This is a genomic window from Scandinavium sp. (assembly GCF_036271055.1).
Classification (GTDB): Bacteria; Pseudomonadota; Gammaproteobacteria; order Enterobacterales; family Enterobacteriaceae; genus Scandinavium.
This window is the reverse complement of sequence record NZ_DATBBJ010000053.1, coordinates 1-85,984: the sequence shown is the minus strand read 5'-3', so window position 1 is coordinate 85,984 and position 85,984 is coordinate 1. Positions and strand designations below refer to the sequence as shown.

The 85,984-nt window shown below is 52.8% G+C and carries 84 protein-coding genes, 1 tRNA gene, 2 rRNA genes and 1 pseudogene; 44 read left to right on the top strand and 44 right to left on the bottom strand.

Translation table 11 applies throughout. From position 1 onward, the window contains the following. From VH187_RS07365 to rplU, 3 genes are all read right to left on the bottom strand, one after another. Positions 1 to 823: DMT family transporter (locus VH187_RS07365; RefSeq protein WP_329700817.1), on the bottom strand; the 823-nt coding region annotated here is incomplete at its 3' end. Between the two features lie 99 nt (positions 824 to 922). Continuing rightward, positions 923 to 1,180, bottom strand: coding sequence for a 50S ribosomal protein L27 (rpmA, locus tag VH187_RS07360; protein WP_024549632.1), 258 nt, complete (start codon positions 1,178 to 1,180; stop codon positions 923 to 925). Between the two features lie 18 nt (positions 1,181 to 1,198). Beyond that, positions 1,199 to 1,510, bottom strand: a complete 312-nt coding sequence (gene rplU / locus VH187_RS07355) for a 50S ribosomal protein L21 (protein ID WP_034498836.1) — start codon at positions 1,508 to 1,510, stop codon at positions 1,199 to 1,201. Between the two features lie 257 nt (positions 1,511 to 1,767). Here rplU and ispB point away from each other — a divergent pair, with 257 nt between their 5' ends. Together ispB and sfsB are read left to right on the top strand one after the other, a co-directional pair. Then, positions 1,768 to 2,739 (top strand): octaprenyl diphosphate synthase, encoded by a 972-nt coding sequence (gene ispB, locus VH187_RS07350; protein WP_329700816.1) that lies wholly within the window; start codon positions 1,768 to 1,770, stop codon positions 2,737 to 2,739. Positions 2,740 to 2,925: 186 nt separating this feature from the next. Continuing rightward, positions 2,926 to 3,195 carry a DNA-binding transcriptional regulator SfsB gene (gene sfsB, locus VH187_RS07345; RefSeq protein ID WP_329700815.1) on the top strand — a complete coding sequence of 90 codons (270 nt, stop codon included), beginning with the start codon at positions 2,926 to 2,928 and terminating at the stop codon, positions 3,193 to 3,195. A gap of 57 nt (positions 3,196 to 3,252) precedes the next feature. On the opposite strand, the gene murA is transcribed toward sfsB, so the two are convergent. The 7 genes from murA to mlaF all read right to left on the bottom strand — a co-directional run bounded on the left by murA (position 3,253) and on the right by mlaF (position 8,049). Next, complete coding sequence (murA, locus tag VH187_RS07340; protein ID WP_329700814.1) at positions 3,253 to 4,512, bottom strand: UDP-N-acetylglucosamine 1-carboxyvinyltransferase; 1,260 nt, start codon at positions 4,510 to 4,512, stop codon at positions 3,253 to 3,255. Positions 4,513 to 4,566: 54 nt separating this feature from the next. Continuing rightward, positions 4,567 to 4,821, bottom strand: a complete 255-nt coding sequence (gene ibaG, locus VH187_RS07335; RefSeq protein ID WP_329700813.1) for a BolA family iron metabolism protein IbaG — start codon at positions 4,819 to 4,821, stop codon at positions 4,567 to 4,569. Between the two features lie 125 nt (positions 4,822 to 4,946). Then, complete coding sequence (mlaB, locus tag VH187_RS07330) at positions 4,947 to 5,237, bottom strand: lipid asymmetry maintenance protein MlaB (protein WP_329700812.1); 291 nt, start codon at positions 5,235 to 5,237, stop codon at positions 4,947 to 4,949. Next, entirely contained in the window at positions 5,237 to 5,872 is a 636-nt protein-coding gene (mlaC, locus tag VH187_RS07325; RefSeq protein WP_329700811.1) for a phospholipid-binding protein MlaC, read from the bottom strand. The genes mlaB and mlaC overlap by 1 nt, the downstream gene beginning before the upstream one ends. Before the next feature lie 18 nt (positions 5,873 to 5,890). Then, positions 5,891 to 6,442: an outer membrane lipid asymmetry maintenance protein MlaD gene (gene mlaD / locus VH187_RS07320; RefSeq protein ID WP_329700810.1), complete on the bottom strand. Its 552-nt coding sequence runs from the start codon at positions 6,440 to 6,442 to the stop codon at positions 5,891 to 5,893. A gap of 4 nt (positions 6,443 to 6,446) precedes the next feature. Continuing rightward, the gene (gene mlaE, locus VH187_RS07315) at positions 6,447 to 7,229 is read right to left on the bottom strand and encodes a lipid asymmetry maintenance ABC transporter permease subunit MlaE (protein WP_329700809.1); all 783 of its coding nucleotides are present in this window, start codon (positions 7,227 to 7,229) and stop codon (positions 6,447 to 6,449) included. Between the two features lie 7 nt (positions 7,230 to 7,236). Continuing rightward, positions 7,237 to 8,049: a phospholipid ABC transporter ATP-binding protein MlaF gene (mlaF, locus tag VH187_RS07310; protein ID WP_329700808.1), complete on the bottom strand. Its 813-nt coding sequence runs from the start codon at positions 8,047 to 8,049 to the stop codon at positions 7,237 to 7,239. Positions 8,050 to 8,259: 210 nt separating this feature from the next. On the opposite strand from mlaF, the gene VH187_RS07305 reads away from it, so the two are divergent. From VH187_RS07305 to npr, 11 genes are read left to right on the top strand one after another with little or no spacing between them, the layout of a single operon-like run. After that, on the top strand, positions 8,260 to 9,237 hold the full coding sequence (locus VH187_RS07305; RefSeq protein WP_329700807.1) for a calcium/sodium antiporter: 978 nt from the start codon (positions 8,260 to 8,262) through the stop codon (positions 9,235 to 9,237). 14 nt (positions 9,238 to 9,251) lie between these two features. Continuing rightward, complete coding sequence (kdsD, locus tag VH187_RS07300) at positions 9,252 to 10,238, top strand: arabinose-5-phosphate isomerase KdsD (RefSeq protein ID WP_329700806.1); 987 nt, start codon at positions 9,252 to 9,254, stop codon at positions 10,236 to 10,238. Between the two features lie 14 nt (positions 10,239 to 10,252). Continuing rightward, complete coding sequence (gene kdsC / locus VH187_RS07295) at positions 10,253 to 10,819, top strand: 3-deoxy-manno-octulosonate-8-phosphatase KdsC (RefSeq protein WP_329700805.1); 567 nt, start codon at positions 10,253 to 10,255, stop codon at positions 10,817 to 10,819. Continuing rightward, a complete protein-coding gene (lptC, locus tag VH187_RS07290) occupies positions 10,816 to 11,379 on the top strand; it encodes an LPS export ABC transporter periplasmic protein LptC (RefSeq protein ID WP_329700804.1) in 564 nt (187 codons plus the stop codon). Before kdsC ends, lptC begins: the two co-directional genes overlap by 4 nt. Then, positions 11,360 to 11,917, top strand: a complete 558-nt coding sequence (gene lptA, locus VH187_RS07285) for a lipopolysaccharide ABC transporter substrate-binding protein LptA (RefSeq protein ID WP_329700803.1) — start codon at positions 11,360 to 11,362, stop codon at positions 11,915 to 11,917. The genes lptC and lptA overlap by 20 nt, the downstream gene beginning before the upstream one ends. 6 nt (positions 11,918 to 11,923) lie before the next feature. Further along, positions 11,924 to 12,649 carry an LPS export ABC transporter ATP-binding protein gene (gene lptB, locus VH187_RS07280; RefSeq protein ID WP_319627413.1) on the top strand — a complete coding sequence of 242 codons (726 nt, stop codon included), beginning with the start codon at positions 11,924 to 11,926 and terminating at the stop codon, positions 12,647 to 12,649. Between the two features lie 47 nt (positions 12,650 to 12,696). Then, positions 12,697 to 14,130, top strand: coding sequence for an RNA polymerase factor sigma-54 (gene rpoN / locus VH187_RS07275; RefSeq protein WP_329700802.1), 1,434 nt, complete (start codon positions 12,697 to 12,699; stop codon positions 14,128 to 14,130). Between the two features lie 22 nt (positions 14,131 to 14,152). Next, a complete protein-coding gene (gene hpf / locus VH187_RS07270; RefSeq protein ID WP_329700801.1) occupies positions 14,153 to 14,440 on the top strand; it encodes a ribosome hibernation promoting factor in 288 nt (95 codons plus the stop codon). A gap of 57 nt (positions 14,441 to 14,497) precedes the next feature. After that, positions 14,498 to 14,989: a PTS IIA-like nitrogen regulatory protein PtsN gene (gene ptsN, locus VH187_RS07265; protein WP_329700800.1), complete on the top strand. Its 492-nt coding sequence runs from the start codon at positions 14,498 to 14,500 to the stop codon at positions 14,987 to 14,989. Between the two features lie 33 nt (positions 14,990 to 15,022). Next, a complete protein-coding gene (gene rapZ / locus VH187_RS07260) occupies positions 15,023 to 15,877 on the top strand; it encodes an RNase adapter RapZ (RefSeq protein ID WP_329700799.1) in 855 nt (284 codons plus the stop codon). Beyond that, positions 15,874 to 16,146, top strand: a complete 273-nt coding sequence (gene npr / locus VH187_RS07255; RefSeq protein WP_110510588.1) for a PTS phosphocarrier protein NPr — start codon at positions 15,874 to 15,876, stop codon at positions 16,144 to 16,146. Before rapZ ends, npr begins: the two co-directional genes overlap by 4 nt. Positions 16,147 to 16,205: 59 nt before the next feature. Here npr and mtgA read toward each other — a convergent pair whose 3' ends face one another. From mtgA to mnmL, 4 genes are all read right to left on the bottom strand, one after another. Continuing rightward, the gene (mtgA, locus tag VH187_RS07250; protein WP_329700798.1) at positions 16,206 to 16,931 is read right to left on the bottom strand and encodes a monofunctional biosynthetic peptidoglycan transglycosylase; all 726 of its coding nucleotides are present in this window, start codon (positions 16,929 to 16,931) and stop codon (positions 16,206 to 16,208) included. After that, positions 16,928 to 17,581 carry an isoprenoid biosynthesis glyoxalase ElbB gene (gene elbB / locus VH187_RS07245; RefSeq protein WP_329700797.1) on the bottom strand — a complete coding sequence of 218 codons (654 nt, stop codon included), beginning with the start codon at positions 17,579 to 17,581 and terminating at the stop codon, positions 16,928 to 16,930. Before elbB ends, mtgA begins: the two co-directional genes overlap by 4 nt. A 237-nt stretch (positions 17,582 to 17,818) precedes the next feature. Further along, on the bottom strand, positions 17,819 to 20,146 hold the full coding sequence (gene arcB / locus VH187_RS07240) for an aerobic respiration two-component sensor histidine kinase ArcB (RefSeq protein WP_329700796.1): 2,328 nt from the start codon (positions 20,144 to 20,146) through the stop codon (positions 17,819 to 17,821). Between the two features lie 185 nt (positions 20,147 to 20,331). Continuing rightward, complete coding sequence (mnmL, locus tag VH187_RS07235) at positions 20,332 to 21,261, bottom strand: tRNA modification radical SAM protein MnmL/YtqA (RefSeq protein ID WP_329700795.1); 930 nt, start codon at positions 21,259 to 21,261, stop codon at positions 20,332 to 20,334. A gap of 669 nt (positions 21,262 to 21,930) precedes the next feature. Between mnmL and gltB the strand changes: the two genes are divergently transcribed. Further along, complete coding sequence (gene gltB / locus VH187_RS07230; protein ID WP_329700794.1) at positions 21,931 to 26,391, top strand: glutamate synthase large subunit; 4,461 nt, start codon at positions 21,931 to 21,933, stop codon at positions 26,389 to 26,391. A gap of 9 nt (positions 26,392 to 26,400) precedes the next feature. Continuing rightward, on the top strand, positions 26,401 to 27,819 hold the full coding sequence (locus tag VH187_RS07225) for a glutamate synthase small subunit (protein WP_329700793.1): 1,419 nt from the start codon (positions 26,401 to 26,403) through the stop codon (positions 27,817 to 27,819). Positions 27,820 to 27,865: 46 nt separating this feature from the next. Here VH187_RS07225 and nanK read toward each other — a convergent pair whose 3' ends face one another. The 11 genes from nanK to zapE form a co-directional block, all read right to left on the bottom strand. Then, positions 27,866 to 28,732 (bottom strand): N-acetylmannosamine kinase, encoded by an 867-nt coding sequence (gene nanK / locus VH187_RS07220; protein WP_329700792.1) that lies wholly within the window; start codon positions 28,730 to 28,732, stop codon positions 27,866 to 27,868. Then, positions 28,729 to 29,418 (bottom strand): N-acetylmannosamine-6-phosphate 2-epimerase, encoded by a 690-nt coding sequence (locus VH187_RS07215; RefSeq protein ID WP_329700791.1) that lies wholly within the window; start codon positions 29,416 to 29,418, stop codon positions 28,729 to 28,731. The genes nanK and VH187_RS07215 overlap by 4 nt, the downstream gene beginning before the upstream one ends. Beyond that, on the bottom strand, positions 29,419 to 30,912 hold the full coding sequence (locus VH187_RS07210; RefSeq protein ID WP_329700790.1) for an MFS transporter: 1,494 nt from the start codon (positions 30,910 to 30,912) through the stop codon (positions 29,419 to 29,421). It lies immediately after the preceding gene. 64 nt (positions 30,913 to 30,976) lie between these two features. Next, on the bottom strand, positions 30,977 to 31,870 hold the full coding sequence (nanA, locus tag VH187_RS07205) for an N-acetylneuraminate lyase (RefSeq protein ID WP_329700789.1): 894 nt from the start codon (positions 31,868 to 31,870) through the stop codon (positions 30,977 to 30,979). A 136-nt stretch (positions 31,871 to 32,006) separates the two neighbouring features. Next, a complete protein-coding gene (gene nanR / locus VH187_RS07200) occupies positions 32,007 to 32,786 on the bottom strand; it encodes a transcriptional regulator NanR (protein WP_329700788.1) in 780 nt (259 codons plus the stop codon). A gap of 118 nt (positions 32,787 to 32,904) precedes the next feature. Continuing rightward, a complete protein-coding gene (sspB, locus tag VH187_RS07195; RefSeq protein ID WP_329700787.1) occupies positions 32,905 to 33,399 on the bottom strand; it encodes a ClpXP protease specificity-enhancing factor in 495 nt (164 codons plus the stop codon). Positions 33,400 to 33,403: 4 nt separating this feature from the next. Beyond that, a complete protein-coding gene (gene sspA, locus VH187_RS07190) occupies positions 33,404 to 34,042 on the bottom strand; it encodes a stringent starvation protein SspA (protein WP_329700786.1) in 639 nt (212 codons plus the stop codon). Beyond that, entirely contained in the window at positions 33,987 to 34,304 is a 318-nt protein-coding gene (locus VH187_RS07185) for a hypothetical protein (protein WP_329700785.1), read from the bottom strand. Before VH187_RS07185 ends, sspA begins: the two co-directional genes overlap by 56 nt. 56 nt (positions 34,305 to 34,360) lie before the next feature. Continuing rightward, positions 34,361 to 34,753 carry a 30S ribosomal protein S9 gene (gene rpsI / locus VH187_RS07180; protein WP_064543072.1) on the bottom strand — a complete coding sequence of 131 codons (393 nt, stop codon included), beginning with the start codon at positions 34,751 to 34,753 and terminating at the stop codon, positions 34,361 to 34,363. 15 nt (positions 34,754 to 34,768) lie between these two features. Next, a complete protein-coding gene (rplM, locus tag VH187_RS07175; protein WP_095283609.1) occupies positions 34,769 to 35,197 on the bottom strand; it encodes a 50S ribosomal protein L13 in 429 nt (142 codons plus the stop codon). A 219-nt stretch (positions 35,198 to 35,416) separates the two neighbouring features. Continuing rightward, positions 35,417 to 36,541: a cell division protein ZapE gene (zapE, locus tag VH187_RS07170; protein WP_329700784.1), complete on the bottom strand. Its 1,125-nt coding sequence runs from the start codon at positions 36,539 to 36,541 to the stop codon at positions 35,417 to 35,419. A gap of 190 nt (positions 36,542 to 36,731) precedes the next feature. Between zapE and zapG the strand changes: the two genes are divergently transcribed. The 3 genes from zapG to degS all read left to right on the top strand — a co-directional run bounded on the left by zapG (position 36,732) and on the right by degS (position 39,814). Then, the gene (gene zapG, locus VH187_RS07165; RefSeq protein WP_329700783.1) at positions 36,732 to 37,130 is read left to right on the top strand and encodes a Z-ring associated protein ZapG; all 399 of its coding nucleotides are present in this window, start codon (positions 36,732 to 36,734) and stop codon (positions 37,128 to 37,130) included. A gap of 162 nt (positions 37,131 to 37,292) precedes the next feature. Next, positions 37,293 to 38,666 (top strand): serine endoprotease DegQ, encoded by a 1,374-nt coding sequence (degQ, locus tag VH187_RS07160; protein WP_329700782.1) that lies wholly within the window; start codon positions 37,293 to 37,295, stop codon positions 38,664 to 38,666. Positions 38,667 to 38,755: 89 nt separating this feature from the next. Further along, entirely contained in the window at positions 38,756 to 39,814 is a 1,059-nt protein-coding gene (gene degS / locus VH187_RS07155; RefSeq protein ID WP_329700781.1) for an outer membrane-stress sensor serine endopeptidase DegS, read from the top strand. A 55-nt stretch (positions 39,815 to 39,869) separates the two neighbouring features. Here the strand turns inward: degS and mdh are convergent, their stop codons facing one another. Next, a complete protein-coding gene (gene mdh, locus VH187_RS07150) occupies positions 39,870 to 40,805 on the bottom strand; it encodes a malate dehydrogenase (protein ID WP_329700780.1) in 936 nt (311 codons plus the stop codon). Between the two features lie 265 nt (positions 40,806 to 41,070). Here mdh and VH187_RS07145 point away from each other — a divergent pair. The 4 genes and pseudogenes from VH187_RS07145 (at position 41,071) to yhcN-B (ending at position 42,711) form a co-directional block, all read left to right on the top strand. Next, positions 41,071 to 41,264, top strand: a pseudogene (locus VH187_RS07145) (hypothetical protein). Then, the gene (argR, locus tag VH187_RS07140; protein ID WP_329700779.1) at positions 41,221 to 41,691 is read left to right on the top strand and encodes a transcriptional regulator ArgR; all 471 of its coding nucleotides are present in this window, start codon (positions 41,221 to 41,223) and stop codon (positions 41,689 to 41,691) included. Before VH187_RS07145 ends, argR begins: the two are co-directional and overlap by 44 nt. A 377-nt stretch (positions 41,692 to 42,068) precedes the next feature. Further along, a complete protein-coding gene (yhcN, locus tag VH187_RS07135; RefSeq protein WP_329700778.1) occupies positions 42,069 to 42,332 on the top strand; it encodes a peroxide/acid stress response protein YhcN in 264 nt (87 codons plus the stop codon). Between the two features lie 112 nt (positions 42,333 to 42,444). Continuing rightward, positions 42,445 to 42,711 (top strand): DUF1471 family stress response protein YhcN-B, encoded by a 267-nt coding sequence (gene yhcN-B / locus VH187_RS07130; protein WP_329700777.1) that lies wholly within the window; start codon positions 42,445 to 42,447, stop codon positions 42,709 to 42,711. Between the two features lie 50 nt (positions 42,712 to 42,761). Here yhcN-B and VH187_RS07125 read toward each other — a convergent pair whose 3' ends face one another. The 5 genes from VH187_RS07125 to aaeX all read right to left on the bottom strand — a co-directional run bounded on the left by VH187_RS07125 (position 42,762) and on the right by aaeX (position 47,759). Further along, on the bottom strand, positions 42,762 to 43,037 hold the full coding sequence (locus VH187_RS07125) for a barstar family protein (protein WP_329700776.1): 276 nt from the start codon (positions 43,035 to 43,037) through the stop codon (positions 42,762 to 42,764). A gap of 55 nt (positions 43,038 to 43,092) precedes the next feature. Next, on the bottom strand, positions 43,093 to 44,547 hold the full coding sequence (locus VH187_RS07120) for an NAD-dependent succinate-semialdehyde dehydrogenase (RefSeq protein ID WP_329700775.1): 1,455 nt from the start codon (positions 44,545 to 44,547) through the stop codon (positions 43,093 to 43,095). A 95-nt stretch (positions 44,548 to 44,642) separates the two neighbouring features. After that, a complete protein-coding gene (aaeB, locus tag VH187_RS07115) occupies positions 44,643 to 46,610 on the bottom strand; it encodes a p-hydroxybenzoic acid efflux pump subunit AaeB (RefSeq protein WP_329700774.1) in 1,968 nt (655 codons plus the stop codon). Between the two features lie 5 nt (positions 46,611 to 46,615). Beyond that, entirely contained in the window at positions 46,616 to 47,548 is a 933-nt protein-coding gene (aaeA, locus tag VH187_RS07110; protein WP_329700773.1) for a p-hydroxybenzoic acid efflux pump subunit AaeA, read from the bottom strand. A gap of 7 nt (positions 47,549 to 47,555) precedes the next feature. After that, the gene (gene aaeX / locus VH187_RS07105) at positions 47,556 to 47,759 is read right to left on the bottom strand and encodes a p-hydroxybenzoic acid efflux pump operon protein AaeX (protein WP_258965227.1); all 204 of its coding nucleotides are present in this window, start codon (positions 47,757 to 47,759) and stop codon (positions 47,556 to 47,558) included. 130 nt (positions 47,760 to 47,889) lie between these two features. Here aaeX and aaeR point away from each other — a divergent pair, with 130 nt between their 5' ends. Further along, positions 47,890 to 48,816: an HTH-type transcriptional activator AaeR gene (gene aaeR, locus VH187_RS07100; protein ID WP_329700772.1), complete on the top strand. Its 927-nt coding sequence runs from the start codon at positions 47,890 to 47,892 to the stop codon at positions 48,814 to 48,816. On the opposite strand, the gene fucR is transcribed toward aaeR, so the two are convergent. From fucR to csrD, 9 genes are all read right to left on the bottom strand, one after another. Beyond that, on the bottom strand, positions 48,813 to 49,532 hold the full coding sequence (gene fucR, locus VH187_RS07095; protein WP_329700771.1) for an L-fucose operon activator: 720 nt from the start codon (positions 49,530 to 49,532) through the stop codon (positions 48,813 to 48,815). The genes aaeR and fucR overlap by 4 nt on opposite strands. Positions 49,533 to 49,617: 85 nt before the next feature. Next, positions 49,618 to 51,063, bottom strand: coding sequence for a metalloprotease TldD (tldD, locus tag VH187_RS07090; protein WP_329700770.1), 1,446 nt, complete (start codon positions 51,061 to 51,063; stop codon positions 49,618 to 49,620). Between the two features lie 86 nt (positions 51,064 to 51,149). Next, positions 51,150 to 54,947, bottom strand: a complete 3,798-nt coding sequence (yhdP, locus tag VH187_RS07085) for an AsmA2 domain-containing protein YhdP (RefSeq protein ID WP_329700769.1) — start codon at positions 54,945 to 54,947, stop codon at positions 51,150 to 51,152. Between the two features lie 27 nt (positions 54,948 to 54,974). Then, entirely contained in the window at positions 54,975 to 56,444 is a 1,470-nt protein-coding gene (rng, locus tag VH187_RS07080) for a ribonuclease G (protein ID WP_329700768.1), read from the bottom strand. After that, the gene (locus VH187_RS07075; protein ID WP_329700767.1) at positions 56,434 to 57,027 is read right to left on the bottom strand and encodes a Maf family protein; all 594 of its coding nucleotides are present in this window, start codon (positions 57,025 to 57,027) and stop codon (positions 56,434 to 56,436) included. The genes rng and VH187_RS07075 overlap by 11 nt, the downstream gene beginning before the upstream one ends. Before the next feature lie 8 nt (positions 57,028 to 57,035). Continuing rightward, positions 57,036 to 57,524, bottom strand: a complete 489-nt coding sequence (gene mreD / locus VH187_RS07070) for a rod shape-determining protein MreD (RefSeq protein WP_329700766.1) — start codon at positions 57,522 to 57,524, stop codon at positions 57,036 to 57,038. Next, on the bottom strand, positions 57,524 to 58,537 hold the full coding sequence (gene mreC, locus VH187_RS07065) for a rod shape-determining protein MreC (protein ID WP_329700765.1): 1,014 nt from the start codon (positions 58,535 to 58,537) through the stop codon (positions 57,524 to 57,526). Before mreC ends, mreD begins: the two co-directional genes overlap by 1 nt. Positions 58,538 to 58,606: 69 nt before the next feature. Continuing rightward, a complete protein-coding gene (gene mreB / locus VH187_RS07060; protein ID WP_006818047.1) occupies positions 58,607 to 59,650 on the bottom strand; it encodes a rod shape-determining protein MreB in 1,044 nt (347 codons plus the stop codon). A gap of 293 nt (positions 59,651 to 59,943) precedes the next feature. Further along, complete coding sequence (csrD, locus tag VH187_RS07055) at positions 59,944 to 61,884, bottom strand: RNase E specificity factor CsrD (protein ID WP_329700764.1); 1,941 nt, start codon at positions 61,882 to 61,884, stop codon at positions 59,944 to 59,946. 221 nt (positions 61,885 to 62,105) lie between these two features. On the opposite strand from csrD, the gene acuI reads away from it, so the two are divergent. From acuI to VH187_RS06985, 14 genes are all read left to right on the top strand, one after another. After that, positions 62,106 to 63,080: an acrylyl-CoA reductase (NADPH) gene (gene acuI, locus VH187_RS07050; RefSeq protein WP_329700763.1), complete on the top strand. Its 975-nt coding sequence runs from the start codon at positions 62,106 to 62,108 to the stop codon at positions 63,078 to 63,080. A 77-nt stretch (positions 63,081 to 63,157) separates the two neighbouring features. Next, a complete protein-coding gene (msrP, locus tag VH187_RS07045) occupies positions 63,158 to 64,159 on the top strand; it encodes a protein-methionine-sulfoxide reductase catalytic subunit MsrP (protein ID WP_329700762.1) in 1,002 nt (333 codons plus the stop codon). Continuing rightward, the gene (gene msrQ / locus VH187_RS07040; protein WP_329700761.1) at positions 64,160 to 64,759 is read left to right on the top strand and encodes a protein-methionine-sulfoxide reductase heme-binding subunit MsrQ; all 600 of its coding nucleotides are present in this window, start codon (positions 64,160 to 64,162) and stop codon (positions 64,757 to 64,759) included. A 235-nt stretch (positions 64,760 to 64,994) separates the two neighbouring features. After that, on the top strand, positions 64,995 to 65,447 hold the full coding sequence (gene aroQ, locus VH187_RS07035; protein WP_329700760.1) for a type II 3-dehydroquinate dehydratase: 453 nt from the start codon (positions 64,995 to 64,997) through the stop codon (positions 65,445 to 65,447). Positions 65,448 to 65,469: 22 nt separating this feature from the next. Then, a complete protein-coding gene (gene accB / locus VH187_RS07030; protein ID WP_329700759.1) occupies positions 65,470 to 65,934 on the top strand; it encodes an acetyl-CoA carboxylase biotin carboxyl carrier protein in 465 nt (154 codons plus the stop codon). A 10-nt stretch (positions 65,935 to 65,944) separates the two neighbouring features. Beyond that, positions 65,945 to 67,294 (top strand): acetyl-CoA carboxylase biotin carboxylase subunit, encoded by a 1,350-nt coding sequence (gene accC, locus VH187_RS07025; protein ID WP_329700758.1) that lies wholly within the window; start codon positions 65,945 to 65,947, stop codon positions 67,292 to 67,294. A 109-nt stretch (positions 67,295 to 67,403) separates the two neighbouring features. Next, positions 67,404 to 67,646, top strand: coding sequence for a YhdT family protein (locus VH187_RS07020; RefSeq protein WP_329700757.1), 243 nt, complete (start codon positions 67,404 to 67,406; stop codon positions 67,644 to 67,646). Further along, on the top strand, positions 67,636 to 69,087 hold the full coding sequence (panF, locus tag VH187_RS07015) for a sodium/pantothenate symporter (protein ID WP_329700819.1): 1,452 nt from the start codon (positions 67,636 to 67,638) through the stop codon (positions 69,085 to 69,087). The genes VH187_RS07020 and panF overlap by 11 nt, the downstream gene beginning before the upstream one ends. Positions 69,088 to 69,099: 12 nt before the next feature. Further along, positions 69,100 to 69,981 (top strand): 50S ribosomal protein L11 methyltransferase, encoded by an 882-nt coding sequence (gene prmA, locus VH187_RS07010; RefSeq protein WP_329700756.1) that lies wholly within the window; start codon positions 69,100 to 69,102, stop codon positions 69,979 to 69,981. A gap of 133 nt (positions 69,982 to 70,114) precedes the next feature. Next, a complete protein-coding gene (locus tag VH187_RS07005) occupies positions 70,115 to 70,855 on the top strand; it encodes a carbonic anhydrase (protein ID WP_329700755.1) in 741 nt (246 codons plus the stop codon). A 330-nt stretch (positions 70,856 to 71,185) separates the two neighbouring features. Continuing rightward, positions 71,186 to 72,151 (top strand): tRNA dihydrouridine synthase DusB, encoded by a 966-nt coding sequence (dusB, locus tag VH187_RS07000; RefSeq protein WP_329700754.1) that lies wholly within the window; start codon positions 71,186 to 71,188, stop codon positions 72,149 to 72,151. A 25-nt stretch (positions 72,152 to 72,176) separates the two neighbouring features. Next, positions 72,177 to 72,473, top strand: a complete 297-nt coding sequence (gene fis, locus VH187_RS06995; RefSeq protein WP_000462905.1) for a DNA-binding transcriptional regulator Fis — start codon at positions 72,177 to 72,179, stop codon at positions 72,471 to 72,473. Positions 72,474 to 72,620: 147 nt separating this feature from the next. Continuing rightward, entirely contained in the window at positions 72,621 to 72,785 is a 165-nt protein-coding gene (locus VH187_RS06990; RefSeq protein WP_329700753.1) for a DUF2556 family protein, read from the top strand. A gap of 132 nt (positions 72,786 to 72,917) precedes the next feature. Next, complete coding sequence (locus tag VH187_RS06985) at positions 72,918 to 74,978, top strand: putative bifunctional diguanylate cyclase/phosphodiesterase (RefSeq protein WP_329700752.1); 2,061 nt, start codon at positions 72,918 to 72,920, stop codon at positions 74,976 to 74,978. Here VH187_RS06985 and envR read toward each other — a convergent pair whose 3' ends face one another. Then, positions 74,979 to 75,650, bottom strand: coding sequence for an acrEF/envCD operon transcriptional regulator (gene envR, locus VH187_RS06980; protein WP_329700751.1), 672 nt, complete (start codon positions 75,648 to 75,650; stop codon positions 74,979 to 74,981). Positions 75,651 to 76,004: 354 nt separating this feature from the next. On the opposite strand from envR, the gene VH187_RS06975 reads away from it, so the two are divergent. The 7 genes from VH187_RS06975 (at position 76,005) to VH187_RS06945 (ending at position 85,381) form a co-directional block, all read left to right on the top strand. Further along, positions 76,005 to 77,144, top strand: coding sequence for an efflux RND transporter periplasmic adaptor subunit (locus VH187_RS06975; protein ID WP_329700750.1), 1,140 nt, complete (start codon positions 76,005 to 76,007; stop codon positions 77,142 to 77,144). 12 nt (positions 77,145 to 77,156) lie between these two features. After that, a complete protein-coding gene (locus VH187_RS06970) occupies positions 77,157 to 80,267 on the top strand; it encodes an efflux RND transporter permease subunit (RefSeq protein WP_329700749.1) in 3,111 nt (1,036 codons plus the stop codon). A 262-nt stretch (positions 80,268 to 80,529) separates the two neighbouring features. Next, positions 80,530 to 80,751, top strand: coding sequence for a lipoprotein (locus VH187_RS06965; RefSeq protein WP_329700748.1), 222 nt, complete (start codon positions 80,530 to 80,532; stop codon positions 80,749 to 80,751). A gap of 476 nt (positions 80,752 to 81,227) precedes the next feature. Beyond that, entirely contained in the window at positions 81,228 to 82,253 is a 1,026-nt protein-coding gene (locus tag VH187_RS06960; protein WP_329700747.1) for an amino acid ABC transporter substrate-binding protein, read from the top strand. Positions 82,254 to 82,320: 67 nt separating this feature from the next. After that, positions 82,321 to 83,502, top strand: coding sequence for an amino acid ABC transporter permease (locus VH187_RS06955; protein ID WP_329700746.1), 1,182 nt, complete (start codon positions 82,321 to 82,323; stop codon positions 83,500 to 83,502). 9 nt (positions 83,503 to 83,511) lie between these two features. After that, positions 83,512 to 84,615, top strand: a complete 1,104-nt coding sequence (locus tag VH187_RS06950; RefSeq protein ID WP_329700818.1) for an amino acid ABC transporter permease — start codon at positions 83,512 to 83,514, stop codon at positions 84,613 to 84,615. Between the two features lie 7 nt (positions 84,616 to 84,622). After that, complete coding sequence (locus VH187_RS06945; protein WP_329700745.1) at positions 84,623 to 85,381, top strand: amino acid ABC transporter ATP-binding protein; 759 nt, start codon at positions 84,623 to 84,625, stop codon at positions 85,379 to 85,381. A gap of 94 nt (positions 85,382 to 85,475) precedes the next feature. Here the strand turns inward: VH187_RS06945 and rrf (VH187_RS06940) are convergent. The 3 genes from rrf (VH187_RS06940) to rrf (VH187_RS06930) all read right to left on the bottom strand — a co-directional run bounded on the left by rrf (VH187_RS06940) (position 85,476) and on the right by rrf (VH187_RS06930) (position 85,968). Beyond that, positions 85,476 to 85,591 (bottom strand): 5S ribosomal RNA (gene rrf, locus VH187_RS06940). A gap of 36 nt (positions 85,592 to 85,627) precedes the next feature. After that, positions 85,628 to 85,703, bottom strand: a tRNA-Thr gene (locus VH187_RS06935). A 149-nt stretch (positions 85,704 to 85,852) separates the two neighbouring features. Continuing rightward, positions 85,853 to 85,968 (bottom strand): 5S ribosomal RNA (gene rrf / locus VH187_RS06930). Between the last annotated feature and the right edge of the window lie 16 nt (positions 85,969 to 85,984).

Sequence of the window (85,984 nt, the reverse complement as noted above, 5' to 3'; positions counted from 1 at the left end):
CGAAGAAATCGGGCCAGGCTAACGCTAATAAATCTGAAAACAGCAAAGTAAACAGCGGAGTTAGCGTAATAATGGCGCTAACCTGTGCCGCCTGCCACCGTGCCATGGCTTCTGCCAATGCCCCATACCCAACCAGTGTATTCAGGCCGCAGAAAACTAAACATGCCAGTTGCCAGTCACTGAGTTGGAAAATCTTATCCAACTGAGCCAACGGCAAAAGCGCAATAGTACATAAAGTGTACAGCAAAAAGAGGATCTGTTGCGAGGCCAGTCGGCGTAATAATACCTTCTGCGCCACACCATAGGTGACCCATACTGTCGCCGCCAGAACACCGAAAATAACCCCAAGGGTGTAATCTGTGAGGCGGGTAAAAATTTCTATCAGGCTGGTATTAAAAAACATCACCAACCCGCAAAGTAACATTATGGCCCCGATGACCTGTGTGCCGCGCATTTTCTCTTTCAGCACAACCACACTTGCCACCATCATTCCCACAGGGGAAAGCTGGCCAATAACCTGAGATGCCGTCGGGCTCAGGTACTGCAACGATGAACTAAACAGCAAAAAATTTCCGAACAATCCGCCTGTGGCAATGGCGAGTAATGCCAACCATCGGGGTTTACGGAACAGGCGTAAAGGCGGCAGTTTACCGCGTATAGCGAGAATGCTACCTAACCCTAGACTTGCCATCAGGAAACGATAAAAAACAACTGTCGGAGGTTCCATTACCGTCAGGACTTGCTTCATCGCAATTGGCAGTGCACCCCAGCAGATTGCCGTAGTGAGCGCCAACAGAATGCCAATGCCTGCCTGCTGTTTCATACTCAATGTCCTGCGACTTTCTTAATTTACCGGTCGCAGAATGTAAAAAGCCCCGCAACGTGTTGCGGGGCTTTTATCCGTTACCGGGACGCGAAAAACTTATTCAGCAACGATGCTGATGAACTTACGGTTTTTCGGACCTTTAACTTCGAACTTAACTTTACCGTCAGTCAAAGCGAACAGAGTATGATCTTTGCCGCAACCTACGTTGGTGCCAGCGTGGAATTTAGTACCACGTTGACGAACGATAATGCTGCCTGCCAGAACTGCTTCACCGCCGAAACGTTTTACGCCCAGACGTTTAGCTTCGGAATCGCGACCGTTACGAGTAGAGCCGCCAGCCTTTTTATGTGCCATTTAATATGCTCCCCTGTATTAAGCGCTGATGCCGGTGATTTTCACATCAGTGAACCACTGACGATGACCCTGCTGCTTACGGTAGTGTTTACGACGACGAAACTTAACAATCTTAATTTTCTCGCCACGACCATGAGCAACAATTTCAGCTTTAACTACGCCGCCATCGACGAAAGGAACGCCGATTTTGATTTCTTCACCATTAGCGATCATCAGAACTTCTGCGAACTCAACTGCTTCGCCAGTTGCGATGTCCAGCTTTTCCAGGCGAATGGTTTGACCTTCGCTGACTCGGTGTTGTTTACCACCACTTTGGAAAACCGCGTACATATAAAACTCCGCTTCCGCGCACATCTTCGTGTGATTCAGAGTGCGCTATAAATATTCACAATAGGGCGCGAATATTACGCAAAACGTGAGCCTTTGACAAGTGGGATCATCAATCCATGCAGAAAAAAAACACAACGCACACGGTGACGTTTATCTGAGTCGTTTTTTCAGTACAATCAGAGCTACAATTGTAACCCAGACTCTTCGTTATCCCTTATGGATAAGCGGTAAACAGGACATTAAGCCCGGCTTTTGCGATGAATTTAGAAAAAATCAATGAGTTAACCGCGCAAGATATGGCGGGTGTCAACGCGGCAATCCTTGAACAGCTCAATTCTGACGTCCAACTGATCAATCAGTTAGGGTATTACATCGTCAGCGGAGGCGGGAAACGCATTCGTCCAATGATCGCAGTGCTGGCAGCGAGAGCTGTCGGCTATGAGGGGAACGCTCACGTCACGATCGCTGCACTGATTGAGTTTATCCACACGGCAACGTTGCTCCATGACGACGTTGTGGATGAGTCCGATATGCGTCGAGGTAAGGCCACGGCCAACGCTGCTTTTGGTAATGCTGCGAGCGTATTGGTCGGTGACTTTATCTATACTCGCGCGTTTCAGATGATGACCAGCTTAGGGTCACTCAAAATTCTTGAGGTCATGTCTTCGGCCGTTAACGTCATTGCTGAAGGCGAAGTCCTCCAGTTAATGAACGTCAATGACCCGAACATCACCGAAGAAAACTACATGCGCGTTATCTACAGCAAAACGGCGCGCCTGTTTGAAGCGGCTTCACAATGTTCCGGCTTACTGGCGGGCTGTACCGACGAACAGGAAAAAGGCCTCCAGGATTACGGTCGCTATCTTGGCACCGCTTTCCAGTTAATTGACGATCTTCTCGATTACAGCGCAGACGGTGAAACGCTCGGCAAAAATGTGGGCGATGACCTGAATGAAGGCAAGCCTACCCTGCCACTGCTACACGCCATGCGTAATGGTACGCCAGAGCAAACGGCCATGATTCGCCAGGCTATCGAAGAAGGTAATGGTCGTCATTTACTGGAACCCGTACTGGAAGCAATGGCAGCGTGTGGATCGTTAGAATGGACCCGCCAGCGCGCGGAAGAAGAAGCAGACAAAGCCATTCAATCCCTCCGGTCAATTCCAGACTCTCCATGGCGTGAAGCGCTCGTTGCCCTCGCCCATATCGCTGTTCAACGCGATCATTAATCACTTCCCGCGCCATGCGCGGGAAAGTTCCAATAAAATCAAAATCCACTCCCCGCCCCTGTCATGATCTTGATTTAATCCGAATATCGCTTCCTTTTACTTGAACTTTTTAGAACTTAATCGCTTTCAGCGGTATAGTAAGCACGCCACCCCAAAAAGTGGCTTGGTCATCAACAGGGAGGAAGTATGGATAAATTTATCGACTGGCATCCTGCAGATATCATCGCCGGATTGCGTAAAAAAGGAACGTCATTGGCTGCGGAATCCCGCAGAAGTGGGTTGAGCTCATCGACACTGGCAAATGCTCTTACCCGCCCGTGGCCGAAAGGCGAAGTTATCATTGCCACGGCATTAGGCACTGATCCCTGGGTTATCTGGCCCTCGCGCTATCACGATCCAGTAACACATGAGTTTATTGACAGAACGCAGCAAAGAAGACAAACGAAAGAGAAGTAAAAGATAAGCACCCCCACGTCTTGTTGGCGGGGGGATGCCTTTTAGCAGGAAGCGGGATTATTCGCCTTTGATACGTTCGATGTTCGCGCCCAGGCCACGAAGTTTATCTTCGATGCCTTCGTAACCACGATCGATGTGATAAATACGCTCAACAATGGTCGTACCTTCCGCGATACAACCCGCCAGTACCAGGCTTGCGGAGGCGCGCAGGTCGGTCGCCATCACCTGTGCTCCAGATAATTTCTCAACGCCGTGACAAATCGCGGTGTTGCTTTCAATTTCTGCATGCGCGCCCATACGGATCAGTTCCGGCAGGTGCATGAAACGGTTTTCGAAAATCGTTTCGGTCACAACGCCCGTTCCTTCCGCCACCAAATTCAGCAATGTGAACTGAGCCTGCATATCCGTTGGGAAACCCGGGTGCGGCGCAGTACGCACGTTTACCGCTTTTGGGCGTTTGCCGTGCATATCAAGGCTAATCCAGTCTTCACCCACTTCGATGTCTGCGCCTGCTTCACGCAGTTTTGCCAGCACGGCATCCAGCGTATCGGGCTGCGCGTGACGACAAACAATTTTTCCGCCGGAGATAGCCGCTGCAACCAGGAACGTACCGGTTTCGATACGATCCGGCAGTACGCTATAAACGCCGCCGCCCAAACGTTGAACGCCTTCGATAGTGATACGATCGCTGCCCTGGCCGGTGATTTTGGCACCCAACGTATTCAGGAAGTTGGCGGTATCCACAATTTCTGGCTCACGCGCGGCGTTTTCGATGATTGTTGTGCCTTCTGCCAGCGTGGCAGCACTCATGATGGTGACCGTGGCGCCCACGCTCACTTTGTCCATCACGATGTGCGCGCCTTTCAGGCGACCCTGTACAGACGCTTTGACGTAGCCTTCTTCCAGTTTGATTTCTGCACCCAACTGCTCAAGACCCGTAATGTGCAAATCAACGGGACGTGCGCCGATGGCACAGCCGCCAGGCAGAGAAACTTCACCGTGACCGAAACGTGCCACCAGTGGCCCCAGCGCCCAAATGGACGCACGCATGGTTTTCACCAGCTCATAGGGTGCGCGGTAAACGTTAACGTTGCTGGCATCAATCCATACGGAACCGTTGCGCTCAACTTTGGTTCCCAGTTGGCTCAGCAGCTTCATGGTCGTATCGATGTCTTTAAGCTTCGGTACGTTCTGAATTTCAACCGGCTCTTCAGCCAGCAGTGCAGCGAAAAGGATTGGCAGCGCCGCATTTTTGGCGCCGGAAATGCTCACTTCGCCCTGGAGACGTGAAGGCCCCTGTACACGAAATTTATCCATTGGTGATGTCTCTGTATTTGAATTCAAGTTTGCTACCGGCATATCGCCCGTAGCTTAAAATCCGTTGAGTTTGCGATCGCGTTCCCACTCTTGTGGGGTATACGTCTTAATCGACAAAGCATGAATGCGGTTATCAGCAATAAATTCCATCAGCGGTGCGTAGACGGTCTGCTGTTTCTTAACGCGACTCATGTCCTCAAACAGTTCGCCCACGGCAATAACCTGAAAGTGACTGCCATCGCCTGAGACGTGGACTTCCTTTAGGGAGAGTGCGTTCATAAGCACTGTCTGAATTTCATGATTTTCCATGGGGTTCATTTCATCTGATAGTGAAAACAGCCCAACATCTTAGAGGAAAGTGGCGCTGTCTTAAACAAGCAAAAAGCCTCGACGCACAAAACGTTGAGGCTTTTAAGAATAATACATTGAATAAATTAGGGGATCAGATCGGGAGGGAGATTATAAAGTTGAACCAGAGTGTTCATCTTTTCACTTTTGCCGACGATGCTCACCGAAGTTCCTTGCTGACGAATACTGGCGACCAGATGCATCAGTAGCGCCACACCTGCAGTATCTACGCGGGTGATGGCACTGAGATCGATAGTATCGATCCCCTGAGTCACCTCTTCTCGCGCATCCCAGAGGGGAACCAGAAAATCTTGATCCAGCTCCCCCTGCAATGACAGTCGTCCGCCTTCACGCGTCCAACACAATGAGTCGGCCATTATTTTTTCTGATCCAGCGTAATGGGCTGTTTGGCGATGGATTGCAATTGAGCCGTCAGGCCATCAATGCCTTTGGTACGCAGCAAATCGCTCCACTCATTCTGTTTAGTGGTGATCATGCTGACGCCTTCGGCAATCATATCAAAGGCCTGCCAGTTACCCGTTTGGGTATTTTTACGCCACTGGAAATCGAGACGTACCGGCGGGCGACCGTTTGGATCAACAATCGTCACGCGAATCGGCAGAATAGTGGCATCACCCAGCGGTTTTTCTGGGGCAATCTGGTAGGTCTGACCGTGATAGAGCGCCAGCGCCTGGCCGTAAGCCTGAACCAGATAATTACGGAAAGCGGCAAAGTACGCTTCGCGCTGCGCCGGAGTGGCATCACGGTAATAGCGGCCCAACACCAGTGCGCCCGCATATTTTACCTGTACATAAGGCAGCAATTCCTGATCAACGACCTGACGCAGATAATCCGGGTTAGCACGAATTTGGGGCTGCTCATTTTTCAGACGATCGAAGGTTTTCTGTGCCGCTTCGTTCATCAGGCTATAGGGGTTTGACTGATCAGCAGCCGTAGCCGCTGTCAGCGGAGCAATCACCAGCATGGCAACCATAAGTAAGCGTTTAATCATCCGTTTATTCTCCTGAGTTTAGTGCGTCGTTGCTGCAGGCGCCGTGGCATCAGTATGGCCTTCTGCCGGGCTTTGCGCATCGCCTGAATTCTGATTGTCGCTGCCTTTATTGTTATAGAGGAACTGACCGATAAGGTCCTCTAACACCATGGCAGACTTCGTATCCTGAATGGTACTGCCCTCTTTTAGCATAGCGGTGCCCATATCCGGATCGTCAAACCCAACGTTCAGCGCGAGGTATTGTTCCCCCAAAAGGCCTGACGTACGAATCGCCAGCGAACTGGTATCCGGGATCTGATTGTACTGTTCTTCGATATCCATGGTCACACGTGGCAAATACGTTTTAGGATCCAGTGTGATATCAGCCACACGGCCCACAACCACCCCACCGATACGGACCGGAGAGCGAGCTTTCAGGCCGCCGATATTATCGAATGTGGCATAAACCTGATACGTCGGTTCCGTTCTTATAGAGGTAACGTCTGCCGCTTTCAGGCACACAAACAGCGCAGCCAGAAATGCGACCAGCAAAAATACGCCTACCCAGATTTCACTTTTTCTCGTTTGCATGAACTCAATTCCCAAACATCAGTGCAGTCAGCACAAAATCCAGCCCCAACACCGCCAGCGATGAATGCACCACGGTGCGGGTCGTCGCGCGGCTAATCCCTGCGGAAGTAGGGATCGCATCGTAACCGTTGAATAACGCAATCCACGTCACTGTAATGGCAAATACCACGCTTTTAATCACGCAGTTCACCAAGTCTGTCTGCCATTCGACAGCGTTTTGCATGGCCGACCAGAAGAAGCCCGCATCGATGCCCTTCCAGCTCACACCGACCAGCGAGCCGCCCCAAATACCGACCGCAACAAAGATAATTGTCAGCAGTGGCAAGGATATGACGCCTGCCCAAAAGCGTGGAGCAATGACCCGACGCAGCGGATCGACCGCCATCATTTCCATGCTGGACAGCTGCTCTGTCGCGCGCATCAGACCGATTTCAGCGGTCAGAGCCGAACCGGCACGACCCGCAAACAGCAATGCGGCAACGACCGGACCAAGCTCACGCAACAGTGACAGCGCCACCAGCATACCGAGGCTGGTTTCAGCACTGTATGTCGTCAGGACGAGATAGCCTTGCAGGCCCAGCACCATCCCAATAAACACGCCAGACACCAGAATAATCAGCATCGACAGGACGCCGACGTTATAGAGCTGGCGAATTAATAGCGGGGCGTGCTTTCGGAACTCTGGTTTGCCAACAACCGCGTTGAATAACATTAACCCGGCTCGCCCAAAGGTTGAGAGCGTCTTTATCCCTCGATTCCCGAGCGCAGCCAGTGCATTTAACAGCATGAGTAACTTAACTCCCTGTTCCGAGTAGATCGTGATGGTAATCGCCCGCCGGATAGCGGAACGGCACCGGGCCGTCGGCAATACCGTCCAGGAATTGTCGTACCCGTGGGTCGTCATTTTCCTGCAAAGACTGCGCACTGCCGTGAGCGACGATTTTTCGATCGGCGACGATATAGGCGTAATCAGCAATACTCAGCACTTCCGGAACATCGTGAGATACCACGACGCAGGTGACGCCCAGTGCACTATTAAGCTCAGAAATGAGCTTCACCAGCACACCCATGGTGATCGGATCCTGACCCACAAAGGGTTCGTCGAACATGATTAAATCGGGTTCGAGCGCAATCGCACGCGCCAGTGCAGCACGCCGCGCCATGCCACCGGACAGTTCGGAAGGCATCAGTTTAGCAGCCCCACGCAAACCCACTGCTTCCAGTTTCATCATCACGGTGCTTTTCAGCAGAGCCGGAGGCAAGTGTGTGTGTTCGCGTAGCGGATAGGCGACATTGTCGAAGACGTTCATATCAGTGAACAGCGCGCCAGACTGGAAAAGCATGCTCATGCGCTTGCGCACGGCATACAGGCGCGAACGTGACATATTTGGCACGTCTTCGCCGTCGAAAAGGATCTCGCCGCTGTCTGGCGGTATTTGCCCGCCGATCAAACGCAGCAACGTTGTCTTGCCGATCCCTGACGGTCCCATGATGGCTGTAATTTTACCGCGCGGCACCGACAGTGAAATGTTGTCGAAGATACACCGTGCGCCACGCGTAAAGCTGACGCCGCGAACATCGACTAAATTATCCAGTGTCTGGTTCATAGGTTTATCCCTGGTAAAACCTCATCAGGTTAAGCATCGCGTGTTATGACGCCACTAACCCATCATTTTTACAGAATATTACCTGCCACAGTTAGCTAAAGCAGGCATTTGTTTTACTTTTTCAACGCATAAAGTCAAAATTAAGAATTCGTCGACACCTTGCACGCGGTGCGAACGGACTGACGATTATACCTGAAGAAAGGACTTTAGATGCTTTTAGCGACGGCTCTGTTAATAATTGGTTTACTTCTGGTGGTCTACAGTGCCGACCGACTGGTCTTCGCCGCATCGATTTTGTGTCGCAGTATGAATATCCCGCCGTTGATTATTGGGATGACAGTGGTCAGCGTCGGCACATCACTTCCAGAGATCATCGTTTCGGTCACCGCGTCCATTCATGGGCAAATCGATCTCGCCATCGGCACCGCTATCGGCTCAAACATCATTAATATTTTGCTGATTATCGGTCTTGCTGCGCTGCTGCATTCGTTTACCGTCCATTCCGATATCCTGCGTCGGGAATTGCCGCTAATGTTAGTCGTGAGTCTATTAGCGGGTTTTGTGCTGTATGATGGGCAACTCACGACGATGGATGGATTTTTTCTGTTCGCCCTTGCTGTGCTCTGGCTGTTTTATATTGTTAAGATCGCCCGCATTGCGGAACGGCAAGGAAATGACAGCCTGACGCGCGATCAACTGGCGGAACTGCCTCGGGAAGGCACGCTTCCCGTAGCCTGTTTGTGGCTTGGCGTCGCACTGATTATTATGCCAATGGCAACACGCATGGTGGTGGATAACGCCACGGTGCTGGCTAATTACTTCGCCATGAGCGAATTAACGATTGGCCTGACGGTGATTGCCATCGGCACCAGCCTGCCAGAATTGGCAACGGCAATCGCGGGGGCACGTAAAGGAGAGGACGATATCGCCATTGGCAATATCATAGGCTCCAACATTTTCAATATCGCCATCGTGATGGGCATCCCTGCGCTGGTCGCGCCAGGGCCGTTCAACCCGCTGGCGTTTAGCCGTGATTACGGTGTGATGGTGCTGGTCAGCGTGATTTTTGCCCTGCTGTGCTGGAGCCGTAAACCGCAGATTGGTAAAGGCGCTGGTGCGTTACTGACCGGGTGCTTTCTTGTTTGGCTGGCGTTCCTTTGGTGGGGCACGCCGTTTTTCGCAGAGTGAATCGGGATAACATTATGTCGCAAATAGATTTGCAGCCGGATTTTGACTTTCAGCAGGCAGGCCTCGAAGTGCTGGAAATTGAACGTGAAGGTCTGGCGCAGCTCGATCAGTTTATCAATCAGGATTTCGCCCTTGCCTGCGAGAAAATAGCCTATTGCGGCGGCAAAGTCGTGGTTATGGGAATGGGTAAATCGGGTCATATCGGCCGTAAAATGGCGGCGACCTTCGCCAGTACCGGCACCCCGTCATTCTTCGTCCATCCGGGCGAGGCCGCACACGGCGATCTCGGTATGGTTTCCCCACAGGATGTCGTGATTGCGCTGTCCAACTCCGGCGAATCCAACGAAATTCTGGCGCTGATCCCGGTACTTAAACGCCTGCACGTGCCACTTATCTGCATGACCAGCCGTCCAGAAAGCAGCATGGCGAAAGCGGCGGATATTCATCTTTGCGTGAGCGTGCCGAAAGAAGCCTGTCCGTTAGGACTGGCACCCACTTCCAGCACCACTGCCGCGCTGGTTATGGGTGATGCACTTGCTGTAGCACTGCTCAAAGCGCGTGGTTTTACCGCCGAGGATTTTGCGCTTTCGCATCCCGGCGGTGCGTTGGGCCGTAAACTGCTGCTGCGTGTGAATGACATCATGCACACTGGTGATGAAATCCCCCACGTCAGTCAGGACGCGTCTTTGCGTGATGCCCTGCTGGAAATTACCCGTAAGAATTTAGGCATGACGGTTATCTGTGACGATCAGATGAAAATCGAAGGGATTTTCACCGATGGTGACCTGCGTCGGGTGTTTGATATGGGCGTTGATGTTCGCGATCTGAGTATTGCCGACGTCATGACCCACGGCGGTATTCGCGTGCGTCCTGGGATCCTGGCCGTTGATGCGCTGAATCTGATGCAGTCCCGTCATATCACCTGCGTTATGGTTGCCGATGGCGACCATCTGCTGGGTGTGATACATATGCATGATCTCCTGCGCGCTGGCGTAGTGTAAGTAAGGAAAAAACAATGAGTAATGCTGGCGCGTCGGTAACGACCTGCTATGGACCGGTCAGCTCACGAGTGATGGAGAAAGCGGAGAAAATCCGTTTACTCATTCTCGATGTGGACGGCGTGCTGTCTGATGGGCTGATTTACATGGGCAATAATGGTGAAGAACTGAAAGCCTTCAACGTCCGCGATGGCTATGGCATTCGCTGTGCGCTGACATCGGGCATAGAAGTTGCAATCATCACCGGGCGAAAAGCTAAACTGGTAGAAGACCGCTGCAAAACACTGGGCATCACCCATCTGTGGCAAGGGCAGTCCGATAAACTTATCGCGTATCGTGAGCTGTTGAACACGCTGTCTTTGCGCCCGGATGAAGTCGCGTATGTCGGTGATGATCTTATCGACTGGCCTGTTATGGCCGATGTAGGCCTTAGCGTTGCCGTGTCGGATGCGCATCCACTGCTCCCGCCACGCGCGGATTACGTCACGCGGATTGCGGGCGGGCGCGGTGCCGTACGTGAAGTATGCGATTTATTGCTGCTGGCTCAGGGCAAACTGGATGAAGCCAAAGGGCAATCGATATGAGTAAAACCAGACGTTGGGTTATCATTCTGCTTTCGCTGCTCGCGCTGGTGCTTATCGGCTTCAATCTGGTGGATAAAGACGCGCCCACAACGGCAGTGGTCAACAATAACGACCCGACTTATAAAAGCGAACATACCGACACCGTGGTTTACAGCCCCGAAGGGGCGCTGAACTATCGGTTAATCGCCGAACACGTTGAGTATTTTTCTGACCAGGCGATCACCTGGTTTACCCAACCGGTTCTGACTACGTTCGACGTTAATAAAGTGCCGACGTGGTCTATCAAGGCTGATAAGGCCAAACTGACAAATGACCGTATGCTGTATCTTTACGGACACGTTGAGATAAACGCCCTGACGCCAGACTCTCAACTGCGCAAAGTCACAACCGATAACGCGATTGTGAATCTGATCACTCAGGACGTGAGTTCTGACGATCTGGTGACATTGTACGGGACAACATTTAATTCCAGCGGCCTCAAAATGCGCGGCAACTTACGCAGCAAAAATGCCAAGCTGATTGAAAAGGTGAGAACCTCCTATGAAATTCAGAACAAATAAATTCAGCTTTAAGTTTGCCATCGCCAGCGCATTGCTGGCCGCTAGCCTTCCTGCGCTGGCTTTAACGGGCGATACCGATCAGCCGATTCATATTGAATCCGATCAGCAGTCTCTGGACATGCAGGGCAACGTTGCGACCTTCACCGGCAACGTTATCGTGACCCAGGGCACCATCAAAATTAATGCCGACAAAGTGGTCGTGACCCGCCCGGCGGGCGAGAAAGGTAAAGAGACAATGGACGGCTACGGCGATCCGGCCACGTTCTACCAGATGCAGGACAATGGAAAGCCGGTAAAAGGCCACGCCTCGAAAATGCATTATGAAGTGGCGAACGATCTCGTCGTACTGACCGGTAAAGCCTATCTGGAACAGCTCGACAGCAATATTACCGGCGACAAAATCACCTACCTGGTGAAAGAACAGAAAATGCAGGCGTTTAGCGAAAAAGGTAAACGCGTGACCACGGTTCTGGTGCCTTCGCAGCTGCAGGACAAGAGCGGCAACAGCAAACCGGCTGAGCAAAAGAAGAGTAACTAATACGTTATGGCAACATTAACAGCAAAGAATCTTGCGAAAGCCTATAAGGGACGTCGGGTCGTTGAAGACGTTAGCCTGACGGTCAATTCCGGCGAAATCGTCGGCCTTTTGGGCCCTAACGGCGCGGGTAAAACCACCACGTTTTACATGGTCGTGGGCATTGTGTCCCGCGATGCAGGCAACATCATCATTGATGACGACGACATCAGCCTGTTACCGCTGCACGCTCGTGCGCGTCGTGGAATCGGCTATCTGCCTCAGGAAGCCTCGATTTTCCGCCGTCTGAGCGTGTTTGATAACCTGATGGCCGTGCTGCAGATCCGTGACGATTTGAGCAATGAGCAGCGTGTCGACCGCGCCAATGAGCTGATGGAAGAGTTTCACATCGAACATCTGCGCGATAGCCTCGGCCAGGCGCTCTCCGGCGGTGAACGTCGCCGTGTGGAAATCGCTCGCGCGCTTGCGGCTAATCCTAAATTTATCCTGCTGGATGAACCGTTTGCCGGTGTTGATCCGATTTCGGTTATCGACATTAAACGTATTATCGAACACCTGCGCGACAGCGGCCTCGGCGTGCTGATTACGGACCATAACGTTCGTGAAACGTTAGCCGTTTGTGAACGCGCTTATATCGTGAGCCAGGGGCACCTGATTGCCCACGGCACGCCAGAACAAATCCTGCAAGACGAGCATGTTAAGCGTGTGTATCTTGGGGAAGACTTCAGACTCTGATAGGGTAGTGAGTACAGACATTCTGGCCGGAGAAATTTGCCCTGATTATGAAGCAAGGTTTGCAATTAAGGCTCAGCCAACAGCTCGCCATGACGCCGCAACTGCAACAGGCCATTCGCTTGTTGCAGCTTTCAACGCTCGAGCTGCAACAGGAACTTCAGCAAGCACTGGAGAGTAACCCCCTGCTTGAGCAAACCGATCTTCACGAGGAAATTGATTCACAGGAAGAAACCGATAAAGACGAGTTTGATACTGTCGACGCACTCGAGCAAAAAGAGATGCCCGATGAGCTGCCGCTTGATGCCAGTTGGGATGAAATCTACACCGCAGGTACGCCATCCGGCACAGGCAACGACTATCAGGACGACGAATTACCGGTTTATCAGGGTGAAACCACACAGTCTCTTCAGGACTATCTGATGTGGCAAGTGGGGCTGACGCCGTTTTCGGACACCGATCGCGCGATTGCCACTTCGATTGTCGATGCCGTCGATGAAACGGGTTATCTCACTGCCTCTCTGGAAGAAATTCTGGAAAGTATTGGAAATGAAGAACTGGATCTGGATGAAGTCGAAGCTGTTCTGAAACGCATCCAACGCTTCGATCCTGTCGGCGTGGCAGCAAAAGACCTGCGTGACTGTCTGTTGATCCAGCTTTCTCAGTTTACCAAAGAGACGCCGTGGCTCACGGAAGCGAAAACGATTATCAGCGATCATCTTGATCTGCTGGCAAATCACGATTTCCGCAGCCTGATGCGTGTTACACGCTATAAAGAAGATGTGCTGAAAGAAGCGGTGACGCTGATTCAATCACTGGATCCCCGTCCGGGTCAATCGATCCAGACTGGCGAGCCGGAATATGTCATCCCGGATGTTTTAGTCCGTAAGATCAGCAATCGTTGGGTGGTTGAGCTCAATTCTGATAGCATCCCGCGCCTGCAGATCAACCAGCACTACGCCGGGATGTGCAATAACACGCGTAACGATGCCGATAGCCAGTTTATTCGCAGTAACTTGCAGGAAGCAAAATGGCTGATTAAAAGCCTGGAAAGCCGCAATGACACGTTGTTGCGTGTAAGCCGTTGCATCGTTGAACAGCAGCAAGCATTCTTTGAACAGGGCGAAGAGTTCATGAAACCGATGGTGCTGGCTGATATCGCACAGGCCGTTGAGATGCATGAATCCACCATTTCACGCGTAACTACGCAGAAATATCTTCACAGCCCACGAGGCATTTTTGAGCTTAAGTATTTCTTCTCCAGCCATGTGAACACCGAAGGCGGTGGCGAGGCCTCGTCCACGGCGATTCGCGCACTGGTGAAGAAGTTAGTTGCCGCGGAAAATCCCGCGAAACCACTGAGTGACAGTAAGCTAACCACCATGCTGTCCGAACAGGGTATCATGGTGGCACGCCGCACCGTTGCAAAGTACCGAGAGTCTTTATCCATTCCGCCGTCGAACCAGCGTAAACAGCTGGTCTGATTTAACCGATAAGGAAGACACTATGCAGCTCAATATCACCGGACACAATGTCGAAATCACCAACGCCCTGCGCGAATTTTTGAACACCAAATTCGCTAAGCTCGAACAGTTTTTCGAACAGATCAATCAGGTCTATATTGTGTTAAAAGTGGAGAAGGTGACTCATATCTCGGATGCCACCCTGCATGTTAATGGGGGCGAAATTCATGCCAGTGCGGAAGGGCAGGATATGTACGCCGCAATAGACGGTCTTATCGATAAGCTTGCAAGACAGCTGAACAAACATAAAGATAAACTGAAACAACACTAATTGTCCGGCCGTGCGCCTGACCCGACTCCTCGGTTCAGGCGGCACGCAGGTGAAATTATGATGAACAATGATTCAGCTCTGCAACTGAGCACTGTCCTTAACCAGGAATGTACCCGCAGTGGGGTTCACTGTCAGAGTAAAAAACGTGCGCTGGAAATCATCAGCGAACTGGCAGCTAAACAGCTGAGCATCCCGCCACAGGTGGTCTTTGAAGCGATCCTGACCCGTGAAAAAATGGGCAGTACCGGTATCGGTAACGGCATTGCTATTCCACATGGCAAGCTGGAAGAAGATACGCTTCGCGCCGTTGGCGTGTTTGTGCGACTCGAAACACCGATCGCCTTTGACGCGATAGATAATCAGCCGGTTGACTTGCTGTTCGCCCTGCTGGTGCCTGCCGATCAGACTAAAACGCATTTGCATACCCTGTCGCTGGTTGCAAAACGTCTGGCGGATAAAACCATCTGTCGCCGTCTGCGCAGCGCGCAAAGCGATCAGGAACTGTATGAAATTATCACCGGTGAAGAGAGCGGCGATGAAGATGCCTGACGGTAGCCCGGTTGTCGTAAGGAGAAACGACTCATGGTACTGATGATCGTCAGTGGTCGCTCAGGCTCAGGGAAATCTGTGGCTCTGCGCGCCCTGGAAGATATGGGCTTTTACTGCGTGGATAACCTCCCCGTCGTGCTTTTGCCAGAGCTTGCGAAAAGTCTTGCTGACAGGCAGATATCTGCTGCGGTCAGCATTGACGTGCGTAACATGCCAGAATCGCCGGAGATTTTTGAGCAGGCGATGGAAAACTTGCCTGACACCTTCTCTCCGCAATTGCTATTCCTCGATGCCGATCGCAACACGCTGATCCGTCGTTACAGCGATACGCGTCGTCTGCATCCTCTTTCCAGTAAGAATCTGTCACTGGAAAGCGCAATCGATCAGGAGAGCGATCTTCTGGAGCCGTTGCGTTCCCGTGCGGATTTGATTGTCGACACCTCCGAAATGTCGGTGCACGAACTGGCTGAAATGCTGCGTACGCGCCTACTCGGCAAACGTGAACGCGAACTGACCATGGTGTTCGAATCCTTTGGCTTTAAGCACGGGATCCCGATTGATGCCGATTATGTGTTCGACGTGCGATTCCTGCCGAACCCGCATTGGGACCCGAAACTGCGCCCAATGACCGGCCTCGATAAACCCGTCGCCGCGTTCCTCGACCGTCACACAGAAGTACACAATTTTATCTACCAGACGCGCAGCTATCTTGAGCTATGGTTACCTATGCTGGAAACCAACAACCGCAGCTATTTGACGGTTGCGATTGGGTGTACGGGCGGTAAACATCGTTCGGTGTACATTGCCGAACAGCTGGCTGACTATTTCCGCTCACGCGGGAAAAACGTTCAGTCTCGTCATCGGACGCTGGAAAAACGTAAAACATGAGCGTAAAGCACACCGTTGAGATAACCAATAAACTGGGCATGCACGCGCGCCCGGCGATGAAGCTGTTTGAACTGGTGCAGAATTATGACGCCGAAGTGTGGCTTCGCAATGATGAAGGCACCGAAGCGGAAGCCAGCAGCGTGATTGCGCTGCTGATGCTGGATTCTGCCAAAGGCCGACAGATTGAAATTGAAGCCAGCGGCCCGCAAGAAACGGAAGCACTAGCGGCTGTGATTGCGTTGTTTAACGCCGGGTTTGACGAAGACTGATTCGGTGTTTTGGCGGGTAGCGCTACGGCTTCCCCGCCCTAAAAACGCTCGCCCTTTTCTTAATACAGCTTATTTTCCCGCATAAACCCTTCCCCACCGAGCTGACGCATCTGACGTAAAATCCAAGCCTGACGGCTGCGAATATATCCAGACGGCGCATCTGCACGGAATCGAATTGGGTTTGGCAGAACGGCGGCGAGTAACGCCGCTTCCGACATCGTCATTTTACTGGCCGGTTTATGGAAATAGCGCTGTGAGGCGGCTTCCACCCCAAACACGCCTTCTCCGAACTCAGCAATGTTCAGGTAGACCGTCAGAATGCGTTTTTTGCTCCAGACGGTTTCAATTCCTACCGTCAAACCCGCTTCCAGCCCTTTGCGCACCCAACTGCGTCCATCCCACAGAAACAGATTTTTTGCCGTTTGCTGTGACAACGTCGACGCGCCACGGATCCGGCTTTCGTTACGCTCGTTATGCGCCAGCGCTTTTTCAATCGCAGAGACATCAAATCCCCAGTGATCCGGGAATTTCTGGTCCTCAGAGGCGATCACCGCCAGCCCCATCCACGGCGTCATCTCATCCATACTTACCCAATCGGAATGGGCGAGATAGTGAAAATTACCGCTGAAAATGGCACCCAACTGACGTTCAACCATCACTGCGGAAAAGGGCACGGGCAATACGCTGAACACAGCAATTCCGCCGCCCCAAAATACGGCCATGACCAGCAACACTCGCAGTAAAATGTGTTTCAGCCAGGCCATGGGGGATCGACGCCGACTCATTCGCACAGCACCAGCACGCGCGCCACCAGCTTCTCAATGCCGGTCGCTGCTTCGGCAATATTCTGCGCCAGCATATACGCAGGCGTTGTCACCACTTTATGGTCTTCATCGACCACAATGTCATCCACCGGGCATGGCACATGTTCTGCGCCCATCTCTTCCAGTATTTCAGCAGTGTCGATATCAGTGCCGATAGTGAGACGCAGCGGAAAATCAAAAATCTTTGGCAACATTGCCGGAGCAATGCACATAAAACCTAAGGGCTTACCTGCCTGATGCATTGCCTGCGTCAGCGCGGTTAAATCGGCATCCACCGAACACTGGCTTCCCTGTGAGGCAAAATTACTCAGGTTCTTTGCCGCCCCAAACCCGCCGGGCACAATCAGTGCATCAAGATCTTCTGCACGCGCATTTACCAGCGGTTGGATCTCACCGCGCGTAATACGGGCCGCTTCCAGCAGCACGTTGCGCTCACCGCCTTGCGGTTCACCAGCCAGATGATTGATAACATCTGACTGGCTTTTATCCGGCGCAAAACAGACTGCCTGCGCGCCACTACGGGCAATCGCCAGCAGTGTAATTACCGCTTCATGAATTTCGCTGCCGTCATAGACGCCACAGCCGCTCAGCACTACGCCAATATTTTTCATCACACGCTTCCTTCGTTGCAACTGTCTGAACATCATCAATTATTTTGATTTAATCGCGGTGCTTCACACATTTTACTGATTTACGTAACAAATATTATAAGTTTTGCTATCTTAATGAACGTGCAGCCCGAATTCTCAGGCAGCGCCTGTTCAATACAATTAAAATTCTAAGGCGCAGCCACGTTTTCCCTGGTGTTGGCGCAGTATTCGCGCACCCCGGCTTGACCGGGGTCATTTTTATCGGCTCGCCACCCAAGCTTTCAGGGTCGCGACATCTTGCTGCCATTCGGCTTTCATCTCTTCAACCCATTCACCCACGTTATCCCACCACGCTGGAAGATCGGGCGTCTGGATCTGCTGACCCAGTTGCTGAATGTGACGTAAACCAATCGACCCCGCAGCACCTTTAATTTTATGCCCTTCTTCGACAATGCCTTTCTGGTCACGCGCGGTCAGATTAGATTCCAGCACAGCCAGATAGCCCGGCATCATCTTCTCGAATACCGCCAGCCCGTCGGTAATCAGCTTAGGCCCCACCAGTTCGATATATTGCTGAAGCATCTCGGTATCCAGCACGCTGCTTGATTTACTGCTGTCGGTCGTGGTCACGTGGTTCTCCTCGTCGTCAGGGGTATCCCAGAATTTTTGGATCATCGCGGTCAATGCCGGAACCGCCAGCGGCTTGCTTAGCACGTCGTCCATCCCGGCATCGAGATACTCTTTTTTATCTTTCAGCACGTTGGCGGTCAACGCCACCAGCGGCGGCAGCTCATCAGCGTGATAGCGCTGTTTTAACTCACGGGAAATATCCAGCCCGGTCATGTCCGGCAATTGAATGTCCAGCAACACCAGGTCGTATTCGGCCGGAGAGAACATCTCCAGCGCGGCGGTGCCGGTCATTGCCACATCCACGCTGTTGCCGAGTTTCTCCAGCACTGAGCGCGCCACTATGACGTTGAGTTCGATGTCTTCCACCAGCAGCACATGTAACGCTGGCAGCGGCATATCGTCGTCGTCGAGGGTATCTTCCACTTGTTCCGCCACCGCAGGGGCGTGAACGGTCAATGTAAAGGTAGAACCGCTGCCCGGCTGGCTGGCAACGGTGATATCGCCGCCCATGCTTTTCGCCAGACGGCGCGAAACGGCGAGGCCAATGCCAGTCCCTGTCGCCGGTTTGCCGCCCTGGCTGTCTTTCACCTGATAATACATGGCGAAAATTTTATCCTGCTCTTCTTGCGGAATGCCGATCCCGGAGTCTTCCACTTCAAAGCGCAGCATATCGCCAGCGTCGTAACGCACACGAACCGAGACATTGCCCTTCTGGGTAAATTTGACCGCATTGCTGATGAGGTTCCACAGGATTTGCCGCAGACGCGTGCCGTCGGTGATGACTTTATGCGGCAACGGCAGCGTCGGGTCCATGATGAAACGCAGCCCTTTTTGCTGCGCCTGCAGGCCTGAAAGGTTCTCAAGATCGGCCAGGAAGCCGGTGAAGTCGATCGGCTGATTATCCAACTGAACTTTACGACGCTCCATCTTATCCATGTCGATAATATCATTGAAGATATTACCCAGCGTCACCGCCGACACATGGATCGTTTTCAGGTATTTTTCCTGCTCGCTGGTTAATTCGGTATCCAGCAAAATACGGCTCAGGCCGACGATGCCGTTCAGCGGCGTACGCAGCTCATGACTGATAGTAGAAATGAAAGTGGTCTTATCCCTACTGGCACGTTCAAGAGCATCCTGATAGCGCTTGCGCTCGGTAATGTCGCGACCAAAACCCATCAGGCCATGACGCTTACCCACGCGGTCGTAATAAGGCACTTTCCGGATTTCGAAACAGGCTTTGCGTCCATCAGGATAATCAAGCCACTGCTCGTAGGTGAGGGAAACGTTGTGGCGGAAAACCTTCTCATCGGTTTCGAGCACTTTCGCCGCCGCTTCCGGGGAATAGACATCGAGCGGTTTGAGATGAATCAGCTGTTTTTCGCTTTTGCCGGTCAGCAACTCCATCGCCCGGTTACAGCCGGAGAATTCTTTATCTTCGTTGCGGTAGAAAACCAGATCCGGTGAGGCGTCGAGGAAGGAACGCAGGAAAGAGGATTGCTGTTCGAGCTGAATTTGCGTCTGCTCGCGCTCTTTCATTTCGATTTTTAACTGTTCCAGCGTGGTCTGGCGCTCGGCTTCTGCCTTTTCGCGATCGCTGATTTCCTGATTCAGTTGCGCGATGTTGTCTTTCAGTTGCACGTTGAGCTTTAAATCGCGGTCACGCATCTCTTCGAGTTTTTCGACCACCCGCGTCAGGCGCTGGCGTGACTCTTCCAGTTGTTCCACCACCACCGAGAGAAAATAGACCGCCCACGGGGTGATCAACAGCCCAAAGAAGATAGAACGGATAACATCAATACTCTCAACCTGACCGTGTAGCACCATGGTCACGGCCATCTGCACCACGATGGCTAACACCACCAGCGCCAGCGCCAACAGCAGCGAGAAGCGAACCAGGCCGAGCTTCATCATCAAGTCGACGTAGTACTGCGCAAGCATTCGAATTTGCTTCATAGGGATTTCCTTCACCACAACATCGCTCAATAATACCCAATTCTGAGCAACGCGTTGAAGGTTGTGCGAAAAATGCGGGGTAAGCTGCTGCAAATGGCCATGAACGCCCGGCGGCACTGCGCTGGCACGGGCCTACGTGCCTTTGTAGGTCGGGTAAGGCGTGAGCCGCCACCCGACAACTGCTTTTATGGCAAAGGAGAAACCCAATTCCGCCCAAGCGCCGAACCCTGCACGCCATGTTCATTCAGATAGCGATCGAGCTCAACCATCCCGGTCCAGCGGTTCTCACACCACAGCGGTGCAAGCAGAGTCGGACGGCGGGCGTTAGCGGAAATACGATGGTAAATCACCTCCGGTGGCGTATGGCGGATCATCTCACCTGCAATTTGCGCATACTCATCCAGTTCGATGCCATTCAATCGTCCTGCTTCCCATGCCTTTGCCATGATACTGCCCTTGACGATATGCAGCGGGTGAAGCTTGATGCCATCCACGCCGGTATCCACCACTTGCTCCAGCGTTTGCAGGCAATCCGTTTTCGTTTCACCCGGCAGGCCTACAATCAAATGAGTGCATACTTTCAGGCCACGTTCACGCGCCAGGCGAGTGGTGGCCTGATAACAGGCAAAATCATGGCCGCGATTAATACGATGCAGCGTTTTATCCTGCGCGCTCTGTAAACCGAGTTCCAGCCACACTTCGTAGCCCTGATCTTTATATTCACTGAGTAAATCCAGCACCGCTTCCGGCACGCAGTCCGGGCGCGTGCCCACGCATAATCCGACAATATTCGCCTGACTCACCGCCTGTTGGTACATCGAACGCAGGAGCTGCACTTCCGCAAAAGTACTGGTATACGCCTGAAAATAAGCCAGATAGCGTTTGGCCCGGTTCACGAGATGCGCCTGATGCGCAAGCTGTTCGGCAATCGAACGGTGTTGTTGCGTTTCATCGGCAAATGACGCCACGTTACAGAAAGTGCAGCCCCCGCGCCCGATGGTGCCATCGCGGTTCGGGCAGCTAAAGCCGCCGTGAAGCGTCAGCTTATGAACCTTTTCGCCATAGCGACGAGCAAGATCCCCACCAAACATATTGACTAATTTCTGTAACTGCATAATCTGATAGACCGCGCCTTTCGAAGAGGTGCAAAGCCTGCCATTTTTAGTCTCTTTCGGCGATGACCTGGATCAAACGCCTCCGAGCCCTCACACCTATTGCATAAACAATCAGCATTACTGCAATTTCATTCACCTGTCAGGTGATTACTTTTCCTTATGTCATACCCCGATTTTCCACTATTGCTGTAGCAGATGAAAAACAGTGTCATCAGGGGTGTTAGCCTCACACGACAGAACAATATTCTGTGATAAAAACGCCATTCAGCACAGATCCGCCATATTAGCGTTCGCAGATAGTGAGAGAGATCACATTCAACAGCCGGTTCGCTGGGGTGAAATGCGTTGTTAAAAAGCATAAATAACAATAACAATCATGATGTTAAGCATCGTATAGCACATTTTTGTATAAATAAGATTGCCATTTGACCTGTGTGCGGATTCCCGATAACTTGAGGATCCGCTGGAAGCTTTCTCGATGAGCGGCCTGCTCATCATATTTATGCAGTAATTAAGATTTCCCTCTGAAGCAAGTCCGCAATACTTGTTTGACCTGTGCGAAAGGATGTTGAGAGGGCGAATGCGAGGCCTGTGCCCGCCGCCTGCTCTTTCTGCGCCTGCGCGCAACGGTCAGGAGTGAGTCCCGTAGAGCCTGGGGAGGTTCCTGATATGTTGTACGATAAATCCCTTGAGAGGGATAACTGTGGTTTCGGCCTGATCGCCCACATAGAAGGCGAACCTAGCCACAAGGTAGTGCGTACCGCTATTCACGCACTGGCCCGAATGCAGCACCGTGGAGCGATCCTCGCCGATGGTAAAACCGGCGACGGTTGTGGCCTGCTGCTGCAAAAACCGGATCGCTTCTTCCGCCTTGTGGCTGAAGATCACGGCTGGCGTTTAGCGAAAAACTACGCCGTCGGCATGCTATTCCTGAATAAAGACGCGGAGCTCGCTGCGGCTTCGCGTCGTGTCGTTGAAGAAGAACTTCAGCGCGAAACCCTGTCGATTGTAGGCTGGCGCGACGTGCCAACCAACGAAGGGGTGCTCGGTGAAATCGCCCTCTCCTCGCTGCCTCGTATCGAACAAATTTTCGTTAACGCCCCGGCTGGCTGGCGTCCGCGCGATATGGAACGCCGCCTGTTCATCGCCCGTCGTCGCATCGAAAAGCGTTTGCAGGAAGACAAAGACTTCTATGTCTGTAGCCTGTCGAACCTGGTCAATATCTACAAAGGTCTGTGTATGCCGGCGGATTTGCCGCGCTTCTACCTGGACCTGGCGGACCTGCGTCTGGAATCGGCCATTTGCCTGTTTCACCAGCGCTTCTCTACCAATACCGTACCGCGTTGGCCGCTTGCCCAGCCGTTCCGCTATCTGGCACACAACGGCGAAATCAACACCATTACCGGTAACCGTCAGTGGGCACGCGCGCGTACGTATAAATTCCAGACCCCGCTGATCCCTGATCTGCATGACGCTGCGCCATTCGTCAACGAAACCGGTTCTGACTCAAGCTCGATGGACAACATGCTCGAACTGCTGCTGGCAGGCGGAATGGACATCGTGCGCGCCATGCGTCTGCTCGTTCCGCCAGCCTGGCAGAACAACCCGGACATGGACACCGATCTGCGTGCGTTCTTCGACTTTAACTCCATGCACATGGAGCCGTGGGACGGTCCGGCAGGCATCGTCATGTCCGATGGGCGTTACGCAGCCTGTAACCTTGACCGTAACGGTCTGCGCCCAGCTCGCTACGTCATCACCAAAGATAAGCTCATCACCTGTGCGTCTGAAGTCGGGATCTGGGATTACCAGCCGGATGAAGTCGTCGAAAAAGGCCGCGTTGGGCCTGGCGAGCTGATGGTGATCGACACCCGTGCGGGTCGCATTCTGCATTCCGCTGAGACCGATCACGATCTGAAAATCCGTCACCCGTACAAAGAGTGGATGGAGAAAAACGTGCGTCGCCTGGTGCCGTTTGAAGATCTGCCGGACGAAGAAGTGGGCAGCCGTGAGCTCGACGATGACATGCTCGCGAGCTACCAGAAACAGTTTAACTACAGCGCAGAAGAACTGGATTCCGTGATCCGCGTGCTGGGTGAAAACGGCCAGGAAGCGGTCGGTTCGATGGGTGACGATACCCCGTTTGCCGTGCTTTCCAGCCAGCCACGCATCATTTACGACTACTTCCGTCAGCAGTTTGCGCAGGTGACCAACCCGCCAATCGATCCGCTGCGTGAAGCGCACGTGATGTCGCTTGCCACCAGCATCGGTCGTGAGATGAACGTCTTCTGTGAAGCCGAAGGCCAGGCACACCGCCTGAGCTTCAAATCACCGATCCTGCTGTACTCCGATTTCAAACAGCTGACCACCATCAAGGAAGAGTATTACCGCGCCGATGTGCTCGACATTACGTTCGACGTCACCGAAGCCAACCTTGAAGATACGGTCAATGCGCTGTGTGACAAAGCCGAACAAATGGTGCGTAACGGCACGGTGCTGTTGGTGCTTTCTGACCGTAACATCGCCAAAAATCGTCTGCCGGTTCCGGCCCCGATGGCGGTGGGTGCGATTCAGACACGCCTGGTAGATAAGAACCTGCGCTGTGATGCCAACATCATTGTTGAAACCGCGAGCGCCCGCGATCCGCATCACTTTGCGGTGCTGCTGGGCTTCGGCGCGACGGCTATCTACCCGTATCTTGCCTATGAAACCCTGGCAAAACTGGTCGACGGCAAAGCTATCGAAAAAGATTACCGTCATGTGATGCTGAACTACCGTAACGGCATCAACAAAGGCCTGTACAAAATCATGTCCAAAATGGGCATCTCGACTATCGCCTCTTACCGCTGTTCGAAACTGTTTGAAGCCGTGGGCCTGCACGATGATGTGTCAGACCTCTGCTTCAATGGCGTCGTGAGCCGTATCGGCGGCGCAGGCTTTGACGACTTCCAGCAAGACCTGATGAATCTGTCCAAGCGTGCCTGGCTGGCACGTAAGCCGCTCGATCAGGGTGGCCTGCTGAAATACGTACACGGTGGCGAATACCACGCCTATAACCCGGATGTGGTGCGCACGTTGCAGCAAGCCGTTCAGAGCGGAGAATACAGCGATTACCAGCAGTACTCGGCGCTGGTGAATGAGCGTCCGGCAGCTACACTGCGTGACCTGCTGGCGATCAATCCAGGCACTCAAGCGGTCAGCATTCATGACGTTGAACCGGCGACCGAGCTGTTCAAACGTTTCGACACCGCAGCCATGTCGATTGGAGCGTTGAGCCCGGAAGCTCACGAAGCGCTGGCCGAAGCAATGAACAGCATCGGCGGTAACTCGAACTCCGGCGAAGGCGGCGAAGACCCGGCGCGCTACGGCACCAACAAAGTGTCGCGCATTAAGCAGGTGGCTTCCGGTCGCTTTGGCGTTACGCCTGCGTATCTGGTTAACGCCGATGTGATTCAGATTAAAGTCGCGCAAGGTGCGAAACCGGGTGAAGGCGGTCAGTTACCGGGTGATAAAGTCACGCCGTATATCGCCAAACTGCGTTATTCCGTGCCGGGTGTGACCCTGATTTCTCCGCCTCCGCACCACGATATTTATTCTATCGAGGATCTGGCGCAGTTGATTTTCGACCTGAAACAGGTCAACCCGAAAGCGTTGATCTCCGTGAAGCTGGTTTCCGAACCGGGCGTCGGCACCATCGCCACCGGGGTGGCGAAAGCCTATGCGGACCTGATCACCATCGCGGGTTATGACGGCGGGACAGGCGCAAGCCCACTCTCTTCCGTGAAATACGCGGGCTGCCCGTGGGAGCTTGGCCTGGTGGAAACCCAACAGGCGCTGGTTGCTAACGGCCTGCGTCATAAAATCCGTTTGCAGGTGGATGGCGGTCTGAAAACCGGACTCGACATCATCAAAGCCGCAATTCTCGGCGCGGAAAGCTTCGGCTTCGGCACCGGCCCAATGGTCGCGCTGGGCTGTAAATATCTGCGAATTTGTCACCTGAATAACTGCGCAACGGGCGTAGCCACTCAGGACGAAAAACTGCGTAAAAACCACTACCACGGTCTGCCGTTCAAAGTGACGAACTACTTTGAATTCATCGCCCGCGAAACCCGCGAGCTGATGGCGCAACTTGGTGTGAGGCGTCTGGTGGATTTGATTGGTCGCACCGATCTGCTGAAAGAACTGGATGGTTTCACCGCCAAACAGCAGAAACTGGACCTGTCGAAACTGCTGGAAACCGCCGAGCCGCATCCAGGCAAAGCGCTGCACTGCACCGAGAAGAACCCGCCGTTTGATAATGGGGTCCTCAACGCGCAGCTGTTGCAGCAGGCGAAACCGTTTGTCGACGACAAGCAGAGCAAAACGTTCTGGTTCGATATTCGCAATACCGACCGTTCCGTGGGCGCAACGCTGTCGGGCTATATCGCCCAAACGCATGGCGACCAGGGTCTGGCCTCTGATCCGATTAAAGCGCACTTCAGCGGCACCGCAGGCCAAAGCTTCGGCGTGTGGAACGCAGGCGGCGTTGAACTGCACCTGACTGGCGATGCCAACGACTACGTCGGTAAAGGCATGGCAGGCGGTCTGCTGGCGATTCGTCCTCCGGTCGGTTCCGCCTTCCGCAGTCACGAAGCCAGCATCATCGGCAACACCTGCCTGTACGGCGCGACCGGCGGTCGTCTGTACGCGGCAGGCCGTGCGGGTGAACGTTTCGCAGTGCGTAACTCCGGTGCCATCACCGTGGTTGAAGGCATTGGCGATAACGGCTGTGAATACATGACGGGCGGCATCGTTTGTGTCCTCGGTAAAACCGGCGTCAACTTTGGCGCGGGCATGACCGGCGGCTTCGCCTACGTGCTGGATGAAGACGGTGATTTCCGCAAACGTGTGAACCCGGAACTGGTCGAAGTGCTGGACGTAGATTCTCTGGCTATTCACGAAGAACATCTGCGCGGGCTGATTACCGAACATGTACAGCTCACCGGTTCTTCGCGCGGCGAAGAGATCCTCGCCAACTGGCCGGCGTTCTCTGCGAAATTCGCCCTGGTTAAACCGAAGTCCAGCGATGTCAAAGCACTGTTGGGTCACCGTAGTCGTAGCGCCGCTGAATTGCGTGTGCAGGCGCAGTAAGGAAAATCGATGAGTCAGAATGTTTATCAGTTTATCGACCTGCAGCGCGTTGATCCGCCAAAGAAACCGCTGAAGATCCGTAAAATTGAATTTGTTGAGATCTACGAGACCTTCTCTGAAGGCCAGGCCAAAGCACAGGCAGACCGCTGCCTGTCCTGCGGTAACCCGTACTGCGAGTGGAAATGCCCGGTTCATAACTACATCCCAAACTGGCTGAAACTCGCCAACGAGGGCCGTATTTTTGAAGCCGCTGAATTGTCGCATCAGACCAACACCCTGCCGGAAGTGTGCGGCCGTGTGTGTCCGCAGGACCGTCTGTGCGAAGGCTCCTGTACGCTGAACGACGAATTTGGTGCAGTGACCATCGGCAACATCGAGCGCTATATCAACGATAAAGCGTTCGAAATGGGCTGGCGTCCGGACTTAACCGGCGTGAAACAAACCGGCAAACGCGTAGCGATTATCGGTGCGGGTCCGGCGGGCCTTGCCTGTGCTGACGTGCTGACCCGTAACGGCGTCAAAGCCGTGGTCTTCGATCGTCATCCGGAAATCGGTGGCCTGCTGACCTTCGGCATTCCGGCCTTTAAGCTGGAAAAAGAAGTGATGACACGTCGCCGTGAAATCTTCACCGACATGGGTATCGAGTTCAAACTCAACATTGAAGTGGGCCGTGACGTGCAAATCGACGACCTGCTGAGCGAGTATGACTCAGTATTCCTCGGCGTCGGCACCTATCAGTCGATGAAAGGCGGTCTGGAAAATGAAGAAGCGGACGGTGTGTATGACGCACTGCCGTTCCTGATTGCCAACACCAAGCAACTGATGGGCTACGGCGAATCGCCAGAAGAACCGTTCGTGAATATGGAAGGCAAACGCGTTGTGGTTCTCGGCGGTGGTGACACCGCGATGGACTGCGTGCGCACCTCGATTCGTCAGGGCGCAACGCACGTCACCTGTGCTTATCGCCGTGACGAAGAGAACATGCCGGGTTCCCGCCGTGAAGTGAAAAACGCGCGTGAAGAAGGCGTGGAGTTCCAGTTCAACGTGCAACCGCTGGGCGTGGAAGTGAACGCTAACGGTAAAGTGAGTGGCGTGAAAATGGCGCGCACCGAAATGGGCGCACCGGATGCCAAAGGCCGTCGTCGTGCAGAAATTGTGGCCGGTTCCGAGCACGTTGTCCCTGCCGATGCGGTTGTGATGGCATTTGGTTTCCGTCCGCACAGCATGGAATGGCTGGCCAAGCACAGCGTCGAGCTGGATTCTCAGGGCCGCGTCATTGCGCCAGAAGGCAATGAAAACGCCTTCCAGACCAGCAACCCGAAAATCTTTGCCGGTGGCGACATCGTGCGTGGTTCGGACCTGGTGGTGACCGCGATTGCTGAAGGCCGTAAAGCGGCAGAAGGCATCATGAACTATCTGGAAGTGTAGGCCTGTGAAAAGCAAGCCGGGCAAGCGTAAGCTTCGCCCGGTTTTTTTATTTCTGTACCAGCATTGCCGCGCCTAACAGTCCGGCATCGTGGCGATAATGCGCCGCTTTCAACATTACCTGGTACGCTTTCGGTTCCTGCGCCAGGTATCCTGTGACCTGCTCTAAATACCCAACCGCCAGCCCAACGCTACCGCCGATGACGACCCGCTGACAGTCCGTCACCGCTTTCACATCCGCAATCATGCTTGCCAGCACTCGCGCAGATCGTTGCACCAGACTTTGCGCCTGCACATCACCTTCCCGCGCTTTGGTGAATATCGCTTTCGCGTCCAGCCCGGCCAGTGCACTCTGCGCCGCAGCAGCAATTCCTCGTCCGGAGGCAATGGCTTCTACGCAGCCAATACGCCCGCAACCGCAGCGTGGTCCATCAGGATCGGCAAGCGTATGTCCGAAATGCCCCGCTAAACCGCCATCCCCCATCATCAACCGACCTCCGCTGACAATGCCACCGCCCACGCCCGTCGACACAGTAATAAAGGCCATGTCGGTTATGTCGTCTTCCAGCGCCTGATATTCAGCCCACGCCGCCGCTTGCGCATCGTTCAGCGCCAGACAAGGCAAATGGGTGATACGGGAAACCGTTTCTTGCAACGGAAAATGCTCCAGTCCCCCGAGATTGGCCGGGTTGATCGCCGTTAAGACGCCCTGATGAATAATCCCGGTGGATGCCACCGCCACGCGCTGTGCTCGATCTGCCAGCGGCGAAAGCAGCGCCTCAAGGCTTGCCGTCAGCGCCTGTGGCGTTTGGCTGGCAGGCGTGGGGCATTCATGACGCTCGATAATGCGGAGATCGTTATCGACCAGCGCTGCTGCCAGTTTGGTGCCACCGATATCCAGTGCCAACACGTTCATCGCGCAGCCTCATGTAATGCATCGCGATACCACTGGCAAATATATTCCAGCCGGGTAATCGCGGAACCCACCGTCACCGCCCACGCGCCGTGCTGCATCCCTTTCGCCGCCAGTTCTGGCGAGTTATAACGTCCTTCGGCAATTACCCGACAGCCCGCTTCGTTAAGCGCAGAAACCAGCGCCAAATCCGGCGCATCCGGAACCGTGCCGCCAAGATAGCCTGACAACGTAGAACCGATAATCTCCGCACCTGCGCGGTGGCAATGCAATCCGTCTTCAAGCGACGAACAATCGGCCATTGCCAGCAATTGATGATGATGAATGCGCGCCAGCAGCGCTTTGACCGACTCAGGCCTGACGCGATCCGTACCATCAAAGGCAATAATGCTGGCTCCCGCTGCGGCAAGCGCGTCCACATCATCCAGGAACGGCGTGATCCGAACGGGTGAATCAGGGAGATCACGCTTGATAATGCCGATAATCGGGATCGTCACCGCCGCGCGTGTGGCCTGCAAATTTTCGACTCCTTCGATGCGTAGCGCCACCGCACCGGCCTGTTCTGCCGCCAGCGCCATTGCCGCCACAATCTCTGGCTTATCCAGCGGGCTGCCCGGTACAGGCTGACAGGACACAATCAGCCCACCGTTGCTGCGAATTTTTGACTCCAGTTGTGCAAGTAACGACATTCAGACTCCCTGATTTTTTATCTGACTACTTTTACCACCACGCAAAGACACTGCACCGCTGAACGGTTTGCCGTCGATGGCATCGTGAGTACGCAGGGCTTCCGGACGGATCCAGCGCTGTACGCGGGTGGGCATATCCAGACCAATCAATAGGACCACCACAAACGTCAGACCAAAAGAGAGCGATCCCAGCGCGGTGCCCAGATCCAGCTTCTGCGCGATCAGTGCGCCGAGCACTGGCGCTATCGCACCGCCAAGCGCACCGACGTTATAAGTGAAGCCCAGCCCGGCAGCGCGTTGATCTGTATCGAAATATCCGCCGATCAGTTTCGGCAAGATCCCGGAGATCCCCTGCCCCAGCATTTGCTGGAAAAAGAGTAACAGCCCAAGCACCCAGACGTTGGTGCCGCCGATCGCAAACACAGGAATTATCAATAATTGCGAGGCCAGCAAACTCCAGACGTAAGCCTTGCGCGTACCGAGCCAGTCACCAAGAAAACCGCCGACACAGCAACCAACCGCCGCGCCAAAGCCGCTGAAAAACAGCACCCGGGCAACGGTCGAATGATCGTATAAGAGTTCCGTTTTCAGATAGGTCGGCAACAGCGCCTGAATCGGCCAGGAGTAGAGAAAGGCGAACAGCACCACAACCATCAGCATCACGCCGGTCGGCCAGCGTTTGCCGCTGCTCTGCACCATAAAACTGATAAAGATGATGGCACTCAGCAGACCTAATAACAGGATCATGCCCGCGTTACGCAGCTCGCCGGAGAAACAGAACCACAGCGATGTCGCCGCAACCACCGTGAGGAAAATGTTGAGGATGCGATGATCGCCGCGATACAGAATGTCGACCATGGTGCGAACCGGCGCTTTCCCGGCGTGCTTTTGTTTCCAGTCTTCCGCTTCCGGGATGTTTTTGCGCAGCCACAGCGCGAACATAATCGGGAAAATGCCGATGAAAAACAGCGCGCGCCAGCCCCAAATCGGCACAACAGCGCTGTAAATTTGCGCCGCAATCACCGCGCCCACCGAGAAGCCCGAAATCAAAAAGCCGCTGGCTTTGTTACGCAGTTGCTTCGGCCAGCTTTCAATCACATAGGTTGCGCTGGAACCGTATTCACCCGCCATGCCCATCCCGATCACCAGACGTGCAATAAACAGCGTCGTGAATCCAGGAGCCAGGCCACAAGCCAATGTACCTATCGAAAACAACACGATACTGGTGACCATCGCCAGACGGCGACCATAACGATCGCCCATCGCCCCCAGCATCAAACCGCCAAACCAGCGGGAGATGAAAGCAGCAGAAATCAGGCTCGCGGCCTGTACGGTGTTCAGGCCAAATTCGCTTTGTACTTCGGTTAACACCAGCGCCATCAACACAAAATCAAAACCATCCAACAGATAGCCGAGCCACGCTGCGGAAAACGCTCGCCATTGTGCCCGGTCGAGATGGCGATACCACGGGATGCTTTGGGTAGTCGTACTCATTTTACTCTCCCGACATCGTTGTGTTGCCCGGCGGCGTTTGGCCTACCGGGCTACAGATTGCACATCAGCGCATTTCTGCCATTAACTTCTCAGCCAGTGCTTTGAGCGCAGGCTGGAATTTTTCATCCACCGGAGCGAACGGTTTACGACACAGCGGCACGTCCACGACGTCCATGTAGTGCAGGACCGTTTTCAGCCCACGGAACACACCGGCCTGAATCAGCAGATCGATTGCCTTGTTGCACTCGCTTTGCAGCTGTTGTGCCTGTGCGACATCGCCTGCTTTCAGCGCGCTGACGATGTTCTGATAACGCCAGCCCATAATGTTGTATGTGCTACCGATCCCGCCGTCAGCGCCCGCAATCAGGCCAGAAGCGAAGATCTCGTCATAACCGTTATAGAGCACCAGATCCGGATGCGCGCGACGGATCTGTTCCATCTGGAAGAGATCGCCGGAGGTTTGTTTCAACGCCCCGACGCCCGGCAGTGTCACCAGCGTGTTGATCTGGTCGAGGCTTAACTTCACCCCACTCAGCGCCGGAATGTTGTAGACCACCATCGGCAGACCTTCCGCCGAATCAATGATCGCGCGGTAGTGATCGCAATGTTCTTCGAAGCTGAACGGGTAGTAGAACGGTGTAACCGCCGAGACGGCATCGTAGCCGTAACGCTTCGCCGCCTGCGCCAACTGCTGGCTTTCCACAGTACTGACACAGCCAACATGCGCAATCAGTTTGATCTGACCTTTCGCTTCATCCGCCACAATTTCGAGCACCTGCTGGCGTTCTGCCCCGGACTGCACAAATGCTTCCCCGGTCGAGCCGCCGACATACAGCCCATCGATTCCCTGACGAATATTGAAACGTACCAGGCGACGCAGGCTCTGTTCATCCAGCTGTTGCTGACGGGTGAACGGGGTTAACAGCGCGGCCATAACTCCACGTAAATTGGCTGACATAGCGACCTCTTAGTCTGAGTGATGTGACATTAACGATATACCTTTATACCTGTTATACCAGCTCATTTATGCGTCAGCGAATAGGGAAAGCTTATCTTGCGATCTGCTTCACTAAACGATCATCAGGATCGGGGGCTTATTTTTTCTTTTTTTGCTTGCCGAAAGCGTGCCAGGTGGCGGAAACGCTGTTCAGATGGGTTTGCAGGGCACGATCGGCTTCCTCGGGATCGCGTCGACGAATCGCCTCTACGATCGCGATATGTTCCTGGAAACTGACGCTGTTGTGTTGATGCAGTTCCTTGTCTGCGACTTTTGGACGCGCGGCAATAAGCCAGTCCAGCAGCGCAACGTGGATAGCCATAAAGATAGGGTTGCCGGGGATCTCCGCCAGAACGCGATGAAAATCGACGTCAGAACGGATAAACAACGCGTTGTCATCCAGCGACTGGCTGTTGATCTCCAGCGCTTTTACGAGCCTTTCCACTTGTTCATCGCTGGCGTTTTCCGCCGCGTAACGCACCAGGCTTGATTCAAAGAAAAGGCGTAGCTGTTCGAAATGCGCGATACCGCCGGGATGGGCGAGAAAATCTTTCGCCATACCTGAGAGTTCACTGATGATGGTATCGGCAGAAGGACGCGACACGCGAGCGCGTTCACCGTTATTAATCTGTACCAGGCCTTTACGCTTGAGCGCCGCCAGCGCTTCACGCACCGAAGGACGGCCCACGTTGAAGAATGTCATCAACTCACGCTCAGACGGCAACGGCTCACCTTCCGCAAACTCACGGCGACGGATCATCTGTTCCAGCTCTTCTTCCACCATTTCCGACAGCTTTTTGCGCGCCAGTGGACGACGGCCCAGGCTGCGACCAATGGTTTCTGACGTCTCTTCTTCCTGAGGATCAAATGCGTTCATAGCGATTTAAGTGCCGAGTGACAGTAAGTGACAGAGGATCCATAGATTAACACAGGATTTTCAGGCTGGCGAAAAGAGGGCAGAAATGAAAACAGGCCCTTTTTAGGGCCTGTTGGAGTTACTTCACTACGCGAAGCGCTGGACGGCCACCGCGCGGTGGCGGCGTATCGTCTGGATCGTTGTCGTCATCGCTGTCTGGCTTATCGCCATCGATAACCGACATCACAGTTTCGTTTTCAGCACCGATACCCATATCGTCATTTACGTGGGCACCGTCCTCATCGTACGCCGCTTCCGGCTCGAACATGGTTCCTGCTCCGTTTTCACGGGCATAGATAGCCAGCACGGCGGCCAGCGGAACTTCAACCTGACGCGGTACGCCGCCAAAGCGCGCGTTAAAGCGCACGTCGTCGTTCGACAACTCCAGATTGCCCACCGCACGCGGTGCAATGTTCAGAACGATTTGACCGTCACGCGCGTACTCCATCGGTACGCGAACGCCTGGCAACGTCACATCAACAACCAGATGCGGCGTCAGCTGGTTATCCAGCAGCCATTCATAGAATGCCCGCAGCAGATAAGGACGGCGTGGTGTCAGCTGTGACACATCCATTCAGTTAGCCCCGGCCCATGCGCATTTCGCGCTCAGGTTCAGTTAAGGAAGCGAGGAAAGAATCGCGCTCGAAGACACGAGTCATATACCCTTTCATCTCTTTAGAGCCCGCACCGACCAGTTCGATGCCCATCACCGGCAGACGCCATAACAGCGGTGCCAGATAGCAATCAACCAGGCTGAACTCATCGCTCAGGAAGTACGGCTTCTGGGTGAATACCGGTGCGATTGCCAGCAGCTCTTCACGCAGCTGTTTGCGGGCTGCATCAGCCTGCGCTGCAGAACCGTTCATCACGGTGTGCATCAGCGTGTACCAGTCTTTCTCGATACGCTGCATGTACAGACGGCTTTCACCGCGAGCAACCGGATATACCGGCATCAGCGGCGGATGAGGGAAACGCTCATCCAGATATTCCATAATGATGCGAGATTCCCAAAGGGTCAGCTCGCGATCTACCAGTGTCGGAACGCTTTGATTCGGGTTGAGGTCAATCAGATCCTGAGGTGGATTGTCCTTTTCCACGAGCTCAATTTCAAAACTGACACCCTTTTCAGCCAGCACAATGCGGACCTGATGGCTATAGATGTCAGTAGGACCAGAAAACAGCGTCATTACCGAACGTTTGTTGGCAGCGACAGCCATGAAAACCTCCAGGTATATTCAGAATTTTTTTACTGCTACCTGCCACAACATTGTGACCGGTCAGTTTGTAGAGTCCCGCAAGCGTCGAACGACATTCCTGTTCAAGAACAAAAACAAAAAATGAACAATCGCCCGCATTTGGGCAGAAATTTGGATGATAGTTTACCAGATTTTGCAGGGTTTGTGGTGAGGCGATTCTGGAAATGCTGAAAAAGGGGTGAAAAGAGAGACAGGGCTTGTGGATAACGCCGGTTTTATCCATAAAAAAACCCGCCGAAGCGGGTTTTTCGCCAATTGTTCTGCGTAAGCAGAAACCAATTAACGTTTGGAGAACTGAGGACGACGACGTGCTTTACGCAGGCCGACTTTCTTACGTTCAACTTCGCGAGCATCACGAGTAACGAAGCCAGCTTTACGCAGTTCGCCACGCAGGGACTCGTCGTACTCCATCAGAGCGCGGGTGATACCGTGACGGATCGCACCAGCCTGACCAGAAGTACCACCACCTTTAACAGTGATGTACAGATCGAATTTCTCAACCATATCAACCAGTTCAAGCGGCTGACGAACTACCATGCGGGCAGTTTCACGACCGAAGTACTGTTCCAGAGAACGTTGGTTGATTACGATTTTGCCGCTGCCCGGTTTGATAAACACGCGAGCTGCGGAACTTTTGCGGCGACCAGTGCCGTAGTATTGATTTTCAGCCATTGCCTATAATCCCGATTAGATGTCAAGAACTTGCGGTTGCTGTGCCGCGTGGTTGTGCTCGTTACCTGCGTAAACTTTCAGTTTACGGTACATAGCACGACCCAGCGGGCCTTTTGGCAGCATGCCTTTAACCGCGATTTCAATCACACGCTCAGGACGGCGGGCAATCATCTCTTCAAAGGTCGCTTGTTTAATACCGCCGATGTGGCCGGTGTGGTGGTAGTACACCTTGTCTTCACGCTTGTTGCCGGTTACAGCAACTTTTTCTGCGTTCAGAACGATGATGTAATCACCAGTGTCTACGTGCGGGGTGTATTCCGCTTTGTGCTTACCGCGCAGGCGACGTGCCAGTTCGGAAGCCAGACGACCCAGAGTTTTACCGGTCGCGTCAACAACATACCAGTCGCGCTGTACGGTTTCTGGTTTAGCTGTAAAAGTTTTCATTAAAAGCTTACCCAAATAATAAGTTACACGTTGGTGAACACCCAAACGTTTAAAAGTTGAGGCTCACACGACAAAGTCCGGCAAACCTACCCCTTCGAATAGCCTATGCCAGCACATAGAAAGTTTTGGGAAAAAAACCTTCTCGTAACGTGGGGTCGCAAGATTATAGAGAAGTCGAGGTCAAAGATCGACCCCTAAATGTGATTTGGCGAGTGTTTTTCATGGCATGTGCGCACGTTTCAAATACTCTTCGCTTTGCATCTCTTGCAAACGGGAAAGACAGCGCTGGAACTCGAATTTCAGACGCTCACCTTTATAGATGTCGTACAGTGCCACTTCTGCGCTGACCACCAGCTTCACATGGCGCTCATAGAATTCATCCACCAGCGCAATGAAGCGTCGCGCTTCGCTTTCCATCAACGCCGTCATGACAGGAACATCAAACAGCATCACCGTGTGGAACAAGCGAGAAAGCGCAATGTAGTCATGCTGGCTGCGGGCATCCACGCACAGCGTGGCGAAAGTAACCGCAAGCGTCTGATTTTCGGCACCCAGCGTCGGTAGCGGGCGATGATTGATCTCCAGCACGGGGGCGTGTTCGCGCTTCGTACCGGCTAACGCCAGCCACAGTTTATCCATCTGCTGATGCGTAACACCATTGAGCGGCGACAGCCACAGATGCGCCTGAGTTAGCGTGCGTAGGCGATAATCGATACCGGCATCGACGTTCATGATATCGCAGTGCTCTTTAATCGCGTCGATCGCCGGAAGGAAACGCGCGCGCTGCAAGCCGTTACGGTATAAATCGTCGGGTGGAATATTGGACGTGGCCACCAGGGTGATCCCGCGAGCAAACAGCGCTTTCATCAGGCCGCCGAGCAGCATGGCATCGGTAATATCCGAGACAAAAAACTCGTCGAAACACAAGACGTCTGTTTCTGATTTAAAGCGGTCAGCGACGATTTCCAGCGGATCGCTTTGGCCCTGTAACGCCGTCAGCTCCTCATGCACACGCAGCATAAATCGATGGAAATGCAGGCGCTGCTTACGTTCGCCCGGCAGGCTTTGATAGAACATGTCCATCAGCCAGGTTTTTCCTCGCCCTACGCCACCCCACATATATAAGCCACGTGCCGGTGCGCAAGCTGTCGGTTCACGTTTGCCTAACAGCTTGCCAAACTTTGCTCGCAAGCCGCCGCTGGCGGGTGTTGTCGTCGGATGGTTAACGAGTTCCTGATAGATGGTATCCAGCCGGGAAACGGCCTCACGCTGAACATTATCGGGCTGGTGCGTGCCCTCATTAAGGGCCTGGAGATATCGCGATGTGGGGGTCATGCTTTGCATAAGTTATTGTTATTTCCTGAAAATCGACGTGCAGCAGTTCACGGTTATCGAAAAAAAGGCCGTTCTACAGTACGCGATGACACGGCAGGATTCCACTTCTAAGGAAATAGCGGTTATAGTGGCAATATCGGGCGCAGGCGAGGAGCCTTATTGCCACCCTAACGGAACCACAAAACAACGGGAGAAGTTCATGACCTGGGAATATGCGCTAATTGGTTTAGTCGTCGGTCTCATCATTGGCGCCGTCGCTATGCGATTTGGTAACCGCAAATTACGTCAACAGCAGGCTTTGCAGTACCAACTGGAAAAAAACAAAGCCGAATTGGACGATTATCGTGAAGAACTGGTCAGTCATTTTGCCCAGAGCGCGGAGTTGCTCGACAATATGGCTCATGATTATCGTCAGCTGTATCAACACATGGCGAAAAGCTCCAGCAGCCTGCTGCCGGAAATGAGTGCTGAAGAGAATCCGTTCCGCAATCGCCTGGCTGAATCCGAAGCCAGCAACGATCAAGCCCCAGTGCAAATGCCACGCGATTATTCTGATGGCGCATCTGGCCTGCTGCGCGGCGCAGCTAAGCGCGATTAATCCCTCTTTTTTACGGGCGCAGCCACTGCGCCCGTCACTTCCTGCCTGACCCAGCTATTATTTAATCATCACCTCATTGTTAGACGTTCGAAAATTCAATAACATCGGACTGTTTATGGGCATACTTTTCTCACATTCCTCAGGTCATGAGAGCCAGCATCAATGAAGAAACAAACCTTATTATTAAGTGCGTTAGCGTTAAGTGTTGGGTTATCTCTTGGCGTCGCGGCGCCTGTGTCTGCCTCTCTGCCTGCCGCAATACCGGGTCAAGGTCAGTTGCCGAGCCTCGCACCGATGCTGGAAAAAGTGTTGCCTGCTGTAGTAAGCGTTCAGGTCGAGGGCACTTCCTCACCCGATCAGCGCGGACAGGTTCCGGAAGAACTAAAGAAATATTTTGGCGATGATGCGCCAAATGAACAGCCTCAGCCGTTTGAAGGGCTGGGTTCTGGCGTGATAATCGACGCCACGAAAGGATACGTGCTCACCAACAATCACGTTGTCAGCCAGGCGCAGAAAATCAGCGTGCAACTCAACGATGGTCGTGAGTTTGACGCCAAACTGGTCGGCAGTGACGACCAGAGCGATATCGCCCTGCTGCAAATACAGAAACCCGATCACCTGACCCAGATCGCCGTCGCCGATTCCGACAAACTGCGCGTCGGGGATTTCGCTGTTGCAGTCGGTAACCCATTTGGGCTTGGGCAAACCGCCACTTCCGGCATTATTTCGGCGCTCGGACGTAGCGGTTTAAACCTTGAAGGGCTGGAAAACTTTATCCAGACCGACGCCTCCATCAACCGTGGCAACTCAGGCGGTGCACTGTTGAACCTCAACGGTGAACTGATCGGGATTAACACCGCGATCCTCGCACCGAGCGGTGGCAGCATTGGGATTGGCTTTGCCATTCCGAGCAACATGGCGATTACGCTTGCCAAACAGCTGATTCAGTTTGGTGAGATTAAGCGTGGCTTGCTGGGTATCAAAGGCATGGAGATGACGGCTGATATCGCTAAAGCGTTTAATCTGAATATCCAACGCGGGGCGTTTATCAGCGAAGTGCTGCCAAATTCTGGCTCGGCGAAAGCGGGCATCAAAGCGGGCGATGTGATTGTGAGTCTGAATGACAAACCGCTCACCAGCTTCTCGGAACTGCGCTCAAGAATCGCGACGACGGAACCTGGCACGAAAGTGAAGCTGGGTCTGCTGCGCGACGGGAAGCCGCTTAGCGTCGAAGTGACGCTGGATAAAAGCACCTCTTCCACCGCCAGTGCGGAGCTTATCACGCCAGCCTTACAGGGCGCTGCGCTGAGCGACGGTCAGATGAAAGACGGCACGAAAGGCATCGTGCTGGATGACGTCGAAAAAGGCAGCACGGCGGCGCAGGTCGGTTTGCATAAAGGTGATGTAATCATCGGCATCAACCGTCAGCGCGTGCAATCCATCGCCGAGATGCGCAAGGTGTTAGAAACCAAACCCGCCATTATCGCGCTCAACGTCATGCGCGCAAATGAGAGCATCTATATTCTGTTGCGTTAAACGAAATTGAAGGCGGACATCGCCTGCGTGTGATGTCCGCATAACTCGTGATATGCTTCACCCGTTTCCTTACCTGTGATAATCGCATCATGCTTGTAAAGCTCTTACGTTCAGTCGCAATCGGATGTATCGTCGGTGGCATTTTGCTGGCCGTTCTGCCGTCATTGCGGCAATTTAGCCCTATTTCATCAGCGACTTATGACAGCACTGATGAGTCCCCTGTCAGCTATAATCAGGCCGTCAAACGTGCCGCACCCGCCGTCGTCAACGTCTATAACCGAGCCCTGAATAACACCAGCCGTAACATGCTGACGCTGGGCTCCGGGGTCATCATGGACGAGCGCGGCTACATCGTTACCAACAAGCATGTGATCAACGATGCGGATCAAATCATCGTTGCGTTACAGGATGGCCGCGTCTTCGAAGCGCTGTTGGTTGGGTCCGATACGCTCACTGACCTCGCGGTACTGAAAATCAACGCTAGCGGTGGCCTGCCCGTTATTCCTATCAACCGTAAACGCACGCCGCATATTGGCGATGTGGTGTTGGCTATCGGTAACCCCTATAACCTTGGGCAGACAATTACCCAGGGGATTATCAGCGCCACAGGCCGTATCGGTCTGAATCCATCAGGTCGTCAGAATTTCCTACAAACAGATGCCTCCATTAACCACGGCAACTCCGGCGGCGCGCTGGTGAATTCCCTCGGTGAGCTGATGGGGATTAACACCCTTTCCTTTGATAAAAGTAATGATGGCGAAACGCCGGAAGGCATTGGCTTTGCTATTCCTTTCCAGTTGGCGACCAAAATTATGGATAAGCTGATCCGAGATGGTCGGGTGATCCGTGGCTATATCGGCATTAGCGGTCGCGAAATTGCGCCTCTGCATACGCAGGGCGGCGCGATGGATCAGATTCAGGGCATTGTGGTGAATGAGGTTGCGTCTGGTGGCCCAGCGGCTCAGGCAGGCATTCAGGTGAATGATGTGATTGTGTCGGTAAACGACAAACCTGCGGTTTCCGCGCTGGAAACTATGGACCAGGTGGCGGAAATTCGTCCAGGCTCAGACATTCCGGTGGTCGTCATGCGTGATGATAAAAAGCTTTCGCTGAAAGTGACTATTCAAGAATACCCCGCCACCAACTGATAGACATAAAAAAACCGGAGCACAGAGGCTCCGGTTTTGCTTTCTGACGCTGAGTTTATTTCACGAACTCTTCGCCCAGCACGATATCTTTCTTCAGCGTATCCAGCATGCCTTCCAGCGACTGCTGCTCGTAAGCGCTCAGTTTGCCGATTGACTGACGCTCTTCAACACCGTTTTTACCCAGCAGCAGTGGCTGTGAGAAGAAACGCGCATGCTCGCCGTCGCCTTCGACATAGGCACATTCCACTACGCCTTTCTCACCTTGCAGAGCACGCACCAGAGACAAGCCAAAACGCGCTGCCGCCTGACCCATAGAGAGCGTTGCAGAACCGCCACCGGCTTTGGCTTCCACCACTTCGGTCCCGGCGTTCTGAATACGTTTAGTCAGGTCTGCGACTTCCTGCTCGGTGAAACTGACACCAGGGATCTGTGACAACAGTGGCAGAATGGTCACACCTGAGTGGCCGCCAATCACTGGCACTTCGATGTCAGTTGGTTGTTTGCCTTTCAGTTCCGCCACAAAGGTGTTGGAGCGGATGATGTCCAGCGTGGTGACGCCAAACAGTTTGTTTTTGTCATACACACCGGCTTTTTTCAGCACTTCTGCGGCGATGGCCACCGTGGTATTGACCGGGTTAGTGATGATCCCGATGCAGGCTTTCGGACAAGTTTTCGCGACCTGCTGCACCAGATTTTTGACGATACCTGCGTTGACGTTAAACAGATCGGAGCGATCCATGCCTGGCTTACGTGCGACGCCTGCGGAAATCAGCACCACATCAGCACCTTCCAGTGCTGGGGTTGCGTCTTCACCGGAGAAACCTTTGATTTTCACCGCGGTCGGGATGTGACTGAGATCGACTGCCACGCCCGGGGTGACCGGAGCGATATCATACAGGGAGAGTTCTGAGCCTGAAGGCAGTTGGGTCTTGAGTAGTAGGGCAAGCGCCTGACCGATACCGCCAGCTGCGCCGAGGACTGCGACTTTCATCCTAAACTCCTTATTATGGTTAGTTTTATCTACCGTAACTCCATTGCGGGCAACCTTAATTCACAAGAAAAACAATAACAACAAGCGTGACTGAAGAATGCGGCACTGCCCGCAGCATTGCAGAGCTACCGCTCACTTTATCGCCTGTGAATGGCCTCCGCGACGGTGTAAACGGTCGATTGCTGGTTACAATACACCCGGCAACAGTGCCAAAACAACACCATTTTTATAACAATTGATTTACTTTTGTCGTTATTTTCGACTCGTGACGAAAGCGTGTTTCTTGATAACGTTTTTTGATAAAATCGTTCCCTTTCATAACATTATTTCAGCCTTATTCACGGCAGATCATTTGCATAAAAATTCATCTATATGCATAATAATGTTGTTTCTTCCGCCATGATACAGGTCACTTATGCGAAGCTCTGCGAAACAAGAAGAGTTAGTCAAAGCGTTTAAATCGCTGTTAAAAGAAGAAAAATTTAGCTCTCAAGGAGAGATAGTTCAGGCATTGCAGGAGGGGGGCTTCGAAAACATCAATCAGTCCAAAGTCTCCCGTATGCTCACCAAGTTTGGTGCGGTCCGTACGCGCAACGCCAAAATGGAGATGGTCTACTGCTTGCCAGCAGAACTGGGTGTTCCGACTACATCCAGTCCGCTCAAAAATCTGGTACTTGATATCGACTATAACGATGCAGTTGTGGTCATTCACACAAGCCCTGGTGCGGCACAGCTCATTGCGCGTCTTCTCGACTCTTTGGGTAAAGCGGAAGGGATTCTGGGCAGCATCGCCGGGGATGACACTATCTTCACGACGCCTGCGCGTGGATTTACCGTTAAAGATCTCTACGAAGCTATTCTGGTCCTGTTCGAGCAAGAGCTTTAATCCCCTTCTCTCCGGCGCCTGGCCGGAGAGCGCCTTCTCTTCCGTATACGACTCACGTCGCTACATAAAACTCCCTTTTATTTAACATTAAGTGCGTTTCACTGCCTTTTTGTAATCATCCAGTGAATGTTATTAGCAAAATCGCACAAAATATCAATTTCTCATATCGTCATGATTTTATTAAAAATAAATACTCAACCTACGCTCTGACTGACATTTTTAATGCTTTTACGTTATTAAAATGACGGTTTTTGACACTTAATTACACATGAAACCATTAGTCTGGTATTAATTTTTCCAGTGATTAGTGTATACTTGATTTTGTGATGAGGGTCACGAAACAGGACCCTGATAAAAAATTCGACGAGGTAGAAATCATGAAAATCAAAACAACTGTGAGCGCGTTGACCATCCTTTCTGTTCTTTCTTTTGGCGCTTTCGCCGCTGATTCAATCAACACAGATCAGGCAGCGAATCGCGAAGCCATCGGCACCGTTTCCGTGGGTGCGGTAGGTTCTTCCCCAATGGACATGCACGAAATGCTGAACCAGAAAGCGCAGGAACAAGGGGCTTCCTCTTATCGCGTCATTGAAGCACGTAGCGGCGACCATTGGCACGCAACGGCTGAACTGTACAAATAAGTTTTTCGAACGTAGTCAGTCACTAAACAGAATTTAACATCGCGGCACCAGGCATAAAAAAAGCAGTTCAAACCTTCTGGCCGCGTAGTCAATGAATTGAGGAGTAAAGATTATGAAAAGCGCAATGATTATCGCAACACTGGGTCTGGCATCGGTTCTTTCCTTTAGCGCAGGCGCAGCCGTTCACCAGGTCAGTGCAGAGCAGGCACAAAATCTGCAGTCTATGGGTACCGTTTCCGTTTCTCAGGTAGGTAGCGCCCCAATGGATATGCGTCATGAACTGGCAGCAAAAGCTGAGAAAGAAGGCGCCAGCAGCTACCGCATCATTGAAGCACGTAGTGGCGATACCTGGCATGCCACTGCTGAGCTGTACAAATAAACCCTCGTCGTCTTAACTGACGACTTGCCCCTGGCTTGCCGGGGGCTTTTTTATTGATACCGCACATTGAACCGCAACATCCCTTCCAGTTCTTCTTCCGCTTCATCAAACAACAGAATCAATGCGCCGTAACGCCGACGCTGCCTCTCTTCCAGATGGACAAACTCTATCTCCAGCGGCAACGGAAGTTGAGTGCCGGTCACCACCTCCCAGAGAGAATCCAGATCGCGGACTGACGTGCCGCTGAGCGCGAAAGTGCGGGTGAACTCACGATAGAAATCGTTCTGAGTCTCTATCTCATCAAAATCGAAGGTGTAGATTTTCATGCATGCCCCGCCTCTCTTGCGAGCGGGCGACAATGAATGCCGCCCCGAACGCCGCTTATAATCCCCCCAGATGCAGGGTTTTCACTTCCAGAAACTCATCCAGTCCCAACACGGAGCCTTCACGGCCCAGCCCAGACTCTTTTACACCGCCAAACGGTCCCAGCTCTGTCGAAACGGCACACTCGTTAATGCCAATCATGCCGCTTTCCAGCGCCTGAGAAACCCGGAACACGCGCTGTAAATTTTGAGTATAGAAGTAGGCAGCCAAACCAAACGGCGTATTGTTCGCGCGTTGGATGACTTCCTCTTCACTGGTGAAACGGAAGCAGGCCGCCACCGGGCCGAACGTTTCTTCCTGCGCAAGTTGCATGTTGTCGCTGCAATCGCCCAAAACGGTCGGCAGCCAGAAATTACCGCCGAGGGCATGCGGCTTACCGCCTGCCAAAATGTTGGCCCCTTTCGCGACGGCATCTTCCACGTGTTCACGCACTTTTTTCACCGCCGCAGGCTCAATCAATGGGCCAACCACAACGCCTTCATCCATGCCGTTACCGACTTTGAGTGCGTTGACTGCATCGGTCAGTTTGCGGGTGAAATCGTCATACACCTTTTCATGAATATAGAAGCGATTCACGCTGACACACACCTGCCCGGCGTTGCGGAATTTATTAGCAATCGCCCCTTTTACCGCCGCGTCGATATCCGCATCGTCAAACACGATATACGGGGCGTTCCCGCCCAATTCCATCGACACTTTTTTCATGGTTTCCGCAGCGTTGCGTACCAGCGTTTTACCGACAGCGGTAGAACCGGTGAAGGATATTTTGCGCACGTCATGGCTCGCCATTATCGCATCGCTTATTTCCTGCGTGTTACCGGCAACGGCGTTCAGCACGCCATCAGGCACGCCCGCTTTTTTTGCCAATTGCAGCAGGGCAAATGCGCTGAGCGGTGTGTTGTTTGCCGGCTTAATCACCCCCGTACAACCCGCCGCCAAAGCCGGACCGAGTTTACGGGTGAGCATTGCCATCGGGAAATTCCACGGTGTGATTGCAGCCACCACACCAATAGGTTCGCGGGTCGCGAGAATACGGGAACCGGGTTTTGCCGGTGGAATGATTTCGCCGTTGGCACGCTTGCCTTGCTCGGCGAACCACTGAATAAAGCTCGCGGCGTATTCGACTTCACCTTCCGCTTCTTTCAGCGGCTTGCCCTGCTCGGTGGTCATCAGCTTGCCGAGCCAGGTTTTGTTTTCGATAATCAGCTGATACCAGCGATACAGTATTTCCGAGCGCTCTTTGGCCGTTTTCGCCCGCCACAGTGGGAAGGCTTTACTTGCCGCCGCGATAGCGGCTTCGGTTTCCTGTTTCCCGGCCTTCGCCACTTTGGCGATCGTTTCCCCGGTCGCCGGGTTTACCACATCGAACGTGGTATCGAGCGTTTTCCATTCGCCATTAACCAGAAAACCAGTCTGAAAGAGTTCGTTATCCTGGAGAGCCTGCATTGTCATGTTTCCTCCGACAGTGTTGTCCTGTGATAACAGTTAAGTATAGCCATAAAAAAACCGACGCTTTTGGCGTCGGTTCGGTTTAGGACGATGACGAATTAACTCACAGTTAGCGCATGCTGGTATTTCCGTAACATGCCCACCAGCCGTTTCACCGGCTCGGTGACCTGTGGGGAGGCTTGCCAGATAACCAATTTTTCCTGATAAACATCCAACTCTTCCAGTAAACGCCCAAAATAGCGGTGACGTTTATCATCACTGCTGGCTGAAATCAGTTTATCGGCGGTGCGTCGGAGTTGGCGATGGAACGCAGAAAGATCGTCGTTGACGGGCACTGGCGCATCACGCAAACGCTGATGCGCAATAATCAGCGTCAGCGCCAGACGGAATTTCGCGATATCGCCGGGGAATTTGTTTAACAGCAAAAAAAGCTGTTGATACAGCGCAGGCAGATGGTTCTCATTGCGCCGTGCAGTATTAGTCGTAAGCGATGATACCGCCGCGGAGACAAACTGGTTCAGCAACACGCGTCCGGTACGGGCCTGTGAATTATCGCGCACTAACAAAATCACCATCAGCGCGAGGAAACAGCCCACTAACTGACCGAGTGCGCTATCGAGGAACTGGCTGAAATGGAAAGTCATCGGGTTATCCAGCACCAGGATGTTAATGGTCGAGGCCAAGGTCCCAAGCGAGCCAATCCGCCGTTTCTGCACTTCAATCCCAATAAAGAACGCCAGCACCGCGAGACTAATACAGAGCAGCAACATACTTTGCTGAGTCGAAGGGAGCACGACCAGGAAGTAAAACGCCCCCACCGGCAATGCGGCTATCGTCCCGTACAAAAAGTCGATGGCTGCCATTTTCGGGTTGGGCAAACGCATCGCAAGCGAAGTGACAACAGCAATCATCACCATCGCCCCGCTGCCGGATGTCCAGCCGGTCCACAACCAAAACAGTGTGCCAAGCGCACAGGCAATCGTGGTACGCCAGAAATTCACCATCGCGTGATGGCGTTCCGCCGATTCCACTTTGACCACCACTTCGCCTTGCAAGATTTCCTCTTCACGAACGCTGACTTTTGCGTTGCCTGCCACACCGCGTTTAAGTAACTGGAAGCGGCTGGCAGCACCCACCCAGCTATACAACGTAATCGGCGTGTCGTGTTCACCGGTCCACGAAAGAATACGGCGCATGCGTTTTAACTGTTTATGGACGTCCTGCACGGTTTCAGCAGGCTCGTCGAACATCTCGCGCCATTCGGGAGTGATGAGATCCGGACGGGTATTTTGAATCAGGTAGGTTTCACAGGCCTGGGTAATTAACGTCAGTGACAGCGTATTCAGTGCTTTCAGGCGACGATTCGCACGCGCCCAGCGGGAAGACTCCATGTGCAGATTGCTGCGCATCCCTTCCAGAGCCTGAGTCTGACGTACCAGCGCGCTCCAGGCGTTATCCACTTCTTCACTGTCGCCGTGGCGGATACAAAGTTGCATCAACCGATACTGTGCGACCAGTAACGCATCCAGCTCGCGATCGATTTCCTGTTTGATAGAACGTGGCGAGAACAGCAGATCCGCGACAATCGCGCAGACAATACCAATCACTATCTCGCTGCAACGCTCAACCGCGAACTGCGGGGAAAGCAACGGTGCGTTCTGAACGGTGATGATAATGATCAGTGCGGTATAACCGGAAAGCCCCCAGGCATAGGAGTTCTCCACTTTAACCAGGGAAGAAATCCAGGTGCAAAAACCGGCCCACAGACAGCACACCATGACCATCAGCAACGGTGCGCGGATCATGACGATAATCATCACTAACGCCGCGATACAGCCGATAAACGTCCCGACAATACGCAGCATCCCGCGATAACGGATGGCCCCAGAGTAAGGCTCGCCACCAGCAGCAAACGCAGGACCTGCCGCGACAATCGCTGCGGTCAGAACCGCCCAGCGTGGCGTTTCCAGTTCAAAGTGAAAGCCGACAAAAAGCGCCAGCACAATCGCGCAGGCCAGTTTGACCGCAAACCGCAGGTGCTGATCCGCAATAGAAAAAATGCCCATCGCGATTAACCGAACTCACGCAGACGCATACCTAACTTCTGGAAGAAAGACGCGTTCTGCGTGTCTCTGTCTTTCGCCCCGGTGATGATCACCGTCGCAGTCGTACCAGCAGGCCACAGGTTGTCCTGCTGCGCGTCGAGACGAATACGCACCGGCACGCGCTGCGCTAAACGCACCCACTCCAGATTGGAATCAATGGTCGCCATGCCTTTTGCATCACTGCTGCTGCTGGCGTTAGTCACGCCTGCCGCGATGCTGTCGACAGTGCCTCGGATAACTTTGGTGCTGCCAAGCGGGGTAATTTCCGCACGATAGCCCGGACGCACGCCCTCAAGCTTGGTTTCTTCCATATAAGCGATGACGTAGAAACTCTCTTTTTTCACCAGTGCCACGGCCGTTGAGCCGCGCGTGATAAATTCACCGGTATAAACGTTAAGGTTTGTCACCCAGCCATCGGCCGGGGCGCGGATCACGGTACGCTCCAAATCAAGTCGTGCCAGATCGCGGGTCGCCTGCGCTTTCGCTAACTGGTGCTCCACGGTCTGTAGAATGTTGTTGGCCTGCTCAATTTCTTCACGGGACATCGCCATCGTCCCCAACTGGTTGCGGCGTCCTGCTTCACGGCGTTTTTCCGCGGCCAGCACCTGATAATAAGCAACGTCAGCTTCGGCTTCTTCAAGTGCTTTCTGGTAGCGCGGCTGATCGATGGTGAACAGCACCTGGTTTTTACGCACCAGCTGATTGTCTTTGACATTCACCTCAGTGATAAGCCCTGCCACGTCTGGCGCTATCGCGACGACATCCGCGCTAAAGCGCGCATCACGGGTCCACGGTGATTCGGTGTAATACACCCACGCATGGAAAATAGCGATAAAGGCTAACACCACCAGAATCAGCGTGATGGCAGTTCGGGAAATTTTTCTTGTTAGTGTTTTCACAACGACCTCAAACGAACAGACGCGATATCAAATAGAACAAACAGCAATATAGCGCAGTATTAAACAGCGCTGGATGCCAGACAAAATCATAGATTCCGGTAGGGACCAGCATCCGACGCAGTAGCCAAAAAATGGCGAGCGACAATAGCAGTTCGACGAAGATCGGCGGAAACGAGAGACCGAAAATCACGATGACGGGAAACAGACTCATGTTGACCTTGATGTAGAAATGCAGGTGAGAGCAGTGATGCTTTTATTATTCAGCTAACAATATATTAGCGTAACTGTCGTGGCCTGATCTATATTGTGTGATCTAAATCACTTTTAACTCAGAGTGAACAATGGAACGACTAAAACGTATGTCAGTGTTCGCCAAAGTCGTCGAGTTTGGCTCCTTTACGGCAGCCGCGAGACAACTTGAAATGAGCGTCTCTTCGATCAGCCAAACCGTTTCTAAACTTGAAGATGAACTGCAGGTTAAGCTCCTGAACCGCAGTACCCGGAGCATCGGATTGACCGAAGCCGGCAAGATTTATTATCAGGGCTGTCGACGAATGTTGTACGAAGTGCAGGACGTACACGAACAGCTTTATGCTTTTAACAATACGCCAATCGGTACGTTGCGGGTGGGGTGTTCTTCAACCATGGCACAAAATGTGCTCGCAAAGATCACCGCGGAAATGCTCAAAGTACACCCTGAATTATCGGTGAATCTGGTGACGGGTATTCCGGCTCCAGATTTAATTGCTGACGGTTTGGATCTGGTTATCCGCGTTGGCGCGCTGCAAGATTCGGGGCTTTTTTCCCGTCGCCTCGGATCGATGCCGATGGTATTGTGCGCGGCAAAAAGCTATCTGCAACAGGCTGGTACGCCAGAGAAACCCGCCGATCTTGCCAATCATTCCTGGCTGGAATACAGCATTCGTCCACACAATGAATTTGAACTGATTGCCCCGGAAGGTCTGTCGACCAAACTGATCCCGCAGGGGCGCTTCGTCACCAACGATGCGATGACGCTAAACCGCTGGCTGACCGCCGGGGCCGGGATCGCCTTTGTGCCACTGATGTGGGTGATCAACGAAATCAACCGTGGTGAGCTTGAGATCTTACTGCCGCGTTATCAGTCCGATCCGCGTCCGGTGTATGCCGTTTATACCGAAAAAGACAAACTGCCGCTGAAAGTGCAGGTCTGTCTCAACTACCTCACCGACTATTTTGGCGATGTGGCTATGCGTTTTCAGGGCATGACCGGGCGCGGGAAACCCTAAAGGATTGCTTCGGGTTCAACATCAGAAATGAGATGCGTCACGTCACTGATGGGGCCGATACGCACTTCGCTTGAACGATTGAATTTGCTTTTATCCATCAGCAACAGCGACTGCGACGCCCGCTTGAGCAACAGCGATTTATAGCTGGCGTTGTGGCCGCTCGGATCCCACATCACACCGTTGCGATCGACGCCCTCGCAGGAAAAAATAAACAGATCTATTTCCAGCATTTTCAGTTGGGACACCAGCGCCGGGTTAACGTAATAACCGTACTGGCGCTGCAGTTCTCCACCGGAGCTTATCAGTCGAATATGCTCACGCTTACCCAACTCCATGCACACGGGATGGCTATTGGTGAAAACGGTTATCGGAATGTCCGGCAGCTGACGCGCCAAAAACCAGCAGGTAGAACTCGCATCCAACGCAATCGTCATTCCTTCGTCTATCCATGCCAGCGCGTGCCGGGCAATGTCAGATTTGTGGGCATAATGGCTTTTCAACCGAGCGTGGAAAGGCGCTTCGTTACCCTGATTATCACGACGAATCGCACGCGCTCGCCCGTGGCTACGCTGAATTTTGCCTTGCTGTTGCAGTTCGCTGAGATCGCGACGCACGGTTTCTTTGCTGACGCCCAGGAGGAGAGCCAGTTGATCGGTGGTCAAACTTTGGGATTGGGTGAGAAGCGCAGCAATACGCTGATGACGGGCGATCTTCATCTGCTGTTTCCGTTAAGCAAACAAGGAAAATCAATGTGTTGGTGGAGAATGCCCGGTAATACTGCGTTTACCGGGCATCCGGATATTATGCCGTACCGCCAACCGTCAGGCTGTCGACTTTCAGCGTTGGCTGACCGACACCGACCGGCAGGCTCTGCCCTTCTTTGCCACAGACACCGACGCCGTTATCCAGTTTCAGATCATTACCGACCATCGAGATCTGCTGCATGGCTTCAATGCCCGAACCGATCAGCGTGGCACCTTTCACCGCTTTGGTCACTTTGCCTTTCTCGATCAGATACGCTTCTGACGTCGAGAACACAAATTTACCGGAGGTGATATCCACCTGGCCGCCACCAAAGTTAGGCGCATAAATACCGTAATCAACCGATTCGATGATTTCCTGCGGCGTGGATTTACCATCAAGCATATAAGTATTGGTCATACGCGGCATCGGCAAGTGTGCGTAGGATTCACGGCGACCGTTACCGGTTGGCTTCACACCCATCAGACGCGCATTGAGTTTGTCCTGCATGTAGCCTTTCAGCACACCCTTTTCGATCAACACGTTGTATTGGCCCGGCGTGCCTTCATCGTCGATAGACACAGAACCGCGACGATCAGACATGGTGCCGTCATCGACAACGGTGCAGAGCTCGGATGCCACTAACTGGCCCATCTGACCGCTGAACACCGAAGTGCCACGACGGTTAAAGTCGCCTTCCAGACCGTGACCCACCGCTTCGTGAAGCAGTACGCCCGGCCAGCCTGCGCCAAGTACCACGGGCATAGTGCCTGCAGGCGCTGCTATGGCGTTGAGGTTGATCATCGCCATTCGCACGGCTTCCCTCGCCCACGCGTCGGCACGCACTTCGCCGTCCACGTCACCGAGGAAATAGTCATAGCCGAAACGACCGCCGCCGCCGCTGGATCCGCGTTCGCGTTTGCCGTCCTCTTCTACCAGCACACTGACCGACAGGCGCACCAGCGGGCGTACGTCTGCCGCCAACGTACCGTCTGTCGCCGCGACCAGAATCAGTTCATAAACACCGGTCAGGCTCGCCGTCACTTCCTGTACGCGTTTGTCTGCTGCGCGTGCGGCTTTATCGACGCGACGCAGAATATCGAGTTTCTCTTCACGACTCATGCTTTGCAGCGGGTCGAGACTGGTGTACAGCGGAGAATACTCTTTTGCACCGAGTGCATGGACTTTGCCATCGCCAGTATCGCGAACGATAGTGCGGGCAGCCTGCGCACTGTTTTCCAGCGCCAGCAGGCTAATCTGATCGGCATAGGCGAAGCCGGTTTTCTCACCGCTCACGGCACGGACGCCGACGCCCTGATCGATATTGTACGATCCGTCTTTGATGATGCTGTCTTCTAACACCCAGGACTCGTGATAGCTCGACTGGAAATAGAGATCGCCGTAGTCGAGGCGACGCTCGGCAAGTTGGCCAAGTATGGTAAACAGGTCCTGATGACTCAGGCCGTTCGCCGACAGCAAATGTTCACTTACCAGATTCAGACTCATCGTTTTGCTACTCGTTGGTTGCCGCAAAGGTCGCGGAAATTCAGTTGTCTCTATTGAGAGTGAGGTAAATTGTAACGTCCGTCAAATCATTGCTTTTTATCGCCGCGCGCCTGGCGCAGCACTTCATTGATTTGAGGCTGATCGATAGGTCCGCTGATGTGGTAACGCAGAATCGATACTTTGCTCCACAGTGGCCCCAGCACTTTACTGGCGGCAAACACGGCGGCTCCCACAATCGGGTTGATAGCAAACGCAGTGGCGACACCGACGGTCGCGGAGATCTCAGGTGCCACGACCGCTTCCATATTCAGTTCACGGCGCACCAGATTAACCGAGCCTTTCATTGCGATATCCGCTTCAAGGCCATCGACCAGCGTATCGTCGGTGTGTAACGTACCGTCTTTGATCCACGCGGTGCTGCGAATGGAATCGAAATAGAACCCTTCGCTGAACGTGTCGCTAAAATCGAAGCGCAGCTTGCGCAGCAAGGCATCGACACTCAGCAGTCGCAGCAACTGACCCGCATGACCTGTGCTGATATCGGTAAATTCACCTTTGCCCAAATGCGCTTTCAGGATACCGTTCAGCGAGGCAACGTCTGGCGTCCAGGGCTCGTCACGCCAGTGCAGGTCGTAGTCTAAATCGAAAGAGGAATCGCGGATTGGCGTTGAAATGCCGAAGAAATTAACCGCAGAATCCAGTTTTTTGCCGCGCAGTTTGCCTTTCAACGATGTGCGCTCGTTACCTGGCGTATTCACCCATTCGCCATCCACTGTCAAACGCGCAAACCCGGTGTCCAGCAGACCGTTCGCCAGCGATAAAGTATTGCCTTTGATGGAGAAATCCCCGTCGACGCGGCCATATTTCTGCCCCCATAACCAGCATTCTGCACAGCGTAACTGCATATCCGGCCAGCTCTGGAAATCGATACGATTATTGCTCATCAGCCCACTACCCACCGGCTGCCCGGTGGTATTGTGAGTCGAAGGGTTGTAGTAGAGATAGCGGATGGAAGCCAGCCACGGCGCATTATTACGCAGCGTCAATGTGCCGTTAATTTCACGACCTTGCGCTTCAATGCTGGTGCCGTTTGCCATCGGCTGAGACACAATACTCAAGTTGTTCCAGCGCTGACCGCCCATGGTTAACGCCGGGGTTCTGAGGGTAATACGCTGAGGGAATTCGGCGGCGCTACCGACGCTATCAGCAGCACCCTGGCGGAACAGTGCCAGCCATTGTGCGCCATCCATTCGCGGTAAATTCAGCTCTATGCCGGGCGCATCCGGCAATGGCGGTACGCTGCGGCTGTCTGATGCCCAAATCGCACGGTCGAGCTTGAGTTTTTTATTCAGCAACCAGCGGCTGTTGAGATGGTCTTTCGCGCCCACGCTGCCGGTTAAATCAAAGCGGTTGAGACCGCCTTCAACGTTGAATTTCACCGGCAGAGGTTCACCGGCTTTTTTGTCGACCGGAGCCGGTAAGCGACTGCTCACATTCTTCAGGTCACCCGCGATATCGACCTTGTAGCTGGCGCTGCCTTTATACGGTAGTTCAATCGCCACTTTGCCCTGCCAGGGTATGCTGCCGCTGATCGCTTCGTTGATTTGCTTTGGCAGCATCCCGGTTCGATTCGGCTGCCAGTTGGCGTCCATATTGACCGCCACCTGATAAGCCTTTTGCCCTTCGGTGGTGGAGAAATCAACGTTCAGTGGCTGATTAAACCAGCGAGCGGTCATCGGCCCACTTTTCAGATCACCATTTTCGAAGCTAAATCCACCGCTGAGGTTTTCCAGCGTGCTGTTAAGAGGCTTGATAAACAGGCTGTTGTTATTGAGACGCACTTCGCCTTTCGCCAACACTTGTTTGCCATTGAGTGGAATATCCAAATGTAAGCGAGCATTCACATCGCCATCGAGCTGGAGTTCATCAAGCGTCGCACCTAATGAATCTTTCAGTGGGGATTCTTTAAAATACGGTCCGACGGCTTTACCCGGCCCGGTAATCTGCGAATCAATAATCAGCTTATCTTTCGAGTAGTCAGGGATTGCCGCGTTGAGATTGTGTGCGGTTACGCCGCCCAACGCCACTTTGTCAGCCTGCATAAACAGGCCGTCATTGAGGAAGTTGAGGTCAATATTGAGATTGTTGAGCGCAGGCCAGTCCGGCTGAAAGGCGAAAGTCGCGTTGTGCAACGGCACCCACACCTGGAACTGCCCTTCATTGTGTTTATAGGGGAACAGATGCGGATTACCGCCGTACACCAGCGTGGCGTTATCGGCCTGGCCGCCTTTAATCGCCGAGCTGAGGTAATCGACCAGCGCTTTGCCCATCAGATTTTCCGGGAAATAACGCCACGCCTGGCCACCGTCATCGGTGCTGATCCCGGCGAGAATGCCCAGCCATGGCTCATCATCCTTTGGCTGAAGCCAGCGGAACCCGCCATGCGCATGGAGGGCCTTCGCCTGCACATCGATATCACGCCCATCTAACATGAAGCCTTTGTCATTTTTCACCCATGACAAATTCGCCACGCCTTTGGCGACTTCAAGCGGCGCACGGAACACCGTCTCGTAAGGCATTTTGGCGTTTTGCATGCTGACATTCACGGAACCATTTTCCACGCTGCCTTCTGCCCGACCGGAAAAATGTTCCGCACCTGGCAACAACTTCCATTGTTTCCAACCGAGGTTGCTCCAGGCTGCCTGGAAACGGGTTTTCTCGGTGGCTTGCAAAGGAATATCCAGCGCCAGCGCATCAATCTGCCCGGCGGGTTGGGTTGTTTCCCAGATTTCCCCCAGCGACGGCGAGAGTTTCTCGGCAATCGGCAACAAGCCTGAAAGCCCGCTCAGTTCGAGATTACTGGCGCGAATACGCAGTTCATCACTGCGCTGATTATCTTTTCCGCCTACTTCCTGATTTGGGATCCACGCCATCGCCAGCGCGCCCTGCGGCCAGCGTTTGCCGTCTATCGCAATACGCGTATCAGGAATATGGAATGACCACCCTGTATTTTCACGCGTGATGTGCGCCGTCAGATTATCAACCGAAAGGTCATGAGGTTGTTTATCGCCTTTCCAGCTAGCACCACCTTTCTTCAGCCAAACATCGCCGCTGGAAATATCCCCTTTGTCCAGGTCAATCCAGCCTTCAAGGCTAAAACGTGCCGACGTCAGCGCGATGTTGTCTTCCATCCAACGCCCTAACCACGGTTTCACGTCGATATCATCGGCTTGCACCCATAGCCGGCCTTCATTCAGCAGACCATTCTCATCACGCAGATCCATACGGACTTTCATTAATCCATGCTGGCCCGTAAGACTCGACAGGCTCAGTTCGCCCTCTGCCCGATGGCGATTTTTACCGTTCATCCAGGTCAGTTGAGGAATAGCAAGTTCAGCGCGCTGGCCGGAAAGGGTCAGGAAACTAAGATGGCTATCGCGAAGGGTAAATTGATCGAACTGACGCAGGAACAGATCGCCGATGCGATCGGTTTTCAGCTGACCGCTGCTGTCGTTGTGCTGTAAAGGGGTGTTGGTGCGAATTTGCAGCTGCCAGAACGTCAGTTCGCGGAACTGCCAGCGGAAATGCAGGAGGCTTTGCCAAACATCGAGCGCCAGAGTGACGCGTTTGACGGACATCTGTCCGCCATTTTTCATCCCGGCTTTGATATCCCGGACTTCCAGCGTTGGGCCAAAATTCTGCCAACTCGCCTTGAGCTGTGAAGCTTCAACGGGATGCCCGGTCGACTCGGCAATTCGCTCAAGTAGTTGCGGACGCCATTTGTCCAGCTGTGGCAAGACGAGACGCAAGCCACTGACCAGCAGCGCGACGATAACAACCAACGTTGCCACCGTGATCAGTAGGATTCCAGGCAAACGCCTCACGCATCTCTCCTTGTAACTGCCAGCAAACTACATCATTACCACGTCGAATTGCTCCTGATTATAGAGCGGTTCAATCTGGACTTTTACCTGCTTGCCAACGAAGATTTCCACTTCCGCCAGCGCATGAGACTCTTCGCCTTTCAGCGTTTCAGCGACAGCCGCCGAAGCGTAAACCAGGAAACGGTCGGAATCGTAAGCGTGATGAACACGCACAATTTCACGCATGATTTCGTAGCATACCGTTTCGACTGTCTTCACCGTACCGCGACCGTGACAGGTTGGGCATTGATGACATAACACGTGCTCAACGCTTTCGCGCGTGCGTTTGCGGGTCATTTCCACCAGACCCAACTGCGAGAAACCGTTGATACTGGTTTTCACACGGTCTTTGTTCAAGGCCTGCTCCAGCGAATGCAGCACCCGACGGCGGTGGTCTTCGTTACTCATATCGATAAAGTCGATAATGATGATGCCACCGAGGTTACGCAGACGCAGTTGACGCGCAATCGCCTGTGTTGCTTCGATGTTAGTATTGAATATGGTGTCGTCAAGGTTGCGGTGCCCAACAAAAGCCCCGGTGTTGATGTCGACGGTGGTCATCGCTTCGGTTTGATCAATAACCAGATAACCGCCGGACTTCAACTCTACCTTGCGTTCCAGCGCGCGCTGGATTTCATTTTCGACATCAAAGAGATCGAAAATAGGCTGACGACCGCTGTAGTGCTCCAGCTTATTGGTCATCTCCGGCATGTATTCGGCGGTAAATTCCATCAACGCTTCGAACGTCAGACGCGAATCCACGCGGATTTTATCGAGCTGTGCATCAGCGAAATCACGCAATACACGCTGGGCTAACGCTAACTCGCCGTACATCTGATAGCGCGTTTGAGGGCGTTTTTTACGCTCCATCACTTTAGTCCACACGCGTTTCAGATAAGCGGCATCAGAAGACAAATCCTCTTCACACACGCCTTCTGCAGCAGTACGGATGATGAATCCACCCTGTTCGTCGCAGTATTCCGTGACCACGTTTTTCAGACGATCGCGCTCGGCCTCGCTTTCGATACGTTGGGATACGCCAACGTGTGAAGCGCCCGGCATGAATACGAGATAACGGGAAGGCAAGGTGATGTCGGTGGTCAGACGCGCGCCTTTGGTGCCGAGTGGGTCTTTGACCACCTGAACCATCAAATCCTGGCCCTGGCGTACCAGCTCGGAAATATCGCGCACGGTGAACTGCTTCTGTTCTTCCCCGGCCACGCATTCGGTGTGGGGCATGATGTCAGAAGCGTGAAGAAACGCGGCCTTATCCAGGCCAATATCTACAAATGCCGCCTGCATCCCAGGAAGGACACGGCTGACACGACCTTTGTAGATATTGCCTACGATCCCGCGTCGCGCTTCACGCTCAATATGAATTTCCTGAAGAATACCGCCATCGATATACGCCACACGGGTTTCCGATGGCGTTACGTTCACTAATAATTCAGCCGTCATGTTTATCTCTTTTATCACGCAGTGAGTTGAAATTGCTCAGCAACTCATACGTTTCCACCAGTGGTAAGCCGACTACGGCGTGATAGCTGCCATTTATCTTCCTGACAAAACAGCCACCCAGCCCCTGAATACCGTAAGCACCTGCTTTATCCATCGGTTCGCCGCTGGCGACATAACCGGTGATCTCGTCGTCTGACAGCAGTCTGAATGTCACTTCAGTTGTCACCAGGCAGTCGATAGTCTGTTGGCTGTCCGCTAACGCAACCGCGGTCATCACCTGATGCGTTTGCCCTGAGAGCTGACGCAGCATAGCGGCAGCATGTTCCGCGTTCTGCGGTTTCTCCAGCACTTCGCCGTTCAGCACGACGATGGTATCGGCGCCCAACACAGGTAAGTCGCGTGCGGCAAGCGCAACGCCTGCCTGAGCTTTCTCACGCGCCAGGCGTGCAACATAGTGCTGTGCGCCTTCGTGCGGTTGACGCTGCTCTTCGATTCCTGGCACCAAACGTTCGAAGCTGACACCCAACTGAGTTAACAGCTCCTGACGACGCGGGGAGCCGGAAGCAAGATAAAGCATTGTCATAGAAACCTTTATTGTACAGCGAATTGCTGACGCACTCGGCGCATCAGCAGGAACAACCAGGGCCAGAGTACACCGTTAACCACGCTACTCCAGAACACTTCAGGCCGGAAAGAGACGTTGATCACTAAAAATTCTGACCAGAAAACAACGATATCCACGGCTAATGACAAGAGCATCACCACCAGCGCCTGTTGCCATAATGCCAGGTTGCGGAACAGCTGATATTTCAGCGCCACCAGATAGGCAATAATACTGAGAGATAGCGCGCGAACACCGAGCGTAGAACCGCTGATCAGATCCAGTATGGCACCCATAATGAAACCTGTACCAACATTGACTCGGTGCGGCAGAGCGAGGATCCAGTAGAGCAGGATCAGCAGAACCCAATTAGGCCGGTACACCAACAGATCGTCCGGCCAGGGCATAACTTGCAGCAGAAGGGCTATCAGAAACGAGAGCCAGATAACCCAACGCCCCTGACTTCGGTAGCTCGCCACTACTGCCCTCCTGACGAAGGCACGGGCGTTGCAGCCGCAGGTGCGGGCTGAGTGATCCCGGTTGCAGGCGGTGGCACGGGAGCCGGAGGCCCCATCGTATTAGCAGCAGGAAGCACCTGCGGCATCATCTGCATCAGGCGTTCATTGGCGACACGATGCACTTCTTCCGGCGTCATTGGGTTTGCACCGTTACGATCGGCCCCCCACAGCAACAGCAAATAACGCAGACGTTGCAGACCCGCCGTTGGGCGCGCCTGAATCACCGTATACGCACGCTGCGTATCCAGCTTGACGGAAGAAACCACGGCTACAGGATACCCTTCAGGGAATCGGCCGCCGAGGCCGGACGTCACCAGCACGTCACCCACACGAATATCGGTGTTAGCAGGCAAATGTTCGAGCTGCAAATCGTCAGTACAACCGTTACCGGCCGCAATCACGCGGATATCGTTGCGCAGCACCTGAATCGGCAGCGCATGAGTCGCATCGCAAATCAGTAACACGCGGCTGGTCAGTTTTGCGACCGCAACCACCTGACCGACAACGCCTTTATCGCTGATAACAGGCTGACCTTCGTAGACGCCATTGACGCTACCTTTGTCGATAACGACCTGATCGCTATACGGATCGTTTACGGTGGAGATAACCTGGGTCACCATCTTCTGCTCATCCTGACGCAGCGGCGAACCTAACAATTCACGCAGACGAGCATTTTCCTGCTTGTACTGACCCATCATCAGCAAATCGCTGTTTTTTAACAGCAGTTCCTGACGCAGGGCACGGTTTTCCAGCTCAAGCTGATCGCGGGAAGCCAGAGTCTGCGAAATACCATCGAGCAGTTCACGAGGACCGTTGGAAACAAAATAGAAAGGACTAACAGCAGTATCCATGTACGTTCGAATCTGACTGAACGTACCCAGGCGACTGTCGGCAATAATGATGCCAAGCGCCACCAGCACCGCCAGGATAAGGCGAATCTGTAGCGACGGGCCACGGCTAAAAATGGGCTTCATAGGCTATGCGTATTCTCGTGTCAGGGAAATCAAGGGGCAGCAACAACGCTACCCCAGACTTCTGGCTGACTACTCTTCGCTAAACAAGTCGCCGCCGTGCATGTCGATCATTTCCAGTGCCTTGCCGCCGCCACGGGCAACACAGGTCAGTGGATCTTCTGCAACTACGACAGGAATTCCTGTCTCTTCCATTAACAGGCGGTCGAGGTTACGCAGCAGCGCACCACCACCGGTCAGAACCATACCGCGCTCGGAAATGTCGGATGCCAGTTCCGGTGGGCACTGCTCCAGCGCAACCATCACCGCACTCACGATACCGGTCAGCGGCTCTTGCAGCGCTTCGAGGATTTCGTTGGAGTTCAGGGTGAAGCCGCGTGGAACGCCTTCTGCCAGGTTACGACCACGTACTTCGATTTCACGCACTTCGTCGCCCGGATAGGCAGAACCGATTTCGTGCTTGATGCGCTCTGCGGTGGCTTCACCGATCAGAGAGCCGTAGTTACGGCGTACATAATTAATGATGGCTTCGTCGAAACGGTCACCACCGATACGTACGGAAGAGGAGTACACCACGCCGTTCAGGGAGATAACCGCGACTTCGGTTGTACCACCACCGATATCCACAACCATAGAACCGGTTGCTTCGGATACAGGCAGACCCGCACCGATTGCCGCAGCCATTGGCTCTTCAATCAGGAACACTTCACGCGCGCCTGCACCTTGTGCAGATTCACGGATAGCACGGCGTTCAACCTGCGTTGCACCGACCGGTACACACACCAAAACACGTGGGCTCGGGCGCATGAAACTGTTGCTGTGAACCTGTTTGATGAAGTGCTGCAGCATCTTTTCAGTCACGAAGAAGTCGGCGATAACGCCGTCTTTCATCGGACGAATAGCTGCAATGTTGCCTGGCGTACGGCCGAGCATCTGCTTAGCTTCATGACCGACGGCAGCTACACTTTTCGGTGAACCGGCACGATCCTGGCGAATGGCTACAACGGAAGGCTCATTCAGTACGATGCCTTGTCCTTTCACGTAAATCAGGGTATTCGCAGTACCCAGGTCAATGGACAGGTCATTGGAAAACATGCCACGAAATTTTTTCAACATACTAAGGGATAATCCTGAAAGCTGGGGCGGAAACAAAATCCGCTTACTTTACCAACCACACGCAGCAGCGACAAGGCGCAAAAATCATCTGCAACGGTGAAAATTAGTGCAGTTCGTTTCCTTTGTTACAATTTAGACCTGACACCGTCAGGACCGCAGCATTCATTGCCTGCATTGCAACCTGTTTAAGGACGATCACTGGCTCGTTATCTGTTACCTATCGGCGGGCGTTCAATTACTCCCGCGGAGAAACAGCGCGCGTTATTCTACGTGAAATCACAGCAAACGGCAGATCAAACAGAGTATCTTTGCGAATATTTTTTTACGCTAGTGTCAAGCGGTTGTGACGAAGCAAAAAAATCGCCCTGTCCACCCAACACACCACACTCTCTCAACACTTGCCACTCACTACGACTACGTAGGCCGGTCGCGAAAACCTGTGTCGAGGTGCCCTTACAGGCTTCGACCAGACTTTGCACCAACAGTTGATTCTCGCTACGCTTTTCAATATTACGCACCAAGCCCGGGTGCAGCTTGACGAGTTCTACCGACATCTCTTTGATCCAACTGGTGCTGACCAGCGTCAAACCCGCCTGAATCACCACCACTCGCACACCTAAAGCGTTAATCAAACGCATGACAGGCTGTAAACGGCTGATATGTTGACAGACATCCGCCTCTGCAAGTTCAAAAATAATCCGTTTTCGTTGAGATTTTTCACATTGCATCAATGTATCTCGCAGCCAACGCTGGAATCGAGGTCGAATGATTGACTCCACCGTCACCTGTAATGCCAGATTTTCTTCAGGCCAGAACGAAAGGAAAGGCAATAACCGGGTGATTTGTAAACGGTCATACTCTTCTGCCAGGCCAAACTCCAACACCATCGGCATATATTCAGCGGAAATTACTTCTTCTTTACCATCATAAATGCGACACATCAATTCCCGATGGTGGACTCGGCCGTCGTAATGAATCGCTGGCTTTTGATAAAGACGCGGGCCACCACGGCTGAGCATTTGTTCTATGAGGGTTCGCCAGCGCACGTTACCGCGCCCTTTTTCTGGTAATGAATCATCATAAACGGCCCAGCTGTTGCTGCCCTGAAGCACGGCATTCCGCACCGCCGCATCCGCATGTTCCATCACCTGATTCGCCGTTTGCCCACTACGCCAGGCACAGATGCCGATATGCATCATGTCATCCTGATCGAGGATTTTTGTCGACGGCAAAGAATCCAGGGCTTTCAGTAACTGCCCGGCAATACTATCGGCTTCTTTCAACGTGCGATGTGGCAACAGAACTGCAAAATCGCTGCGGTGATAGCGGGCCAACAGTGCGCCAGGATAACGCATCATGAAGGTCGACAGCATGTTAATCAGCAGGAAGAAATGTTCTTCTGATGCCGTTCGCCCCCATTGATCGCGAACCATGTCGAGCTCCGGTAAGCGGATCAGCATCACGATGCCATGTGCGCCCACTTTTTCCTGATCGTCGAGCAGTGTCGCCAGCTGATTATCAAAAAACATGCGGTTGCTGAGACCCGTTTTGGTGTCCTGCGCGGCATATGAGCGGATCAGCGTATCCAGGCGGCTGCGTTGCTCTCCCGCAAACTGAATTTCAGACAGTAACATATCAAGCGCGCTGCTGGTCCGCGCAGGCCATTCATGCACAGAACCTCTCGCCTGCTGCCCACGAGCGCCATTCAGGATCCGGGTTGAACGCAGTTCCAACAATTCCTGGCCCGCCAGTTGGCTGCGTAACCAGCGCACCGAAAAGAAGATGATCAGCACCATAAACCCGATGGCAATCGTCAGTGGCGCAGTGGTCATCAGGGAGTGGAAATAGTTCACCATCGGATCCAGATACACCATATGAATGGTCATTCCCGGATGTTTGACCGACTCTACGGTCAGCTCACGATATTGATAGCTGCTGCCCATTGGGCGGTAACTGCTCTTACGCGAATGACTGAAAATCGTTTTGTCGTTGAGGATAAAATCAACGCGCACGATATCGACGGGTACGAGAATTTCGTCCAGTTGATGGTCAAGTTGATCAAAGGGCATGTTGAGCAGGCGGGAATCAAGCACCGTTGCCACAGCCCTGGCGCGGTAATCCACCTTAAACTGAATACCGTTATAGAAACTCAGCGAACAGCCAATGAGGGTGACAAAGATGGTCAAGCCCGTCAGCAGAGCCACAAAAGCTGAAAATTTCGTCGTTAATCGCATCCCTGTATTAACTCCGTTAATGAAAAACAGCCCGGTTTTGACCGGACACCCGCGGTGGCTCGCCAATATTAGTAAGCACTAACTAGCACGCCGAAAGGACCATGCATACTACCAGAGTTGGTGAATCTGGCAATTTATTGCGGTAAATCGAATACACGTTTTAGTAAGCAAGTATAGTTGTTGAAATATTTTCCCCATCATTGAACAACTGAGGAACGATTATGCAGGCGTTAATCTTAGAACAGCACGACGGTAAAACGCTCGCCTCTGTGCAGCCCATCGAGGAAAGCCAGCTGCCACAAGGTGATGTCACCGTCGATGTTCAGTGGTCGAGCCTCAATTATAAAGACGCGCTCGCCATTACCGGTAAGGGCAAAATCATCCGTAACTTTCCGATGGTGCCGGGTATCGACTTTGCAGGGACTGTTCATAACAGCGAAGATCCGCGCTTTCATGCAGGTCAGCAAGTACTGCTGACCGGTTGGGGCGTGGGTGAAAATCACTGGGGCGGTCTGTCTCAACGAGCACGTGTTAAGGGCGACTGGCTGGTTGCTCAACCGCAGGGAATGGACGCGCGTCAGGCGATGATCATCGGTACAGCGGGTTTCACCGCCATGCTTTGCGTGATGGCGCTGGAAGATGCTGGTGTTCGTCCGCAAGATGGTGAAATTGTGGTAACGGGCGCCAGCGGCGGTGTAGGCAGTACTGCCATTGCCCTGCTGCATAAACTTGGCTACCAGGTCGCTGCCGTTTCAGGTCGTGAAAGCACGCACGATTATCTACGAAGCCTTGGTGCAACGCGCATTCTTGGTCGCGATGAATTCGCTGAAACCCGCCCGCTGGAGAAACAGTTGTGGGCCGGTGCGGTTGATACCGTGGGCGATAAAGTGCTGGCCAAAGTGTTGGCGCAGATGAACTATGGCGGCTGTGTTGCCGCTTGCGGTCTCGCGGGTGGTTTTGCGCTGCCGACCACCGTGATGCCGTTTATTCTGCGTAACGTTCGTCTGCAGGGCGTGGATTCTGTCATGACACCTGCGGCTCGCCGCGCGCAGGCCTGGGAACGTTTAGTTCAGGATTTGCCTGCTTCCTTCTATAGTCAGAGCGCCACAGAAATTACCCTTGCTCAGGCTCCAGAATTTGCCGACAAAATCATGAATAACCAAATCCAGGGCCGGACGCTGGTGAAAGTCGCCTAATCTTCAAATTTTCGTGACATATTCGCGTTAATCAAACACCTCCGTCATGCTTAGGAAAAAGCATGACGGAGAAAGCCATGAAGTCGAGAAAACTAACGGAAGCTGACGTAACGGCGGAATCCGTTTTTATGCTCCAGCGCCGCCAGGTGCTGAAGATGTTAGGCATTAGTGCCACGGCGATGACAGTCGCGCCTTCCGCTCAAGCCGATATTCTTAGCTGGTTTAAAGGTAATGACAGGCCACCCGCCCCTTCCGGCAAGCCACTGGATTTTTCCCGCCCTGCCGAATGGCAAAGCAAACTGATGCTTACGCCGGAAGATAAAGTCACTCGTTACAACAATTTCTACGAATTTGGGCTGGATAAAGCCGATCCGGCGGCGAATGCCGGTAGCCTGAAAACCGATCCCTGGACCCTGACCATTGACGGTGAAGTGAATAAACCTCTGACGCTCGATCACGACGCGCTCACTAAACGCTTTCCGCTTGAACAACGCATCTACCGTATGCGTTGCGTTGAAGCCTGGTCGATGGTGGTGCCGTGGATTGGTTTCCCATTGCACAAACTGCTGGAACTGGTTGAACCCACCAGCGACGCCAAATACGTCGCCTTTAAAACGATCTTCTCTCCCGAACAAATGCCGGGCCAGAAAGATCGCTTTATCGGTGGTGGTCTTGCCTATCCTTATGTAGAAGGGTTGCGCCTGGATGAGGCAATGCATCCGTTAACACTGCTGACGACCGGCGTTTATGGCAAAGCGTTGCCGCCGCAAAACGGCGCACCGATCCGTCTGACCGTACCGTGGAAGTATGGTTTCAAAGGCATAAAATCCATTGTCAGTATTAAACTGACTCGCGAACGCCCGCCTTGCACCTGGAATCTGGCGGCCCCCGATGAATACGGCTTTTTTGCCAACGTGAATCCCCATGTTGATCACCCTCGCTGGTCGCAGGCGACAGAGCGTTTTATTGGCTCTGGCGGAGTGCTGGATGTAAAACGCCAGCCGACGTTACTGTTCAATGGCTATGCCGATCAGGTCGCTTCGCTGTACCGTGGGCTTAATTTACGGGAGAATTTCTGAGTGCGCTTAACCGCAAAACAAGTAATCTGGCTGAAAGTGGCGCTGCATTTGGCCGCTTTTTTGCCGCTCGTTTGGCTCTTTTGGTCTGCCTCTCAGGGCTATTTCAGTGCTGACCCTGCCAAGGATATTCAACACTTTACCGGTAGGATGGCTCTGAAATTGTTGCTCGCCACCTTGTTGGTTTCCCCGCTGGCACGCTACGCTAAACAGCCTTTATTGATCCGAACGCGCCGCCTTTTGGGCGTATGGTGTTTTGCCTGGGCCACGTTGCATCTCACCAGTTACGCGCTGCTGGAACTCGGGATTAATAATTTGGGTTTGTTAGGGCAGGAAGTGGTATCGCGTCCTTATTTAACGCTGGGTCTGGTGAGCTGGCTGATTTTGCTGGCACTGGCCGTCACATCCTTCCAGCGAGCTCAGCGAAAACTGGGTCCACGCTGGCAAAAATTGCACAACTTCGTCTATCTGGTGGCGATACTGGCGCCGATCCATTATCTCTGGTCGGTGAAGATTCTGTCACCTCAGCCTGTCTTGTACGCTGTTGCGGCTCTTGCCCTCTTAGTCTGGCGTTATAAGAAGTTCCGCCAATGGTGGCGTTAATCCGCGATTGTGTGCAGTTTCCCGCAGTTCTCCCGCAGTACGTCAGGCTTTTTCGCGATTGAGGTTGATTATCTTCCCTGATAAGACCAGTATTTAGCTGCCAAATGCTACGAAATCATTATAATGTGCGACTTTGGTTTTCCTGACAGGGGTTTTTGGCCTCTGAAAAGGTGACAAGCGCGCATCGAAGGTATATTTTGTTTTTTACCGGAGAATGGCAGGAGATAGCAGCACAATGGCCAACAAGTCACGCATTTTGCTTTTAAACGGACCGAACCTGAACATGCTCGGAACCCGTGAGCCAGAGAAGTATGGCACCCTGACGTTAGCGGAGATTGTGAACCGTTTAACGACGGAGGCCGAGGCTCTGAATGTGTCACTGGACCATTTGCAGTCCAACGCGGAGTTCGCGATTATCGACCGAATTCATCAGGCTAAAGACAACGTTGACTATATCCTGATTAATCCGGCCGCATTCACGCACACCAGTGTGGCGATTCGCGATGCGCTATTGGCGGTCAGTATCCCGTTTATCGAGATTCATCTGAGTAACGTGCACGCTCGCGAGCCGTTCCGCCATCATTCATATCTCTCTGATATCGCTGCCGGCGTCATCTGCGGATTAGGCGCTGACGGCTATTCATACGCATTACAGACGGCGGTAAAACGCCTGTCACAATCACACTAAACAAAGAGTACGGAACCCACTCATGGATATTCGTAAGATTAAAAAACTGATCGAGCTGGTTGAAGAATCAGGCATCTCCGAACTGGAAATTTCTGAAGGTGAAGAGTCTGTACGCATCAGCCGCGCGCCGGCTAATGCGGGCTTCCCAGTGATGCAACAGGCTTATGCTGCACCAATGATGCAGCCGCAGATGGCTCCGGCCGCTGCTGCTCCAGCAGCGGTTGCTGAAGCACCTGCTAAAGCTGAAATCAGTGGCCACATCGTACGCTCCCCGATGGTTGGTACTTTCTACCGCACGCCGAGCCCGGACGCAAAAGCGTTCATCGAAGTGGGTCAGAAGGTCAACGTGGGTGATACCCTGTGCATCGTTGAAGCCATGAAAATGATGAACCAGATCGAAGCCGACAAATCGGGCACCGTGAAGGCTATCCTGGTCGAAAGTGGTCAACCTGTAGAATTTGACGAGCCGCTGGTCGTCATCGAGTAACGAGGCGAACATGCTGGATAAAATTGTCATCGCTAACCGTGGCGAGATTGCACTGCGTATTCTTCGTGCCTGTAAAGAATTGGGCATCAAGACCGTAGCCGTGCACTCCACTGCGGATCGCGATTTAAAACACGTACTGCTGGCGGATGAAACGGTCTGTATCGGCCCGGCTCAGTCCGTAAAAAGCTACCTGAACATCCCGGCTATCATCAGCGCCGCTGAAATCACTGGCGCGGTGGCAATCCATCCGGGTTATGGCTTCCTGTCCGAAAACGCCAACTTTGCTGAGCAGGTTGAACGTTCCGGCTTTATCTTCATCGGCCCGAAAGCCGACACCATTCGCCTGATGGGCGATAAAGTGTCTGCTATCACCGCGATGAAAAAAGCAGGCGTTCCCACTGTACCTGGCTCCGATGGCCCACTGGGCGAAGACATGGACGCTAACCGCGCTCATGCCAAACGCATCGGCTACCCGGTTATCATCAAAGCCTCTGGCGGCGGCGGCGGTCGTGGTATGCGCGTTGTGCGCAGCGACGCCGACCTGGCACAGTCCATTTCCATGACCAAAGCGGAAGCCAAAGCGGCTTTCAGCAACGACATGGTTTACATGGAAAAATACCTGGAAAATCCTCGTCATATTGAGATCCAGGTGCTGGCTGATGGTCAGGGTAACGCTATCTATCTGGCAGAACGTGACTGCTCTATGCAGCGTCGTCACCAGAAAGTCGTCGAAGAAGCACCAGCGCCGGGCATTACCCCGGAACTGCGTCGCTACATCGGCGAGCGTTGTTCAAAAGCCTGTGTCGATATCGGCTACCGTGGCGCGGGGACTTTCGAGTTCCTGTTCGAAAACGGCGAGTTCTATTTCATCGAAATGAACACCCGTATTCAGGTAGAACATCCGGTTACCGAGATGATCACTGGCGTTGACCTGATTAAAGAGCAGCTGCGCATCGCTGCTGGTCAGCCGCTGTCAATCACTCAGGAAGAAGTACAGGTTCGCGGTCATGCGGTGGAATGCCGTATCAACGCCGAAGACCCAAATACCTTCCTGCCGAGCCCGGGTAAAATTACCCGTTTCCACGCACCTGGCGGTTTTGGTGTGCGTTGGGAATCTCATATCTACGCCGGTTACACCGTACCGCCGTACTATGACTCAATGATTGGCAAACTCATCTGCTACGGGGAAACCCGTGATGTGGCGATTTCGCGCATGAAAAACGCTCTGCAAGAGCTTATCATCGACGGGATCAAAACCAACATCGAACTGCAGATGCGCATTATGAGTGACGAGAACTTCCAGCATGGTGGCACCAACATCCACTATCTGGAGAAAAAACTCGGACTCCAGGAAAAGTAAATCCTGAGCACTGCGTAAAAGGCCGGATCTTCCGGCCTTTTTTCTTTTTCTCTCCCCTTATCAGCCCCTTCAGGTACAATCCCCGCTTTAAATTGACCCTGGGAGCCTTATGGACGCGCGTTTTGTTCAGGCCCACAAAGAAGCCCGCTGGGCATTGTGGCTCACCCTCCTCTATCTTGCCGCATGGTTAGCAAGCGCTTACATACCAAATTCACTGCAGGGATTCACAGGCCTGCCGCATTGGTTTGAGATGGCCTGCATGCTGACGCCATTGGTGTTTGTTCTGCTGTGCTGGGCAATGGTAAAAGTCATCTATCGCGATATTCCCCTGGAGGACGATGATGCAGCCTGAAGTCATTCTGCCGCTTGTCGCCTACCTGTTGGTGGTGTTTGGCCTGTCGATTTATGCGATGCGTAAACGCTCGACCGGCACGTTCCTCAATGAATATTTTCTGGGCAGTCGCTCGATGGGCGGGTTCGTGCTGGCGATGACGCTGACGGCGACCTATATCAGCGCCAGTTCGTTTATTGGCGGCCCTGGTGCGGCCTATAAATACGGGCTCGGCTGGGTACTGCTGGCGATGATCCAACTCCCGGCGGTATGGCTGTCATTAGGCGTATTAGGCAAAAAATTCGCCATTCTCGCCCGCAGATATAACGCGGTGACGCTCAACGATATGCTGTTTGCCCGCTATCAGAGCCGTCTGCTGGTGTGGCTCGCAAGCCTCAGTCTGCTGGTCGCCTTTGTGGGCGCAATGACCGTACAGTTCATTGGCGGCGCACGTCTGCTGGAAACCGCGGCAGGGATACCTTACGAAACCGGCCTGCTGATTTTCGGTATCAGTATCGCGCTGTATACCGCCTTTGGCGGTTTTCGTGCCAGCGTGCTGAACGATGCGATGCAGGGCATGGTGATGCTAATTGGCACCATTGTGTTGCTTATTGGCGTCGTTCATGCGGCGGGCGGTTTGAGCCACGCGGTGCAAACCCTGGAACATATCGACCCGAAACTGGTTTCTCCGCAGGGCGCGGACGATATTCTGTCACCAAGCTTTATGACGTCATTTTGGGTGCTGGTCTGCTTTGGCGTGATCGGTCTGCCGCATACCGCCGTTCGCTGCATTTCCTATAAAGACAGCAAAGCCGTGCATCGCGGAATTATTATTGGCACCATCGTTGTGGCTATTCTGATGTTTGGCATGCATCTGGCCGGTGCTCTGGGCCGCGCTGTTATTCCGGACCTCAATGTTCCGGATTTGGTGATCCCAACCCTGATGGTCAAAGTGCTGCCGCCGATTGCTGCAGGGATCTTCCTTGCCGCACCGATGGCTGCCATCATGTCGACGATCAACGCGCAGTTATTGCAGAGTTCCGCTACGATAATCAAGGATCTGTATCTGAATCTGCATCCCGAGCAGATGCACAATGAAAAGCGCCTGAAGCGCATGTCTGCGCTTATCACGTTGATATTGGGCGCGCTGCTGCTACTGGCTGCATGGCGTCCGCCGGAGATGATCATCTGGCTGAATCTGCTGGCATTTGGTGGGCTCGAAGCGGTGTTTCTGTGGCCGCTGGTCCTGGGCCTCTATTGGGAACGCGCGAATGCAGCCGGTGCGCTAAGTGCCATGATTGTAGGCGGTGTACTTTACGCCCTACTCGCAACATTTAAAATTCAGTACCTCGGCTTTCATCCGATCGTTCCGTCGTTACTGTTAAGTCTTCTGGCTTTTGTCGTAGGCAACCGATTTGGTCGTCCTGCCACGCAAGCCCCGAATTTCACTGTTAATCATTAAAAGAGTTTTGCCATGCCATGGATCCAATTGAAACTGAACACTACTGGCGCAAACGCTGAAGACCTTAGCGATGCGCTGATGGAAGCGGGGGCTGTCTCTATCACTTTTCAGGACACCCACGATACGCCTGTGTTTGAGCCGCTGCCGGGTGAAACCCGCCTGTGGGGCGACACCGATGTGATTGGCCTGTTTGACGCCGAGACCGACATGAACGAGGTCGTGGCAATCCTTGAACATCACCCGCTGCTGGGCGCCGGGTTTGTGCATAAGATTGAACAGCTGGAAGATAAAGACTGGGAACGTGAATGGATGGATAACTTCCACCCAATGCGCTTCGGCGAACGTCTTTGGATCTGCCCAAGCTGGCGCGATGTGCCGGATGAAAATGCGGTGAACGTGATGCTCGATCCGGGTCTGGCGTTTGGTACGGGTACTCATCCAACGACGTCACTCTGTTTGCAATGGCTTGACGGTCTCGATCTGAATGGCAAAACAGTGATCGACTTTGGGTGCGGATCCGGGATCCTCGCTATCGCCGCACTGAAACTGGGTGCGGCCAAAGCGATCGGGATCGATATCGATCCGCAGGCTATCCAGGCCAGCCGTGATAATGCCGAGCGCAACGGCGTGTCCGCTCGTCTGGAACTGTATTTACCTCAGGACCAGCCAGACGTCATGAAAGCCGATGTCGTGGTCGCTAACATCCTGGCAGGCCCATTACGTGAACTGGCCCCGTTGATCAGCGTCCTGCCCGTTGAGGGCGGCCTGTTGGGCCTGTCTGGTATTCTTGCAAGCCAGGCGGACAGCGTCTGTGAAGCTTACACCTCACTGTTTGCTCTCGACCCTGTGGTCGAGAAAGAAGAGTGGTGTCGCATTACTGGCCGCAAACACTAATTCCCCTTCGCGTGGCCGCCCGGTCACGCGAGCATTTTCTCCTCATAGTCCTTTTCTTGCTCATGGTAAAATACCCCTGTAACTCATTGAGTTACTGAATAATTATATTGTTTCAATTCATTGGATGAATATTATGAGTAAGTCTATTGGCAAAGCAGCGCTACTGGCGCTGAGCATTACCCCTTTCTTCGCACTCGCCTCACACTGGACCTACGAAGGAGAAGGCGCCCCGGAACACTGGAGCCAGTTGAGCGATGAATACAAAACCTGTCAGCAGGGAATGAACCAGTCGCCGATTAATATCGACACTACAGTCAATGCCCATCTCCAGCCTCTGGATATCCATTACGGCAAAGGCCCGGATTTTGTGCTCAATAATGGTCACACCATTCAGGCAACCGTTGACCCAAAAGCCTCGGACAGCATTACTGTGGATGGTCAGATCTACGTTCTGCAACAGTTCCACTTCCATGCACCTTCTGAGAACACGATTCACGGTAAGCACTCTGCGATGGAGATGCATCTGGTGCATAAAAACGCGGCGGGCGAAGTTGCCGTCGTCGCCGTGATGTTTGACGTCGGTGCAGCGAACCCTGAACTGGATAAGCTCTGGAGCGTTATGCCAGAAAAGGCAGAAAGTGATGCCGCAGTGAAAGCGCCTTTGGATATTAATAAGCTAATTCCGACGGACAGAACATACTGGCGCTTTAGCGGTTCATTAACCACGCCACCGTGTTCCGAAGGCGTCGCCTGGTTGGTCATGAAACATCCATTGACGCTGTCAGAAGCGCAACTGGAGAAGTTTACCCATACCATGCATCACCATAATAACCGTCCAACGCAGCCGGTTCATGGCCGTGTGGTGGTTGAATAAGTGCCAGAAAAAGCGTTTCTCATGCCACATTGAAATGAGATCCAGCGCGCAATAATCGGGATAATCTGCTGATAAAAACAGCAGGTTATCTCTTTTCTGCTCCCTTTTGAGCAGGAAAAAACGATAAGTTACGCAAAATTGCATCTGTATGTAATTTCAGCAAATACACATAACACCATGATTTAAATGCCGATTAAATTTTTCACTTTCGACCGACTGGCGATTCCTTGATCTATGACAGAGGATTGCTCAAAGTTTGGCCTTTCATCTCGTGTAAAAAATGCGTAATATACGCCGCCTTGCAGTCACAGTATGGTCATTTCTTAACTCATGCGCATCGGACACCACCAGCTTAGAAATCGCCTGATCGCAGCGCCCATGGCTGGCATTACTGACAGACCATTCCGGACGCTGTGCTACGAGATGGGAGCAGGTTTAACCGTTTCTGAGATGATGTCCTCAAACCCGCAGGTTTGGGAGAGCGACAAATCCCGTTTACGGATGGTGCACATTGACGAGCCCGGGATCCGCACGGTGCAAATTGCCGGAAGCAGTCCTGAAGAAATGGCAGAAGCCGCACGTATTAACGTTGAAAGTGGCGCCCAAATTATTGATATCAATATGGGTTGCCCGGCGAAAAAAGTGAATCGCAAGCTTGCAGGTTCAGCCCTGTTGCAACACCCAAGCCTGGTGAAATCTATCCTGGCCGCAGTGGTAAATGCAGTGGATGTTCCTGTCACTCTCAAGATTCGCACTGGCTGGGCGCCGGACCACCGTAACTGCATAGAGATTGCCCAACTGGCTGAAGATTGTGGCATTCAGGCTCTGACTATTCACGGACGCACTCGCGCCTGCTTGTTTAACGGAGACGCTGAATACGACAGTATTCGGGCAGTTAAGCAGAAAGTTTCCATTCCGATTATCGCGAATGGCGACATTACTGACCCGCTTAAAGCCAGAGCCGTGCTGGACTATACGGGGGCAGATGCCCTTATGATAGGACGCGCAGCTCAGGGAAGACCCTGGATCTTTCGGGAAATCCAGCACTATCTGGACACTGGGGAGCTGCTACCTCCACTGCCTCTGGCAGAGGTGAAGCGCTTACTTTGTGCACATGTTCGGGAATTGCATGATTTTTACGGTCATACAAAAGGGTACCGAATAGCGCGCAAACACGTATCCTGGTATTTACAGGAACACGCTCCAGATGACCAGTTTCGGCGCACATTCAACGCCATTGAGGATGCCAGCGATCAGCTGGAGGCGTTGGAGGCATACTTCGAAAATTTTGCGTAAACAGAAATAAAGAGCTGACAGAACTATGTTCGAACAACGCGTAAATTCTGACGTACTGACCGTTTCTACCGTTAATTCGCAGGATCAGGTAACTCAGAAACCTCTCCGTGACTCGGTAAAACAGGCACTGAAGAACTATTTTGCTCAACTGAACGGTCAGGATGTTAATGACCTGTATGAGCTGGTACTGGCTGAAGTAGAACAGCCCCTGTTGGACATGGTGATGCAATACACCCGTGGTAACCAGACCCGCGCTGCCCTGATGATGGGCATCAACCGCGGTACACTGCGTAAGAAACTGAAAAAATACGGCATGAACTAAGTTCGTTCATGGCGGAAAAAAGGCGCTCTTCGGCATGGGGAAGCGCCTTTTTTATTGCCTGAATTCCTTCCCTCCATCCCCTCTTTCGCGTTGTTATTTTTCGTGTATATTGCCTGCCACTCACCCTATCACTTCTCAGGTACAGTTATGCTTCGCAAGTACGGATGGCTGGTCGTTTTCGCTGTATTCATGTTTGTGTTCGAGGGCTTGCTCATGCAGTGGATCGAGCTGATATCCACCGAAAGCGAAAAATGCCGCAATATGAATTCTGTCAATCCGTTGAAGCTGGTTAACTGCACCGAACTAGAGTGATCATCTGTCGGCAACGTCGTCGAATGCGTTGATATTCCACGTTAAAAACAGGGATTTAAATCACTTTGAGTCCCTTCTGGACGATGGTAATGTCATCAGCCCTCACCCTCCCGTGAACGAGCTGATGACACCATGCAGGCTAGCCATTACGACCCTATTCTGGTCGCTATTTCTTTTGTGATTGCGATTCTCGCGGCCTGGACGGCGCTGAATATGGCGGGACGAGTCTCTACAAGCCACGGTAAAACCGCTTATGTGTGGCTTTGCGGTGGCGGAGTCGCGATGGGTATCGGCGTGTGGGCAATGCATTTTATCGGCATGCTGGCGATGGACACTGCCATGGGCATGCGTTACAGCCCGGGATTAACCGCGCTCTCGATGGTAATCGCCATGGCCGCCGCCCTCTTTGCTCTGTGGTTCGTGAGCGTGGACAAGCTCGGCTTACGTCGTCTGATTGCTGGCGCACTGGTAATGGGTGCAGGTGTTGTGCTCATGCACTACACAGGCATGGCGGCAATGGACGTCTCCCCGCCGATTGTCTGGAATTATCGCTGGGTCACCCTTTCCGTCATCATTGCCGTTCTGGCCTCGTTTGCTGCCCTTTGGCTCACTTTCCGTTTACGGCATGAAGCTGCGCAGGTTGCATTGATGCGTTTCGGCGCAGCAGTCCTCATGGGGATTGCCATCGCGGGCATGCATTATACCGGCATGATGGCGGCACAATTCCCCCACCAAATGCCCATGGCTCATCATGGCGTAAATGGCAACTGGCTGGCGGTGTTGGTCAGCGTGGTGACGCTGTTTATATTGGGCATCACGTTGCTGATTTCGATGCTCGATGCCCGCCTCCAGGCTCGCACTTCGCTGCTAGCCTCGTCGCTTGCTGAAGCGAATAAAGAACTGGCGCAACTGGCGTTACAGGACCCCCTCACCCGCCTGCCCAATCGCGTGCTGTTTGAAGATCGCCTAAGCCAGGCCATCAGCAAAGCCGATCGGGAAGATAGTGCGTTTGCCTTGATGTTTATGGACCTTGATGGCTTTAAGGCTGTTAATGATGCCTTTGGTCATGACGTGGGTGACAAGCTTTTAGTTGCAGTTACTGACCGTTTACAGCAGCCGTTAAATGGGCAATTCACGTTGGCACGCATCGGTGGAGACGAGTTCGTTCTATTGGCAGACATCTCCGCCCCTGATGATGCTGCGCGCCTTGCCAGCGCGTTAGTCCAGGCCATCGACGCACCGTTTATGATTGAGCCGTACGAACTGGTGGTGACATTAAGCGTAGGCATTGCGCTCTACCCTCACGACGGACAGAACGACCGTGAGCTAATGTTTAACGCCGATGCGGCGATGTATCACACCAAACATACCGGACGTAACGGTTACCATTTCTTCCAGCCTTCGATGAATCTCTTTGCTCAGCAGCAGTTGCAACTCATGAACGATTTGTGGATGGCGGTTGAACGGCAAGAACTGCGCCTCCACTACCAACCCAAATGCCAGGCACCTTCGGGAATAATCACCGGATTTGAAGCGCTTCTGCGCTGGGATCATCCAGTCAAAGGATTGTTACCGCCCGATGTGTTTTTGCCGCTGGCAGAGAAAACCGGGATCATCATTCCCATGGGAAATTGGGTGATCAACGAGGCCTGCCGTCAGCTCAGCGAGTGGCGCACCCTAGGGCATCTGAACTGGTCCATTGCGGTGAATCTTTCCGCCTTACAATTTGAACAGCCGATGCTTATCGATACGGTCATGGCCTGTCTGGCGCGGCACCAAATACCACCCGAGATGTTGATTCTTGAAGTGACCGAAACCACGGCGATGAACAATCCTGAGCAGAGCGTAGCGGTGCTGACGCGTCTGACCGAACTCGGTGTGAAGGCATCTATCGATGATTTTGGTACCGGCTATTCGAGTTTGCTGTATCTCAAACGTTTACCCGCATGTGAGCTGAAAATCGACCGGGCCTTTGTCAAAGAATTGAAAGGTGAAGGGGAAGACGCAACGATTGTGTCTGCTATCGTCGCATTGGCGCGCACGCTTAACCTACGAGTGGTTGCGGAAGGAGTAGAAACCCAGGAGCAGCTCGAATTCCTGACCCAGTTGGGCTGCAATGCATTACAAGGCTATCTGTTGGGCAAACCGGTCAGTGCCGATACGATCACCGCCAGTCATCTAAGAGCAGGCTGATCAAAGACCAGGTTGCGAGTGGACTGTCGTGAGATCGTTTCTGATCGGCCACACTGCAGAGTGCGGATGCAGCGTCGCCATAATGTTATCGACTAACTCAGGCGCCTGTTGGTAAAGGTTGATGCGTTCTGGAAACAACAGCCAGTTTTTCAGCACCCCAGAGAAAAAACTGTGCAGTATCACCAGCGTTATTTCAATATGAGTGTTTGCGGGCAGGCTACCCTGTCGAACACACAGCTCAACTATTTTTCTCATGTTGTCATAACTAAAACACAGATGCTGACGAATTTCTGCTTCGGGCATCATCTCGTTATTAAATTCGCATTTATGATACAAAATCTGCATCAAAGCACGCTGTTTAGGGTTTTCTGAAATATATTGCAATGCCGCCACAAATGCTTCTCTAAGCCAGGCCAATGCATTTTCTTTTTCATCATGTATCATTTTATGATGAATAATGTCACGCAACGGAATTTGTAATTTCCACATCTCATTAAACAACTCAGCCTTACTGCTAAAATGCCAGTAAATCGCCCCTCGCGTCACACCTGCAGCATCCGCGATGTCCGTCAGCGTGGTATTAGAGACGCCCCGACTCGCAAACTGTTCGATGGCTGTATCAATCAGCAACTGCCTCGTCACCAGTGCGTCTGCTTTGGTTTTTCTGACCATGAGATGTCCTTACAATACCGATGGATACTTGAACCCGCTAATATATTGCCTCCCGATTAATTTACACAATTATTTATGCTCCAGAGTTGGATTGTTTTCTTTAAAATCACCATACCAATCACCACAAAAATATAATGACATGGATTCATAAATTTTAAATATGATTGTTAACCCCTTTATTACAAAGCCACCAGGACAAACCTCACTTCTTTTGTGTATGAGTGCTTTTACTCCCCTTTACGGAATTATACTGGTTAACATTTCAAACTTTTTATTTGTACTATAACGCGCTGCACTTTTTATTTTCCCACCGGTCTCCGGCGTATTGGCTATATCGGTTATTAAGGAATTGCAATGACGACTCACGCAAGGGTTACGCTTTTATCCAGTTTGCTCGCTTCAGCTTTACTGCTTAGCGGCTGCGATGACGCCGGGGATCGGCAGCCACAAACTCAGGCCCCGCATGTCACTGTTCATGTGGTCAGCCGCGCGCCGCTGTCGGTGACAACCGAACTACCGGGCAGAACCACGGCGTTCCGTATCGCCGAAGTTCGCCCTCAGGTCAGCGGTATTGTCCTGCATCGCAATTTCACCGAAGGCAGTGATATTCAAGCCGGAGATTCTCTGTATCAGATTGATCCTGCGACCTATAAAGCCGCATGGGAAAGCGCAAAAGGTGACGAAGCCAAAGCCGCTGCCGCCGCCAATATCGCCCATTTGACGGTGAAACGTTATTTACCGCTGCTGGGTACGCAATACGTCAGCCGCCAGGATTACGATCAAGCCGTTGCTAACGCCCAGCAGGCCGATGCCAGTGTGATGGCTGCAAAAGCGGCGGTAGAAACAGCAAGGATTAACCTTGCGTATACCAAAGTATCTTCGCCGATTGACGGGCGAATTGGTAAATCCAGCGTAACCGAAGGTGCTCTCGTCACTAACGGTCAGTCTCAAGCGCTTGCCACAGTGCAACAGTTGGATCCGATTTACGTTGATGTCACCCAATCCAGCAATGATTTCATGCGCCTCAAGCAAGAAAGCCTTGAGCGCGGCAGCGACACCAAAAGTGTCGAAGTGGTCATGGAAAATGGCCAACCCTATTCGTTAAAAGGCACTTTGCAATTTTCTGATGTGACAGTCGATGAGAGCACGGGCTCTATCACACTCCGCGCCGTCTTCCCTAACCCACAACATGCACTGCTCCCGGGCATGTTTGTACGCGCGCGCATTGAAGAAGGGGTGCAGCCAAACGCAATCCTCGTACCTCAGCAGGGCGTAACACGCACACCAAGAGGCGAGGCCACAGTCATGGTGGTGAACGAGAAAAATCAGGTTGAAGTACGCGGCGTCGTTGCCTCACAGGCTGTTGGTGATCGATGGCTTATTAGCGCAGGTCTGAATCCTGGCGACAAAGTCATTGTGAGTGGGTTGCAGAAAGTACATCCCGGCGTGACGGTACATGCCGAGCCGGACACCGCAACTTCTTCAGCTCAATAATCAGGGGCCACTATGTCCAAATTCTTTATACAGCGCCCTATTTTTGCCTGGGTGCTGGCTATCATTATGATGATGGCGGGTGGTCTTGCAATTTTGCAATTGCCCATTGCGCAGTACCCGACTATCGCCCCGCCTGCGGTTGCTATTTCGGCCACCTACCCTGGTGCCGATGCACAAACCGTGCAGGATACGGTCACTCAGGTTATCGAACAGAACATGAACGGTATCGATAACCTGATGTACATGTCATCCACCAGCGACTCCTCTGGCGGCGTGACCATTACACTGACGTTCCAGTCCGGCACCGATCCGGATATCGCCCAGGTCCAGGTGCAGAACAAACTGCAACTGGCGACCCCCCTGCTACCGCAGGAAGTTCAGCAACAGGGGATTGGCGTGGAAAAAGCCAGCAGCAACTATTTGCTGGTTGCAGGCTTTGTTTCAGATAACAAATCTCTGAATCAGGACGATATTTCTGATTATGTGGCGTCCAACATCAAAGATGCCATTAGCCGACTGAATGGGGTCGGTGACACACAGCTGTTTGGTGCGCAATATGCCATGCGTATCTGGCTGGATGCCAACCTACTGAACAAATATCAGCTCACGCCAGTGGATGTCATTAACGAGCTGAAAATTCAAAACAACCAAATAGCTGCAGGACAACTCGGCGGCACGCCAGCCGTAGGTAATCAGCAGTTAAATGCTTCTATCATTGCTCAAACGCGTCTGAAAGATCCGCAAGAATTCGGTAACGTGACACTTCGCGTTAATTCAGACGGCTCAGTAGTACGCCTGCGCGATGTGGCCCATATTGAGCTAGGCGGTGAAAACTATAATGTTGTCGCACGCATCAACGGGCAGCCGGCCTCAGGCCTCGGCATTAAACTCGCGACCGGGGCAAACGCACTGAACACGGCAGATGCCATCAAAACCAAGCTGGCTGAATTGCAACCGTTCTTCCCGCAGGGAATGCGAGTGGTTTATCCCTACGACACCACGCCATTCGTGAAGATTTCCATCCATGAGGTAGTCAAAACCCTGTTCGAAGCGATCGTGCTGGTTTTCCTGGTGATGTATCTTTTCCTGCAAAACCTCCGCGCCACGTTGATTCCAACTATCGCAGTGCCGGTCGTGCTATTGGGTACGTTTGCCGTGCTTTCGGCCTGCGGTTATTCCATCAATACGCTCACCATGTTCGGTATGGTGCTCGCCATCGGGTTGTTGGTGGATGATGCCATTGTGGTGGTGGAAAACGTCGAGCGAGTCATGGCAGAAGACCGCCTGTCGCCGAAGGAAGCCACCGAAAAGTCGATGGAGCAAATCCAGGGGGCGCTGGTCGGTATTGCGATGGTGCTGTCTGCGGTGTTTATCCCAATGGCATTCTTCGGAGGGTCAACGGGGGCTATCTATCGCCAGTTTTCGATAACGATTGTCTCTGCAATGGCGCTGTCAGTACTGGTAGCATTGATTCTGACACCCGCCCTGTGTGCAACTCTGCTAAAACCTGTTTCAGCCGATCATCATGAAGCAAAACACGGCTTTTTCGGCTGGTTCAACACCCGATTCGATCTCAGCGTAAGCCATTATACCGACAGCGTGAGCCGTATTTTGCGGGGAACTGGCCGCTACCTGATCGTTTTCGTGGTCATCGTTGTGGGTATGGCATTGCTGTTCCTGCGTTTACCCACCTCGTTTCTGCCAGAAGAAGACCAGGGCGTGTTCATGACCATGGTTCAACTGCCCAGCGGTGCCACGCAAGAACGCACTCAGAAAGTGCTGGATACCCTGACGCATTACTATCTCAGCAATGAGAAAGAGAATGTTGCCAGTGTGTTCACCGTCAACGGCTTTAGCTTTAGCGGTCAAGGGCAAAACTCAGGCATGGCCTTTATCAGCCTGAAACCCTGGGACGAGCGCAGCGGTGAGGAAAACCACGTAGAAGCCATCATTAAACGTGCAACGATGAGTTTTAGTCAGATTCGCGATGCGATGGTCTTCCCGTTCAACCTGCCTGCCATTATCGAACTGGGGACAGCAACTGGCTTCGACTTTGAATTGATAGACCAGGGTGGGCTTGGGCATACTGGCCTGACTCAGGCCCGTAACCAACTGCTCGGCATGATAAAAGAACATCCAGATATGCTGGTGCGCGTCCGCCCGAACGGCCTGGAAGATACTCCGCAGTACAAACTGGATGTCGATCAGGAAAAGGCGCAGGCCTTGGGCGTTTCGCTTTCCGATATTAATCAGACCATTTCCACAGCGCTCGGCGGCTCCTACGTTAATGACTTTATCGATCGCGGCCGTGTGAAAAAAGTTTACGTTCAGGCAGACGCAAAATTCCGTATGTTGCCAAACGACATAACTAACTTGTATGTGCGGAGCGCAAACGGCGAAATGGTTCCTTTCTCAGCGTTCGCTTCTGCACATTGGATCTATGGCTCTCCACGCCTTGAACGATACAACGGCTTACCTTCAATGGAAATTCTGGGGGAAGCAGCACCGGGTAAGAGTACCGGTGAAGCGATGAATCTGATGGAAGCGATGGCCAGCAAGCTACCTTCTGGGATCGGCTATGACTGGACGGGTATGTCTTATCAGGAACGGCTCTCTGGCAATCAGGCTCCAGCCCTGTATGCCATTTCGCTCATCGTTGTATTCCTGTGCCTCGCGGCACTGTATGAAAGTTGGTCTATTCCGTTCTCTGTTATGTTGGTTGTGCCCCTGGGCGTTATCGGTGCCCTGTTAGCAGCCTCACTTCGCGGTCTGAATAATGACGTCTATTTCCAGGTCGGACTCCTGACGACGATTGGCCTGTCGGCAAAAAATGCCATTCTGATTGTCGAGTTCGCCAAGGATCTGATGGATAAAGAGGGAAAAGGCGTCATTGAAGCCACGCTCGAGGCATCCAGAATGCGTCTACGCCCAATTCTGATGACCTCACTGGCGTTTATCCTGGGCGTTATGCCTTTGGTTATCAGCAACGGTGCGGGGAGTGGAGCACAAAATGCTGTCGGTACAGGTGTGATGGGAGGAATGCTGGCAGCTACGCTACTCGCCATCTTCTTTGTGCCTGTATTTTTTGTGGTCGTCCGTCGGCGATTCAGCGGAACGAAATGATAAGTAAAATAAAAAAGGCGCTTTAAGCGCCTTTTTTATTTTCTACTAGTGACTACCGTTTCGTTGACGTTAGCTTTTAATATTTTCTTCTGCATAATTTCTACATAATTAGCGGATAATTCGTCAAATCCTCCACGATGTTTACAGAGTAAATATATTGAGATTATTTGCTTCTGCATCCTTGATAACACCGATGATAAAATGAGCGTCATTCCGTAAGGCTGATGTGTTAACTCCGCCGCGGTCTCATCGAGGTAATATCATGAAAAGATTGATTTCAGTTGCATTGCTGACAGCGTTACTTGCAGGTTGCGCACATGAATCACCCTGCGTGCCAGTTTATGACGATCAGGGGCGACTGGTTCATACCAACACCTGTATGAAAGGTACAACGCAGGATAACTGGGAAACTGCTGGCGCTATCGCCGGAGGCGCGGCCGCACTTGCTGGGCTGACGCTCGGTATCGTTGCCTTAACTAAATAATCATCATAAGCGCGGGCCTCCCGCGCTTTTGCTTCATAACAGTGCACAACGCGTTCAAAAAGTAAAAATTTCGCGCACGCCACCCCATCAATAATTGAAAACCCTATTTCCGATCAACCATCCATAATTAAAAATTATCGAATTCAACGTTTGCTGTGAACAATTTCACAGATTATTGCCCTTCATTCTCACACCAATATTAACCTGTGAAACCATTTCTTCTCGCAGTCTCAATCCTGAAACTTTTTCGCTCCATTTTGTGGCGTAGGTTTCAATTTTGCACCGTCGTAGGGCGCTTATTTTTTTCTTTCCTGTCTACACTCACTCTATTGCCTCCCTGCGCCCCAATATCAGGCGATTGCAATTCTGGCATTCCCTTTGCTTTACAGGAAATGGCCATGGCCACAGACAGGTTTTGGCGTTCCCCCGGACGTCTCTATTTATAACGATAAATTTTTCGCCACACAGGATGCTTTATGAAAAAGATGATGATCGCCAGCCTCACTGCGGCGGGCGTACTGTTTGCACTCTCAAATCAGGCACATGCCGGTACTACTTTCGATGCAGTTAAAAAGAAGGGTTTCGTCCAGTGCGGTATCAGTGATGGTTTACCGGGTTTCTCTTATGCAGATGCCGATGGCAAATTTACCGGTATTGATGTGGATGTCTGCCGTGGCGTGGCTGCAGCGGTATTTGGTGACGCCAGCAAAGTAAAATATACCCCGCTGACCGCGAAAGAGCGTTTCACCGCGCTGCAATCCGGCGAAGTGGATTTATTGTCTCGTAATACCACCTGGACCTCTTCCCGCGATGCAGGTATGGGCCTCTCATTTACTGGCGTCACGTATTACGATGGCATCGGCTTCCTGACTCACGATAAAGCCGGACTGAAAAGTGCCAAAGAACTCGACGGGGCAACCGTGTGTATTCAAGCGGGCACCGATACCGAATTGAACGTGGCTGATTATTTCAAAGCCAACAACATGAAGTACACCCCTGTAACGTTTGACCGCTCTGATGAATCGGCAAAAGCCCTGGAATCAGGACGCTGCGACACGCTGGCCTCTGATCAGTCACAACTCTATGCTTTGCGCATCAAGCTGAGTAAACCGGCTGACTGGATTGTTCTTCCAGAAGTTATCTCCAAAGAGCCGTTGGGCCCGGTGGTTCGCCGTGGTGATGAGGAGTGGTTCTCTGTCGTTCGCTGGACGCTGTTCGCCATGCTGAATGCCGAAGAGATGGGCATCAACTCGAAGAACGTTGACGAGAAAGCCGCTAAGCCATCCAACCCGGATATGGCACACCTTTTAGGGACAGAAGGTGATTTCGGCAAAGATCTGAAACTGGATAACAAATGGGCGTACAACATCGTCAAGCAAGTCGGTAACTACGCAGAAATCTTTGACCGCAACGTTGGCGCTGACAGTGCGCTGAAAATCAAACGTGGTCAGAATAATCTCTGGAACAACGGCGGGATCCAGTACGCGCCACCGGTTCGTTAAGTTACACGCTGTGACGGGCATCGCACTGCGATGCCCAACCTGATGTTCTGGTCATTGAGGTTTCCCTATGTCCCATCGCCACCTGACCGTAAAAGGATCGCTCTCCTTTTCCAACCCCACGGTTCGCGCCTGGCTGTTTCAAATCCTGGCGGTAGTGGTCGTCGTCGCTACTGCTATCTATTTGATACACAACACCATAACCAACCTGGACAACCGTGGCATCACTTCCGGTTTTGCTTTTCTCGACCGAAGCGCAGGCTTTGGTATCGTTCAACACTTAATTGATTATCAGCAAGGTGACACCTATGGCCGCGTGTTCCTGGTCGGGCTACTCAACACCCTGCTGGTCTCTGCTTTATGCATCGTCTTTGCCTCTTTCCTCGGCTTCTTTCTGGGTTTAGCGAGGCTCTCTGACAACTGGCTGCTGCGTAAGCTGTCGACGGTTTATATCGAGACGTTCCGTAATATCCCGCCGCTGCTGCAAATCTTCTTCTGGTACTTTGCTGTCTTGCGCAATTTACCGGGACCGCGTCAGGCAGTGAGCGCTTTTGACCTCGCATTCCTCAGCAACCGTGGGCTCTATATACCGGCACCACAATGGGGAGAAGGTTTACTGGCATTTATTGTCGCGATTATCGTCGCCGGAATGATTTCATTCGGGCTGTTTCGCTACAACAAAATGCATCAGATAAAAACGGGGCAACTGCGGAGGACATGGCCGACGGCGCTGGCATTGATTATTGTCCTGCCAATGATCGCTCATTGGGTATTTGGCGCAGCGTTGCATTGGGATGTTCCGGTGCTTCGCGGATTTAACTTCCGCGGCGGCATGGCGCTTATTCCGGAATTGGCGGCTTTAACGCTGGCCCTTTCAGTCTATACCTCAGCTTTTATCGCCGAGATTATTCGTTCGGGTATCCAGGCCGTGCCTTATGGTCAGCATGAGGCAGCTCGCTCACTTGGGTTGCCTAATCAGGTGACGCTACGTCAGGTCATCATCCCTCAGGCGCTACGCGTGGTGATCCCCCCATTAACCAGCCAGTATCTCAATATTGTCAAAAACTCTTCGCTGGCCGCAGCTATCGGCTATCCCGATATGGTGTCACTGTTTGCCGGAACGGTGCTGAACCAGACTGGACAGGCGATTGAAACGATCGCTATTACCATGTCGGTTTATCTCATCATCAGCCTGAGCATTTCATTGCTGATGAATATCTACAACCGCCGTATGGCACTGGTTGAGCGCTAAGAGGTCATGATGACAAAAGTACTGCTGTCTCACTCTTTGCGACCGACCGGTGCAAAGGGCAACAAATCCCTAGCCTGGATGCGAAAGAATCTGTTTTCCAGTTGGTCAAACAGCCTGTTAACGATCTTTGCGCTGTGGTTAATGTGGGAGCTGATCCCGCCATTGTTGAACTGGGCGTTTATTCAGGCCAACTGGGTGGGAACTACGCGTGCAGACTGCACCAAAGCAGGGGCCTGCTGGGTATTCATCCACCAACGTTTCGGCCAGTTTATGTACGGCCTTTATCCTCACGATCAGCGCTGGCGTATTAATACGGCGCTGATTATTGGACTGCTGTCTATCGTCCCGATGTTCTGGAATGCGATGCCACGCAGGGGTCGTTATATCGCTTGTTGGGCAATCATTTATCCGTTCGTTGTCTGGTTTCTGTTGTATGGCGGGTACTTCGGGCTGGAGCGTGTGGAGACACGGCAGTGGGGCGGGTTAACACTGACGCTGATTATCGCATCGGTAGGGATAGCGGGTGCATTGCCGCTTGGGATTTTGTTGGCGTTGGGTCGCCGTTCAACCATGCCCGTCGTGCGTATTCTGTCCGTTATCTTTATCGAGTTCTGGCGTGGCGTGCCGCTGATTACTGTGTTGTTTATGTCATCGGTCATGTTGCCGCTGTTTATGTCGGAAGGAACCAGTATCGACAAACTCATCCGCGCGCTAGTTGGTGTGGTGCTGTTCCAATCGGCGTATGTTGCGGAAGTTGTGCGCGGGGGGCTGCAAGCCTTGCCAAAAGGTCAGTATGAAGCCGCAAGCTCGTTGGCATTAGGCTACTGGAAAACACAGGCGCTGGTCATTCTTCCCCAGGCCTTGAAACTGGTGATCCCAGGTCTGGTCAATACCATTATCGCGCTGTTTAAAGATACCAGCCTGGTGATCATCATAGGCCTGTTCGATCTCTTCAGCAGCGTTCAACAAGCCACTGTTGATCCGGCCTGGCTCGGCATGTCGACGGAGGGTTATGTCTTTGCTGCGCTGATCTACTGGATCTTCTGTTTTAGCATGTCGCGCTATAGCCAGCATTTGGAAAAGCGCTTTAACACCGGGCGTACACCGCACTGAGGACACTATGAGTCAAACATTACTACAGCCGGCTGATGCGATGATTACGCTGGAAAACGTTAACAAATGGTACGGTCAGTTTCACGTTCTGAAGGACATCAACTTAAACGTGAAACAGGGTGAACGCATCGTGCTGTGCGGCCCTTCTGGTTCAGGAAAATCGACAACCATTCGCTGTATCAATCACCTGGAAGAACATCAACAGGGACGCATTGTTGTCGACGGTATCGAGTTGAATGAGGATATTCGAAACATCGAGCGGGTACGCCAGGAAGTGGGTATGGTCTTTCAGCACTTCAACCTTTTTCCGCATCTGACGGTACTGCAAAACTGCACATTGGCTCCAATCTGGGTACAGAAAATGCCGAAGAAAGAAGCCGAAGCGTTGGCGATGCATTATCTTGAACGCGTTCACATCGCTGAACATGCCCATAAGTTTCCCGGACAGATTTCTGGCGGTCAGCAACAACGCGTCGCCATCGCCCGTTCGTTGTGCATGAAGCCGAAAATTATGCTGTTCGATGAACCTACCTCGGCGCTCGATCCTGAAATGGTTAAGGAAGTCCTCGACACAATGATAGGGTTGGCACAATCAGGGATGACAATGCTTTGCGTCACCCATGAAATGGGTTTTGCCAAAACCGTCGCTGACAGGGTTATTTTCATGGACCGTGGTGAAATCATTGAGCAGGCGCCGCCGGATCAGTTCTTTGCCAATCCAAAATCCGAACGTACTCGCGCATTTCTTTCTCAGGTCATCCACTGATATTTTCCTCCTCTCACGGGGAGGAGTTCCTTTTCTTTCCAAATGCACAAAAGCAAAAAGCCCAGTCATAGACTGGGCTTTTTGCTTAATTGATGTCTGGCAGTTCCCTACTCTCGCATGGGGAGACCCCACACTACCATCGGCGCTACGGCGTTTCACTTCTGAGTTCGGCATGGGGTCAGGTGGGACCACCGCGCTGTTGCCGCCAGACAAATTCTTTTATCTGCCGAACTTCACCGTTAAAACTGGTGCTGATACCCAGAGTCGAACTGGGGACCTCACCCTTACCAAGGGTGCGCTCTACCAACTGAGCCATATCAGCACACTTAATTTGATGCCTGGCAGTTTATGAATCACTTTGTGATTCACCCTTCGGGCCGTTGCTTCGCAACGTTCAAAAGCTTTGCTTTTGTCCTACTCTCATCGAGTAGTGAACTGCCCTGAAAGTTTACTGCTTACTGCTAATTTGATGCCTGGCAGTTCCCTACTCTCGCATGGGGAGACCCCACACTACCATCGGCGCTACGGCGTTTCACTTCTGAGTTCGGCATGGGGTCAGGTGGGACCACCGCGCTGTTGCCGCCAGGCAAATTCTGTATGACC

Coding starts and splice junctions, on each gene's coding strand:
- npr (WP_110510588.1), top strand. CDS start 15,874: ATGAGCGTAAAGCACACCGTTGAGATAACCAATAAACTGGGCATGCAC.
- yhcN (WP_329700778.1), top strand. CDS start 42,069: ATGAAAATCAAAACAACTGTGAGCGCGTTGACCATCCTTTCTGTTCTT.
- mlaC (WP_329700811.1), bottom strand. CDS start 5,872: ATGATTAAACGCTTACTTATGGTTGCCATGCTGGTGATTGCTCCGCTG.
- sspB (WP_329700787.1), bottom strand. CDS start 33,399: ATGGATGTGTCACAGCTGACACCACGCCGTCCTTATCTGCTGCGGGCA.
- VH187_RS07185 (WP_329700785.1), bottom strand. CDS start 34,304: ATGGATAAAACCGGCGTTATCCACAAGCCCTGTCTCTCTTTTCACCCC.
- rng (WP_329700768.1), bottom strand. CDS start 56,444: ATGACGGCTGAATTATTAGTGAACGTAACGCCATCGGAAACCCGTGTG.
- mtgA (WP_329700798.1), bottom strand. CDS start 16,931: ATGAGTCGGCGTCGATCCCCCATGGCCTGGCTGAAACACATTTTACTG.
- VH187_RS07125 (WP_329700776.1), bottom strand. CDS start 43,037: ATGAAAATCTACACCTTCGATTTTGATGAGATAGAGACTCAGAACGAT.
- nanR (WP_329700788.1), bottom strand. CDS start 32,786: ATGAACGCATTTGATCCTCAGGAAGAAGAGACGTCAGAAACCATTGGT.
- nanA (WP_329700789.1), bottom strand. CDS start 31,870: ATGTCAGCCAATTTACGTGGAGTTATGGCCGCGCTGTTAACCCCGTTC.
- yhcN-B (WP_329700777.1), top strand. CDS start 42,445: ATGAAAAGCGCAATGATTATCGCAACACTGGGTCTGGCATCGGTTCTT.
- VH187_RS06965 (WP_329700748.1), top strand. CDS start 80,530: ATGAAAAGATTGATTTCAGTTGCATTGCTGACAGCGTTACTTGCAGGT.
- accC (WP_329700758.1), top strand. CDS start 65,945: ATGCTGGATAAAATTGTCATCGCTAACCGTGGCGAGATTGCACTGCGT.
- acuI (WP_329700763.1), top strand. CDS start 62,106: ATGCAGGCGTTAATCTTAGAACAGCACGACGGTAAAACGCTCGCCTCT.
- lptC (WP_329700804.1), top strand. CDS start 10,816: ATGAGTAAAACCAGACGTTGGGTTATCATTCTGCTTTCGCTGCTCGCG.
- aaeR (WP_329700772.1), top strand. CDS start 47,890: ATGGAACGACTAAAACGTATGTCAGTGTTCGCCAAAGTCGTCGAGTTT.
- mdh (WP_329700780.1), bottom strand. CDS start 40,805: ATGAAAGTCGCAGTCCTCGGCGCAGCTGGCGGTATCGGTCAGGCGCTT.
- csrD (WP_329700764.1), bottom strand. CDS start 61,884: ATGCGATTAACGACGAAATTTTCAGCTTTTGTGGCTCTGCTGACGGGC.
- ispB (WP_329700816.1), top strand. CDS start 1,768: ATGAATTTAGAAAAAATCAATGAGTTAACCGCGCAAGATATGGCGGGT.
- degQ (WP_329700782.1), top strand. CDS start 37,293: ATGAAGAAACAAACCTTATTATTAAGTGCGTTAGCGTTAAGTGTTGGG.
- VH187_RS06955 (WP_329700746.1), top strand. CDS start 82,321: ATGTCCCATCGCCACCTGACCGTAAAAGGATCGCTCTCCTTTTCCAAC.
- VH187_RS07075 (WP_329700767.1), bottom strand. CDS start 57,027: ATGACAATGCTTTATCTTGCTTCCGGCTCCCCGCGTCGTCAGGAGCTG.
- zapE (WP_329700784.1), bottom strand. CDS start 36,541: ATGCAAAGCATGACCCCCACATCGCGATATCTCCAGGCCCTTAATGAG.
- VH187_RS07120 (WP_329700775.1), bottom strand. CDS start 44,547: ATGACAATGCAGGCTCTCCAGGATAACGAACTCTTTCAGACTGGTTTT.
- fis (WP_000462905.1), top strand. CDS start 72,177: ATGTTCGAACAACGCGTAAATTCTGACGTACTGACCGTTTCTACCGTT.
- mreB (WP_006818047.1), bottom strand. CDS start 59,650: ATGTTGAAAAAATTTCGTGGCATGTTTTCCAATGACCTGTCCATTGAC.
- rplU (WP_034498836.1), bottom strand. CDS start 1,510: ATGTACGCGGTTTTCCAAAGTGGTGGTAAACAACACCGAGTCAGCGAA.
- gltB (WP_329700794.1), top strand. CDS start 21,931: ATGTTGTACGATAAATCCCTTGAGAGGGATAACTGTGGTTTCGGCCTG.
- aaeB (WP_329700774.1), bottom strand. CDS start 46,610: ATGGGCATTTTTTCTATTGCGGATCAGCACCTGCGGTTTGCGGTCAAA.
- rapZ (WP_329700799.1), top strand. CDS start 15,023: ATGGTACTGATGATCGTCAGTGGTCGCTCAGGCTCAGGGAAATCTGTG.
- VH187_RS06970 (WP_329700749.1), top strand. CDS start 77,157: ATGTCCAAATTCTTTATACAGCGCCCTATTTTTGCCTGGGTGCTGGCT.
- argR (WP_329700779.1), top strand. CDS start 41,221: ATGCGAAGCTCTGCGAAACAAGAAGAGTTAGTCAAAGCGTTTAAATCG.
- ptsN (WP_329700800.1), top strand. CDS start 14,498: ATGATGAACAATGATTCAGCTCTGCAACTGAGCACTGTCCTTAACCAG.
- rplM (WP_095283609.1), bottom strand. CDS start 35,197: ATGAAAACTTTTACAGCTAAACCAGAAACCGTACAGCGCGACTGGTAT.
- mlaF (WP_329700808.1), bottom strand. CDS start 8,049: ATGAACCAGACACTGGATAATTTAGTCGATGTTCGCGGCGTCAGCTTT.
- VH187_RS06950 (WP_329700818.1), top strand. CDS start 83,512: ATGACAAAAGTACTGCTGTCTCACTCTTTGCGACCGACCGGTGCAAAG.
- VH187_RS07215 (WP_329700791.1), bottom strand. CDS start 29,418: ATGTCGTTACTTGCACAACTGGAGTCAAAAATTCGCAGCAACGGTGGG.
- rpmA (WP_024549632.1), bottom strand. CDS start 1,180: ATGGCACATAAAAAGGCTGGCGGCTCTACTCGTAACGGTCGCGATTCC.
- mreC (WP_329700765.1), bottom strand. CDS start 58,537: ATGAAGCCCATTTTTAGCCGTGGCCCGTCGCTACAGATTCGCCTTATC.
- envR (WP_329700751.1), bottom strand. CDS start 75,650: ATGGTCAGAAAAACCAAAGCAGACGCACTGGTGACGAGGCAGTTGCTG.
- VH187_RS06990 (WP_329700753.1), top strand. CDS start 72,621: ATGCTTCGCAAGTACGGATGGCTGGTCGTTTTCGCTGTATTCATGTTT.
- aaeX (WP_258965227.1), bottom strand. CDS start 47,759: ATGAGTCTGTTTCCCGTCATCGTGATTTTCGGTCTCTCGTTTCCGCCG.
- dusB (WP_329700754.1), top strand. CDS start 71,186: ATGCGCATCGGACACCACCAGCTTAGAAATCGCCTGATCGCAGCGCCC.
- accB (WP_329700759.1), top strand. CDS start 65,470: ATGGATATTCGTAAGATTAAAAAACTGATCGAGCTGGTTGAAGAATCA.
- mnmL (WP_329700795.1), bottom strand. CDS start 21,261: ATGCAGTTACAGAAATTAGTCAATATGTTTGGTGGGGATCTTGCTCGT.
- ibaG (WP_329700813.1), bottom strand. CDS start 4,821: ATGGAAAATCATGAAATTCAGACAGTGCTTATGAACGCACTCTCCCTA.
- VH187_RS06960 (WP_329700747.1), top strand. CDS start 81,228: ATGAAAAAGATGATGATCGCCAGCCTCACTGCGGCGGGCGTACTGTTT.
- VH187_RS06975 (WP_329700750.1), top strand. CDS start 76,005: ATGACGACTCACGCAAGGGTTACGCTTTTATCCAGTTTGCTCGCTTCA.
- arcB (WP_329700796.1), bottom strand. CDS start 20,146: ATGAAGCAAATTCGAATGCTTGCGCAGTACTACGTCGACTTGATGATG.
- VH187_RS06985 (WP_329700752.1), top strand. CDS start 72,918: ATGCAGGCTAGCCATTACGACCCTATTCTGGTCGCTATTTCTTTTGTG.
- rpoN (WP_329700802.1), top strand. CDS start 12,697: ATGAAGCAAGGTTTGCAATTAAGGCTCAGCCAACAGCTCGCCATGACG.
- VH187_RS07305 (WP_329700807.1), top strand. CDS start 8,260: ATGCTTTTAGCGACGGCTCTGTTAATAATTGGTTTACTTCTGGTGGTC.
- degS (WP_329700781.1), top strand. CDS start 38,756: ATGCTTGTAAAGCTCTTACGTTCAGTCGCAATCGGATGTATCGTCGGT.
- mlaB (WP_329700812.1), bottom strand. CDS start 5,237: ATGGCCGACTCATTGTGTTGGACGCGTGAAGGCGGACGACTGTCATTG.
- sspA (WP_329700786.1), bottom strand. CDS start 34,042: ATGGCTGTCGCTGCCAACAAACGTTCGGTAATGACGCTGTTTTCTGGT.
- VH187_RS06945 (WP_329700745.1), top strand. CDS start 84,623: ATGAGTCAAACATTACTACAGCCGGCTGATGCGATGATTACGCTGGAA.
- kdsD (WP_329700806.1), top strand. CDS start 9,252: ATGTCGCAAATAGATTTGCAGCCGGATTTTGACTTTCAGCAGGCAGGC.
- VH187_RS07210 (WP_329700790.1), bottom strand. CDS start 30,912: ATGAGTACGACTACCCAAAGCATCCCGTGGTATCGCCATCTCGACCGG.
- hpf (WP_329700801.1), top strand. CDS start 14,153: ATGCAGCTCAATATCACCGGACACAATGTCGAAATCACCAACGCCCTG.
- zapG (WP_329700783.1), top strand. CDS start 36,732: ATGACCTGGGAATATGCGCTAATTGGTTTAGTCGTCGGTCTCATCATT.
- tldD (WP_329700770.1), bottom strand. CDS start 51,063: ATGAGTCTGAATCTGGTAAGTGAACATTTGCTGTCGGCGAACGGCCTG.
- msrP (WP_329700762.1), top strand. CDS start 63,158: ATGAAGTCGAGAAAACTAACGGAAGCTGACGTAACGGCGGAATCCGTT.
- sfsB (WP_329700815.1), top strand. CDS start 2,926: ATGGATAAATTTATCGACTGGCATCCTGCAGATATCATCGCCGGATTG.
- lptB (WP_319627413.1), top strand. CDS start 11,924: ATGGCAACATTAACAGCAAAGAATCTTGCGAAAGCCTATAAGGGACGT.
- fucR (WP_329700771.1), bottom strand. CDS start 49,532: ATGAAGATCGCCCGTCATCAGCGTATTGCTGCGCTTCTCACCCAATCC.
- mlaE (WP_329700809.1), bottom strand. CDS start 7,229: ATGCTGTTAAATGCACTGGCTGCGCTCGGGAATCGAGGGATAAAGACG.
- kdsC (WP_329700805.1), top strand. CDS start 10,253: ATGAGTAATGCTGGCGCGTCGGTAACGACCTGCTATGGACCGGTCAGC.
- murA (WP_329700814.1), bottom strand. CDS start 4,512: ATGGATAAATTTCGTGTACAGGGGCCTTCACGTCTCCAGGGCGAAGTG.
- mlaD (WP_329700810.1), bottom strand. CDS start 6,442: ATGCAAACGAGAAAAAGTGAAATCTGGGTAGGCGTATTTTTGCTGGTC.
- rpsI (WP_064543072.1), bottom strand. CDS start 34,753: ATGGCTGAAAATCAATACTACGGCACTGGTCGCCGCAAAAGTTCCGCA.
- lptA (WP_329700803.1), top strand. CDS start 11,360: ATGAAATTCAGAACAAATAAATTCAGCTTTAAGTTTGCCATCGCCAGC.
- VH187_RS07225 (WP_329700793.1), top strand. CDS start 26,401: ATGAGTCAGAATGTTTATCAGTTTATCGACCTGCAGCGCGTTGATCCG.
- nanK (WP_329700792.1), bottom strand. CDS start 28,732: ATGAACGTGTTGGCACTGGATATCGGTGGCACCAAACTGGCAGCAGCG.
- aroQ (WP_329700760.1), top strand. CDS start 64,995: ATGGCCAACAAGTCACGCATTTTGCTTTTAAACGGACCGAACCTGAAC.
- prmA (WP_329700756.1), top strand. CDS start 69,100: ATGCCATGGATCCAATTGAAACTGAACACTACTGGCGCAAACGCTGAA.
- VH187_RS07020 (WP_329700757.1), top strand. CDS start 67,404: ATGGACGCGCGTTTTGTTCAGGCCCACAAAGAAGCCCGCTGGGCATTG.
- panF (WP_329700819.1), top strand. CDS start 67,636: ATGCAGCCTGAAGTCATTCTGCCGCTTGTCGCCTACCTGTTGGTGGTG.
- elbB (WP_329700797.1), bottom strand. CDS start 17,581: ATGAAAAATATTGGCGTAGTGCTGAGCGGCTGTGGCGTCTATGACGGC.
- VH187_RS07005 (WP_329700755.1), top strand. CDS start 70,115: ATGAGTAAGTCTATTGGCAAAGCAGCGCTACTGGCGCTGAGCATTACC.